This window comes from Fulvimonas sp. R45, assembly GCF_030504985.1.
Lineage (GTDB): Bacteria > Pseudomonadota > Gammaproteobacteria > Xanthomonadales > Rhodanobacteraceae > Rhodanobacter_A.
On record NZ_JASERU010000005.1, the window covers coordinates 1 to 110,912 of the forward strand.

Genomic DNA, 110,912 nt, shown 5'->3' on the forward strand with positions numbered 1-110,912 from the left:
GCGACGCCTGTTGCAACTGGCCAGCCGGCTCAACCCCAAGCAACTGGCCACCAGCAAGCGCGGCCCCAGGAAGAGCCGAGCTAACGCGGGCTATGTCGACGGTACCCTCGCCCGGTCACACGTCTCCACCGCGCGGGTCATGGCTGAGGCGAAGAAAAGACGTTGAAAGGCATGGGTCTGAGAGCCTGTTCACGATCTCCGCGTAGCCCGCGCCGGGAGCTGTTTGCACGCAGGCCAAGGAAGAGTGAGGGCGTGGGCGTCCGTCCACGACTGAACGATGACGCCGGCCTGTGGGCCAAAGCAAGGCCACGCGGGCCACGCGGAGATCGTGAACAGGCTCTGAGGTGGCCCCATGCTGGCGCCTGTCCGGTCAAGGCCGGGTCGCGGCGACGGCACGGGGCGCGGGGCGCGCCTTCACGTGCCGGGCAGTTGCGCGTCGAGGAAGGCGTAGACGTCGGCGAACTCCGCCGCCTCGGCGCCGAGCGAATGCTGGATGCCGTGCCCGCCGTTGGCGTCCGTGCGGATCCACACCGGCCGGCCGCTGGTGTCGTTGGCGCGCAGGCGGGCGGCGAACTTGCCGGTTTCCCAGGGCGCCACGCGGCTGTCGTTGAGGCCCACGTCCATCATCACCGCGGGGTAGGCGGTATGCGGCCTGATCTGCTGGTAGGGATCCATCGCCAGCATCCACGGGAAATCCGCGGCCTTGCCCGGGTCGCCCATTTCGTTGACCTGGTTGGCGCCGTTGGGCTCGTGCAGCAGGCGCACCGGGTTGAGCAGGCTGACCATGAACAGGGCGGCGCCGAACGCGTGGGGGTAGTGCGTCACCGCGCCGCCGATCAGCAGGCCGCCGGCGCTGCCGGAGATCAGCGCGGTACGCGCGGGCTGGCTGTAGCCCAGCTCGCTCAGCCGCGCCACGCCGGCGACGAAGTCCTCCACGCCCTTGTGCTTGTTCGGTCCCTTGCCGGCCAGGTGCCAGGCCTCGCCTTTCTCGCCGCCGCCGCGCACGTGCGCATAGGCGAAGACGTTGCCGCGCTTGACCCATTCCAGCCGCACCGGCTTGAACGACGGCACGACGGGCAGCCCGTAGCTGCCGTAGCCGAACAGGATGGCGCGGTGGGAACCGTCGAGCTTGATGTCCTTGCGGTGCAGGATGGTCAGCGGCACGCGGGTGCCGTCCTTGCTCACCAGCTCGGTCTCGGTCGCCTCGATCATGCTGTAGTCGGCCGGGCTGGCCTCGTCCTGGCCGAGGCCGTGCAGGGTGCGGTCGGCCGGGTCGTAGCGCCAGGATTTCGGCGGCGTGGTCCAGCCGCGCAGTTCGAGCAGGAAGCCGTCCTCGTCGCCGTCGGCATGGAACAGCGAGGCGGCGCCGGCCAGCGGCATCGGCACCGTGTCGACCTTGCCACTGCGGTAGTCGATGCGGCGCACGCCGTCGATGCCGTCGCGCGACACCTTCACGTACAGTGCGTCGCGCGCCGGCGCCACCTGTTGCGTGTCGTAGAGGCTGAGGCCGACGATCATGTCGTCGCCCTGCAGCGGCAGGATGGAGCGGGCGTCCCTGATCGTCGCTCCCGGGCGCGACAGGTCCAGCGCCAGCAGCTCGCCGTTGGAGCGCGCGCGGGTGGAGACCAGGTAGAGCGTGTCGCCGTGGATGGCGGCCGACTGCACCTGGTCGTCGAGGTTCGCGATGCAGCGCCAGTGCGCGCCGGGCTTCACCGCTTCGGCCTGGGTCGTCACGCAGAAGCTCTGGCTGGCCTGCGCGCCCGACGCCACGCCCAGCGCCCAGCGCGAGCCGGCGGGGAAATCCACGGTCGGGAAGCGGTTGGAAGGTATCGGGAACGACGGGTTGCTGCCTTCGCCGGTGCCGGCGCGCAGCAGGACCGGGTCCTGCGCCGCGGGCGTGCCCAGCCGGTGCAGGCGCAGGCGCATGTCCTGCAGCGGGTCGCCGCCGGTGCGCTGCCCGGGCGGCGCCATCTGGGTGTAGGCGAAGCCGCTGCCGTCGGGCAGCCAATCCGCGCCGAACTCGCCCCACACCGGTTCGACCGCGTCGCCGGTCGGCTTGCCGCTGGCGACGTCGAGCACCTCCAGGCGGGTGACTTCGTTGCCGCCGTGGTCGATGTCCACCGCCACCTTGCGGCCGTCCGGCGAAGGCACGAACACGGTGATCGAGGCGTGGCCGCCGTCGCCGGCGAGCGTGCCGGGATCGAGCAGCACGCGCTCGCGGCCGTCCGCCTCGCGCACCATCAGCGTGCCGTTGCCCTGCGCGGCCTGGCGGATGAAGAACAACCGCCCGCCGGCGTAGCGCTGGGCACGGTGGATCACCGTGCCGCCGCTGGTCGCCTGCAGCGCCTGCTGCCAGGCCTTCAGCGTGGGCAGCGCATCCAGCTTCGCGCGCGTGTAGGCGCCCTGCGCCGCGAGCCAGTGCTGGAACTCGGCGTTGTGCTCGCCTTCCATCCAGCGGTAGGGATCGTGCAGGGTGACGCCGAAGACGTGGTCGACCACGTCCGCCGCGCGCGTCGGCGGCGGTCCGTCGGCCTGCGCGGCGAGCGCGGGCGGGGCGCACAGCGCCAGGACGCAGGCCATGGCGGCGAAGCATGGCGGAAGGGAGCGGTGGTGCGGGGGCACGCGGCGCATGGCCATCTCCTGGCGGGAATCGTTCCGGAGAGTATTCCTCCTGCCGGGGGCGGGACACGGCCATCGGTCACGCCGTACGCGGCGCGTGACGGACACCCCGGAAAAACACACCGCCGCCGCCCGTCTTGCCGCGCCGGCGACAGGGGCTTGATGGCGACGCGACGATCCCGACTGGCGCCTGGGCGGCTGCACCCCGCCTCCACGCGGCCGACACGGCGGGCCGGGATCATCGCCGCCAACGGCCATGGGCACGCCGACCATCGGTTCCCGGCATGGCCACGCGGAGAGAACGGCATGACCCGGACGCAAGCGCCCGCCCGCAAGGACGACGGGCTCCCGACCTGGAAGGCACTGGTCGCCGGACCGGCGCCGCTGCTGCTGCCGACCGCCCACGACGCGCTCACCGCCCGGCTGGCCGAGCGCGTCGGGTTCAAGGCCTACCAGGTGGGCGGGTTCGCCCTCGACGGCGCCCATTACGGCGTGCCGGACATCGACCTGACCCATTTCGGCGAGAAGTCCGCGGTGATCCGGCAGACCATCGGCGCGTGCTCCCTGCCGGTGCTGGTGGACGGCGACGACGGCTACGGCGACGTGAAGAACGTCACCCGCACGGTGCGCGGCTACGAGGCGATGGGCGCGTCGGCGATCTTCATCGAGGACCAGCAGGCGCCCAAGAGCTGCGGCCAGGAAGGGCGGAAGAAGGTGATCCCCGCCCGGGTCATGGTCGGCAAGATCAAGGCCGCGCTGGCCGCCCGCCGCAGCCCGGACATGTTCATCCTGGCGCGTACCGACGCGCGCAGCGCCATCGGGCTGGACGAGGCGATCCGCCGTGGCGCGCAGTACCGCGACGCCGGCGCCGACGGCCTCTACATCGAGGGACTGGAAAGCGCGCGGGAGCTGGAGCAGGTCGGCAAGGCGCTGGAGGGAACGCCGCTGGCGACCACGATGATGGAGGGCGGCGGCAAGCTGCCCTGGCTGTCGCCGGCGGAGATCGGCGGCTACGGCTTCTCGATGATCCTGTACCCGACCACGGTGCTGTTCCGGGCGGCCCGGGCGATCGAGCGGGCGCTGGCGGACCTGCTCGCCGGCAAGCCGATGGCGTCGGAGGACGCCATGGACCGCACCGGCTTCGAGGAGGTCGTCGGCAAGCCGGAATGGGCGCGGATCGAGCAGATGTTCAAGGTGGAATGAGCGCGGCGGCGGGCCGACGCCGGCTGAACGCGCGACCGCCGCCGGAGCGGTCGTCGCCGGCCGCGCGGCCGCTTCGGGGTATGCTGGCGCGACGCCGTGCGCCGAGGCGGTGCGCGGCATCCCTCGCCCATCCACTGGACCCGACGCCATGAACATGTCCCGCTCCCTGCTCACCGCCGCGCTGGTCGCCGCCGCGGCTGGTCTTTCCCTCGTCCCCGCGCCGCCGGCGCGCGCCGCCACCGGCACCGAGCTCGGCGGCAACCCCGTGCCGGGCGTCTGCATGCTCTCGCGCGAGGCGGTGTTCGCGCAGTCCAAGGTGGGGCAGGCCGCGAGCGCGCGGCTGAAGCAGCTGGCGCAGCAGCAGCAGTCGGCGCTGGACGGCCAGCGCAAGCCGCTGGATGCCGACATCCAGGCCTTCCAGCAGAAGGCGCAATCGCTGACCGAAGCGCAGCGCAAGCAGCAGGGCCAGGCGCTGCAGCAGCGCATGCAGGCGTTCCAGGGCCAGGTGAACCAGCTTGACGGGCGCATCCAGCTGACCCGCGGCAAGGTGATGCAGCAGATCGGCCAGCAGGCCGAGCCGATCGTCGCCACTGCCTACAACAGCCACCACTGCGGCCTGCTGCTGAACCGCGACGCGGTGCTGGGCGGCAACACCACCAACGACCTCACCAGCGACGTGGTGCAGGGCCTGGACCGCAAGATCACCTCGCTGAGCTTCAACCTGGAGCCGCTGCCGGCAGGCAACGGCAAGTAAGAGCCTGTTCACGATCTCCAGGCACCTCGCGCCGGGAGCTGTTTGCGCGCAGGCCAAGGAAGAGTGAAGGAGTGGACGTCCGTCCACGACTGAGCGATGACGCGGGCCTGTGGGCCAACAGACCCGGCCCTCCGGGTTGGCCTCGCATGGCCGCCATGCGGCAGCGCGCGGCTTGGCCTGCCCGCCAGGCAGGCCGGCGCCACGCACTACACCTGACGGCCATGCGAGGCCAACGCGAGGTACTTGGAGACCGTGAACAGGCTCAAAGCCGGCGGACGCGGGCGGGCCGGATGCTAGAGTGTCCGGCCCGCCCCCGATGCCAGCACGGAGCCCGCCCGAGATGACCACCCGCAGCTTCTACCCGATCGGCACGCCCGGCACCCCCTGGGGGCCGCAGGAAGTGGCCGAGTGGCGTTCGCGGCAGGTGCGCCGGCGCAGCTACGCGGTCGACGTGCTGGAACGGATCGGCGCCCTGCGCGCGCGCTTCGACGTGGCCGAGTACGGCCAGCTGGACTACGCGCCCGACAGCTACCCGCTGTTCCTGGTGCGCAGCCGCGAATGGCGCGACGAGCTGCCGGTCGCGCTGGTGACCGGCGGCGTGCATGGCTACGAGACCAGCGGCGTGCACGGTGCGCTGCAGTTCCTGGAACGGGACGCGGCGCGCTACGCGGGCCGGTTCAACCTGCTGGCGGTGCCCTGCGTGAGCCCGTGGGGCTACGAACGCATCCACCGCTGGAACGCGGACGCGCTCGACCCGAACCGCAACTTCCGCGAGGACAGCCCCGCGCAGGAGTCGGCGGCGCTGTGGCAGCTGCTGGCGCCGCTGCACGGACGCGTGCGGGTGCACATCGACCTGCACGAGACCACCGACAGCGACGAGAGCGAGTTCCGCCCCGCGCTGGCGGCGCGCGACGGCAAGCCGTTCGAGCCGGGCACCATCCCCGACGGCTTCTACCTGTGCGCGGACAGCGCGCGGCCCGAGCCGGCCTTCCAGCAGGCGGTGATCGACGCGGTGGCGCGGGTCACCCACATCGCGCCGGCCGATCCCGACGGCACCATCATCGGCTCGCCGGTGGTGGCGCACGGCGTGATCGAGTACGCCTGCCGCGAACTGGGCCTGTGCGCCGGCATCACCGACGCGCACTACCGCACCACCACCGAGGTCTATCCCGACAGCCCGCACGCCACGCCGGCGCAGTGCAACGACGCGCAGGCCGCCGCGGTGCGCGCGGCGCTGGACTACGCGCTGGCGCACGCCTGACATCGGCGCCGGCCGCGCGACGCGGTCGGCGCCGCAACCGGCAACAGGCGCTCAGACCACCGAGCGCACCACGCCGCCGTCCACGCGCACGGCGGCGCCGGTGGTGGCGGAGGCCTGCTCGGAGGCGAGGTAGACCGACAGGTTCGCCACTTCCTCCACCGTGGCCAGCCGGCGGATCAGCGAGCTGGGACGGTGGGTGCGGATGAAGTCGCGCTCGACTTCTTCCAGGCGGGTGCCCTGCTCGGTGGCCAGCTTGCTGAAGAAGGCGCCGACGCCTTCCGAGCGGGTCGGGCCGGGCAGGATCGCGTTGACGGTGACGCCGGTGCCGGCCAGCGTCTCGGCCAGGCCGCGCGACACCGCCAGCTGCGCGGTCTTGGTCGTGCCGTAGTGGACCATCTCGGCGGGGATCTGCACCGCTGATTCGCTGGAGACGAACTGGATCCGCCCCCAGCCGCGCCGGGCCATGCCCTGCGCGTAGTGGCGCGCCAGGCGCACGCCGCCCAGCACGTTCACCTCGAAGAAGCGCAGCCAGTCCTCGTCGGGAATCTCGAAGAAGCCCTTGGGCTCGAAGATGCCGAGGTTGTTGACCAGGATGTCCGCCTCGGGCACCTGCGCGATCAGTCGCGCCGCGCCTTCGGCGGTGCCCAGGTCGCCGGCGACGCCGGTGAGCTGCGCGCCCGGCGCGTCGGTGGCGATGGCGGCGATGGCCTGGTCCACGCGCGCCTGGCTGCGGCCGGTGACCACCACCCGCGCGCCGGCCCGCGCCAGGCCGGTGGCGATGGCGCGGCCGATGCCGGCGGTGGAGCCGGTGACGATGGCGGTGCGCAGGCTGAGATCGATGTGCATGGGACGGCTCCGGAAGGGGGAACCGCCGATGTGGTTCCGGGGCCGGGCGGACTCAATGCCTTGCCGGCTTCCATTGCAGTTCGGTGAACACCGGGAAATGGTCCGACGGATAGCGCTTGCCTTCGTGCGTGGTCACGGTGGCGTAGCTCAATGGCTTGAAGCCGCGCTCCAGGATCCAGTCGATGCGCTGGTCGGGCACGCCGGTGAAGTCGTGGAAGGTCTTCTCCGGCCCGGTGGGGTGGGCCACGGCCGCGCGCGCGTCCTGCAGCGCCTTGGTCAGCATGGCGTAGACCTGGCTGGACGGATCGGTGTTGAAGTCGCCGGTGAGCACCACCGGCGTGCCGGCCGGCAGTTTGGCGATGCGCGCCGCGATTTCCGCCGCGCAGCGGTTGCGCGCCTCGACGTCCTGCTCGCGGTAGGGGAAGTGGGTGTTGTAGTAGTAGAAGATGCGGCCGTTGCGGCGGTCCTCGAACTTCGCCCAGGTGACCATGCGTGGCATCGGGTGGCCCCAGCTGATGCTGCCGGGCACGTCCGGCGTGTCGGACAGCCAGAAGTTGCCCGATGCCAGCACGCGCAGGCGGTCGCGGCGGTAGAACACGCCCATGTGCTCGTCGCCGTCGCCGCCGTAGCGGCCCTCGCCGAACCACGTGTAGCCCGGCAGCTTGCTCACCAGGTAGTCGCCCTGCTGCTTGTACAGCTCCTGCGTGCCCATCACGTCGGGGTGCTGCTCGCGGATGGTGCGCACCATCAGGTCGCGGCGCAGCTCCCAGCGGTTGGGCCCGTCCTTGGCGGCGAGGGTGCGCACGTTGAAGCTCATCACGCGCAGGGTCTGCGCGGCGAGTGGCGCGGCGAGGCAGGTCATGGCGAGGAGGGCGGTCGCCCAGCGGTGTAACCGGCGCATGCGGTGCTCCTGCAGTGGATGACCGCGACAGCCTAGCGCGTCGACTCCGCGGGCGCAGCCGCTGGGCTTCACCCGCGCACGACGCGCCCGCGATCATGGCCGCGGGCATTCCTTGCTACAGTCGCGGCTCGTCACCAAGGAGCCGCCATGCGCCTGCCTCTCGCCGCTTTCCTCGCCCTGGCCATCGCCGCGCCCGGCGCCGGCGTGGCGGCCGTGCCGGCCGCCGGCCCGGCGCTGAAGATCCCGCCGGTCCGCTACCAGCAGCGCACCCTGCCCAACGGCTTGCAGGTGCTGAGCATCGAAGACCACTCCAGCCCCACCGTGGCGGTGCAGATGTGGTACCACGTCGGCTCCAAGGACGACCCCGAGGGCCGCTCCGGCTTCGCGCACCTGTTCGAGCACCTGATGTTCAAGAGCACGAAGCACATGCACGCCGAGCAGATGGACCGGCTCACCGAGGACGTCGGCGGCGCCAACAACGCTACCACCGGCGACGACGTCACCAACTACTTCGAGGTGGTGCCGTCCAACCACCTGCGCACGCTGCTGTGGGCCGAGGCCGAGCGGCTGTCGAACCTCAACGTGGACGAGGCGAACTTCAAGTCCGAGCGCGCGGTGGTGGAGGAGGAGTACCGCCAGAGCGTGCTGGCCCAGCCGTACGGGCGGCTGTTCAACGCGATCGACGTGCATTCCTTCGCGGTGCACCCGTACAAGCGCCCCACCATCGGCAGCATCCACGACCTGGAAGCCGCCACGCTGGCCGACGTGATCGCCTTCCACAAGACCTTCTACCGCCCGGACAACGCCACCCTGATCGTCGCCGGCGACTTCGAGCCGAAGCAGCTCGACGCCTGGGTGAACCAGTACTTTGGCTGGATCCCGAAGCCGGCCGCGCCGATCCCCCAGGTCGCCGCGCAGGAGCCGGCGCGCACGCGCGACGCGCGCTACACCGAGACCTCGCCCACCGCGCCGCTGCCGGCGGTGGCGATGACCTGGCTGATCCCGCCCGCGTCCAGCCCCGACTCGGCCGCGCTGAACGTGGCCGCGGCGCTGCTCGCCGGCGGCGATTCCTCGCGTCTGCACCAGTCGCTGGTCTATCGCGGCCAGGTCGCCTCGCAGGTAGGCGTGATGGCCGACCAGCGCATGGGCCCGGGCCTGTTCACCGCCTACGCCATCCTCGCCAGCGGGCATGAGCCCGCGCAGGCCGAGCAGGGCATCCGCGACGGCATTGCGAAGCTGGCCGCGGGGCCGGTCGACGCCGCCGAGCTGGACAAGGTGAAGACGCAGCTGCTCACCGACGCGCTGCGCCAGCGCCAGACCGCGCAGGGCAAGGCCTTCGCCCTGGGCCAGGCGGCGCTGATCGAGGGCGACCCCGCCGACGTCAACACCGACCTCGACGCGCTGCAGGCGGTCACCGCCGCCGACGTGCGGCGCGTGCTGGAGCAGTACGTCACCGGCGCGCACAGCGTCACCATCGACTACCTGCCCGAGCCGGCCGGAAAGACGGCCAAGGAGAGCGCACGATGACCGCCCGCACCACGCTCGCCGCCGGCCTGCTGTCCGGCCTGATGACCCTGGCCACGGGGGCGCAGGCCGCGTCGCCGCCGGCCGAACGCTTCCCCGGCGAACCGCCGCCGCCCGGGCCGGCGCCGGTGCTGCGCCTGCCCGTGCCGCAGCAGCACACCCTGGCCAACGGCCTGCAGGTGGTGGTGGCGCGGCGCGAGGGCCTGCCGCTGGTCACCGCGCACCTGATCGTGCGCGCCGGCAGCGAGACCGATCCCGCCGGCGAGGCCGGCCTGGCCGCGCTCACCGCCACGCTGCTGACGCGCGGCGCCGGCGGCATGGGCGCGCCCGAGATCGCCGCCGCCGCCGAGGCGCTGGGCGGCTCGCTGGACGCCGGGTCCGGCTGGGACGAGTCCGACGTGGACATCACCGTCACCACGCCGAAGCTGCCCGCCGCGCTAAAGCTGATGTCCACCGTGGTGGAACATCCCGACTTCGCGCAGGACGAGCTGGACCGCGCGCGCAAGCAGACGGCCGACGACCTGCGCCTGCGCCTGTCGCGCCCCACCGGCATGGCCGCCCTGCTGGCGCAGCGCGCGGTGTTCGGCGACGGCGCCTACGGCCATTCCGCGATGGGCACGCCGCAATCGCTGCCGCGCATCGCGCGCGCCGACGTGGTGCGCCAGCACGCCACCTGGTACCGCCCGGACAATGCCATCCTGGTGCTGGCCGGCGACATCGACCTGGCCACCGCCACGCGCCTGGCGGAAACCGCCTTCGGCGGCTGGAAGGCGCCCGCCGCGGCGTTGCCGGCGAAGCCCGCCGGCGTCGGCAAGGGCGACGCGCCGGCGCTGCTGGTGGTGGACCAGAAGGGCGCGGGCCAGGCCGGCGTGGTCGCCGCGCACCTGGGCATCCGCCGCGGCGACGCCGACTTCTACGCCGGCGAGGTGGCCAACGCGGTGCTGGGCGGTTCCTACTCGGCGCGGCTCAACGAGGAGATCCGCATCAAGCGCGGATTGAGCTACGGCGCGTCGAGCCGGCTGGATGCGCGCCGCGATCCCGGCCAGTGGATGGCGGTGGTGCAGACCAAGAACCCCTCGGCGGCGCAGGTGGTGCAACTGGTCGGACAGGAGTTCGACCGACTGGCGCAGGCGCCGGTGCCGGCCGCCGAGCTGGCCGCACGCAAGGCCACCCTGGTCGGTGGCTACGGCCGCAGCCTGGAGACCACCGGCGGCCTCGCCGCGCAGGTGGGCGAGCTGGCGCTGTACGGCGTCCCGCTCGACGCGGTCGGCCAGTACATCCGGCGCGTGCAGGCGGTGACGCCGGCGCAGGTGCAGGCCTTCGCCAGGGCGCATCTCGGCGACGCCGGCACCCGCGTGGTGGTGGTGGGCGACGCGGCGCAGTTCGGCGCCGCGCTGAAGCGCACGCACCCGCGACTGGAACAGGTCGAGTACGACGCGGTGCGGCTGGACGCGCCGCACTGAGGGAATCCCGTCGCGCCGGACACGCATGCCTGTCCGGCGCGACCGCCAGCGCTTGCATCGCGCACGGCATCTGCGTACCCTGCGCGCTCCCATCCACCCAGCCACAAGGAGGACTCAGCCATGAATGTCGTTGTTGCCGCCTCCGCCGGGTCGATGCGCGCCTGATCGTTTCCGCCAGCTTCGCTGGCGCGTTCCATCCCTCGCTTCGCACCCCGGCGTCCGCCGTTCTCCCGCGGGAGGACGCGTCCTGTTCCGTTTCGGGGTAACGCATGCCTTTCCAGAACTATTCCCTGCACCAGCTCGGCTGGCGGCCGCAGTACGCGCGCGAGTTGGCGCTGGACGATTTCGAGGCCGGCTATCCGGCGCGCGTGACCGCACTGCGGCACGGCAGCGTGTCGTTGCTGTCCTCGCGCGGCGCCGGCACGGCAGCGCTGGCGTGGCACCTGGCCGGCGCCGGCATCGTCCCGGGCGATTGGGTGATGGTGGCGCGGGCGGGCGGATGCGTGTCGACGCTGCTGCCGCGCCACTCGCTGCTGGCGCCCGCGGCGGCGAACCTCGATACCGTGTTCGTGACCGGCACGGTTGGCCCGGGCCTGGACGTGCCGCGGTTGCAGCGCGACCTGGCGCTGGCGCGTGCCGCCGGCATCGCGCCGGTGCTGGTGCTGGACGGCGTCGGCCGGACGGGGGACGCGCCCGCCCGCCTCGACGCGCTGCGCCGCTGGCTGCCGGTCGCGGACGCGGTGGCGCTGGACGGCGCCGATCCGTGCGCGGCGACGCGGCTGGCGCCATGGCTGGAGCCGGGCTGCACCGTGGCCTTCCTGGGCGGAGCACCGGCGCTGTCCGCCCGGCTCGCCGCCACCGGCATGCGGCACGGCACGATGATCGCCACGGCCGGCGGCGCCTGGGTGGTCGACATGCCGGCGTCGCGCCCGCCGCTCGTGTGCGAGGAGCCGGAGGCCTGCCCCGTCGCGCCCGTGAAGCGGGTGGCGTCGGCCGGGCTCGCCGGGCGGACCTGAGCGCGGTTCCCGGCGCTGCCCGGCCGCGTGCGCCACGGCGCGGCGGGCATCGTATGCTTGCCGTTCCCCCGCCGCGCGAACGCCGCGGCCCAGCCCTGCGAGGTGGACATGAAGTTCCTGATGATGGTCTACAGCGACGACACCCTGCTGCAAGAACTGCCTGCCGGCGAGTTCGAGACGCGCATGAAGGGCTGCTTCGAGCACGCCGACGAACTGCAGGCCGAAGGCAAGCTGCTGGGTTCGCAGCAGCTGGAGCATCCGGTCACGGCGCGTTCGGTGCGCGTGCGCGACCAGCGCGCCAGCGTGGTGGACGGGCCGTTCGCGGAGACCAAGGAGTACCTGGCCGGTTTCAACCTGATCGAGGCGGCCGACATGGACGAGGCGATGCGGATCGCGATGTCGTTCCCGTGGGCACAGACCGGCTGCATCGAAGTGCGGCCGGTGCGCGACATGGACATGGTGCGCCAGCGCGTGGGCGCGCCCGCCGCGGCCTGACCGCGCCGCTCGATCGCGGGTTCAGTCCGCGACCGGCCGCCGCGGCTTGCGCGGTCCGGGCGCGGAACGCCGGCCCTGCGCGGCGTCGATGGCGTCGATCCAGCCGGCGTGCGCGTGCGGGAAGGCGTCGGCGTAGGGCACGTAGGGCTTGATGTCGAGGATGGGCGTGCCGTCGAGCAGGTCCATGCCGCGCACCCGCAGCACGCGTTCCTCCACCGACAGCAGTTCCACCGCGGACAGACCGATCGCGTTGGGCCGGTGCGGCGAGCGGGTGGCCAGCACGCTGCGCTTGCCGCCGCCGCGGGGCGGCCGCACCTCGGCCTTCCAGCCTTCGCTGCGGTGGAAGGCGAACAGCAGCCACAGGCGCTCGAAGCCGGCGAGGTCGCGGAAGGCCTCGGCGGGCAGGTCGTCGACGAAGGCGACCGTGGCCTCGGCGGCGCGGCCGGTCTCGGTGCCTGCCGTCACCGTGGGCTGGTGCGGCGCGTCGATGCGCCGCGCGTAGGGCGAGCGGGCGTAGGCGATCGGACGGAAGCTGAAGGCGGCGGATGCGGTCATGGCAGGCCGTGGAGGGCCGCCGCGCGCACGGCGCGACGGTGCTGCCGCATGGCGGTCAATGCCGCGGGTCCGCGCCGGTTTCCGGTGCGTGCGACTCCACCACCATGTCGAGCACGTAGGCGAACGACGGGGCGTCGGCGGGCGGGTTCTTGATCGCATAGCGCTTCACCCGCAGCACGTTGCGCACGCCGGCCTGGTGGGTGTAGCCCTCGATGTCCTGGGCGAGCGGGTGCCATTCGCCGGGCGTGCCGCTCTTCAGGCCGTTGGCGGCGTAGTGGATCTCGCGCACGTCGAGGCACTGCTTGCCCGGCATCAGCGGGTGGTTGCACGGCACGGTCTGCGGCGCCACCTCGAGGAACTCGGTCGTGCCCTCGCCGCCGTAGCGGGTCTCCGGCGTGGGCTGGCCGGTGAACAGCAGCGTGGCGCCGTCGGCGGTGGTCAGTCGCAGCTCGGGCTGCGCGCCCCGGTGCAGCAGCTCGAACCCCAGCGTGCCCTGCAGGCGCCGGCTGGCGTCGCGCTCCATCGCCATCAGCGTCTTGTCGGCGCAGAACATCATGGTGTGGTTGAGCGGACCGATGGCGAGCTTGTGGCCCTCGACGCGGTAGCCGCCGCCCATGGCGTTGCAGGCGTGGCTGATGCTCATGCGCCCGTCGGCGAAGTCCAGCTGCAGCGGGCGGGACGGCTTGGCGAACAGGTCGTCCAGCCGCCGGCCGTCGGCACCGGTGGCCTGGCTGAGTTGCCAGTGGTACTGGCCCAGCGTGCGCCCGGGGTCGGCGGCGCGGGCGGCATGGGCGAGCATCGGTGCGCAGGCGAGCAGGGCCAGCGAAAGCCGGGGCAGGCGACGGATCATGATGCGTCCTCCATGGATGGCAGGTGATCAGCATACGCCGCCGGCGCCGCTGCCGGCCGGATGCGGGATAAACACGCGCTTTGCGGGTCATGGGCGGGAAAAAAAGCCCCCACCGGGGTGGGGGCCAAGGGCACGTCCGGGAACGTGCGGGGTGCCGGCCGGCGGCCTGCGCGGGGGCGGGTAGCCCGGCAGGCCACCGACGGGCGGGGTTGGGCCGGCGGGGACCGGCCCGGACCGCGGGAAGCCAACGGGGAGGGCGGCTTCCCGCGGGGCCGCGCGGGTTTCCCCGCGCGGGTCGAACGAAAGGTCTCCGGTCAGGTCTCCGGCGCGCCCCGCTTTCCCGGCCCGGTCGCCGGGGGAAGGCCTTGTGCGGGTTCCTGCGCCACGTCGATGAAGGTGTTGATCGACAAGCGCCCCGCCAGCGGATCGGGCGGTGGGACGCGATCGTTGTCGATGCAGGCCGAATGCAGCGAGTTGCGCCGGTACACGAGCATGCGGTTGAACGCGGCATCGGCCCTGGCGGTCTGTTCGAACAGCGCGGTGTCGCCGTTGATGTAGCCCGGCGGCGGTGCGTTGCCGCCCTGGCCTTCCGCCTCGAGTCGCCGGAAGTAGGTTTCGCGGCGCGACGGGTCGATGGACTCGAACCCGGTGCCGCGGTGACGGTAGAACGCGGTGCCGCCCCAGTCGCCGCGGAACAGGTAATGCACGGTGGCCAGCCCGTCCCGGTCGGACGAGTCGATGTGCGGCACGCGTTGCAGGAAGCTCAGCGCTTCCGGCGGCGTGGCCACCAGCGAGTAGTGGCACATCGAAAAGCGGAAGCGGCCACGCGGGATCCCGAAATGCTCCTGCAGCAGCGGATCGAGCACCGATTCGAGGAAGGGCTGGTACATGGCCGGCGCGGGGGCGCGCTGGCCGGGAAAGTACCTGCCCTTGCGGTCGAAGGCCCGGCTCACGGCCCGGCGCACCAGGCGTTCGGGATCGGCGACGAGATGGTCGATGACGAGCAGGACCGCACCCTCGTTGCCGAGGATGCGTTTCTCGACGCGCATGGCCGCATGGGGCTGGATCAGCATGGCGCGGAATGCCCGGAAATCGTGAAGAACGGATGGCGGACACGATGCCGCCCGGCGCCCGGGCTCACGCCGCGGGCCGGTGCATGTCCCACACCCCCGGCGCCGCCTTGCAGTAGCGGTCGACGAAGGCCTGCTGCGGGGGCAGCTGCGGGACGGTGCGCTCGATCGGGCCGCGGATGCTGTCGAGCAGGCGGCGCAGGTCGGCGTCGGACAGCTCGCGCGGCAGCGGGTGATGCTGCTTCGGGACGATCCCCTGGCCCAGCAGCACGTGTATCCACGAAGTGGTCGCGAACAGCTCGCCCGGCTCGTACCAGACATACGCGCGGTCGCGCCAGGCGTCGATGCGCAGCTGCAGCGAATCCGGCAGCTTCATCTCGCGGCAGTCCGTCCACATCTTTTCCGTGCGCTGGTTGGCGTGGTAGTGCAGGACGATGAAGTCGCGCACGTGTTCCAGCTCGCGGCGGCAGGTGTCGTTGTAGAGGTTCACCAGCGAGTCGGGGATGCCTTCGGACGGGAACAGCTCGACCAGCTTCATGACCGCGCTCATCGCCAGGTGGATGCTGGTCGATTCCAGCGGCTCGATGAAGCCGCTGGCCAGGCCCAGCGCCACCACGTTCCTGTTCCAGGCCTTCAGGCGGCGGCCGGTGCGGAAGCGCACCTGCCAGGGGTCCTTGACCGGCTCGGCGCCCACGTCGCGCAGCAGCTTGGCCTGCGCCTCGTCGTCGGACATGTAGCGGCTGTCGTACACCAGGCCGCAGCCGACGCGATGCTGCACCGGGATGTGCCAGCGCCAGCCGGCCTCGTGGGCGATGGCGCGCGTGTACGGCACCGGCGACGGATCGACGGAGCGGGTCTGCACCGCGATCGCGCGGTCGCAGGGCAGCCAGTGGTTCCAGTCCTCGTAGCCGGTCTTCAGGGTCTGCTCGATCAGCAGGCCGCGGAAGCCGGTGCAGTCGATGAAGAAGTCGCCCTCGATCACCTGGCCGTCTTCGAGCACCAGGGCTTCCACGTAGCCGCTGTCGGGGTTCTGCCGCACCTGCTGGATCTTGCCCTCGACCTGGCGGATCCCGCAGGGCTGGAACTTCTCGCGCAGGAACTTGACGTAGAGCGCCGCGTCCATGTGGTACGCGTAGTTGATCTTGGGGTCGTCGACGATCGCGAAGCGGTCGGCGAGCGAGGCCATCGCCTCCAGGCTGTACTCGTGCAGTTCCGACTGCATGCCGCGGCGCACGCTTTCCAGCCAGAATTGCTCGAAGCCGGCCACCAGCGTGCCCTTGCCGGTGATGCCGAAGGGGTGGATGTAGCGGTGGCCGGGCCGCACGAAGTTCTCGAACGAGATGGACAGCTTGAAGCCGCCGGCCACCGCGCGCAGGAATTCCTGCTCGTCGATGTTCATGAACCGGTGGTAGTTGCGTATCGGCGGCACGGTGGCCTCGCCGACGCCGACGGTGGCGATCGCGGAGGACTCGACCAGCGTGACCTCGAGCTGCTCCCTGAGCTGGTAGGCCAGCGTGCTCGCCGCGATCCACCCTGCCGTGCCGCCGCCGGCCACCACCACCTTGCGAATCCTGTCTGTACCCACGTCTGTGTCTCCCCCACTCGATCGTGCATCGTCTTGCCCTGCATGGCAGGGTCCGGTATCACCTGGAACCCGGCCGGCCCCGGCACGACGGGCGGCGCACGGGCCGCCTTTCGGCATGGCCGGCGTTCATCGGTTCAATTGGTTGATCAGCATGGCCCGCAATTGCCGGATCCGGGTCTCGTCGAGCGGACCGAGCACGTCGCGCGCCGCCTCGGGCAGGTGCGCGCCGGCCTGCCCGGCGGGACCGAACACGTAGTAGTCGAAGATCGCCCGCCAGGCGCGCTTTTCCCGCTCGGGGCGGTCGCGGATGCTCCACAGCGCGTGGTACAGCGCATGCATCGGTGTCGGCACGTGCGCCGGCATGCTGCTCCACCAGTAGTTGAGCAGCACGTTGAACGGCTCCAGCCCCTCCACGTGGTGCCACCACGGGTTGGGGATGAAAACGGCGTCGCCGGGTTCCAGCACCGCGCCTTGCGCCGCGGCCAGCGCGTCGCGGAAGCGCGGGTGGCGCGCGAAGTCGGGCGCGGCGAAATCGACCACGCTGACGGCCTGCCCGCCCGGCGTCGGCTCCAGCGGCCCCGGGTAGAGGTTGGCGATCTGCTCGGGCGGGAACAGCGTGAACCGGCGCCGGCCGACGGCATTGCACGCGATGTTGTTCATCGCGTCGTAATGCGCCGAGGCGATGGTGCGGTTGCCGATCCAGATGCGCGGCGGCGCATCGATGCCGCAGGCGGCGAAATCCAGGTCGCCGGCGTCGCGGAGACCCGGCAGCAGGGCGTCGACCGGAGCCGATGCCATGTACCAGGTCGGCGGGCGCGGGTCGTCGAGGTGGGCGGCGAGGGCGTCGAGCAGCTCGTCGAGGCTGCCGCGCCGGACCTCGCAATTGATCCGGGTGTAGTCGTCGCTGTAGAACACCCGGCCGGCGATGTCGGGGGCGCCGTACGAATACTGGACGGGGCGCTGGTTGTAGTACCCGCGGAGGCAGGCCATGGCGTCCGCCGCCGAGCGCCGGCCCGCCTGCGTCAACGCCCAGTCGCGCACCAGGCCGCGCAGCACGACGGGCTGTCCCGCGTCGAGCAGTTCGTCGATGGGCAGGGCATCGGGCCGGACGTCCGATCGCTCGCGGATGCTGGCTGCAGGGGGCGTCATCGCCGTCAGCCCGCGTTGGCGGCGGCTTCCTGCCGGCCCAGGCGGCGCTGCTTCTCGGCCATCAGCCGGCGCAGGTTGTGCATGGATGCCATGACCAGGTAGGCGCCCTCGAGATAGCCCGCGCGGTGCAGCGCATGCAGCGATGCGGCGTCCAGCGCGGCGAGCCGTTCGCGGTCGATGCCCAGCAGGCCGGTGACGTTGGCGCCGTGTCCGGCGTCGAACGTGATGTCGAGCGTGACCGGTTGGATCAGGCCCAGGGCGTCGAAGGCCCGGTACATCGCCTTGCCGCCTTCCACGCCGTCGCGGATGCCGCGCAGCACCGTGGTGACGTGCTCCAGGTACGGACTGTTGCCGCCCTGGGGAAGAAAGACCGGTTCGCCTTCGCGGAAGTTGACCCGCGGATGGTCCAGGTCGACGCTGATCACGGCCTCGCTGCGCAACTCGCCGTCGACGTTCCGTTCCTGGAAGCCGACCAGGAACGGACCCCTGGCGACGTGGCCGGGCAGGTAGCCCGCGTTCCAGCGCCCGTCCTGCAGATACAGGTTTTCGTCGTGGCTGAAGCCCAGCAGGACCACGGAGCGGTACTCGCCGCTCGCGCCGTCCTGCTGGAAAAAGATCGGGTATTCGCGTACCAGTTCGGCGTATTCGGTGGGGTAGGCCGGCACCATGCCGATGGCGTCCCCGAACGCCTCGCCAAAGCGCGTGGCGACGCGCAGGTCCTTGTGCGCCACGTTGTTGAGCAGTTCGTACCGCGCCATTCCAGTCCCCGAGGATCGCCTTGCGCACTATTTTCGAAACATCGGCAACCGGTCAAGCTGCCGCATGGCAGGAGAAAGCGGAGGCCGCCACGACTGCGGCGGCCTCCTTTCCGTGCCCGTACCGGGTCGGGCTCAGAACTTGTAGCGCACGCCGAGCTCGTAGCGCGGCTTCTGGTCCTCCAGCCTCACGAACTCGCTCTCCGTGCGTGCGCGCCAACGCACGTCCTCGCCGGTCAGGTTGATCCCGTCGAACTGGAACGACAGGTGGTCGTTCACGTTGTAGCCGATGCTCAGGTCGTACTGGTGGTACGCGTCCACGTAGTACGGATTGCGGCTGTTGCCGTTCTGGTTGGTCGCGGTCAGGAACTTGCCGCGCCAGTTGTAGGCCAGGCGCACCGAGAAACCGTACTTCTCGTACATCAGCACGGCGTTGGCGCTGTCGCTGAGGCCGGTCAACGCGAACTGGTCGACGCCCGGGTCGCCGGCATCGTTGTAGTGCACGTCGCCATTGACGATGGTGTAGTTGGCCTGGATGCCGAAGCCGGTATCGCCCAGGAAGTACTGGCCGCCGAGTTCCCAGCCGTGCAGCATGGCGCTGTGCTGGTTGGCCGGCTTGGTGACGGCGAAGTTGTACAGCGGATCGTCGGGGTTGGCGGTGACGTCGTACTTGCTTTCCAGGGCCAGCGACTGGGCGTCGGTGCCGTTGTATGCGGCCAGGCCGCCGGTCTCCGGGTTCGACAGCATCGCCACCGTGGCGAACAGCGTCGTGTCGTTGACTGCGCACGGCACGCCGCCATTCTGGGCCGTGCAGGCGGCGCTCTTCAGGAACGCCTCGGCCTGCTGCGCACGCGGGCCCGAGGTCGGGTCGCGCTCGCCATACAGGTTCTCGTCCGTCACTGTGGTGCCGATGAAGTTGGCGACGCGCTTGTCCCAGAACGTGACCGACACGTAGCTGGACTTGGCGAAGTACCACTCCAGGCCCAGGTCGAGGTTGTCGGACGTCAGCGGCTTCAGGCCCGGGTCGTTGTCGTTGCCGGTGGCCTGCGACGACGCATTGATCAGGGTCGAACCGGTGGGAGCGTTCGCGTTCGCGCCTGCGTACAGGTTGCCGTACGGCACGCGCGCGATGGTCTTGCTGTACGACGCACGCCCCTGCAGCGAGTCGGTGAAGTTGATGCTGAAGTCGATGTTGGGCAGCAGGTTGCTGTAGCTGCCGCTTCCGCCCACCGGCTGGACCTGGGTGCCGGTCGGATTCTGGAAGTCGTTGTTCGACTGCCAGATGATGCCGCTCGGAACGCCGATCATCGAGGAGGAGCTGACGTCGGTCTGCTCGTAGCGCAAGCCGAAGCGGGTGGTGGTCGGCATGTCGCCGATCTGGCCGTTCAGCACGAGCTGCCCATAGGCCGCCCGGGTGTTCTCGATGACGGTGTTGTTGGCCGCCAGCATCGGGCTGACCCTGTACGAGGCGCCCGGATACTTGCCGACGGCCCATTGCGCGAGGTCGTCCGCGTTGCCGATCCAGGTGCTCCGCGCGATGCCGCTGGTGTTGTAGCCATCGAACAGGCCGACGGTGTCGACGGCATGCAGGTGATCCATCAGGTCGGGATACTCGCCCGCGTCGTCCACGCCCCAGGAGCCAAGGTTCGAGGAATTCTGGGCGGCTTGGGTGCGGTGCAGCTTCGTCTTGGAGAAATCGGCGCCGAACTGGAAGCGGCCGTTGTCGAACTGCAGGTCGCCGCCGAACCTGGCTTCCTTGACCTCGGTGGTCTGCGCCTGCGCGTCGATGCGCAGGGGCTGGGTGCCGATGTTGTTGGCCGCGAACGGCACGTTGACCTGGCCGGCGCCGGTGGCATTCGCGGTCGGGTACCAGGTGCGGGTGGCGATCGGCAGGCCGTTGTTGAAGAAGAACTCCTGGCCCCACGAGCCGCCGCACTGCGGGCCGGTGGCGCAGTTGTTGCTGCCGGCGATGCTGATCTGCGTGGCGCCGCCGCCCGTCAGCGGATCGTCGGGCAGGCTGCGGCTCTTGGCGTCGTGCAGGTCCATGGTCAGCGTGAGGCCGTCGTTGACGACCCACTCGGTGTTGAAGCCGATGTCGTCCAGCTTGTAAAGCTGGTCGTAATGCTCCTGCTCCATGCCGAAGTCCTTGGTGCCGACGACATCGCGGATGTACGTCGGCGTGGCAACGGCGCCGCTGGTGTCGAACGTCACGTCGCTGAAGTCCTGCTGCTGCAGCCACATGCTCTGCTCGCCGCGGTTGGCCTGGATGTGGTACCTGGAATACAGGTAGTCCAACGTCATGGTCACGCCGTCGATCGGCGCGAGCTGGAACACCGCATGGGCGTTCTTGCGCTTGCTCGTGAAGTCGTAATACGCGTAGCGGACGTCGTTGGGAATCGCGTACAACTGCCCTACGCCGGGCTCGTTGACGATATGGGTCTGGGTGCTGAATCCGTTGGGATTTTTGGTGGGGTCGGTGGTATTGATGCCCGGCCAGCGCTGCACGGCCCAGGTGTTCTCGGTCGACTGCACCGAGCCGCCGTGGCGCCTGTCGAAGCTGGCGTCGATGCCGATACCCCAGGTCTTGTCCGGGTTGGCGTAGCTGAAATTGCCCGAGAAGTCCGGCGTGATGCTGTTGCCGAACGGTTCGGAGGTGTCGTAGATGCCCTTGGCGCCGACGGAGGCGATCACCTTGCCGCCGGGGTGGTCGAACGGACGGGGGGTCTGGATGTCGATGGTGGCGCCGATGCCGCCGCTGGCCACGTCGGCCCGGCCGGTCTTGTAGACCTCCAGGGCGCTGATGCCGTCGGGCGACAACTGGGCGAAGTTGAACGAGCGCGTGCCGCCGTCGACGTTGCCGAGCGGCACCTGGCCGGGTGCGCCGAAGGCGTCGGCGCCGGGAATGGTACGGCCGTCGACGGTGACCATGTTGAAGTCCGGCCCGAAGCCGCGGACGGTCACCTGCGAGCCCTCGCCGTTGCGGCGGTCGATCGACACGCCGGTGATGCGCTGCAGCGACTCGGCCAGGTTGGTATCCGGGAACTTGCCGATGTCCTCGGCGCTGACCGCGTCGACGACGCCGATGGCGTAGCGCTTGATGTTCATCGATTGCTCGAGACTGTTGCGCACGCCACTGACCGTCACGGTCTGCAGCGTCGTCGTCGTCTTCTGCGCGTCGTCGTCCTTGGCGGTCTTCTGCCCGGCCTGGGTGGCCTTCTGCCCGGCCTGGGGGGGCGGGGTGCCTGGATTCTGCTGGGATGGTGCCGCCTGCCCGTCGGCAAACGCGTTGCCTGATGCGAGCACGGCGAATATCGCGCCGTAGAGCGCCGAATAGCGATACTTCATTTCAGGTCTCTCCCCATGGAATGAAATTTGTGATGCCCGCTGGGGGCACGTCGGATCTGGTTGCCGACGCCGCCGGTTTACCGGATCATGACAGCGCTGTCAATTAAATTGATAGCGCTACCACTCTACCCTGTGTGGCGCGGGCTGTCTGCTGAGGACATTTGGTCATAAGCGGTCGGCGCGCCGGCGGGTGTGGCGCGTCCGCAGCTGGCCATGCGTGCTCCGGGGGGGGGGGCGTCGCGCCGCCAGCGAAAGCAGCACGGGAGACCCATGAGGACACGTATCGAGGATGTGGCGCGCAGGGCGGGGGTTTCGCCCAAGACCGTGTCGCGGGTATTGAACAACGAGCCGAACGTGCGCGAGGCGCTGCGCGAGCGGATCCTGGAAGCGGTGAAGGCGCTGGGCTACCGGCCCAACCCGTCGGCGCGCAGCCTGGCCAGCCAGCGCTCGTTCCTGGTCGCGCTGCTGTACGACAACCCCTCGCCGTACTACGTGATGGAGGTGCAGGGCGGCGTGCTCGACGCCTGCGACGCGCAGCGCTACAGCATGATGGTGCGGCCGCTGCCGTCCGGCGCGCCGGACTTCCTGGAGCGGGTGGAGGCGCTGCTGTCGCAGTTTCGTCCCGACGGCCTGGTGCTGACGCCGCCGATCGCCGACCACGTGGCCCTGCTCGCCCTGCTTGCCGCGCGCGGCGTGCCGCATGCGCGCATCTCGCCGGAAAACCGCGACGCGGGCGTGGGCGCCACCCTGGACGAGCGCGCGGCGGCGCGCGAGATGGTGCGGCACCTGGTCGCGCTGGGGCACCGGCGCATCGCGCACATCACCGGCCACCACGCGCACGGCGCCAGCGGCTGGCGCCTGCGCGGCTACCGCGAGGGGCTGGCGCAGGCGCACCTGCCGTACGACCCGGCGCTGGTGGTCGAGGGACTGTTCTCGTTCGACTCCGGCGTGGCGGCCGCAGGCCGGCTGTTCGCGTTGCGCCGGCGCCCCACCGCGGTGTTCGCCGGCAACGACGACACCGCCGCCGGCGTGATGTGGGCGGCGGCCGAGCGCGGGCTGGCGGTGCCGCGCGACGTGTCGGTCTGCGGCTTCGACGACACCCCGCTGTCGCGCCAAGTGTGGCCGTCGCTCACCACGGTGTGCCAGCCCAGCCAGGACATGGGGCGCATCGCCACGCAGCAGCTGCTGCGCGCGATCGAGGGGAACGCGGAAGGCGCCATGGTGTCGGTGCCGTTCGCATTGCGCCTGCGCCGCTCGACCGGGCCGGCGCCGCAGCGCAGGCGTGGGCGGCGCGATTGAGTGGCGCGGCGCGGCCGGCTGCAGGGGCGGGGGAGGGGATGGGCTTCGCCGCGATGCCTGGAGTGGATGATGCACCCGCACGCGGCTCGGCCAGACCAATTTGACAGCGCTGTCATTTTCTGCGGATACTCGATCGAAACCCATCGAAGCGGCGTGCGTGCGCGTCGCCGTGCCCGGTCGTGAGGAGAGTTGCCGTGCGGTTTGTCTTTCGTGATGCAGGCGTGTCGTGGTGCGGCTGGATGCTGGTCGCGGGTCTTTCCGCGGCGGCGGTGGGCGTGGTCCATGCCGCCGCCGCCGGGCCGGCCGGCGAGGCCGCGACGACGGTGCACCCGGCGCAGTGGCCGAAGGTGGCCTGGCCGCTGCCGCGCGACGCGGCGCTGGAGCGCCGCGTGCAGGCGCTGATGGCGAAGATGTCGCTGCGCGACAAGGTGGGCCAGGTGATCCAGGCCGACATCGGCAGCGTGACGCCGGAGGACGTGCGCACCTACCGGCTCGGCGCGATCCTCGCCGGCGGCAATTCCAAGCCCGGCGGCGGGCTGCTGGCTGGCCCGGCGCAATGGCTGGCGCTGTCCGACGCGTTCTACCGCGCCTCGGTGGATACCCGCGGCGGTGGCGTGGCGATCCCGGTGCTGTTCGGCGTGGACGCGGTGCACGGCAACAACGACGTGCTGGGCGCCACCATCTTCCCGCAGAACGCCACGCTGGGCGCCGCGCGCGATCCGGAACTGATGCGCGCGATCGGCGCGGCCACCGCCGAGGAGGCGCGCGCCGCCGGCATCGACTGGACCTTCGCGCCCACCCTGGCCGTGCCGCAGGACGACCGCTGGGGGCGCAGCTACGAGGGCTATTCGGAAAACCCGGCGGTGGTGGCCAGCTACGCGGCCGCGGTCGTCGAGGGATTGCAGGGCAGGCCGGGCACGCCGCAGTTCCTCGACAGTAGCCACGTCATCGCCTCCGCCAAGCATTTCCTCGGCGACGGCTCGACCAAGGACGGCAGGGACCAGGGCGATGCCGAGGTCAGCGAGACCCGGCTGCGCGAGATCGCCAACGCCGGCTACCCGCCCGCGATCGCGGCCGGCGTGCAGACCGTGATGGCGTCGTTCTCGAGCTGGAACGGGGTGAAGATGAGCGGCGACAAGGGCCTGCTCACCGACGTGCTGAAGCGGCGCATGGACTTCCAGGGCTTCGTGGTCGGCGACTGGAACAGCCACGGCCAGGTGGCCGGCTGCAGCAACGTGGACTGCCCGCAGGCGATCGATGCCGGCCTGGACATGTACATGGCGCCGGACAGCTGGCGCGGGCTGTACGAGCACACGCTGGCCGAGGCGAAGTCGGGCGCGATCCCGATGGCGCGGCTGGACGACGCGGTGGCGCGCATCCTGCGCGTGAAGCTGCGGCTGGGCCTGTTCGAGCAGGGCGCGCCGTCGACGCAGCCGCTGGGCGGCCACTTCGAGCTGATCGGCAACGCGGCGCACCGTGCGCTGGCGCGGCGCGCGGTGCGCGAGTCGCTGGTGCTGCTGAAGAACGCGCACCACCTGCTGCCGCTCGACCCGAGGCAGCGCATCCTGGTCGCCGGCGACGGCGCGGACAACATTCCCAAGCAGAGCGGCGGCTGGACGCTGACCTGGCAGGGCACCGGCACCACCAACGCCGATTTCCCGCACGGCGAGTCGATCTGGGCCGGCATCCGCGACCAGGTGCAAGCCGCCGGCGGCACGGCCGAGCTGTCGGTGGACGGCGATTACGCGCGCAAACCCGACGTGGCGATCGTGGTGTACGGCGAGAACCCCTACGCCGAGTTCCAGGGCGACGTGCCCACGCTGGCGTTTTCGCCCGGCGACGACACCGACCTCGACCTGGTCCGCCGCCTGCGCGCGCGGGGCATCCCGGTGGTGTCGGTGTTCCTGTCCGGGCGGCCGCTGTGGGTGAATCCCGAGATCAACGCCTCGGACGCCTTCGTCGCCGCGGGCCTGCCCGGCAGCGAGGGTGCGGGCGTGGCCGACGTGCTGCTGCGCGACGCCGCCGGCAAGGTGCGGTACGACTTCCACGGCAAGCTGGCCTACTCGTGGCCGCGCACCGCGGTGCAGACGCCGCTCAACGTGGGGCAGAAGGACTACCACCCGCAGTTCCCGTTCGGCTACGGCCTGACCTACGAGGACGACGGCGACCTCGGCAAGCTGCCCGAAATCTCCGGGCTGCCGGCCAACGTGGCCGCGCCGGGCGTGTATCTCGAGCGCGGCAAGCCGGTCGGCGGCCTGGCGCTGGTGCTGGAGTCCGGCGGCGCCGCGCAAAAGGCGGCCGCCACGCCCGCGGCGACCGCCGACGGCCGCCTGCGCATGGTGGCGGAGGACTACCGGCGGCAGGAGGACGCGCGGCGCTTCGCCTGGTCGGGCGACGCCGCGCTCGCGCTGCGCGCCGGCAAGGCGCTCGACCTCGGCCGCCAGGCCAACGGCGACGTGCTGCTGGTGGCCACGATGAAGATCGACGCGCTCGGGCCCGGCCGCGTCACGTGGGGCATGGACTGCGGCGCGCACTGCGCCGCGCGCGTGCCGGTGGACGCGGCGCTGGCCGCGCTGCCGAAGGACCAGTGGCTGCGCGTGGGCATGCCGCTGAAGTGCTTCCAGCGGGCGGGCGCGGACATGCGCCGCATCGACGTGCCGTTCCGGCTGGAGAGCGCGGCGCGCGGCGCGATCAGCCTCGCCCGCGTGGCGCTGGGGACGGACGTGGACAGCACGCTGCCCTGCGGCACGAAGTAACGCGCCGATGTGCGCCCTCTCCCCCGGGAGAGGGTGTGGGCGGACTCCGCGCAAGCCCGGGGCTCCGCTCCAATCCCGATCCTCGCCCCGGCCCCTGCGGCGGGGCTTCGCAGGCAGGGCGGCGCGAAGCCGGTACCAACGACGATCCATCATCCAACCGGGGACACCATGAACGCCATCGCCCAACCGCTCGTCGCGCGCCCGCGCACCGCCATCGTGCTCACCTGCGGCCTCGCCGCACTGGCCGGGCTGATGTTCGGCCTGGACATCGGCGTGATCTCCGGCGCGCAGCAGTTCATCCAGAAGGAGTTCGGCGTCGGCGACCGGACGATCGAGTGGATCGTGAGCGCGATGATGCTGGGCGCGGCGATCGGCGCGCTGGGCGCCGGCTGGCTGTCCGCCGCGCTGGGGCGCAAGCGTTCGCTGGTGCTCGCCGGCGCGCTGTTCGTGGCCGGCTCGCTGCTGTGCGGCGGCGCGTGGTCGCCGGCGGCGCTGATCGTGGCGCGGCTGGTGCTGGGCCTGGCGATCGGCGTGGCCACCTTCACCGCGCCGCTGTACCTGGCCGAGGTGGCGCCGGAGCGCATCCGCGGCGCGATGATCGGGATGTACCAGCTGATGATCACGCTGGGCATCCTGCTGGCCTTCCTCGCCGACACCGCGCTCAGCGCCAGCGGCAACTGGCGCTGGATGCTGGGCGTGATCGCGATCCCCGGCGCGCTGTTCCTGCTCGGCCTGTTCCCGCTGCCGGAAAGCCCGCGCTGGCTGGTGATGCGCGGCCGGCGGGCGGAGGCCGAAGTGGTGCTGTGCCGCCTGCGCGGCGACGCGGCCCAGGCGTCGCGCGAGGCGGGCGAGATCAAGGCGCAGTTGCGCACGCCGCAGCGCGGCTGGCACCTGTTCCTGGAAAACCGCGACTTCCGCCGCTCGGTGGGCCTGGGCGTGCTGCTGCAGGTGATGCAGCAGTTCACCGGCATCAACGTGGTGATGTACTACGCGCCGCGCATCTTCCAGGGCATGGGCTACGCCACCGGCGCGCAGATGAAGTTCACCGCGCTGGTGGGCCTGGTGAACGTGCTGGCCACCTTCGTCGCGATCGCGCTGGTGGACCGCTGGGGGCGCAAGCCGATCCTGTATGCCGGCTTCGCCACGATGGCGACGGGGCTGGGCATCGTCGGCGCGCTGATGCATGCGGGCCTGGCCACGCACGGCGAGCAGTGGCTCGCGGTGGCGATGCTGCTGGTGTTCATCGCGGGCTTCGCGATGTCGGCCGGGCCGTTGATCTGGACGCTGTGCTCGGAGGTGCAGCCGCTGAAGGGCCGCGACTTCGGCATCGCCTGCTCCACCTTCACCAACTGGGCGGCGAACATGCTGGTGGGACTCACCTTCCTCAGCCTGTTGAACGGCATCGGGCAGGCGGAGACGTTCGGGCTGTACGCGGCGCTGAACGTGCTGTTCCTGGTGTTCACCCGCTGGCTGGTGCCGGAGACGCGCGGCGTGTCGCTGGAGCGGATCGAGCGGAACCTGATGGCCGGGAAGCCGTTGCGGCGCATTGGGCGATAGACCATGCGCCTTTCGTCCTCCCTGCGACGGGAATAGAAGGCCGGACAAGGCGGGCGGGGGCCCTTGCGCGGGTTGCGCTATGCTGCCGCGCTTCCTCCCGCGACGACGCGCTTCCCCATGCTCCGACTGATCGGCTTCGACGGCGACGACACGCTGTGGCACAGCGAGGACTACTACCGGCGCGCGAACGAGGCCTTCGCCGCCATCGTCGGCCGCTACGCAGACCTGGACGACGCCGACGTGCACGCGACGATGCTCGCCACCGAGCGGCGCAATCTCGCGCTGTTCGGCTACGGCGCCAAGGGCATGACGCTGTCGATGGTGGAGACCGCCATCGCGGTCACCGGGGGACGCATCGCGGTAGCCGACATCCACCGCCTGATCGAGATCGGCAAGGACGTGCTGCAGCACCCGGTGGAACTGCTGCCCGGCATCCGCGAGGCGGTGGCGGCGGTGGCGGAGGCGCACGCGGTGGCGCTGATCACCAAGGGCGACCTGTTCCACCAGGAGCGCAAGGTGCGCCAGTCGGGCCTGGCCGGGCTGTTCGGCCGCATCGAGATCGTCTCGGAGAAGGACGGCGCCGCCTACCGCCGCGTGCTGGCCGAGTTCGACCTCGAGCCGGCGCAGTTCGCGATGGTGGGCAACTCGCTGCGCTCGGACATCGAGCCGGTGCTGCGCCTGGGCGGCTGGGGCGTGCACATGCCCTACCACGTCACCTGGGCGCACGAGCTGGACCACGGCGTGGGCGAGGGCGACGCGCGGCGGATGGTGGCGGTGGACACGCCGGCGGGCATTCCCGCGGCGGTGGCGGAACTGGCGGCGCGGGCCGCGCGATGAATCACTCCGCCGCGGCGGGCGCGTCGTCGCCGAAGCCGGTGTAGTCCTCGGGGAACACCGGCGTGCCGTCGTCCTCCAGCCCCTGCAGCGCGGCCAGCGCATCGGCGGCCGCCTGCTCGGCCACGGCCTGTTCGCGGAAGCTGCGGTTCTCGCAGATCGCGTAGTACACCGGGAAGCCCGGCCCGAGCGGCGTCACCGCGAGCCAGGCGGTGTAGCGCGAGCCTTCCAGGCTGGCGCCGGAACGGACGCGGTATCGGTTGAACGTACGCTCTGCCATGACATGCCTTCCACGCGGGAGGGGCAAGTATACGAGCCCGTCCGCGATCACCAAGCCACCGCATGCGCATGCTCGTGCCCGCCGATGTCCGCTGCCCGTATTGCGGCGAAGGCATCGCCATCCTGCTCGACCCCTCCACCGACGGCCAGGAGTACGTCGAGGACTGCCAGGTGTGCTGCCGGCCGATCGCGGTGCGCGTGGACCTCGACGACGACGGCATGCCGCACGCCAGCCTCGGGCGCGAGGACGAGGGGTGAGGGCGCAAGCCCGTCATTCCGGGAAAAGCCCACTGCCGTCCGGGCGAATTCCTGCCGCCGGATGAACGCCTCCCCCTGCTTGCAGGGGGAGGTTGGGAGGGGGTAACGCTTTGGCTTTCAAGCCAAGAGCACCCCTCCCCAACCCTCCCCTGCACGCAGGGGAGGGAGCCTGCCCCGCTTCGCCTTCGAAGCAGGCGGCAGTCTTGCCCGCACTCCTGCTTGCCGATCTTCGGTGCAGGTTCGACCGGCATCAACACCTATTCCGGCTTTGCCGGAATGTCGGCATGGGCGTCGGCGCGTCGAGGCGCTGCGATCAGGGCGGTGCTTCGGTACAGCCGCGTCCGTCGCTACGGTGCCGTCGCAGCTTCGGCGATGCCGATGCCCGCCTGGCGCAGGGTTTCCCGCAAGGCTTCGTCCCCGCCCGCCGCCACCGGCCGCGAGAGATCCCACAGCACGGTCGCGCGGAAGCCCAGCGCCACGGCGTCCTGTGCCGTCCACAGCACGCACACGTCGCGCGCCAGGCCGCACACGGCCACCTCGTCCACGCCGCGCTCGCGCAGCCAGCCGGCCAGGCCGGTGGGCGGGCGCGTGCCTTGCGGGCCGTGGTTCTCGCGGAAGGCGCTGTACGAATCCACCTGCGGGTCGCTGCCCTTGCGCAGCACCAGGTCGGCCGCGGACCAGTCGATCGCTGGATGCAGCGCCGCGCCCGGCGTGCCCTGCACGCAGTGGTCCGGCCACAGCGTCTGCGGCTGGCCGTGCAGCTCGATGCGCTGGAACGGCGCCGTGCCCGGATGCGCGCTGGCGAAGGAGGCGTGCCCGGCCGGGTGCCAGTCCTGCGTGGCCACCACGTGGCGAAAGCGGCGCCGGCGCAGCAGGCGGTCGATGCCCGGCACGATCGCGTCGCCTTCGTGGCAGGCCAGCGCGCCGCCGGGCATGAAGTCCGGCTGCACGTCGACGACGATCAGGGCGGCGTTCGGCGGCATCGCGTTCGGCATGGGCGTGTGGCGGGGCGGGGGAGGCGCTAGTCTAGCGCGGGGCGGACGTCGCCCGGCTCGCGGGGGAAAGGCGCAGGATGGAATACGACCAGTCGTGGATGGGGTATGGCGTCGTCGGTGGCCTGGAGGCCGGCGCGATCAGCCTGGCGGTCGGCTTCCTGCTGTACCTGCTGTTCCATGCGATCGGCCGGCGGCGCGGCTGGGGCTATGGCCCGCGCGTGGGCTGGTCCTACCTGCTGACGCTGGTGCCCACCGCCAGCGGCGACCTGTGGAACCTGTTCTACTTCAACTACACCTCCGGCCTGCAGTCGCTGCAGCTGCTGCACGCCAAGCTGGCCGAGGTCCACGATCCCGACGGCATCGGCACCCGCGTGCTGTTCGAGCTGCTCGGCGCCGCGGTCGGCGTGTACGTGGCCTGGGCGCTGTGCAGCGGGGACTGGAAGCGGCGCTTCTTCGGCGGCAAGTGAATCCTGCCGCGGTCCACGGGCGTCGCTCACAGCACCGGATCGAACAGCCTCGCCACGTGCATCGCCAGCCGCCGCAACCAGGGGGCGTCGTCGTACTCGGCTTCGGCGACTTCCGCCGCGTGGCCGAAGTCGGTGCGCAGCATCGCTTCCACCGCCGCGGCGAAGGCGGGATCGACGTTCAGCGCGGCGATCTCGAAGTTGAGGCGGAACGAGCGGCTGTCGAGGTTCATGCTGCCGACGGCGGCGGTGTCGTCGTCCACCAGCAGCACCTTCTGGTGCATGAAGCCGGGGCCGTGGCGGAACACGCGCATGCCGGCGCGCACGGCGTCGCGCGCGTGCAGCGCGGAGGCGAGGAACACCGCGGCGTGGTCGGCGCGCGAGGGGATCAGCACGCGCACGTCCACGCCGCGGAACACCGCCAGCCGCAACGCGGCCATCACCGCGTGGTCGGGCACGAAGTAGGGCGTGGTCAGCCATAACCGCCGGCGTGCGGCGTTGATCGCGGCGACGAAGAACAGCGAGCAGCTTTCCTGCCGGTCGGCGGGGCCGGTGGCGGCGACCAGGGTGTGCGCGCCGCCCCGGCCGGGCGGCGGCGTGCGCAGCGGCGGCAGCGCACCGGTGACCCAGTGCCAGTCCTCGGCGAAGCTGCGCTGCAGTTCGCCCACGGCTGGGCCGCGCAGTTCCAGGTGGGTGTCGCGCCAGGGCGCCAGCGGCGGCTTCAGGCCCAGGTACTCGTCGCCCACGTTGAGGCCGCCGAGGTAGCCGACCGCGCCGTCCACCACCACGATCTTGCGGTGGTTGCGGAAGTTGAGCTGGAAGCGGCTGTGCCGTTGCCGGGTGGCGAACGGGTGGATAGCCACGCCGCCGGCGCGCAGCGTCTCCACGTAGTGGCGCGGCAAGGCATGGCTGCCGATGCCGTCGTACAGCACGCACACGTCCACGCCGGCGGCGGCCCGCTCCAGCAAGGCCTGCTGCATGCGCCGGCCGAGGCCGTCGTCGCGGAGGATGAAGAACTGCACCAGCACGCAATGCCGCGCCTGCGCGATGGCGGCGAGGATCGCCGCGAAGGTGGCTTCGCCGTCCACCAGCAGGCGCAACTGCTGGCCGGGATGGAAACGGGTGTCCAGCATCGCGCACAGCGCGGCATAGGGCGCGCAGGCCGGCGCGGCGGTCCCGTCGCCGCGCGGCTGCGTCAGCGCGAGCTGGTGGCGGTGGCGGCGGTGCTGCACCACGTAGCCGAGGAAGCGCCGGCGGCCGAGGTAGAGGTACGGCACCAGGGTGATCCAGGGCAGCAGCGCCAGCCCGAGCGCCCAGGCGAACGCGCCCTGCGGCGTGCGGGTGTGCATCACCGCGTGGGCGGCGGCGCACAGGCCGGCGAGGTGGACCAGGGCGACGACGAGGGTGAGCGGCAGCGGCATGTGCGCAGCTTAGAGCCTGTTCACGATCTCCAGACACCTCGCGTTGGCTTCGCATGGCCGCCATGCGTGATCAACCCGGAGGGTCGGGTTGCTTGGCCGTCGCCGCGCACTCAGGCCGTGCGGCCGCCCTCGCCCAGCATCCGGTCGGCCAACTGGCGGGCCTGCTGGCGGATCTCCGGCATCGCGGTGGTTTCCCACAGGGTGCCGCGCAACAGGCCGCCGATGGCGAACAGCCGCGACCACGGGCGGCCGTCGTGCAGCAGGCGGCCGTCGGCGTCGGCGCGCCAGCCCAGGCCGAGCGGGTCGGACTCGATGTGGCCGTTGGTGAGCAGTTGCCGCACCAGCGGGTGCGGCGTGCGGCGCACGTCGAAGTCCATGCCGGTGGTCTGGATCGCCAGGTCCGCGTGCAGCGGCGGCAGGGCGCGGCCGGCGTGGGCCAGTTCCAGGCGCAGGCCGCCGGCGTCCGCGGTGGCCGTGCGCAGTCGGCCGCGCAGCAGGCGCAGGCGGCCTTCGCGTTCCAGCGCCCGGATGCCGTCGGCGGCGGCGGGTGGCATGCGATGGCGCGTGCGCTCCCAGGCCCAGCGCAGGTGGCGCAGGAAGCGCGCCCGTTCCTCGTCGGGCAGCGCGGCCCATAGCGCGGGCGTGTGCGGGCGCAGGCTGTCGAGCACGGCGCGCCAGTCGTCGAGCGGTGCGCAGGCCTCGCGCAACTGGCGCAGCCAGATGCGCACGGACGGCGCGTCGAGCATCGCCGTGGGCAGCGTGTCCGCGTCCTCCGGCGGCACGGCCGGCTGCTCGTTGTGCGCCTCGGGCAGCCGGCCGTGGCGCGAGACGGCGGTGAAGCGCGCCTGCGGCCAGCGCGCGGCCAGTTCCAGCAGCACGTCCACCGCGGTGAGGCCGAGGCCGAGCACGGCGACCTCGCGCGGCGCCGCATCGTCGACCGCTCCGGCGAGGAAGCGCCAGGGTTCGACCACGTAGCGGCCGTCGGCGAGCGTGGCTTCGGCCACGCCGGGCAGCGGTTGTGGCGGCAGCGTGCCCAGCGCCAGCACGACGGCTTCCACCCGGGTCTCGCTGTCGCCGTGGAACACGGTGACGCCGTCGGCTTCCGGCACCACGGCCTGCACCGCGAACGGCAGCATGTGCACGTCGTGCCCGTGCGCGCCGGCCTGCGCCAGCGCGCCGGCGGTCTCGGCCTCGAGGTAGTCGCCGTACAGGCGGCGCGGCAGGAAGTCGGTGGCGGCGATGGCGGGGTCGCCGCGGCGCGCGTATTCGAGGAAGCCGTTGGGGCGGTGCGCGAACATGCCCATGGAGGCGGCGCGCACGTTCAGCAGGTGGCGTTCGGAGCGGGTGGCATAGGCGACGCCGCGGCCGGGTGCGGCGTCGCCGCCGGTGTACCAGTCCAGGTGCAGCGGCTGGCCGGTGCGGCGGCTCAGCAGTTCGCTGAGCAGCGACGCGCCCGCGGCGCCGCCGCCGATGATGGCGACACGTCGGAACATTCGGCTCCCCGCTTGGCCCTCAGACGCGCAGCGCTCCGTCGATGCGCAGGTGCGCCGGTTGCACGCGCCAGCGTCCGCCGCGCGCGTCCGGTTCGTAGGTGTTGCAGTCGGCGAGGTCGCCGCCGTAGACATGCAGGCTCAGCGCGACCTCGTGGCGCGACAGGTTGCGGCAGCGGTGCATGCTGGGCGGGTCGGCGTCGAACCAGTGCGCGTCGCCGGGGCCGAGCCAGTCGCGCCCGCGCAACTGCCAGCCGTCACCGGTGGCGGGGCGCGTCCACGCTTCCACTTCCAGCGCACCGTGCAGGCTCATCTCCAGGCCCCACAGGCCGCCGTGGTCGTGCGACGGCGTGGCATGGTTCGGCGGCCATGCCAGCAGCAGCACGCTCAGCGGCGACGGGCCGCCGCGGCGCGCCAGCAGCAGGCGCCGCAGGCCGCGCGGCGTTCGGCGCAGGCCGGCCAGGTCGGCCGCGATGGCGCCGGCGTCGCGGTGCACCACCACGCCCAGTTCGCGGGCCAGCGCGGCGAGGTCGGGATGCGGGTCGCGCGCATGCGCCAGGGCGATGTCGCGCAAGGCCTTCAGGTGGTGTCGATGTCTGCTCATGCGGGCAGGCCATGGGGAAAAGCGGCGGCCAGTGGAGCATGCCCGCCGTTAAGAGGCCGTTTGCAATCCGCATGACTTCCGCACCATGGAAAACCCGTTGCGCGGGACTAGCATGGGGGCCGTAAACCTTCGCGCGCGCCGCGGCATCCAAGCGCGTGCAGGCGGATGTCTCCCGGGCGCCGGAATGATGCCCGCGGGGTCGCCATCACACGGGTTTCCGGAGGAACGGACATGATCGAGCTGTGCGTGGGACTGGTGGTTGCGGCGGTCGCGCTGTGGCTGGTGTTCGCGGCGATCGGCGTCGTGTTCAAGCTGGTGTTCGCGCTGGTCGGCGGCGTGTTCGGCCTGCTGGCCGGCCTGCTGGGCCTGCTGGTCGGCGGTGTGGTACTGCTGGCGGTGGCGCCGATCGTGGCGCTGGCGCTGCTGCCGTTCTGCCTGCCGGTGCTGTTGCTGGCGGGGCTGGTGTGGGCGATCGCCCGCGCCGCGCGGCACACGCCGGCGGCGCACCCGACGCATTGATCCGGAGCGGGCGCGGCACGCCGCGCCCGCCAGGCGTCAGAGCCTGTTCAAAATCTCCCCGTGGCCCGCGCCGGGAGCGGTTTGCGCGCAGGCCAAGGAAGAGCGAGGGAGTGGACGTCCGTCCACGACGGAGCGATGACACCGGCCTGTGGGCAAACAGACCCGGCCCTCCGGGTTGCCTTGCCCTGGCCGCCACGCGGCAGCGCGCGGCTTGGCCAGCCAGCCAGGCAGGCGCTGCGCCACGCACTCCCACCTCGCGGTCAGGGCAAGGCAACGCGAGCTACGGGGAGACTTTGAACAGGCTCTCACATCCCGCGCAGGGCGAAGCTCACCGGCACCTGCGCCCAGGCCCGCACCGCGCGGCCGTCCACCCTCGCTGGGCTGAAGCGCCAACCGGCCAGCACCTGCTCTCGCGCGCTGCGGTCGAGCAGCGGGTAGCCGCTGGTCCGCGCGACCCGCACGTCCAGCGGCTTGCCGCTCTCGTCCACCAGCACGCGCAGCAGCACCGTGCCCTGCATGTGCCGCCGCAGCGCCTGCACCGGATAGCGCAATGGCGCGGCGCGATAGGCGAGGCTGGCCTCGACCGGCGCCGGCGCGGCGTCGCCGATGGGCGCGGGCGTCGCCGCCGGCGGTGCCGGCGTGGCAGCCAGCCGGCCTTCGTCGGTGGGGGCCGCGACCGGCGGGGTGGCCGGTTTCGGCATGACGCGCGGCGTCGCCGGCAAGGGCTTCGGCAGTGGCTTGGGCAAGGGTGGCGCCGGCGGCTCGGGCGCCGGCCTGGGTGCGGAGATCCAGTCGATGAGGGTGGTGTCGTGCGCGGCGCGGGCCCGCGGCACGGACGGCGCCTGCGGCCGGAGCGCGACGAGCAGCAGCGAGAGGTTGAGGGCGAGGGTGGCGCTGAGCGCGGCGATGCGCGCCGGTTCCGGGCGCGCGCGGTGAACGACAGCCAGGCTTGCGGACGACATGGCGACCTCCTGACGACGATGCGGGTTGTTGGCGAGGCACGCTGCCGGGGAAGCAGGGGGATCGTGCGTCGCGGCTCCAGCCTATGCCCGGGGCGTGGCCGGTGCAACAGGATCGCGACGGCCGTATGGACGTCCGTGGCCGGCGCAAAAAAAGAACCCCGCGCGGGCGGGGCAGGGGAAGGCGGGCCTTGGGGAGGTCTGGCCCGCGATTGCACTTTGCGCAAGGCCGGCTTGCATGCGCGTGCAGCCGGCGTGAGGACCCGTTTAACGTGCAGTACCGGTCGGGCCGTCCGACCATACGCAAAGGTATGCAAGGCGCCGCCTGCCCGCTAAGGTAGGCCGCATGCGGCGCCGCGAGGGCGTCGTTCGTCCGGGAGCCGCGCATGACCGCCACCACCCCATCGTTGCCGCACTACGCCTGGAGCGACGAACTGGCCAGCAGCCTGATCCACGGCGCCGGCATCCTGCTCAGCATCGCCGGGCTGGCCACGCTGGTGGCCTTCGCCGCCCTGCATGGCGATGCCCGCGCGGTGACCGCCAGCGCGGTGTACGGCAGCTCGCTGATCCTGCTGTACACCGCCTCCACGCTGTACCACGCGGTGCGCCACGAACGCGCGCGGCGCCACCTGCGCACCCTGGACCACATCGCGATCTACCTGCTGATCGCCGGCACCTACACGCCGTTCACCCTGGTGGCGCTGCCTGGCGCATGGGGCTGGGGGCTGTTCGCCGCGATCTGGTCGCTGGCCCTGCTGGGCAGCGCGCTGGAGCTAGGCCTGCTGGGCCATCGCCGCGGACTGGCCGTGCTGCTGTACGTGGCGATGGGCTGGGTGGGCATGGTGGCGTTCAAGCCGCTGCTGGCGCACCTGCAGCCCGGCGGCATGGCGCTGCTGGTCGGCGGCGGCGCGGCCTACACGCTGGGCGTGCCGTTCTACCTGTGGCGGCGGCTGCCGTACCACCATGCGGTGTGGCATGCCTTCGTGCTGGCCGGCAGCGTGCTGCACTTCCTCGCGGTGCTGCTGTACGTGCTGCCCGGCGGAGCCTGATTCAGCCGATCCACCAGGCGAACGCCGCCAGCCCCACCATCAGCAGCGACAGCACCAGTTTCAGCAGCGCGCCGAACAGCAGGCCCAGCCACGTGCTGATGCCGACGTGGGTGGAGCGCAGCACGCTGCCGCTGGAGCCGAACTCGCCCAGCAGCGCGCCCACGAACGGGCCCAGCACCAGCCCCGCCAGGCCGAAGAACATGCCGACCAGGGTGCCCAGGCTGGCGCCCCAGATCGCCGCCTTGCTGGCGCCCACCCGTTTCGCGCCCAGCGAGGCGGCGACGAAATCCACCACGATGCCCAGCGCGGCCAGCGCGCCCAGCAGCAGCAGCCACCACAGGCCCAGGTGGCGGTAGCCGTCCACCGCCGCGGCCAACCAGATGCCGCCGAAGATCATCGGCAATCCGGGCAGCGCCGGCAGCATGGTGCCGATCAGGCCGCCGGCGACCAGCGCGGCGGCGAGCAGGTACAGCGCGATGTCGAGCATGCGGGCGTCCGTGATGCGGCGGCCGGGCCGCGTCTCGGCCACAATAGCCGATCATGCCGGCGCGGCGGCAGGCCCGCCGGGCCGCATCGAACGGTGTACCGGATGTCCAGCGAAACCATCCTGCTCAAGGCCGACGAGCTCGGCCGCATCGAGGTCGTCGAGCGCGACGGCGTGCGCGCGGTCCGGCGCGACGTCGGCGCCGCGCGCTGGTGGGCGCGCGTGTTCGCGCGCCGCGCGGCCGCGCGCGAGGCGCGGGCGCTGGTCCGGCTCGACGGCGTCGACGGCATTCCCGCCCTGCTCGGCTGGAACGGCCGCGAGCTGCTGCGCGGCTACATTGCCGGCCGGCCGATGCAGCAGGCGCGGCCGCGCGACCGCGCCTACTACCGCGACGCGCTGCGCCTGCTGGCGCGCCTGCACCGGCACGGCATCGTGCACAACGACCTGGCCAAGGAGCCGAACTGGCTGGTGCGCGAGGACGGCCGCCCCGCGCTGGTGGATTTCCAGATCGCCTGGACCCGCGGCCGCCGCGGCGCGCTGTTCCGCCTGCTCGCGCGCGAGGACCTGCGCCACCTGCTCAAGCACAAGCGCACCTATTGCCCGGACGCGCTGAGCGCGCGCCAGCGCGCCATCCTCGCCGCGCCCGCGCCGCATTCGCGGCTGTGGCGCGCCACCGGCAAGCGGCTCTACAAGCTGGTCGCGCGGCGCGTGTTCGGCTACTGGGACAACGAGGGCAAGGGGCGCGTGCGCGACTGAGGCGCGTCGTCCTGCCCGTCATTCCGGCGCAGGCCGGAGACGCTTTTCAACAGACGAAGGTCTGGTCATCCAGCAGCGGAAGCGGTAGGACTTCGCGACAACCGTGCACTGTCGTCACTGGATTCCGGCCTGCGCCGGAATGACGGGCAGGACGACGCGCCGCGCCTGGCGGATCCGGGGCCTGGTCACTTCTCCACGAACGCCCGCTCGATCACGTAGTCGCCCGGCTCCCGCGTGCGCGGCGACGCCTGGAAGCCGCGTCCGTCGAGCAGCGCGCACAGGTCATCCAGCATCGCCGGGCTGCCGCACAGCATCGCGCGGTCGGTTTCGGGGTTGAGCGGCGGCAGGCCGGTGACCTGGCTCATCACGCCGTCGGCGATGGCGTCGGTGATGCGGCCGCGGTTGCGGAACGGCTCGCGCGTCACCGTGGGGTAGTAGATCAGCTTTTCGCGCACCAGCTCGCCCAGGTACTCGTGCCGCGGCAGCTCGTGTTCCAGGTAGTGCGCGTAGGCGAGGTCGTCGACGTGGCGCACACCGTGGGCCAGCACGATCTTCTCGTAGCGCTCGTAGGTGTCCGGGTCGCGGATGATGCTCATGAACGGCGCCAGCCCGGTGCCGGTGCCCAGCAGGTACAGGTGCCTGCCGGGCTTGAGGTCGGTCAGCACCAGCGTGCCGGTGGGCTTGCGCGTGACCATCAGCGGATCGCCGGGCCTGAGGTGCTGCAGGCGCGAGGTGAGCGGGCCGTCCGGCACCTTGATCGAGAAGAACTCCAGGTGTTCCTCCCAGGCGGCGCTGGCGATGGAATAGGCGCGCATCAGCGGACGGCCGTCCACCTCCATGCCGATCATCACGAACTGCCCGCTGTCGAAGCGGAAGCCGGGGTCGCGCGTGGTGCGGAAGGAGAACAGCGTGTCGTTCCAGTGCTGCACGTCGATCACGTGCTCGGTCGCCATGGCTACCATGTTTCGTCGTCTCGATTTCAGGCCGGGGGAAAGCGCGCCGCCGCGCATGGCGGCGACGGGACTCGCGTGGGAGGGCGGTGTGCCGGTGGACCTGGCGAGTGGCCGCGCGGTGCGCGGCGGTGGCGGCATTTTACGCGATCCGGGGCCTCGCCGCCTGCCGTGTTCTCCGGCATCATGCGCGGATCAGGGGATCGGGGAGCCGCATGGAACAGAACGTCACGCCGCACGTGCGCGAACACCACGTGCACCAGCGCCACTTCGACCGCCTGGTGATGCTGTCCGACGGCGTGTTCGCCATCGCGATGACGCTGTCGGCGGTGGAGCTGCGGCCGGAGGCGAAGCCGGGCCAGACGCTGCTGCAGATCTGGGGCCTGCCGCTGCTGGCCTATTTCCTCACGTTCTTCATCCTTGTCACGGTGTGGCTGCAGCATCGGCGCTCCCTCGCGCAGCTGCGCCGCACCGATCACACGCTGACCCTGATCACCATGGTGCTGCTGAGCCTGGTGGCATTGATGCCGGTGCTGATCCGCGCGATGGTCACCACGGAAAGCGGCCTGGCCCCGGGCGTGGGACTGACGGTCTACGCCTTCGCGCTGCTGCTGGTCAACGTCTGCCTCACGGCAGGCTGGGGCTACGCGGCCTTCATCGGCGGACTGGTACCGGACATGCCGCGGCCGAAGGCCTGGGGCTGGCTGCTGCACGACGTGTTCGCCACCCTGACATGGGCCGCGATCGGCTGCTGGCTGCTGCACCTGGTGTGGGCCGCGGTGCTGGCAGGGGCGCTGGCGCTGGCCGCGCGCATCGCCTCGGCGCGGCTGGCGCGCCAGGAGACGGCCGCGGCCGGCTGACCTCCACAGCGGCGTCCCGATCCGGGACAATGGCGGCCTGATGAACATCACCGCTCCTGCCGAATCCGCCGAGCCCTGGCGCCTGTCCGTCGCCCCGATGATGGACTGGACCGACCGCCACTGCCGCTACTTCCACCGCCTGCTGTCGCCCCACGCGCGGCTGTACACCGAGATGGTGACCAGCGCGGCGCTGGTGCGCGGGCGGCAGTTGCGCCTGCTCGAGCACAGCCAGCAGGAACACCCGGTGGCGCTGCAGCTGGGCGGCAGCGAGCCGGCCGAGCTGGCCGAGGCGGCGCGCCTGGGCGCGCGGGCCGGCTACGACGAGATCAACCTCAACGTGGGCTGCCCGTCCGACCGCGTGCAGTCGGGCCGCTTCGGCGCCTGCCTGATGCGCGAGCCGGCGCTGGTGGGCGACTGCGTGAAGGCGATGCGCGACGCGGTATCCGTCCCGGTGACGGTGAAGTGCCGCATCGGCGTGGACGACCAGGACGACTACGCCGGTCTGCAGCATTTCACCGAGACCATGCTGGAGGCCGGCGTCGGCGTGCTGGTGGTGCATGCGCGCAAGGCCTGGCTGAAGGGCCTGAGCCCGAAGGAGAACCGCGAGATCCCGCCGCTGGACTACGGCCGCGTGTACCGGCTCAAGCGCGAGTTCCCGCAGCTGGTGGTGGCGATCAATGGCGGCGTGACCACGGTGGAGGAGGTGTGGGCGCACCTGGAGCACGTCGACGGCGTGATGCTCGGCCGCGCCGCCTACCACGATCCGTACCTGCTGGCGCGGCTGGAGTCGGCGCTGTACGGCGAGCCGCTGCCCGCGCGCGAGGACGTGCTGCGGCGCCTGCGCCCCTACGTCGAGGCCGAGCTGGCGCGCGGCACCGCGCTCAAGCACATCATCCGCCACCTGCTGGGCCTGTACCAGGGCGAACCGGGGGCGCGCGGCTTCCGCCGCCTGCTCAGCGAGGGCGCGCACCGGCCCGGCGCCGGCTGGCCGCTGCTGGAGCGGGCCCTGCCGGCGCGCTACGCTGTGGCATGACGGGCGCCGGCCGGCCGGCATTCAGGCCGGGTTTTCCAACATGGGACGATGGCCGGACCTGCCGGCGCGATCACGACACGACATGGCCCTGAGATTCCCCCGCGCGGCGGCGCACGGCGCCCCGTACATCCTGGCAGGCCTGCTGGCCGGATTGCCGCTGGCCGCCCTGGCGACCGCGCAGCAGCCGTCCGCGGCCTCGCTGGACGAGGCGGTGATCCAGGTGCAGCAACAGACCGGCGGCCGGGTGCTGTCGGCCGAGCAGCGCCATGTCGGGCGCCGGCTGGAGTACCGCATCAAGGTGCTCACGCCCGAGGGGCACGTGAAGGTGGTGGCCGTGTCGGCCGATACCGCTCATGCTCCTTCCGCGGCATCATCCACCAAGAATCCCGCCGGCAACGGCGCGGGCAACAAGGAGAAACACTGATGCGCATCCTTCTGGTTGAAGACGAAGCGCCGCTGCGCGAGACCCTGGCCGCGCGCCTGAAGCGCGACGGCTTCGCCGTCGACGCGGCGCAGGACGGCGAGGAAGGCATCTACATGGGCCGCGAGGTGCCGTTCGACCTGGCGATCATCGACCTGGGCCTGCCCAAGATGTCCGGCATGGAGCTGATCAAGGCCCTGCGCGAGGCCGGCCAGCGCTATCCCATCCTGATCCTCACCGCGCGCGGCGGCTGGCAGGACAAGGTCGAGGGCCTGAAGCAGGGCGCCGACGACTACCTGGTCAAGCCGTTCCATGTCGAGGAACTGCTGGCGCGCATCAACGCGCTGGTGCGCCGCGCCAGCGGCTGGTCCAAGCCGGTGCTGGCCTGCGGCCCGATCAAGCTGGACACCACCGCGCAGACGGTCTCGGTCGAGGGCAAGCCGGTCGACCTCACCAGCTACGAGTACAAGGTGCTGGAATACCTGATGCTGCACGCCGGCGAACTGGTCTCCAAGGCCGACCTCACCGAGCACATCTACCAGCAGGACTTCGACCGCGATTCCAACGTGCTGGAGGTCTTCATCGGCCGCCTGCGCCGGAAGCTGGACCCCGAGGCGACGCTCAAACCCATCGAGACGGTACGTGGACGCGGATACCGCTTTGCCATCCCCCGCAGCGAAAACGACGACGACTGAGCCCGAGCCGCCGCCGCGCCCGTTTTCGCTGGCGGCGCGCGCGGCGCTGGCCACCGGCCTGGTGCTGGCGGCCTTCCTCGGCGCGATCGGGCTGACCCTGTCCAAGACCAATGCCGACAGCGCGCGCAACGCGCTGCAGGACCGGCTGCAGAACTTCGTCATCGCCTATATCGCCGGCACCGACGTCAGCCGCTACGGCCACCCGCTGCTGCCCGACGCCACCCCCGACCCGCGTTTCTCGCGGCCGGGCTCGGGCCTGTACGCGGTGGTGCTGGGCGACCGCGGCTTCCGCTGGGAATCGTCCTCGGCGATCGGCCGCGACTTCGGCTTCCTGAAGCCGCTGGCGGTGGGCGACCACGAGTTCTCCGGCCCGGTGGACACCCGCATGGGCCGGCTCTACTACTACAGCTGGGGCGTGGCCCTGGACCTGCCCGAGCGCAAGCCGGTGCACCTCACCTTCACCGTGGCGCAGACCGAGGAACAACTGGTCAGCAGCAACGCGGTGTACCGGCGCAGCCTGGTCGGCTGGCTGGCCACCCTGGGCGTGCTGCTGATCGTGCTGCAGCTGCTGCTGCTGCGCTGGAGCCTCACCCCGCTGCGCAAGGTGGCCAGCGACATGAGCCGGGTCGAGCGCGGCGACAGCGACCACCTGGACAGCCAGTACCCGCTGGAGCTGACCGGCCTCACCGAGCGCATCAACGGCTTCATCGACAGCGAGCGCGAGCAGCGCACCCGCTACCGCAACACCCTGGCCGACCTGGCGCATAGCCTGAAGACCCCGCTGGCGGTGATCCGCTCGCAGGTGGAGGCCGCCGCCGCCGAGCGACCGCAGCTGCGCGACGCGCTGCTCGACCAGGTGCGCCGCATGGACGAGCTGGTGGCCTACCAACTGGCCCGCGCCGCCACTTCCGGCCGGCAGACCTTCGCCGCCGTCGCGGTGCCGCTGGCCGGCCACGCCGAGGACCTGGTGCGCAGCCTGGAGAAGGTCTACGCCGCCAAGAACGTGCTGTGCGAGTTCGACATCGAGGACGCCGCCGCCTTCCACGGCGAGCAGGGCGACCTGCTGGAGCTGATGGGCAACCTGCTGGAGAACGCCTTCAAGTGGGCCAGCCACCACGTGCTGCTGGTGGCCAAGGTGCAGCCGCAGGCGGGCCGCCCGCGCCCCGGCCTGTGGCTGAGCGTGGAAGACGACGGCCCCGGCATCCCCGAGGACAAGATCGAGAAGGTGCTGCAACGCGGCGTGCGCGGCGACGAGCGCGTGCAGGGCCACGGCATCGGCCTGTCCATCGTGCAGGACATCGTGCGGGCCTACCGCGGCGAACTGGTGGTGGACCGCTCGCCGGAATTCGGCGGCGCCCGCTTCAGCGTGCGCTTCCCGCCGAGCTGAGCACGGCCGGGCGGCGCGCACGGCGCCGGAGGCCGGCAGGCCAAAGAGGGGCTTACTGGATCGAGCCGGGCAGCAGCGACTGCCAGCCCAGGTTAGCGTGGTGCGAGTGCGCGGGGGTGTCGTCGCCGCCGCCGCCATGGATCGTGCCGTCGCCATCGCCCTTGGGAGGCGTCGGCGCCGTGGCGTGCGCGCTGCCGCTCGACGAGGGGCGCGAGAGATCGACGATGTCGCCGCCGCCGGCGGCCGAAGCGTGGGCGCTACCGTCGGCGGCGCCCTGGGCGCAATCGCCCGCACCGGTCGTGACCGCATCGGCGGCGGTGGCGGCATGGGCGCTGGCGATACCGCCCAGGCCGATGACGCATCCGATCAGCAGGTGTCTGGCACGCATGGCGATCAACCCCTTGATGACGCACAGGCAGCCCACGGATCGTCCCAGAAATGTCCGGTCGATGCCAGTGCCGGCCGGGCGGGCGGCTGCGGCGGGCGGCAACCGCTAGAATTCCGCGATGACCTGTCCGAATTTCCCCTCCGGGCGCCGCTGATGCTGGCGCCGCAACTGCTGGCCGTGCTCGCCGCGGGTGAGACGGTGTCCGGCGCGCGGCTGGCCGAGGCGGCCGGCGTGTCGCGCACCGCGATCTGGAAGCAGGTGGAGGCGCTGCGCGGCCGCGGCGTGCCGATCGAGTCGCGCGGCACCGCCGGCTACGGCCTGCCGTGGCCGTTGCAGATGCTGGACGCGGCCCGGATCCGCGCCGCCCTGCCCAAGGCCGCCCGGGCCCGGCTGGGCGCGCTGGACCTGTACTGGGAGATCGACTCCACCTCCAGCGAGCTGCAGCGCCGCGGTGCGCAGGCGCCCGACCTTAGCGTGGTGCTGGCGGAGACGCAGAGCGCCGGCCGCGGCCGGCGCGGCCGCACCTGGCTGTCGCCGCCGGGGCTGAACCTGTACCTGTCGTGCCTGAAGCGCTTCGACACCGGCGTCGCCGCGCTCAGCGGCCTGTCGCTGGCGGTGGGGGTGATCGTGCTGCGCGCGCTGGACGCGCTGGGGGTGCGCGGCGCCGGGCTGAAGTGGCCGAACGACGTGCTGGCCCGCGACGCCGACGGCCGCCCCGGCGGCAAGCTGGCCGGCATCCTGGTCGAGCTGTCCGGCGAATACCAGGGACCGTGCGCGGCGATCATCGGCATCGGCCTCAACCTGCGCCTCACCCCGGCGCTGCACGCACAGGCCGGCCAGCCCGCCTGTGACCTCGCCACGCTGTGCGATGGCCAGCCGCCGGACCGCAACCACGTGGCCGCCGCGCTGATCGCCGCGCTGGCCGACGGGTTGCCCGCGTTCGAGCGCGAAGGCTTCGCCGCCTTCGCCGGCGACTACGCCGCGCACGACCTGCTGCGCGGCCTGCCGCTGCGCCTCAGCGGCGCGCTGGGCGAACTGGAAGGTACCGGCGCCGGCGTGGACGCGCGCGGGGCGCTGCAACTGCGCACCGCCGGCGGCCTGCGCCGCATCGACAGCGCCGACGTCTCGGTGCGCCGCGCATGAGGCTGCTGCTCGACCTCGGCAACACCCGCCTGAAATGGGCGCTGGCGGCGGACGGCGAATGGCCGGCCCGCGGCGCGGTGTCCTGGGACGAGGACGTGGCCGTCGCACTGGAACGGGCCTGGCGAGGCCTGCCGCCGCCGGCTCGCGCATTCGGCGCCTCGGTGGTGGACACGGCGCGCGAGGCACAGGTGGCCGGGATCGTCGCCGGCGCGTTCGCGCGCGAGGTCGCCTGGCTGCGCACGCCCGCCGTCGCCTGCGGCGTGCGCAACGCCTACGCGGAGCCGCAGCGGCTCGGCGTGGACCGCTTCCTGGGCATGGTCGCCGCCCGCGCCGACGGTGCCTCGCCCTGCGTACTGGCCGGCATCGGCACCGCGCTGACGCTGGACGCGCTGGCCGCGGACGGCCGCCACCTCGGCGGCCTGATCGCGCCCGGTCCGCGGCTGATGCAGCAATCCCTGCTGGGCGCCACCGCGCGGGTGCGGCCGGAACGGCCGGGCCGGGTGCTGGAGGCGGCCGACAACACCGCCGACGCGGTCGCCTCCGGCTGCTGGCAGGCGGCGGTGGCGCTGGTCGAGCGCTTCGCGGCGCGGATGGCGCCCGGATTGGGCGGCGCCCCGCAACTGGTCGTGCACGGCGGCGACGCGGCGGAACTGCAGGCGCTGTTGTCGCTGCCCTCACGCCACGCGCCGGACAGCGTGCTGCGCGGTCTGGCCGTGTGGGCCGGTCAGGCCGGCTGACGTGCGCGGACGCGCACGCCGCGCCGATGCGCTGCCCTAGAATGCGGCGCAACCCGTTCCCGATGGATGGCCGATGTTCCTGCGCCTGCTCTTCGTCTTCCTGATCACGCTCAACATCGCGGTGGGCGCGTGGCTGCTGCTGGGCCAGGACGAGTCGCTGGGACGCAGCGCCACCGACCCCGGCGTGCCCGAGCTGCACCTGCTTTCCGAGCAGGCGCCCGCGGCGGCGCCTGTCGCCGCCGCATCCGTCGCGCCGGCGAAGCCGATGGCGCCGTCGGCCAGCTACGCCTGCATGACCCTGGGCCCGTTCGCCACCCCGCAGGACCTGCGCAGCGCCCGCGGCCTGCTGGCGCGCGAGCTGGTGCGCGCCCGCGCGCGGCAGGAGCAGACCACCGAACTGCGCGGCTGGTGGGTGCACCTGCCCGCCAGCGGCAGCCGCGCGCAGGCATTGGCGGAGGCGCGCAAGCTGCAGGCGAAGCACATCACCGACTACTTCGTGGTCGGTTCCGGCGACCAGCAGAACACCGTGTCGCTGGGCCTGTTCAAGGACCCGGCCAACGCGCACAAGCGGCTGGAGCAGGTGGTCGCCGCGGGCTTCCCGGCCCAGCTCACCGAGCGCAGCGAACAGGTGCCGCAGTACTGGCTGGACCTGGTGGTGGCCGACAGCGCCCACTTCGACTGGCGCAGTCGCATCCCCGACCCCAGCGTGGGCTCGCACAGCAGCGGCTGCTTCTGACCGCGCGTTGAGCCGCCGTCCGGGCCTGCTAGAATCGCCATCCGTCGCCGGTATAGCTCAGTCGGTAGAGCAACTGATTTGTAATCAGTAGGTCCCCAGTTCGAATCCGGGTGCCGGCACCATCCCCGAAGCTTTCGGTTCCACTCTCCGATGGATGGATTCCCGCGCCGGCGGAAGTTCCGGTGGGCATGGGGGCATGGCGCAAGCCATGTTGACAGCGCTGTCAAACGATGATGACATGGCGCGCGAGCCGACCCGGACCGGGTGGGCGGGGGTGAGGGCGATGGCGCGACTGCGCTGATCGGATGGCGGTGGCGGCACGGCCGGACGGCCGTGCCGCAATGCGCCGCGTCACGGCCGTGCAAGTCCGCGGCGCTAGACTGGTGGGCCACAGAGACTCCACCGGAAAGCATCATGGACAAGCAGACGATTGCACTGGTCGGCGTACCGACCGACATCGGCGCCGGCCACCGCGGCGCCTCGATGGGCCCCGAGGCCCTGCGCGTGGCGAAGATCGGGGAGCGGCTGCAGCAGCGCGGCTTCGACGTGGTCGACCGCGGCAACCTGCATGGCCCGCACAACCCCTGGCAGCCGCCCACGGACGGCTATCGCCACCTGCCCGAGGTGGCGGCATGGAACGCTGCCGTGCACGAAGCGATCCATGCGGAACTGGCCGGTGGGCGCCTGCCGATCATGCTGGGCGGCGACCATTGCCTGGCGATCGGCTCGATCAGCGCGGTGGCGCGGCATTGCCGCGAGCAGGGTCGCAAGCTGCGCGTGTTGTGGCTGGACGCGCACACCGACTTCAACACCGCGCTGGCCACGCCCACCGGCAACATCCACGGCATGCCGGTGGCCTGCCTGTGCGGCAACGGCCCGGCCGAGCTCACCGGCATCGGCGGCCACGTGCCGGCCACCCGGCCCGACACGTACCGCCAGATCGGCATCCGCTCGGTGGACGATCCAGAGAAGAGGCTGGTGCGCGAGGCCGGCATGGACGTGTTCGACATGCGCCACATCGACGAGGTGGGCATGAAGCGCACGATGGAGGAGGCGCTGGCCGGCGTGGACGCCGACACCCACCTGCACGTCAGCTTCGACGTGGATTTCCTCGACCCCAGCATCGCGCCGGGCGTGGGCACCACCGTGCGCGGCGGCCCCAACTACCGCGAGGCGCAGCTGTGCATGGAGATGATCGCCGACACCGGCCGGCTCGCCTCGCTCGACATCGTCGAGCTGAACCCCGCATTCGACAAGCGCAACGCCACCGCAAAGCTGGCGGTGGACCTGGTGGAGTCGCTGTTCGGCAAGTCCACGCTGATCCGCATCTGAGCCTTCGCTTGAGCCCCTCGCCCGCTTGCGGGAGAGGGGTTGGGGAGAGGGCCGGGACTTGCGCCGCCGTCCACCGTACCCGCTTCGCCTGCCGGCACCTTCTCCCCGGGGGAGAAGGGTTGCAGCCCGGGACACCGCTCAGTGCGGCAGCGCCTCGTCCAGCAGCGCGAACAATGCTTTCCAGTGCCGTTCCGCCGCCGCTTCGTCGAAGGCGGGGTGGTCGGGCACGGCGTAGCCGTGGTGCGCGCCCCTGTAGATCTCGACCCGATGGTCGATGCCCGCCGTGGCCAGCGCCTGTTCGAGCAACTGCTTCTGCGCTTCGGTGAAGTGCGCGTCCTCGTCCGCGCCGGCCACGTACACGCGGCCGGTGATGCCCTGCACGTGGCGGTGCGGGCTGCTGGCGTCGTCGGTGGCGAGGCCGCCGCCGTGGAAGGAGGCGATGGCGGCGAAGCGGCCGGGGAAGGCGCCGGCCGCGGTCAGCGCGATGTTGCCGCCCATGCAGTAGCCGGTGCAGGCCAGGCGGCCCGGCTTGACCTCCGGGCGCGAGGACAGGAACCCGGCGGCGGCTTCGGCGTCCGTGATCTTGGCGTCGCGGTCGAGGCTGCCGACCAGCGCCATCAGCCCCTTCTTCGCCTCCGGGTCGGCGAACACCCTGGCGGGCTCCATCGGCGCGTAGCGACCGTGACGATAGTAGAGGTCGGGCAGCAGCACCGCGTAGCCGCCGTCGGCCAGGCGCCGGGCCATCGCGTGCAGGGCCGGGCGGATGCCGAGGCCGTCCATGAAGAACACCACGCCCGGCCACGGCCCATGGCCGCCGGAGGGGGTGAGCAGCGTGGCCGGGCAGGTGCCGTCGCGGGTGTCGAAGGTGAGCTCGAGGCTGGGCATGGGATGGCTTCGCAGGTGGTCGGGAAGGCTGCCATTATATGAGGGTTTCCTCATGTATTTCGATGCGTCCGGACTCGGCGACCCGCCCGGGGAGGCGTGCGGCCGGATGTCGTACACTGGGCTTTTAGCTTCGCGAAGCGACATGCAGACCCGAGTCCTCACCGGCATCACCACCACCGGCACGCCGCACCTGGGCAACTACGTGGGCGCGATCCGCCCGGCCGTGGCGGCCAGCCGCCGCGCCGACGTGGACGCGTTCTACTTCATGGCCGACTACCACGCGCTGATCAAGAGCGACGACCCCGCGCGCATCGAGCGCTCGCGGCTCGAGATCGCGGCGACGTGGCTGGCCGCCGGGCTGGATCCGCAGCGGGTGACGTTCTACCGCCAGTCGGACATCCCCGAGATCCCCGAGCTCACCTGGTTCCTCACTTGCGTCACCGCCAAGGGCCTGCTCAACCGCGCGCATGCCTACAAGGCGGCGGTGGACAGGAACGCGGAGGCGGGCGAGGACGCCGACGCGGGCGTCACCGCGGGCCTGTACATGTACCCGGTGCTGATGGCCGCCGACATCCTCGCCTTCAACGCGCACAAGGTGCCGGTGGGGCGCGACCAGATCCAGCACATCGAGATGGCGCGCGACATCGCGCAGCGTTTCAACCACACCTACGGGCGCGAGTTCTTCGTGCTGCCGGACGTGGTGATCGAGGAACAGGTCGCCACGCTGCCGGGCCTGGACGGCCGCAAGATGTCCAAGAGCTACGACAACACCATCCCGCTGTTCGCCGGCGGCGCGAAGCAGCTGCGCGAGGCGATCCTGCGCATCGTCACCGACTCGCGTGCGCCGGGCGAGCCGAAGGACCCGGACGGCTCCGCGCTGTTCACCCTCTACCAGGCCTTCGCCGGCGCCGACGAAACCGCCGCGTTCCGCCAGGCGCTGCTCGACGGCATCGGCTGGGGCGAGGCGAAGCAGCGGCTGTTCGAGCGCATCGAGGCGGACGTGGCGCCGATGCGCGAGCGCTACGAGGCGCTGATCGCCAGGCCTGCCGACATCGAGGACATCCTGCGGGCGGGCGCGAAGAAGGCCCGCGCCACCGCCACGCCGCTGCTGGCCACGCTGCGCGAGGCGGTGGGCCTGCGCTCGATGGCGAACCTCGCCGCGCCGGCGCGTTCCACGGCGCCGGCCGCGTCGAAGGACAAGCCGCCGCGCTTCGCCAGCTTCCGCGACGAGGACGGCCGCTTCCGCTTCCGCCTGTTCGCCGGCGACGGCGAGGAACTGCTGCTGTCCGCGCCGTTCGCCGACCCCAAGGCCGCCGGCGTGCTGCAGAAGCGCCTGCGCACCCTGGGTGGCGCGGCGGCCGAGCTGGTGCCGGGCGAACGCAACGCCAGCCTGCGCCTGGACGGCGAGGAGGTGGCCACCACCCCCGACCACGCCGACGCCGCGACCCGCGACGCGGCCCTGGCGCGCCTGCGCGAGGCGCTGGACCGGCTCGCCGCGCAGGACTGAGCGCGCGATGCGCTACCTCGCCCTGCTGCTGCTCGCCCCGGTGCTGCTGGTGCTGGCCGCGCTGTACTGGTTCGGCCCGCCGGGCCGGCGTGGTGGTGCGGCGCGTCGCATGTACGACCTCGTCGTGCTCTCGCTCGCCGTCGCGACGGGCGTGTGGCTGGCCATGGCCGGCTTCGACAGCGTGCCGGAGCAGGCGATGGATGCGCTGGGCCGCGCCAGCGGCGGCATCTGGAAGCAGGTGCTGCCCGCGCTGTACGGCTACGGCGCCTTCAGCGGCGTGCTGGCGCTGGGCCTGCTCGGGCGCTTCCTGCTGTTCCGCCGGCCACGGAACCAGCAGCCCGGCTGAGCGCCATCCTTCTCCCTCCGGGAGAAGGTGCCGGCAGGCGGAGGAGGGTCCGGGCGGAGCGGGCGCAGTGAACCGCAGCGCAAGCCCCGGGCTTCTCCCCAACCCCTTTCCCGCAAGCGGGCGAAGGGTTCGGAAGTTACGCGAGCCTTGCAGGGCGACTCCCTCTCCCACGTGTGGGAGAGGGTGCCGGCAGGCGGGAGAGGGGCTTCTTCGTTGGCCATGTTCCGCCTGCCCCTAGGCCATCAGTCAGGCATGACGCCAGCAGGTATTTGCGGCTAAATGGCCGGCGGATGTCGCCGCCCCGGGCGACACGCACCCCCGCTTTCGCCGCGCCGCCACCGGCGCCCCGTGGAATTTTTCCGAGATGCGCCTCGCCGGCCTGCTGCTTGTGCTCCTGTCCGCATGGCCGATGGTCGCCGGCGCCGTCGACATCGACGGCCGCCTCGCGCCCGGCGAGTGGAAGGATGCATTGCACATCACCGGTTTCCGCCAGGTGCAGCCGCTCACCGGCCAGCCGTCCACGCTGCCCACCGAAGCCTGGGTGCTGGCCACGCCGCAGGGGCTGGCGGTGGCGTTCCGCTGCGCCCAGCCGCCCGGCGTGCCGCGCAGCAGCCAGCGCGTGCAGCGCGACTTCGAGGACCAGGTGGACCGGGTGAACCTGATCGTCGATTTCAACGGCGACGGGCGCACGGGCTACAACTTCACGGTCAGCTCCACCGGCGGCGTGTACGACGCCGTGATCACCAACGAGACCAACTTCAACAAGGACTGGGACGGCAACTGGAAATCGGCCGTCAGCCAGGACGCGCAGGGCTGGACGGTGGAGATGCTGATTCCCTGGTATACGGCGCCGATGCAGCGCGGCCGCGACGGCAAGCGCAGCATCGGCCTGTACCTCGACCGCGTGGTGGCCGCTACCGGCGAGCGTGTGGCGTGGCCCGCGGCCAGCTTCCAGCGCGCGCGCTTCCTGTCCGACTTCACGCGCGTGGAGGTGCCGCAGTACAGCCAGGCGCTGCTGGCGATCACGCCCTACGTTTCCGCCGTGCACGACGACGTGCGCGGCAGCAACCACTTCGAACGCGGCGCCGACCTCTTCTGGAAGCCCAACGGCCAGTTCCAGCTGACCGCCACGGTCAACCCCGACTTCGGCCAGGTGGAAAGCGACGACCTGGTGGTGAACTTCGGCGCCACCGAAACCTACTTCAGCGACAAGCGGCCGTTCTTCACCGAGAACCAAGGCATCTTCGATTTCAGCCTGCTCGACGACAACAGCCAGCTGGTCTACACCCGCCGCGTGGGCGGCCCGGCGGACGACGGCCGCGGCGCCAGCCCCATCGACGCCGCGGTGAAGCTCAACGGCAGCGTGGGCGGCACCAGCTACGGCCTGCTCGCCGCCGACGAGGGCGACGAAGCCGGGCGCCGCTTCGCCGCCGCCCGCGTGGTGCATGACTTCGGCACACAGAGCCTGGGCCTGATGCTGACCCGCGTCGACCGCCCCTGGCTGGGCCGCGACGCCAACGTGGTCGGCATCGATGACCACTGGCGACCCACGGCGGGACTCACCGTGGCCGCCAACGTGGTGGGCAGCGACATCGCGCAGGACGGCCGCCACACGCGCGGCAGCGGCGCCACGCTGCTGGTCGACGCGGACCACGGCGACGGCTGGCGCGAGCAGTGGGCGGCCATGCACTTCAACGACCGCCTCCAGGTGAACGACTTCGGCTACCTGGAGCGCAACGACCTGAACTACGCGCACTGGGAGGTGCGCAAGCGCTACACCGACCTGCCAGCCGGTTCCGCCTACAGCTCGCACGACTGGCGCGTGCGCGTGGACGCGCTGGACGACACCGCCGGCCTGCGCCTGCGGCGGCAGCTGCGGGTCGAGCGCAGCAGCGGCCTGCGCAACGGCGGCACCGAAGACATCGAGCTGAACATCAACAGCGCGGCCTGGGACGACCTGCTGACCCGGGGACACGGCGCGCTGCACCTGCCGCCCACCTTCGACCTCACCATCGAGCGCAGCAGCCCGCGGCACGGCGACTGGTCCTGGAAGCTGCAGGCGGAAGCGGCCAGCGCCGGCCTGGGCGGCAACCACAGCGTGGGCTACACGCTGGAATTCATTCCCACCTATTTCGTCAACGACGCCTTCAGCGTGTACGCCGGTCCCTACTACCAGCACGTGCCCGACTGGCTGGTGTGGCAGCACGACAACCTGGTCGGCCGCTACGACCAGCGCACGCTGGAACTGGAAGCCGGCTTCGACTGGAGTATCGGCAACCGCCAGGAGCTGCGCATGAAGCTGCAGGCGCTGGGCCTGGACGCGCGGTCGCGCGGCGCCTACCGCGTCGGCGCCGACGGCCGCGCCGTCGCCAGCGACGATGCCGTGGACGACTTCGGCGTGCGCAACCTGGGCCTGCAGATCCGCTACCGCTACGAACTCGCGCCGCTGTCCTACCTCTACGTGGTGTACGGCCGCGGCGGCTACCTGCTGGACGACGACAGCCGGGGCCTCGGCGTGCGCCGCCAGTTCGGCAACAGCTTCGCCCTGCGCGACGACGACCAGGTGCTGGTCAAGCTGAGCTACCGCTTCGACATCTGACGCCCGTGCATGCTCCCTCGCCTGCTGGCAGGGGAGGGGTCACCAAACTCGCGGCAAGCCCGGCTACCCCCTCCCGACCTCCCCCTGCAGGCAGGGGGAGGAGCCGACCCCACACGCGCCATGCGTTCCCCCGCCCCTGCGTGCAGGAGAGGGCCGGGGAGGGGTCACCAAACTCGCGGCAAGCCCGGCTACCCCCTCCCGACCTCCCCCTGCAGGCAGGGGGAGGAGCCGACCCGACGCGCCACGCATTCCCCCCTCCCCTGCGCGCAGGGGAGGGCTGGGGAGGGGTCAAGCAATCTCGCGGCAAGGTCTGTCCCGCTCCGCTTCCTCTCCCCTTCGGGGAGAGGATCGAGGTGAGGGGCGGGTGCTCGCGAAAGCGCGTCAAGAACGGAGCTCGGGGCAAGAGTGGCCCCTCACCCCTCACCCCCAGTCTCCTTCGACAGGCTCAGGACAGCGCTCCCCCCGGCGGGGAGAGGGAGCAAAGCCTTACGGCGAGGGCGTACCCGGCACTGCCACGCTGGCGGCGGGCGCCGGCGCCGCGTCGGCGCCCGGTGGGGGCAACACGAGCTGAGGGTTGGCCTGCTGCTTCTCCAGCTCGCTGATGCGCTGCTTCATCGCATCGAGCTGGCTGCTGGTGCTGCGCAGGTCCGCGCTCAGCGTCACCGCCTGCTGCTTGGCCTGCTGCTGCGCGGTCGCCACCTGACGGGCCTGCTGCTGCTGGTAGCTGGCGTCCTGCTGCAGGTTCTGCAGGTGTTCGCGATTCAGCGCGATCAGGTGCTCGGCGTAGGCGTTGCCGGCCTGCAGGCGGATGGTGTCGATGTCCACCTGGGCCAGCTTCTGGGTCTGCCCGGCGAAGCTGAGGTACAGGCTTTCCGCGGTCTCGTAGGAATCGGTCTGGATCACGCGCCAGAACTGCTTGCCGTGGAACAGCGCCACGTAATAGCTCAGCTTGTCGGTCTGGAACAGCAGGCTGGCGCCGTAGGTGGCGTTGTAGGTGGTGCGCAGCTCGGTGAGCTGGTGGCTGTCGATCAGCTGCTGCAGGTTGGCCACCGTGGCGCTGGGCGGCGCGCCGCTGTCGCCGGCCGAGGGCAGCGGCGCGGACGGAGCCGCGGCTTCAGTGGCAGGGGCGGCTGCGGGCGTGGCCGTCGAGGGCGCGGCATGCGACCAGAACGGCGAGGACGCGCAGGCCGACAGGGCCACGCATGCCAGTGCCGTCGCGATGGCCAGTGCCACGTGGCGCCGAGGGCCCGCGCTGCGAGTCGTTCGATTCATCCCCTGCATCCCCTTGAGTTGCGTTCGGTCCGGACTGCCCTGCGCATGCCGGCGCATCCCTGGCCGCAGCGTAACCCCATGAAGTCTAAAGGCAGCAGGCCCGGGGTCAAGGGGCGGGGCTGTGACGGGTGGAGCAGGTCAGTAGACAAGCTGGGCGCCGTGGCATTGGAGGGATTGGAGATTGACGTCCACACGGCCCGGATCGGAGCCGAGAAGCTGGGTCACGGTGGGCTGCAATACCTGCTCGCCGACCTGGTTCAGAAGCGGATTGAGCAGGTCGATGACTTGCGCCAGAGGTGCAAGCAAGGCGTTCGAAGCAGTGTTTTGGGCATTGACCTGCTGCGTTTGGCTCAATGCATTGGAGATAATTTGTTTGCAGCCATTAACGCTTGGATTTGGTTTCAACAATCCAGGGTAGGTGCATCCATCGCCAGTAACTGCTCCTAATACTCCCCCGAGCAATTGACCAACGGAATTTACTAAGCCGGTGACCAAGTTGCTGAGAGCAGGCAAGAGTGCGCTGGTTTGAGATGAGATGGGCTTGCTTATTAGATCCTTTACGGCGTCAATGTGAGATTTACGGCCAGCTGGAGAGCTGTCATCAAAAGTACCGGAATTTGCCCACAGGTCGTTGACCATGGTGCCGATGTCCGGTTGCGCGGGAGCCTGGCCGTCTGCAGGAAGAGCATTTCCCAGCAGCAGATTGAGAATGCCATCCATCAGGCTGGTGACCGTGTCTCCTAGGTCGAGGTTGGCATGGATGCTGCCAGTCTCACCTTGATGAAGCGTCAGGTCACCTTGGCCGGTGATGCCTTGAATGTGGGCCGAGCCGGCAATGATGGGCGTGCCCAGGATGCTTACGAGCGTCTGGCTCTGCAGGTTCGTTTCGCACGATTGACTGGTCGACCCGACCGAGCTGTCGTCGAGCTTGCCGACGCACAGGTTGAGCAGTGATGCCGTAGTCCTGATGGTGGCCGTCGGGTTCTGGGCATCGCCGTCGCACAAGCTGGTCAATACGCCCTTGCCGTTGGTGACATCCACGTTGATGGGAATGTCGACATTGGTGCCGACGAGGCTGAGTACGGAACCGAGCAACGGTATGGCCGACGTATCGATATGCAGGTACACGCGAAGTTGTGCCGTATAGGCAGTGGCACCGACGCCGCCGATGGCAATCGACGGTGGTTCGATCAGCGTGACGTGCCCGGTAACGCCGGGGATGGGAATCTGCAGGTCGGCGAAGTGTTGGCTGTTAGCGACTTCCAGTCCCACATTGACCAAGTCGATGGCGCTGAGCTGGGCATTGAGGGCGGATTGGGCGTCGGCCGCATCGACGAGCGCGAACAGACCGCGCTGGGCACTGGAAGTGCCAAGCTGGATCAACGTACCGCCAGCGGCCTCTGCCTGTGCCTTGATGATGCCGAGAGCGGTCAGGGCCGCCTGCGCCAGCTTTTGCTGGCCGCCCAGATAGGCCATGGCGTCCAGCAGGTCGCCGATGCTGACCTGCTTGCCGGCAAGCACGTTGTTCATGGTGCCTACGTCGGCAATGCTGGTGACGTCGACGCACAGGCTGGCGTTTACATGGCATAGGCCGTCCAATAGACCGCTCGGCGTAACACGAAGGTTCGCGAGACCGTCGGGGCCTACCAGTGCCGTCTCATCCACGTTCAAGCCGAGCAGTTTCAGGATGCCGGGCAGGGTGCCGCTATTCTGCAACTCCAGCAATTGGGAATCGACGGAGAACGCGGCGACGGGCTGGCTGTTGATGGCCACGGCTTCCGCGCTTACGTTCGGCAAGGCTCCCGCTAGACCCCAGATCGAGGGCACCGGGCGTGTCGCGACCACCTTGACCGCATTGGGGTTGGTACCGCTCGTGCTGAAACCGTCGCTGCCGCTCTGGACCGGAGCGGTCCAGGTGCCGCAGGCGTTGGTAGCCAGCGAGCCGCCAAACTTGTTGTCCGAAGTAGCGTTGTCGCTGGCTGCGGCGGTCGCCTTGCCGCAATCGGGCAACTGCTGCGCTCCCGACAATGCCGCCAAATCCGCCACCTTCTGCGCATCGCGGTGAGCCCAATACAGATACCCCACCTCCACGATGCCGAGGATGGTGATCAGCCCCAGCAGCATCAGCATCATGGCGACGGCCATGGAGCCGCGCTGGCGCTGGCGCACCTGACGAGAACCGGGTGCCTGCATGGCGTTATCTCCCGTTGCCGTTGCTTCCGTTCTTGCCCACGGTGGTTTCGAAGAATTCGGGGATGGGGTGGTTGAAGCTCTGCAGGTAGCGGCGGTAGCTGGCGGTGGCCTCGTCGCCGAGCATCGGCAGGGCGTGGCCGGCCTGGCTGCCGTCGGCCTGCAGGCGCAGGAGCTGACGGGTGACGGAGCCGATGTCGCCGGCGTCGGCGGACATGGGCGCCACGGCTTCGGCCGGCGCGGGCGGCGGCGGAAGCGCCTGCGGCGCCGGATCGGCGGCGGCGGTGGCCGGGAGCGGCGCCGGCGCGGCAGGTGCCGGCGCGGGCATCGGCGCCGGGGCGGGCGTGGTGGCCGGCGCGCGGCCGTCCATCATGTGGCCGGTGATCGGGGTCTGCTGCGCGGCGGCGGGCAGGGCCAGCGCCAGGCCGAGCGCGGCAAGCAGGGCGACGGGACGGGCGGGCAGGTTCATGGGTTGACCTCGCGGTTCGCGGGTGGATTGCCGAAGCGGTCGAGTACGCCGCCGGGAATGCCGGTGATCTCGTTGGGCACCGGCACGTGGCGGGGATAGGCGTGCGACGCCGTCGTGCCGGCGGCGGACGCGGGGATGGATGCCCTGGAAGCGGCGGCGACGGTCCGGGACGCCATCGCGGTGCGCAGCTGCAGGGCCATGCGGTACACGGCGTCGCGGGTGGCCTGCGGCAGCTTGGCGCCCTGCATGAGCGCGTCGGCGCGTTGCGGCTGGTTGGCCAGGATGGCCCACAGCGCGAGGTTGGAGATGGCCTTGATGTCGCCGGGCGCGAGCTGCGCGGCCTTGGACAGCGGCTCGCGCGCGGCGTCGACCTGGCCGGCGCGCAGGCGCGCGTAACCCAGGTCGCTGAGGTAGGCGGGGTTGATCGGTTCCAGTTGTACGGCCTGGACGAGCGCCTGCTCGGCGTCGGCCTGCCGGCCGGCGGCGGCGGCGATCAGGCCCAGCCCGTGCCACGCGGCGGCGGCCTGGTCGCCGTGCAGCAGGCCGCGGTAGATCGGCGTGGCGGCGTCGCCCTGGCCGGTCTCGCGCAGCGCATCGGCCTGCAGGCGGCGCAGTTCCGGCGAGTCGCCGTAGCGCAGGCGGTAGGCGTCGATGTGCGCCAGCGAGGCGTAGTACGCGCCCTGCTGCTGCATCTTGCGGATGAGCTGGAGGTAGACGTCCTTGTTGTCGTGCGGCGAGGTGCCCGGTTCCACCAGGCTGGGCGCGGCGGCGGCGTGGTTGGGGTAGCCGCTGTGGATGCCGCAGGCGGCGAGGAGCAGGGTGGTGGCGAGGAGGATGGCGTTGCGGCCTCCTCCCCCTGCGTGCAGGGGGAGGTCGGGAGGGGGTAGGCGGGGTTGCGTCGAGGTTGGGTGACCCCTCCCCAGCCCTCCCCTGCCAACAGGGGAGGGAGAGTGCGGCGTGTGGCGGAGCGTGCGCATGTCAGTGCCCCCCGAGCTTGGACATCGTGCCGATCAGCGAGACCACGGCGGGGCCGGCCAGCACCAGCATCAGCGCGGGAAGCAGGGTGAGCATCATCACCACGGTCATCTTCACCGACAGCTTGCCGGTCTTCTCCTTCATGGTCATCTTGCGCTGCTCGCGCAGGCGCTCGGCGAACTGGCGCAGCGGCTCCTGCACCGCGCCGCCGTGCTCGTGCACCTGCACGATCACCTGCACCAGGCTGCGCAGGTCGTCGTTGTCGAACGACTCGGCCAGGCGCCGCAGCGACTGCGCCCGCGGGCGGCCGTGCATGTAGGCGGTGTTGGCGTCGCGCAGTTCGCGGCCCAGCACGGGCAGCACGGTGGGGAAGCGCTCGGCGATGGTCTGCAGGCTCTGGTCCATGCTGAAGCCCACGCCCTGGAACAGGCGCAGCAAGTCGATCAGCAGCGGCAGCTCGTCGGTGGCCTGCCGGCGCAGGCGCTCGGCCCAGGCGCTCAGCACGAACTTCGGCAGCAGCACGCCGGCGGCCAGGCCGGCCGCCAGTTCGGCCGCCGCCTTGACGCCGCTTGGGCGCAGCCACAGCGCCACGACCACCGGCAGCAGCAGGGCCAGCACCAGGCGCAGGCCGAGGTAGGTGGCGCGGCCGGCGGCGGTGTTGCGGTTGGCCTGGTCCAGCAGCAGGCGGTCTTCCGGCGCCAGCAGCGCCTTGCCCAGGCCGCCGTGTTCGAAGCGGCGGCCGATGGCCTGCAGCGCGTCGAGCACGCGCCGACGCAGGCTGCGGGTGTCGCGTTCGTCGGGGGGCAGGGCCAGCGGCTGGTGCTGCAGGGCACGTTCCATCACCTGCGCCTGCTGGCGGTCGCTGCGGTAGCGCGCGAGCGCGCCCAGCGCGAGCACCAGCACGCCGAGCGCCAGCGCGACCAGGGCCAGGACGAGCAGGGCCGCGGCGCTCACAGCGACTTCGCCAGCCGGTACAGCAGGAAGCCGCCCAGCAGTTCCAGCGCCAGCGCGACGAGCAGGATCTTGTGGCCCAGCGGCTGGTGGAACATCGGGTTGAAGAACTGCGGATTCATCAGGGTCATGAAGGTGGCCACCACCACCGGCAGCAGGCCGAGCACCCAGGCGGACATGCGCGTCTCGGAGGTGATCGCGCGCAGTTCCTGCTGCGCCTGTTCCAGGTCGCGCATGAAGTCGCTCATGCGCTGCAGGATCTGGTCGGCGCGACCGCCCATGCGCATGCCGGTGCCCAGCACCACGTGCAGCAGTTCCAGCGCGTGCAGCCGGTAGGGACGCGCGGCCAGTTGCAGCGCGCGGTCCAGGTCGTGGCCGGCGCGCACGGAACTCGTCGCGCGGTCGAGCACCGCGCGCAGCGGCATCTGCACCGAGCTGGCGGTGACCTGGAAGGCCATCGGCAGGCTGTTGCCGATGCTGGCAAGGCGCACCATGCCGTCGAGGAAGTCCGGCAGCTGGCGCAGGATCTGCTTCTGCTGCTTCTCGATGCGTGCGCGCAGCCACAGCCACACTGCGGCGGCGTACAGCGCCAGCATCACCGGGAAGGCCCAGGCGGTGCCGATGCGCCAGGCGGCCAGCGCGGCCAGCACCACGCCGGAGACGCCCACCAGCAAGGGCACGCGCAGGCCGGGCGGCAGGCCCGCGCGCAGGCACAGGGCGTCGGTGGGCAGGCCGTCGCGCACGCGCGGCAGGCCCGGCGCCGGCGCCGGCATGGGTGGCGCGTGGGGCATGCCGCCCAGGCTCCGTTCCACCCGCGCGAGGCTGCGGCGCTGCTGCTCGCGCGCGGCGGAGCCCCACCACAATTCGACGGCGGCGGCGAGCGCCAGCATCACCAGGCTGAGCAGGGCCAGCGCCTGGATCACGGCAGCACCCCGCCGGCGTCGCGCAGGAACTGGCGGAACTGTTCCAGCTTGTGCGTGTGCGGATGGAAGCCCAGGCCCGGCCAGCGGTCGTGCTCCTTGCCGTCCATGTCCACGAAGGTCTCGTGGCGGTACATCTCCTGCGTGGTGATGATGTTGTCGCCCACGCCGGTGACCTCGGTGATGGAGGCGATCACGCGGCGGCCGCTGCTGAGACGGGCGATCTGCACGATGAAGTCGATCGCGCTGGCGATCTGGCGGCGCAGGCTGTTCTCGCTGCCCTGGAAGCCGGCGAAGCCGGACAGCATCTCCAGCCGGTACAGCGCGTCGCGGGGGGAGTTGGCGTGGATGGTGGACATCGAGCCGTCGTGGCCGGTGTTCATCGCCTGCATCATCTCCAGCACCTCGGCGCCGCGCACCTCGCCCACGATGATGCGGTCGGGCCGCATGCGCAGGCTGTTGCGGACCAGGTCGCGGATGCCCACCGCGCCGCCGCCGTCGAAGCCGCCCAGGCGGCTTTCCAGGCGCACCACGTGCGGATGGTTGAGCGACAGCTCGGCGGTGTCCTCGATGGTGATGACGCGCTCGTTCTGCGGGATGAAGCTGGCCAGCGCGTTGAGCAGCGAGGTCTTGCCCGAGCTGGTGCCGCCCGAGATCATGATGTTGCAGCGGCCCAGCACCGCGGCCTGCAGCAGGGCGCGGATGGCCTTGTCGAAGGTGCCGCGCGCAAGCAGCTCGTCGGGGGTGAACGGGTCCTTGCGGAACTTGCGGATGGACACGCTGGGGCCGGTGACCGACAGCGGCTCGATGATCGCGTTGAGGCGGCCGCCGTTGGGCAGGCGCGCGTCCACCATCGGGTTGGATTCGTCCAGCCGCCGCCCCAGCGGCGCCAGGATGCGCCGCACGATGCGCAGCAGGTGGCGGGTGTCGCTGAAGCGCACGCCCGGCTCGCGCTGCAGCACGCCGCCGCGCGAGACGTACACGTCCTCGTGGCCGTTGATCAGGATGTCCTCGACCTCGGGGTCGGTGAGCAGGTCGTCCAGCGGGCCGAAGCCGGTCAGCTCCTTCACCAGCGCGGTGGCGACCTTGCGCATCTCGGTCTCGTTCACCGGGATGCGCCACTCCTGCACGAAGCCGGCGGTCTCGGCCTCCACGTACTTGACCACGGTGTCCTGCGCCCACGAGCCGATGTCCAGGCGCTGGTCCTCGATGCGGTTGAGCAGGAACTCGTGCGCCGCCGACAACACGTCGTGGAAGTGCTGGGTCTGCTCGAACGGAATGTCCGGCCCGTCCATGCGCGGCGTGGCTTCGACGCGCTTCAGCGCGGCGGACAGGCGGGTGCCGGTCGGGTTCATGGTGTCTTCCATCGGGGACCTCCCCCAAGAGCCTGGTCATGATCTCCAAGCGCCCCGTGCCGGAAGCTCGCGCGCAGGCCAAGGAAGAACGAAGGAGTGGACGTCCGTTCACGACTGGGTGACGACGACGCGATACGGGCGGGCGAACCCGGCCCAGGTGGATATCTCCGGACGGCCCGCATGTGGTTGCGCAATCCCGCAGGCGCAGCGCCAGCCGCCGCCATGCGGCGGCCGTTCGACGATGGCAGGGGATGCCTGGAGATCATGGCCGGGCTCTGAAGAGTCTTTTCCACGCCGGCATGGCGACGGCGTCGCCCGGCGCGCCGGTGCGCAGTCGCGCGCGCAGGGGCGCCAGCGCGCGGATGTACGGATCGCGCGGCGCGGCCTGGTGCAGCAGCAGGCCCTGGTTGGCGCTGGCGCGCAGCGGGCGCGGCCGGTCCGGCAGGGTCGCCAGCAACGGCAGGTCGAAGCGCTTGGCGATCTGCTCCGGGCCGAGGCCGCAATCGTCGTCGTGGCGGTTCACCACCAGCCCCAGCCGGCGGTCGTGTGCGCCGGCCTGGCCCAGTTCGCGCAGGCAGGCGTCCAGCGACACCACCGCGGCGATGCCCTGGTCGACCACCAGCCAGATCTCGTCGGCGGCGCGCAGCAGCGCGGCGGGCACCAGCCGCGTGGGCAGGCCGCCGAGGTCGCACAGCAGCAGGTCCACGTGCTCGCGCAGTCGTTCGATCAGCAGGCCGGTCTCGATCGCGTCCGGCGGCGGCAGGGTGGCCTGCGCGCCCTGCGACAGCACGGCCAGCCGGCTGGCGCCGTGCCGCGACAGCGCGCTGCGCAGCAGCGTGGCGTCGATGCGGCCGGCGTTGCGCAGCGCGTCCGCGTAGTGGAAGTCGCCGGCCACGCCGAGGTAAAGCTCGGCATCGCCCGCGGGTTGGCCCAGGTCCAGCAGCAGCGCCGGCGGCGTGGCGTCGGCGGGCGCGGGCTTCGGCGCGGGCGGCATCGCCAGCGCGCCGAGGTGCGCGGCCAGCGTGCTGCAGCCCACGCCGGGCCGCACGCCCAGCAGCAGCACCAGCTGGCCCTGCCGGCGCGGCGCCGGCGAAGGCGGCTGCGCGCGCGGGCTCGCGGGCGCGTGCAGCGCGTGCTCCAGCAGGCCGCGGATCTCCTCGTCGCCGGCATCCATGTCGATGAAGTCCAGCACGCCCGCGCGCAGCGCCGCCAGCACGCCGCTGGCGTCGCCGGCCGCGGTGGAGCCCACGCCGAACAGCGGCAGGCCGGGCGACAGCGCGACCAGCTGGCGCGCCAGCTCGGTGGAGGCGACGGCGCTGTCCGAGGCGTAGTCCAGCAGCACCAGCTGCCGCCCGTCGTGTTGCTGCTCCCAGCGCTCGGGCGAAAAGCGGCGACTGTCTTCCCAGTGCACGCGGGCCAGTTCGCGCAGCCGTGCAGACAATCGCTGCGCACGCTTCTCGTCCGGTGAATAAAACAACACGTCCACGCCGGGCTCCAGCTTGCTCAGGGGGAGGATGGAAGCAGTCGCTTGCATGACGGCGGCCCGCTCAGCGGGAGAACCCCGGCATCTGGTCGGGGCCGGCCGGGTCGAGCAGCCAGCTGCCCCAGACCGACGGATCGTCCGCCGTCTCGCGCTGGCCGGGCAGCGGCAGCGCGGTGCCGCGGGCGATCGGCCGCACGAGGTGCGGCGTCACCATGATCACCAGTTCCTTGTCCTGGCGGCTGTAACGCAGGTCGCGGAAAAACGCGCCGATGATGGGGATGTCGCCCAGCAGCGGGATCTTGTTCACCTGCGAGGAAATGCTCTGGCTGACCAGGCCGCCGATCACGAAGGTCTCGCCGTCGCCCAGCTCCACTGTGGTGTCGGCGCGGCGGGTGGTGATGGCGGGCACGGAGACGTTGTCGAGCACCAGCGCGTTGCTGTAGTCCAGGTCGCTGGCTTCGGGTGCCACCTTCAACGCAATGCGGTCCGGCCCCAGCACCGTGGGCGTCACGGTGAGGCCGATGCCGAACTGCTTGTAGGTGATGGTGGTGGTGCCCAGGCCCTGCGGTTCGGGAATCGGCAGCTCGCCGCCGGCGAGGAAGCTCGCGCTCTGGCCGGACAGCGCCACCAGGGTCGGCTCGGCCAGCACGCGGGCCATGCCGTCGGCCTTGAGCAGGTTCAACGTGGCCGACCAGTTGTGGGTCGCCGAACTGGCGACGACGCTGAAGGCCGAGGAAATGGCGCTGCCTGCGTCAGGCGACGAGCCGCCCGAGGGACTGGTGATGCCGTACTTGAACCCGCCGTTGGTCTTCTGGAAATTCAGGCCGAACTGGTCCATCGCCGTCTTGTCCAGCTCCACCACCTTCACGTCCACCTGCACCACGCCGCCGCTGGCGACGGTGGAGATGTCGGCGACGGCACCCTTGGCGCCGGCCGCGTCGGCGGCGGCCGCACGCGCCTGCTCGTGGTCGAGCAGGGTGGGGGTGCTGCCGCTCAGCAGGGCCTGGCCGTCCTGCGCCGCGATGTGCAGGCCGCTGTCGTCCCGTTGCAGCACGCCGCGCACGCGCACGCTCAAGCGTTGCGGCGTGCTGTCGCCGCGGCGCCACAGAAGCAGCGTGGTTTCGCCGGTGCGCTTGCCGACCAGCAGTGCCTCGTTGCGGCTGCCCCCGAGCCGCACCAGGTCCACCACCGACGGATCGGCGATGGCGATGCGCTGCAGGTCCGCGGGCAGGCGCCAGGGGCGCTGTTCGTGTGTCTGCAGCGTCACGTCCGCATCCGCCGTCGCGGCGACGATGGACGCCGACGGCAGGGCCAGGGCCAGGCCGGCGACCAGCAGGCGCCAGCGGGGAAGTTGCCGGGCTCGGAAGGCCATGGAGGGAATCCGTCGCGTCATAGTGAATGGGCCTGGGTGCCGCGGATGATTTCCACGCGCGGTGCGGTGCGTACGGGGCGCCTGGCCGTGGCGGGCCCGGCGTGCGCCTTGCCGGCCAGGCCTTCGCCGTCGATGCCGGCGAAGGCGCGGTTCTCCGGCAGGTCCAGCGCCTGGCGCTGCCCGGCGTCCAGCTTCGCCAGCGGTGCGAGCACATGTTGCGGCTGCGGGAACAGCGCGCGGTCCGGCTGGCCGTCGTCGCCGGGATGGCGCAGCGCCAGCGCCAGCTTGCCGTCCTGTGCGCCCAGCAGCAGCTGGTCCACCTCGCCGACCGGCACGGCCAGCACGGCGGTGCGTGGTTGCGGCGGGTTTTCGCTGGTGGCCTTGGCGGCCTTGTCGGACGCCGAGTCCGACACCTCGGCGGGCCTGGGCAGGTCGCGGCTGCCGTAGGCCAGCACGCGCAGGCGCGACAGCAGCAGGCGGGTCTGGGTCTGCTCCTTCTTCTGGCCGTAGCTGGCCGTGCCCGGTTTCAGGCTGAGGAACACATCCACGTAGTCGCCGGGCAGGACGCGGTTGCCCGCGCCGGCCTGCTCGTCCACCGGCACCGCCAGCGCGCGCTCGCCGGGCTTCAGCGCCATCGCGACGCCGTGCGCCAGCAGGTTGGCGGTGATCGGCGTGTCCTTGCGGATGTCCACCAGCGGCACGTCGCCGACGACCGCGTCGATGGCCGTATAGCCATCCGGAAGCTTCTGTGCCGCCGGCACCAGGTGCAGCGACGAGGCGGCGATGGGCTGGCCCGCCGGCAGGTCGCCGGCCGCCGCCACGACCGAGACCGTGGATGTCCCCGCAGTGTGGCCTGCAGGCATGGCAGCGTTAGTGCCGGCTTGCACGACCGCAGGCCGCGCAGCGCGCCTGCCAAGGCTGAATGCCGCGATGGCCAGGATCACGGCCACGACGACCAGCAGCAATGCGGCGATGCGGGTGAATTTCTGCATCGTGAATCTCCCCTGGCCGAGGACCCGGTCCTCAGCCTCCCGAAGTGTCGATCTGGATGGTGGCGGTGCTGCTGAGTGGTTGCCCGATCACCCAGCCATAGACGGTTTTCGTGCCGGGCAGGAAAGGGTGGTCGTCGTAGTCGAACGAAGTGGTCACGGTGATGCACTGCACGCTGGTCGGCGCGCCGCTGGCGCATGCCGCAGGGGCGGACACGGTGATCGGTGCGCTGCTGCAATCCGGGGTTTCGCCCGAGAACGTGATCAGCCATTGCATGGATTGTTGCGCGGCCTGGCAGGCATAGGACTGGCGTTGCGCATCGGTGCCGTAGTGCAAGGCGGCGCGTGCGCCGTTTGCGGCGGCCAAGGTCAGGGATTGCTTGGCGGCGAAGATGAGTACGCCGGACAAAGTGAACAAAACAAGCGGCACCATGCCGAACAGGAACACCAGTGCGAACTCGATCGCCACCACGCCACGTTGCTTGCGCCAGTGGCGCAGCAAAAGCGAATGAGGTGTGGTGGTTGAGATGTTCATGGTGTTTACCAATGCAGCAGTACCGGATTGAAGATGACAATCAGGCTGCCCACGCCGAGCCAGGCGGCATAGGGCAAGCCTTGGCGACCTTGGCGCACAGCGGTCAGGCGTTGACCGAAGGCCGAATTTGCAAACCAGTTTTGTGTAACCCCCAAGCCGGGTACGGCCTGTGTCAGCACATTACGCGACAGCAAGATTAACAATGCGTGTACGCCGGAGATCAGGCTTGCGATGATCCAGATGGGTATCAGGGCAGTCGCACCAAGTAGAAAGCCAAGAACTGCAAAGAACTTCACATCACCGGCGCCCATCCAGCCGAAAGCATGCAGTGGCAAAAGGGCGGTCAATCCGGCCAATAAACCTAATAAGGCGGGCCATGGTGGCCCGCCCGTGCCTTGTATCCAATCTATGATCAGTGTGCCCACTCCAAGCAGTAGCGCTCCGAACAGCCACATGTTTGGAACACGCCGTGCATATAGATCGCTGACTATGACCATTGCGCCAAGCAGTGCGGCCAAGGCGATAAGAGGATTGGGGGGAATGGGCATTCTCTATTCCCGATCAATTGAATAGCGGCTGGCTGAGTGTCTATTACGAAGTAGTGGAAATGCCTGTGTTTGTGGTGATAAGCGCCCAAAGATTCTTAAAGAAATTCGTGAGCGGATCTTTGAAGGCTGTAACAATAATGCCGGCCACAATCGCCGCCAAAATCCCATACTCCAACGCTGTAATCCCATCTTCCTCGGCCAGGAACTTGCGGATAGACATGTTCATCTGAGTTTCTCCTCGGAGCCCCTCGACTCCCCTGCGGTTGACACTCCCGCCGTCATCCCCACGGATGGCTGTGCGGCTGCGCGACATCCCGCTATCGCGAATGGCCCACCCGGGCCTTGGGCATGTCCGCGGTGGATGGCGGGCATGCCGGATACGTTGGTACCCGGGAAATTCGATGCATAAGCTGTGCCGCCTGCATGCGCACGATGCCAGGCGACGAAATGGAATGGAACGATGGAGCCGGAATGGGCACGGCCGTGCGGATGGCGACCGCCGAAGGCGGCGCTGGAAGTCCCTGTTTCGGCCGTCCGGCCGTTTGGATTGTCACTTCCATAAATCCCCCTGATCACCGGGGCCGCTCAGGGCGCCTGGTAGCTCTCGAACACAAGTGTCTCCATGCGGATGGTGCGTTGGTACACAAAAACGGCACTTTTGGACTTTTCGTTGTGAAGGCGTCTTCACATTTGCGGGCAGGTTTTGGTGGTACGCATAGCGTGTGCCGAAAACGTGCATAAGTACCGGGATGCAGCCGCTTTAATGGAGCGAACGGCCAGCAGGGAAGTCTGCGTAGAAGGATCTCCGCAGACTCGTCGTCACGGGGGGAGCTTCGCGGATCATGGCAGTCGCCAGTTGGGACACCACGCAGGCGTGCGACCTGATTTCCCTCGGCAGCGCGCTGCACGTGTGCGAGATGGAGCTGGTGTTGCTGGATGCCAGCGGTCCCCGCGCGGCCGTGGATTCCCGGGTGTTCAGCGAGGCGATCTTCTGCAGCGGCGAAACCGGCTTCCCGTTCCGCGGCCGCTTCGTGCTGCCGGTGGACTGGTGCATGATCGGCCATATCCACCACACCCCCGAGGGCAGCTGGTGCCACGGCACCGACCTGCGTTCCGGCATGTCGTTCACCGTGATGCCGGAAGGCATCAGCGAGTTCATGCTGCGCGCGGGCAGCCGCGTCAGCGCGGTGCTGGTGCCGCTGGAGCAGCTGCGCCGCAAGTTCGCGGAGCTGGAGCCGCACCAGGGCGACATCCCGGCGCGCCTGCTCTCCCTGTTCACGCTCTCGGACGCCGCGGTGGCGCATGAGCTGGGCGTGCGCTTCGAGCAGATCCGCAGCCGCCTGATCGAGCGACGCGGGTCCAGCGACGAGGAAGCGCTGAAGGGGGAGGACGTGGACGCGCTGCTGGAAAACCACCTGCTGGCCGGCCTGTCGGCGCGCGCGGAGGACCGCCCGCAATGCACGCGCGGGCGCCGCGCGCACTACCTGATCGTGCAGCGCGCGGAGCAGTTCATGCGCGCCAACATGCGCCAGGACATCTATATCAACGAGATGTGCAATGCCGCCGGCGTGAGCGAGCGCGCCCTGCGCTACGCCTTCGACGACCTGCTGGGCATCTCGCCCAACCGCTACCTGTCGATGCTGCGGTTGTGCACCGCGTGCCGCAGCCTGTCGCTGTCCGACGCCAGCCGGCGCTCGGTGAAATCCGTGGCCTTGAGCTGCGGCCTGTGGGACCTCTCGCGCTTCGCCGACCATTACCGCCGCGTCTTCGGCGAGCTGCCGCGCGACACGCTGATGCGGGCGCCGGGGATGGAGCCGTTGTCGGCTTCCGCTTCCTGATCCGGTCGGTTCCTCCATGGGTTTTTGTCGTGGCGGTCCCTTGTCCGGGCCGGCGTGCCGCGAGGTTGTCGACCCCTCCCCGGCCCTCCCCTGCAAGCAGGGGAGGGAGCATGCAGCGCAACGCGCGGGGATTGGCTCCTCCCCCTGCTTGCAGGGGGAGGCCGGGAGGGGGTGACCGGGCTTGCGGCAAGGCCGGTGTTCCCGGCTTCCACGCTTTATATATATGGAGACGTCCTCCGCGCGCGCCGCATCGTGCCTGACGCACGCCCGTTTCCCGCGTTTGCCGCTTACGTGCATGTGCTTGCCGTATTCGCGCAGCGCCTTGCCGGATACACATAGGCCACTGCCGGTTCGGCGTATTGGCCGTCCATACGGCCCTGTCTAATCATCCCCGGTGCGTCTGCAAGCGCAGACGCGTGTCCACGTCAGTTCGCGTGTTGACCTGCAGGGCGGTGCCGGCCGGTGCCGAAAGCAGGCCAAGGGGGTAACCATGAACCACATCTATCGCCTCGTCTGGTGCAAATCCCGCAACGCCCTGGTGGCGGCTTCCGAGTTGTCGTCGAGGTCGCACGGCGGAATCTCCGCCTCGCCGTCCAGGATGAAGGCGGCCAGGCTGATCTCGCTGGCCGTGCTGGGCGCGGGCAGCCTGGTCTATGCCACTGGCGCATTCGCGCAATCGACCGGCAATTCGAAGCTGGACGACCTGCAATCGCTGGTCAGCAAGTACGACGCACCGGTGGTGGGATCGTCCGCCGCCTCGGGCGTGGCCGACGTGGCCGGCGCGCCGGTGACGGTGGTCGGCCAGGTGGTGAAAACGACCCTCGCGGCCGTGCAGCCGGCGCACGTCGGCGCGCACGTGTCGGTTTCGCAGGCGCGCTTGCATGCCGGCGCCCATGTTTCCACGCCGTTGGCGGGTGCCTATGCCGGGGCCCACCTGAGCCAGCAGGGCATCGGTGCCGGTGCGGGCGTGAGCCTGCATCCGCAGATCCTGGCTGGCGCGGTATCGGGCGTGACCCATGCCGCCGCCGGATTGCCGGTGGCGGGCAAGCTGCTGTCCGGCGTGGATGGCGCGGTCGACACGGTGGCGTCGGCCGTGCCGGCGATCCACGTGGGGCTGGGTACTACGCTGCATGCGCCGTCCCCGATCGAGCCGATGGCGGCCGACCGGCGTCGCGATGCCGTGGTCTCCGACCGCGCCCGCTCGCTCGGCATCGCCGATGGCAGCGGCCTGCCGGTGCTGGGCGGCGTGATCGACACTGCATCGAAGCTGCCGGTGGTCGGTCCGGTCGTGGCGCAGGTGGGCGGCGCGCTGGGCGGGGTGACCTCGGGCGGCGGCGGTGACCTTACCGGGACGGTGGGCAAGGTCGTGGGCGGCGTGGTGGACACCACGTCGAAGCTGCCGGTGGTCGGTCCGGTCGTGGCGCAGGTGGGCGGTGCGCTTGGCGGGGTGACCTCGGGCGGCGGCGACCTTACCGGGACGGTGGGCAAGGTCGTGGGCGGCGTGGTGGACACCACGTCGAAGCTGCCGGTGGTCGGCCCGGTCGTGGCGCAGGTAGGTGGCGCGCTGGGCGGGGTGACCTCGGGCGGTGGCGGTGACCTCACCGGGACGGTGGGCAAGGTCGTGGGCGGCGTGGTGGACACCACGTCGAAGCTGCCGGTGGTCGGCCCGGTCGTGGCGCAGGTGGGTGGCGCGCTGGGCGGGGTGACCTCGGGCGGCGGCGGCGACCTCACCGGGACGGTGGGCAAGGTCGTGGGCGGCGTGGTGGACACCACGTCGAAGCTGCCGGTGGTCGGCCCGGTGGTGGCGCAGGTAGGTGGCGCGCTGGGCGGGGTGACCTCGGGCGGCGGCGGCGACCTCACCGGGACGGTGGGCAAGGTCGTGGGTGGCGTGGTGGATACCACGTCGAAGCTGCCGGTGGTCGGCCCGGTCGTGGCGCAGGTAGGTGGCGCGCTTGGCGGGGTGACCTCGGGCGGCGGTGACCTCACCGGGACGGTGGGCAAGGTCGTGGGTGGCGTGGTGGATACCACGTCGAAGCTGCCGGTGGTCGGCCCGGTCGTGGCGCAGGTAGGTGGCGCGCTTGGCGGGGTGACCTCGGGCGGCGGTGACCTCACCGGGACGGTGGGCAAGGTCGTGGGTGGCGTGGTGGATACCACGTCGAAGCTGCCGGTGGTCGGCCCGGTCGTGGCGCAGGTAGGTGGCGCGCTTGGCGGGGTGACCTCGGGCGGTGGTGATCTCACCGGGACGGTGGGCAAGATCGTGAGCGGCGTGCTGGGCGGGAGCCCGGGGCACCAGGATCTGGGTACGGCGCTGGGCACGGTCGTCGGCGGCGTGGTGAACAACGGCGCGAAGCTGCCGGTGCTCGGTTCCACCGTGGCCAGTGTCGGCCAGGCGCTGAAGACGGCGACGAACGGCGGCAACATCGGCAGCGGCCTGCAGGGACAACTGGGCATGGTGCTGGGCGACACGGTGAATTCGCTGTCGCACACGCCCGGCGTAGGTGACGTCGTGGCCAAGGTGGGCCAGACCCTGGGAGAGACGACTGCGCAGATCGACGCGAAAGACAACGGCAGTGGTGTCGGCGACCTTGCCGGCGTGGTCGGCAAGGTGGTCGACGGCGTGGCGGGCGCCACGTCGAAGGTGCCGGTGGTCGGTCCGGTGGTGGGCAAGCTGGGCGACGTGCTGGATTCGACCACGTCGGGCAATGGCAACGTGCTCGGCACGGTCGGCCAGGTGGTCGACGGCGTGGCCGATGCCACGTCGAAGGTGCCGGTGGTCGGTCCGGTGGTGGGCAAGGTCGGCCAGGTGCTGGATTCGGCCACGTCGGGCAACGGGGACGTGCTCGGCACGGCGGGCCAGGTGGTCGACGGCGTGGCCGACGCCACGTCGAACGTGCCGGTGGTCGGTTCCGTGGTGGGCCAGCTCGGCAACGTGCTGGGCGGCGTGACGACCGGGCAGGGCGGCGGCCTGCTGTCCTCGCTGACCGACAACGCCGTCTCGACGGCGACCTCGCCTGCGTCCACGGCGGCGCTCTCGCCGCTGGCGGCGCCGGTGGTGCCGCCCCCCAGCGGCACGCCTTCCGGCCTGATCATCGGCAACGGCGGCGTGGTGGGCACGGCGACGCAGCTGCTCGGTTCCACCGAGAGCTCGCTGTTCACCAATTCCAACCCCGACGGCTACATCAGCAACGGCAGCCTGAAGGTGAGCAATGCCAATTTCACCCAGGGCTATTCGACGCTGAACCTGCTCGGCTTGCCGGTGGTGAACTCCACCCCGGTGGGCACGGTGCTCACCACCACCGACGGCACGGTGCTGGGCGGCACGGGCACCAATTCGCACCTCACCCTGATCGGTGGCGTGACCTCGGGCAACTACATCTCCAACATCAACAACGGCGCGGCCGGCGGCCTGCTCGGCCTGCTGTTGCCGAAGAACGCGCCGGCGTGGGCGTCCACCTGCCTCAACGTGCTGGGCGTGCTGAAGGAATCGTGCTGGGCGGTGAACGCGGCGCAGGACTACCAGGTGCTGGTGGGCGACGGCGCCTCGGCCAACGGCTCGAAGGAAGTGGTGATCGGCACCAACGCCAGCCACACGCTGCCCACGCAGGACGCCAGCCAGGCCTTCCCGGGCAGCGGCGCCAACGATCCGAACAACCCCACCGGCGTGCCGACCGCGGACTACGCGGCGCGGCTGGGCCATTCGGTGGTGATCGGCGACGACGCCTCGGGCACGGCCAACGCCCAGACCATCCTCGGCGCCGAGGCCACCGCCAGCGTGGCGAACAGCGTGGCGCTGGGCTACAAGTCGGCGGCCAACCGCGGCGCGCAGGCGAACTACAGCGCCTACGGGCTGGCCGCGCCGCAGAACTCAGCGGGCGAGGTGTCGATCGGCGCCCCGGGCGCGGAGCGGCAGATCACCAACGTCGCCGCCGGCAGCGCCGACACCGACGCGGTGAACGTGGCCCAGCTGAAGTCCGTGGCCACCACCGCCGACAACGCGGTGCAGTACGACAGCACGGCGCACACCTCGGTGACCCTGGCCGGCCCGGCCAGCACCGACGGCGGCGTCACCGGCGGCACCACCATCGGCAACCTGCACCAGGGCGCGCTCGGCGCCACCAGCACCGACGCGGTGAACGGCAGCCAGCTGTTCGCCACCAACATGTCGCTGGTGAAGTACATGGGCGGCACCACCCACTTCGACCCGACCACCAACACGTGGACGGCGCCGACGTTCACCATCACCTCGGTGGCGACCGACGGCAGCACCACCAAGGGCAACTACGACAACGTGACCGACGCGTTCGCCGCGGTGGACGGCTCGGTGAACAACCTCAATACCCGCATCAACAACATCGATACCGGCGGCGGCATCAAGTACTTCCACGCCAACTCCAGCGGCGTCGACGCCAAGGCCAACGGCACCGACAGCGTGGCGGTGGGCCCGTCCGCGGTCGCCGACGGCAACGGCAGCATGGCGATGGGCAGCGGCGCCACGGCCAGCGCGGACAACTCGGTGGCGATAGGCACGGGTGCGACGGCGAAGAACGGCAGCGCGGTGTCGATCGGCAACGGCAACACGGCCGATGGCGACGGCGCGGTGGCGATGGGCGACCCGAACACGGCCACCGGCCAGGGCGCGGTCGCGCTGGGCTACAACAACCAGGCCACTGGCCAGGGCGCGGTCGCGCTGGGCTCCACCTCCGTCGCCAACGGCGCCAGCGCCATCGCCATGGGCGACAGCGCCAACGCCTCGGCGGCCGACGCACTCGCCTTCGGCGCGGGCGCCACGGCCAGCATGGCCAACAGCATCGCGCTGGGCGCGGGTTCGGTGACGGGAGTGGGTGCACTGAGCAACTACGCGGCCTACGCCCTGACCACGCCGCAGAACTCCAGCGGCGAGGTGAACGTGGGCAACCGCCAGATCACCGGCGTGGCCGCCGGCAGCGCCGACGACGACGCGGTGAACGTGGCCCAGCTGAAGGCGGTGGACGCACACATCAGCGGCACCGACAAGCTGGCGGTGAAGTACGACGCCGATACCAACGGCAACGCGACCAACACCATCACCCTGGTCGGCAACGGCAGTGGTGCACCGGTGCTGATCACCAACCTCAAGGCGGGCGCGGAAAGCGCCACCAGCACCGATGCGGTGAACGGCTCGCAGCTGTGGCACTGGACCCAGGACACCACCAACCAGTACAGCAACTACAGCCTGTACAACGACATCCAGAACATCCACCCGGGCACGGGCAGCGTGAAGTACTTCAACGTGAACTCCACCGGCCCCGACTCCAGCGCCTCCGGCAGCGACAGCATCGCGATCGGGCCCTCGGCCAAGTCCAGCGGCAAGGACAGCGTGGCGATGGGCAACGGCGCCGATGCCTCGGCGGACAACGCGGTGGCGATCGGCGCCAACTCGGTGGCCGACCGCGCCAACACGGTGTCGGTGGGTAGCGCCGGCAACGAGCGGCAGATCACCAACGTGGCGGCCGGCACCGCGAACACCGACGCGGTGAACGTGGGCCAGCTGAACTCGGCGATCGACACCACCACCAAGGGCACGGTGCGCTACGACACCAACACCGACGGCAGCATCGACTACGGCAACGTCACGCTGGGCGGCGGCACCGGCGATACCACGATCCACAACGTGGCGGCGGGCACGGCGCCCACCGACGCGGCCAACGTGGGCCAGGTGCAGCAGGCGATGGACTGGTCGAAGAACTACACCGACCAGCGCTTCAGCCAGGTCGACGGCGAGATCCAGCGCATGGGCCACCGCGCCGACGCCGGCGTGGCGGCGGCGATGGCCGCGGCGGGTCTGCCGCAGGCCTACGAGCCCGGTCGCAGCATGGCCGCGGTCGCGGCCGGCTCGTTCCGCGGCGAGTCGAGCATCGCCGTCGGCGTGTCGACCATCTCCGAGGGCGGGCGCTGGGTCTACAAGCTGTCCGGTTCGGCGAACACGCGCGGCGACGCCGGCGTTTCCATCGGCGCGGGCATGCAGTGGTGAGCCGCATGCGCCGCCGGTATCCAGGGACAATCATCAAGGGGGTGTCATCATGTACGGGATGATCGAGTGCAAACGGGCGGCGTGGCCGGCCCTGCTGGCCGGCGCGCTGCTCGCCGCCGGCTGCAGCACGGCGGGCAGCAAGTCGTCCACCAACGCGGAAGGGGTGACCTTCCCCAATCCGGACCGCTCCACCATGCCCGAGGGCGTGTTCGTGAACCTGGAGAACCTGCGCAAGGTGGCTCCGGGCATGACCAAGAAGCAGCTCTACGCGCTGCTGGGCCAGCCGCGCTTCGACGAGGGCGTGGTGGGCGTGCGCAAGTGGAACTACATCTTCAACTTCCGCAAGTCCGACGGCAGCGGCGACTACTTCAGCTGCCAGTACCAGATCCTGTTCGACAAGCAGGACCTGGCCGAGCAGTTCTACTGGAAGCCCGAGGCCTGCAAGGCGGTGCTGGAGACGCACCACGCGGCGCCGAAGCCCAAGCCCGCGCCGCTGCCCGCGCAGCCGATCCGGCTGTCGTCCGACGCCCTGTTCGGCTTCGACAGCGCCACGCTCACCGCGGACGGCCGGGTGAAGCTGGATGGCCTGCTGCAACAGCTGCGCACGGCCAGCCTGGTGCAGAACATCGACGTGGTGGGCTACACCGACCGCATCGGCAGCGACGGCTACAACATGAAGCTGTCGCAGCGCCGTGCCGAGGCCGTGCGCGACTACCTGGTGCAGAACGGCGTCCCCGCGGGCGCGATCCAGGTGGAAGGTCGGGGCAAGGCCGACCCGGTGGTAGAGTGCCACGACCGGAAGCGGCCGGCGCTGATCGCGTGCCTGGCGCCGAACCGGCGCGTGGAGCTCTCCGGCATCGCCAAGCCCGCGCATTGACTTGACCCGGACAACGGCGAGTCTGCCCTGATCGGCACCGTGGGCGACACAAGGACCAGGCAAGTCGTGTCGTACGCGTCGCGCTCCACCCCCTGTAGCCACGCTCCCACGGTGCCGATCAGGGCAGACTCGTCGCCATGTCCCCTTCCCGGGGGCATGGCGGGTACTCGCAGGGCGAGGGCGGAGGCTTGCAAACGCCGCGTGGGCTTTGCGTGAAGGCGCGGATCATCCGGACGTCCGGACGGCCGTCCGCGGTGCCGGTCAATCCCAGCGGTTGAGGTGCGGGCCGAACGCGGCGCGCTGCTTGTGCACCACGCAGAAGCGGTGGCCGGTGGGCGCCTCCATCACCCACCAGCGCCCGCGCACGAAGCCGACGCGCCTGGCGCCCAGGGCTTCCAGCCGGGCCACCTCGGCATCCAGGTCGTCGGTCTCGATGTCCAGGTGCACGCGGCTGTCGTGGTCGACCTTCTGCAGCAGGATGATCGGCTCGTCTTCGGCCGTCCGCAGTTCGGCGTAGCGGCCGTCGCCGTCCTGGTCGAAGGTGGCGACGGGCTTGCCCAGCACCGCGCTCCAGAAGCGCGCCGCGGCGGCGAGGTCGTCCACGCGGCTGTCGAGGACGAGGGTGCAGAGCCGGCTGTGGTGCATGGAGGGGCTCCTCCAGGGAAGGCGGCCCGATTCTGGCCCGGCATCCGTGAAGAAAGCGGTGTCCCGCCCGGAACGAAAACGGGGCGCCTGGCGGCGCCCCGTTCCGTATGGCCCGGCGGATCGCCGGCTCAGTTCGGGCGGGCCAGGTCGTCCAGCAGCGCCTTGAGGAAGCGCGCGGCCTCGCCCCCGGTGGCGGCGCGGTGGTCGAAGGTCAGGCTGATCGGCATGCGACGGTGTACCTCGATGCCGCCCATCACCGCCACCACGTCGTGGCTGAGCTTGCCGGCGCCGACGATGGCCACGCACGGCGGCACCACCACCGGGGTGGCGTAGCGGCCGGCGAACATGCCGAAGTTCGACAGGCTGATGGTGTAGCCGGAGAGCTCCGACGGCGGGATGGAGCGATCCTCCACCTGCGCGCGCAGGCGCTGGATGCCGGCGCGGATGCCGGCGCCGTCGAGCACGTCGGCGTTGCGCAGGGCCGGCACGAACAGGCCGTCGTCGGTGTCCACCGCGATGCCGATATCCACGTGCGGGTGCATCGTGCGGCTGAGGTTCTTGCCGTCGAACCACGCGTTCAGCGCCGGCACGGCCTTGCAGGCGGCGACGATGGCGCGGATCAGGCGCGCGGTGATGTCCTGCTTGCCGATCCAGGCGTGCAGGTCGGCGTCGTCGACCAGGGTGGTGGGCACGACCTGCGCGTGCGCGTCGGCCATCACGCGGGCCATGTTGCGGCGCACGCCCTTGAGCTGTTCGGGCTGGCCGCTGGCCTGCACCGACGGCGGCGCGGTGCGCACCGGCTTGCCGGCGAGCGAGATGGGGCCGCGCTGGTCTTCCCTTCTCCCTTCGAGAGAAGGTGCCCGAAGGGCGGATGAGGGTTCGGGCGAAGCGAAACGTTGCGCTCCGGCCGCACCCTCACCCCTAGCCCCTCTCCCGGAGGGAGAGGAGAGCAAGGGCGCGCTGCCGTTGGCGGCGGCGTCCTTCACGTCCTTCATCGTCACCACGCCGTCGGCGCCGGTGGGGCGCACGCGGGCGAGGTCGACCTTGAGCTTCTTCGCCAGCGCGCGCACCGCGGGCACCGCCTTCACGCCGCCGATGCTGGCGGCCTGCTCGACGTGCACGGTGTTGCCGCTGACCATCGCGCCCACCACGGTGCCTTCGTCCTCGCGGTCGGCGGCGGCCTTCACCTCGCCGCCTTCGTCCGAGGCGACCACCTTGCCGCCGTCGTCGGGCGCGGGGCTGCCCACGCTCTTCTTCGGGCCGTGGTGGTGGCCGGTGGACTCGGCCTCGGCGCGCTGCTTGGCGTTCGGGTCGGGCTCGAAGTCGGCCAGCGCGGCGCCGGTCTCGATCACGTCGCCGGCGGCGCCGTGCAGCTTCACCACCTTGCCGGTGTACGGCGAGGGCACCTCGACCACCGCCTTGGCGGTCTCCATCGACACCAGCGGGGCGTCGAGCTTGATGGTGTCGCCTTCCTTCACGTGCCACTCGACGATGGTGGCGTCGGGCAGGCCTTCGCCGAGGTCGGGCAGGTGGAATGTCTTGATGTCGGCCATGATCGGAATTCCGGAAGTTGGAGTGTTCGTGGGTGACTCCCTCCCCTGCGTGCAGCAGGGGAGGGCAGGGGAGGGGTCAAGCCGTCATGTGGTACGGCGTTTTGTCGGTGCCGCCCCCTCCCGGCCTCCCCCTGCAAGCAGGGGGAGGAGCAAAGGTGTCAGCTCGCCGCCAGCGTGCGCTTCGCCGCGTCGACGATGCGCTCCACGCTGGGCAGGTACTTCATCTCCAGGCGGAACAGCGGGATGTGCGTGTCGGGGCCGGTGACGCGTTCGACCGGCGCGAGCAGGTCGTACATGCATTCCTCGGCCAGGCGCGCGGCGATCTCGGCGCCGAAGCCGGCGGTCTTCGGGGCCTCGTGCACGATCACGCAGCGGCCGGTCTTCTGCACCGACTCGGCGATGGTGTCGAAGTCCAGCGGGGTGAGCGTGGCGACGTCGATCACCTCGGCGCTGATGCCCTGCCTGGCGAGTTCGTCGGCGGCTTCCAGCGTCTCCTTCACCTGCGCGCCCCAGGTCACCAGGGTCACGTCGGTGCCGTCGCGCAGCACGAAGCACACGTCCAGCGGCAAGGCCTCGCCGTCGTCCGGCACCTCTTCCTTGTACTGGCGGTAGATGCGCTTGGGCTCGAAGAACATCACCGGGTCGGGATCGCGGATCGCCGCCAGCAGCAGGCCGTAGGCGCGCGCGGGCGAGGAGGGCAGCACCACGCGCAGGCCCGGGATGTTGGTGAACAGGTGCTCGTTCGCCTCCGAGTGATGCTCCGGCGCGCGGATGCCGCCGCCCCACGGGGCGCGCCACACGGCCGGCACGGTGATGCGGCCGCGGGTGCGGTTGCGCAGGCGCGCGGCGTGGCAGGCGATCTGCTCCATCATCGGGTAGATGAAGCCTTCGAACTGCGCCTCGGCGACCGGCTTCATGCCCTGGGCGGCCAGGCCCACGGTGACGCCGGCGATGGTGGTCTCGTCCAGCGGCGTGTCGAGCACGCGCAGCTCGCCGAACTTTTCCTGCAGGCCCTGGGTGGCGCGGAACACGCCGCCGTTGACGCCGACGTCCTCGCCCAGCACCACGACGCTGTCGTCGTGCTTCATCTCGTAGGCCAGCGCCTGGGTGACGGCTTCGATGAGAGTGATCTGTGCCATGGCTCAGTGACCCTTGGTTTCGAGCGAAAGGACGTACTCGCGCTGCTTGGCGAGATCGGCGGGGATTTCGGCGAAGGTGTAGTCGAACATCGCCGTCACCGGCTGCGTCCTGGTCTCGAGGTAGGCGTTCACCTCGTTGTCCATCCACTCGTCGCACTCGGCCTTCCAGGCCTCCTCCTTCGCGTCGTCCCACACGCCCTTGGCCACCAGCCAGCTGCGCAGGCGCTTCATCGGCTCCTTCGCCCAGGCGTCCTTCACTTCCTGCTCGCCGCGGTAGCGGCGGGCGTCGTCGGCGGTGGTGTGGTCGCCGAGGCGGTAGGTGACCAGCTCCAGCACGCTGCCGCCCTCGCCGTTGCGGGCGCGCTCCAGCGCGTCTTCCATCGCCTTGCGCACGGCGATGATGTCGTTGCCGTCGACCTGGATGCAGTACAGGCCCGCGGCGATGCCCTTCTGCGCCAGCGTGGGCGCGCCGGACTGGATCTTGCGCGGCACCGAGATGGCCCACTGGTTGTTGACGATCACCGCCACCAGCGGCAGGTTCTGCGCGCCGGCGATGTTGATGGCGCCGTAGAAATCGCCCTTGGACGAGCCGCCGTCGCCGATGGTGCACACGGCCACGCGCTTCTCGCCGCGGATCTTGAACGCCAGCGCGCTGCCTGCGGCATGCAGGCACTGCGTGGCGATCGGCACCGACCACGCGAAGTCGTGGCGTGCCGGCTCTTTCTGGTAGTCGTTGCCGCGCTCGTCGCCGCCCCAGTACATGTAGACCTCGCGCGGCTGCACGCCGCGATAGAGCTGCGCGCCGTATTCGCGGTAGCTGGGGGCGAACACGTCTTCCGGCTTCATCGCGCTGCCGATGCCGACGTGGGCGGCCTCGTGGCCGAGGCAGCTGGCGTAGGTGCCGAGCTTGCCGGTGCGCTGCAGCGCCACCGACTTGGCGTCGAACACGCGGGTGGACATCATCAGCTTGTACAGCTCGACCATGTGGTCGAGGTCCTTGGCGAAGGCGGGCAGGTCCTTGCGGACCTGCTTGCCCTCGGCATCGAGGTATTGCAGGTACTCGATCTCGAACTTGGCGGCGATGGACACGACTCGCTCCCGGTGGGTTTTGATGGGGGTGGGAGGCGGCGGCCCATCCAGCGGGGCCTTGCGCGCGGAAATCCCTTGAAAAGACAGCGATTGATAGCAGGGGCGCATGCTGCGCCGCAAGGTACGGTGCAGCATGCGATGGCGTACGGCCCCGGGCGGCGCTGCGGTTAACATGGGCCTTTTTCGGGACGTGCGGAACGCCATGGCGGAGAACCAACGCGACCTCGAGGCCGGCATCGAACGCGACCTGCACGGGCGCATGACCTATGCCGGCTACCTGCGCCTGGACACCCTGCTGTCCGCGCAGAAACCGCTGTCCGATCCCCCGTACCACGACGAGATGCTGTTCATCGTGCAGCACCACGTGGCCGAGCTGTGGCTGAAGCTGGTGATCCACGAGCTGCGCGCCGCGATGGATTTCCTGCGCGCCGACCGCGCCGACCCGTGCCTGAAGGTGCTGGCGCGGGTGAAGCAGATCCAGCGGCAGCTGTTCGAGCAGTGGGCGGTGCTGGAGACGATGACGCCGCACGAATACCTGGCCTTCCGCGACGCGCTGGGGCCCTCGTCCGGCTTCCAGTCGGCGCAGTACCGCACGGTGGAGTTCCTGCTCGGCAACAAGAACGCCGACATGCTGGACGTGTTCGCGCACGACCCGGCGGCGCAGGCGCTGCTGCACGACACGCTGGCCGCGCCCGGCCTGTACGACGAGGCCTTGCGCTGGCTGGCGCGCCGCGGCCACGCGGTGCCGCGGGAAGTGCTGGAACGGGACGTGGCGCAGCCATGGCGGTTCCACGAGGCGCTGCTGCCGGTGTTCCGCCGCATCTACGAGGCGCCGGAAAGCTTCTGGGCCGAGTTCCATCTGTGCGAGACGCTGGTGGACATCGAGGAGAATTTCCAGCTCTGGCGTTTCCGCCACATGAAGGCGGTGGAGCGCATCATCGGACACCGCCGCGGCACCGGCGGTTCCTCCGGCGTGGGCTTCCTCAAGAAAGCCCTGGACCTGACCTTCTTCCCCGAACTGCTCGACGTGCGCACGGTACTGGGCACGTGAAGCACGGGCAGGAGCGGTTCGTTACCATCCATCGCTGTCGCACGAGTCGCGGCAGCCACAAGAAGGGGAACGCATGAGCCAGACCATCGAGGCCGCCGCCGGCGCCACGCCGGACTACCCGCAGCTGTTCGGCCACCCGCGTCCGCTGTGGATGCTGTTCATGACCGAGTTCTGGGAACGCTTCGCGTTCTACAGCGTGAGCTGGGCGCTGGCGCTGTACATCGTGGCGCAGTTCTACCACGGCGACAGCTCGGGTCAGGCCTGGGCCAGCGCGATCTTCGGCGCGTACACCGCGTTGATCTACGGCACCGGCATCTTCGGCGGCTGGGTGGCGGACAAGCTGATCGGCTACCAGCGCACCATCCTGCTCGGCGCCGCGGTGATGGCGGCGGGCCTGTTCGCGCTGGCGGTGCCGTCGCGCCTGATGCTGCTGCTGGGCCTGGCGCTGGTGATCGTGGGCGACGGCCTGTTCAAGCCGAACATCTCCTCGATGGTGGGCCAGCTCTACGGCCGCGACGATCCGCGCCGCGACCGCGGCTTCACCCTGTTCTACATGGGCATCAACGCGGGCGCGCTGGTGGCGCCGCTGCTCACCGGCTGGATGGCCGCGCAGTTCACCGACACGCCGATGCGGCAGAACTTCCGGCTGGTGTTCCTCGCCGCCGGCGTGGGCATGCTGCTGAGCCTGCTGTGGTTCTGGTTCGGCCGCCGGCAGCTCAAGGGCGTGGGCCGGCCGCTGCCCGGCGCGGAAAGCCGGCTGCGCGTGCTATGGGTGTTCGCGGGCGTGGTGGTGGCGGTGCCGGTGGTGTACTGGCTGCTGTCCGGCATCGGCGCGACCGGCCTGCAATGGGTGCTGGGCCTGCTGTTCGTGGTGGTGGCCGCGATGCTGCTGGTGGAGGCGGCGCGGCACGACCGCGTGCAGACGCACCGGGTGATCGCGATGCTGATCATCTTCGCGTTCAACGTGCTGTTCTGGATGTTCTATTACCAGCTCGGCACCACCTTCAACTTCCTCGCCGAGAACCTGGTGGACCGCACGATGTTCGGCGGCTGGGTGTTCCCGGTGGGCTGGTTCCAGTCGGTGAGCCCGCTGGCGATCATCGTGTTCGCGCCGATCGTGGCGCTGGTGTGGGGCCGGCTGGACCAGCGCCGCATGGAACCCTCGATCCCGCGCAAGTTCGGCTTCGGCCTGCTGTTCAACGCGCTGGGTTTCCTGGTGCTGGTGTACGCGCTGTCGAAGCTGCTGGGCGCGAACGGGCTGATCCCGTTCTGGCCGCTGGTGGCGTGCTACGTGATGCAGACCCTCGGCGAGCTGTGCCTGTCGCCGATCGGCCTGTCGATGGTGACCAAGCTGGCGCCGCCGCGGCTGGTGGGCTTCGCGATGGGCGGCTGGTTCCTGTCGCTGGCGGTGGGCGGCAACCTGTCCGGCCTGTTCGCCAGCCGCATCACCGGCGAGCACGGGCTGACCGCGGCCGCCGCGCTGAGCGGGTTCACCTTCAGCTTCTGGCTGCTGCTCGGGGCGGGCGTGGTGTTGCTGCTGATCGCGCCGCTGGTGAACCGGCTGATGCACGGGGTGAAGTGACTTTTCTCCTCCCCCTGCTTGCAGGGGGAGGCCGGGAGGGGGTAGGCGGGCTTGCCGCGAGGTTGATGGCCCCTCCCCAGCCCTCCCCTGCGAGCAGGGGAGGGGGCCGTGTGCTCCCGTGCGGGGAGGGGGCGGTCAGCCTTCCGGCGGCATCAGCTTGTCGAGGATGCGGCGCAGCCACGCCTGCTCCTCCGGCGCGAGCCGCGCCAGCAGCTGCCGCTCGCGCTGCCGCGCCATCGGCGCCACCTCGTCATGGATCTTCCAGCCGGCGGCGGTGAGGCCGAGCACGGAGCGGCGCTTGTCGTCGTGGTGGATGTGCCGGCGCACCCGGCCGGCCGCCACCAGCCGCGCCAGTGCGCGGCTCACCGCCACCTTGTCCATCGCGGTGCGCTCGGCCACTTCGCGCGCCGAGAGCCCGTCGAAGCGCGCCAGCACCGCCATCACCCGCCACTCGGTGACGCCGAGGTCGTGGCGCGCCTGGTAGTCGTCGGCGATCGCCTGGCTGACCGTGTTCGACACGATCGAGAGCTGGTAGGGCACGAAGCTTTCCAGCTCCAGCGGGGCGTGGTCGGGGTGGCGTTTGACGGGCATTGCCGCGTCGCTCCTTGCAAATGGTTTCATATGAAACTATAACGGGTGCGGTCGTCCATGATCGCGAAGGTCAGGCGTGCGGTCATCCATGGCTGCCGCGTGCCTTATGCGGCCATCCATGGCCGCAAGAGTCAAAAAGCAGCCATCCATGGCTGCACTTTTCACCAAGAGCAGGCATCACATTAGCGTTCGCCGTGCGAAAAGCACCGTGGCGCGGCCTGTTTCCATCGTAGCCCGCCGGAGAGATTCCATGACAGCCCAACCCAACCTCGGCATGCAGGTCACCACGTTCGAGAACCCGATGGGGATCAACGGCTTCGAGTTCGTGGAGTTCGCGGCGCCGGCCGGTCGCGCCGGCGAGTTGCACGCGCTGTTCCGCAATATGGGCTTCAGCGCGGTGCTGAAGCACACGCGCCGCCCGATCACGGTGTACCGCCAGAACGACGTGAACTTCCTGGTCAACGAGGACCCGGATGCCTTCGCCGCCGATTTCGCCGCCAAGCACGGCCCCTGCGCCTGCGGCTTCGCGATCCGCTTCCGCAAGCCCGCGGGCGAGGTGCTGGACGCAGTGCTGGCCAACGGCGGCGAGGCGGTGGACCACAAGCCCGACAGCAAGGCGGTGGACGCGCCGGTGATCAAGGGCATCGGCGACTGCATGCTGTACCTGGTGGACCGCTATGGTGACCAGGGCAGCGTCTACGGTGACGACTACGTGCCGGTCGAAGGCGCCGAGCCGGACCCGAAGGGTTTCGGCCTGACCTTCATCGACCACCTCACGCACAACCTGTACTACGGCAACATGGCCAAGTGGTCGGCCTACTACGAGAAGCTGTTCAACTTCCGCGAGATCCGCTACTTCGACATCAAGGGCGCCAAGACCGGCCTGGTGTCGAAGGCGATGACCGCGCCGGACGGCATCGTGCGCATCCCGCTCAACGAGTCCACCGACCCGAAGAGCCAGATCAACGAATACCTCGACGCCTACCACGGCGAGGGCATCCAGCACATCGCCTGCTTCACCGACAACATCTACGACACGGTGGAGGCGATGCGCGCGCAGGGCGTGGAATTCCTCGACACGCCGGACACCTATTTCGACGTGGTGGACCTGCGCATCCCGGGCAACGGCGAGGACGTGCCGCGCCTGCGCAGGAACAAGATCCTGATCGACGCCGACCCGGAGACGAAGAAGCGCCTGCTGCTGCAGATCTTCACCCAGAACTGCATCGGCCCGATCTTCTTCGAGATCATCCAGCGCAAGGGCAACGAGGGCTTTGGCGAGGGCAACTTCCAGGCGCTGTTCGAGAGCATCGAGCGCGACCAGATGAAGCGCGGGGTGCTTTGAGGTCTGGGAGGTCGCAGCCCCTTCGACTTCGGCCCTGCGGGCCTACGCTCAGGGCGAACGGTTCATGTATACCCTCACCGTTCGCCCTGAGCGTAGCCGCGTAGCGGCGAAGTCGAAGGGCTCACCACGGAGAGCCGGACATGGAATTCGTCCTCTACATCCTCGAATGCGCCGACGGCAGCTTCTACATCGGCCATACGGACGATCTGGACAGGCGAATGGAGCAGCACGATCAGGGCAGGGGTTGTGCCTATACCGCGACACGGCGCCCCTTGAAGCTGGTCCATGCGCAAGGCTTTGAAACCCGTTACGAGGCACTGACCATGGAGCGCAAGCTGAAAGGCTGGAGCCGGGCCAAGAAGCTGGCGTACATGGCCGATGACTGGGAGGTCATACGTACCTTGTCCAAAGGCAAGCACAAGCATCAACGGTAGGTGCCGGGCGCTTCGACTCCGCTTGCTACGCAAGCTACGCTCAGCGCGAACGGTGCACATTATTCGTTCGTCCTGAGCGTAGGCCCAAAGGGCCGGAGTCGAAGGACTGGCAGGACTAGAACGCCACCCGGAGCATTCAAAGTGAACGCGCCACTCCACTACCAATCCGGCTTCGCCAACGAATTCGCCAGCGAGGCGATCCCCGGCGTCCTGCCCGAGGGCCAGAACTCGCCGCAGCGCGTGGCGCACGGCCTGTACGCGGAGCAGCTGTCCGGCACCGCGTTCACCGCGCCGCGGCACGCCAACCGCCGCAGCTGGCTGTACCGCATCCGCCCGGCGGCCATGCACCGGCCGTTCGAGCCGCTGGCGCACGCCACGTTCCACAACCGCTTCGACGAGGCGCCCGCCACGCCGAACCAGCTGCGCTGGAGCCCGTGGCCGCTGCCCGAGGCGTCCGCCGATTTCATCGATGGCCTGGTCACCATCGCCGGCAACGGCGGCGCGGCGGAGCAGGCGGGCATCGGCATCCACGTCTACGCGGCGAACCGCTCGATGGAGGGGCGGTTCTTCTATGACGCCGACGGCGAGCTGCTGATCGTGCCGCAGCAGGGCCGGCTGCGCCTGGCCACCGAGCTGGGCGTGCTGGAGGTGAAGCCGCTGGAGATCGCGGTGATCCCGCGCGGCGTGCGCTTCCGGGTGGAACTGCCGGACGGCGCGGCGCGCGGCTACGTGGCGGAGAATTTCGGCGCGCTGCTGCGCCTGCCCGACGCCGGCCCGATCGGCGCCAACTCGATGGCGCTGCCGCGCGACTTCCTGGCGCCGGTGGCGGCGTACGAGGACGTCGAGGGCGATTTCGAGCTGGTCGCCAAGTTCCAGGGCGCGCTGTGGCGCGCGGCGATCGACCACTCGCCGCTGGACGTGGTGGCCTGGCATGGCAACTACGCGCCGTACAAGTACGACCTCACCCGCTACAACACGGTGGGTTCGATCAGCGTGGACCATCCCGACCCGTCGATCTTCACCGTGCTGACCTCGCCGTCGGACACGCCCGGCACGGCGAACATGGATTTCGTGATCTTCCCGCCGCGCTGGCTGGTGGCCGAGCACACCTTCCGCCCGCCGTACTTCCACCGCAACGTGGCCAGCGAGTTCATGGGCCTGGTCGAGGGCGCCTACGACGCCAAGGCCGGCGGCTTCGCGCCCGGCGGCATGAGCCTGCACAATTGCATGAGCGGCCATGGTCCCGACGCGGCCAGCTTCGAGAAGGCCAGCGCGGCGGACACGGGCAAGCCGGATCACATCGCCAACACCCTGGCCTTCATGTTCGAGACGCGCAAGGTGATCCGCCCCACGCGGCAGGCACTCGACGCGCCGCAGTTGCAGGTCGACTACTACGAGTGCTGGCAGGGCATCCGCAAGCACTTCGACCCGTCGCGCGTTTGAACGAATCGGAGCACACGCAATGAAGCTTGGAAGTCTGAAAGAGGGCGGCCGCGACGGCACCCTGGTAGTGGTCAGCCGCGACCTGAAGTGCGCGGTGAAGGCCACGGGCATCGCGTCCACGCTGCAGGCCGCGCTGGACGACTGGTCGAACGCCGCGCCGCGGCTCAACGCGCTGTCCGACGCACTGAACGCCGGCAGCGCCGACGGCGCGTTCGACTTCGACGTGGCGAAGCTCGCCGCGCCGCTGCCGCGCGCCTACGAATTCGTGGACGGCTCGGCCTACCTGCCGCACGTGGAGCGCGTGCGCCGCGCCCGCGGCGCCGAGGTGCCGAAGTCGTTCTACACCGATCCGCTGATGTACCAGGCCACCAGCGCCGGCTTCCTCGGCCCCCGCGATGACGTGGTGGTGCCCAGCGAGGATTACGGCATCGACCTGGAGGCCGAGGTGGTCGTGGTCACCGACGACGTGCCGATGGCGGCCACGCCCGCTGAGGCGTCCGCGCATATCCAGCTGGTCGGCCTGGTCAATGACGTCAGCCTGCGCGGGCTGATCCCGGGCGAGCTGGCCAAGGGCTTCGGTTTCCTGCAGTCCAAGCCGCGCTCGGCGCTGTCGCCGGTGCTGGTGACGCCGGACGAGCTGGGCGAGGCCTGGCAGGGCGACAAGCTGCACCTGCCGATGCGCACCTGGCTCAACGGCCAGTGGTTCGGCGAGGCCGAATGCGGCGTGGACATGCAGTTCAGCTTCGCCGAGCTGGTGGCGCACGTGGCGAAGACGCGCCCGTTGACCGCCGGAACGATCGTCGGTTCCGGCACCATCGCGAACGAGGACACGTCCAAGGGCGCCTCCTGCCTCGCCGAGCAGCGCACGGTGGAAACCCTGCGCGACGGCAGGCCGTCGACGCCGTTCCTGAAGTACGGCGACACGCTGCGCATCGAGGTCACCGGCAGGGATGGCGCGTCGATCTTCGGCGCCATCGAGCAACGCGTCGCGCCGCCAGCGCGCTGAGCGACCGGCGGGCGGCATCCTCCCGGCCGCCCGCTTCCCTCCTGCGGAAAACGCGTTGGCAGTCACAACGCGTGCCTGCGGGCTGTGGCAGTTTGCCGCGGTCTGGAAAGGAGCGGTCGGGTCCGGCATCTGCGCTTCACGGATGAAGGCCCTGGCTGCAAGTCAGGACACACAAGGGGGAATGCCGATGTCACGTCCGATGATCGCCGCCGTTGCGGCGGCCGCGTTGTTGCTTGCCGCCTGCTCGGGCAGGCCCGTTTCCGATGCTTCCGCCGCCCCGGCACCCATCGACGCCGGTCCGCCGCAGGGCCCGCCGATCCACGCGGTGCTGGCCAGCCCGCCCGACGTGCCGCCGCCGATCCACCGCGACCATCCGGCCCGGGTGATCGTCGACCTGGACGTGGTGGAGAAGACGATGCCGATCGCCGACGGCGCCACCTACACGTTCTGGACCTTCGGCGGCACGGTGCCGGGCAGCTTCATCCGCGTGCGCCAGGGCGACACGGTGGAACTGCACCTGCGCAACCCGCCCGGCAGCCGCATGCCGCACAGCATCGACCTGCACGCGGTGAGCGGCCCGGGCGGCGGCATGGACGCCAGCGAGACCCTGCCGGGGCACGAGTCGCAGTTCAGCTTCAAGGCGCTGCACGCCGGTCTGTACGTGTACCACTGCGCCACCATGCCGGCCGGCATGCACATCGCCAACGGCATGTACGGGCTGATCCTGGTGGAACCGCCGGAAGGCCTGCCGAAGGTGGATCACGAGTACTACGTGATGCAGGGCGACTTCTACACCGCCGGCGCCTACCACGCGAAGGGCCCGCAGGCGTTCGACATGCAGAAGGCGATCGACGAGCGGCCTACCTACGTGCTGTTCAACGGCCGCGAGGGTTCGCTGACGGGCGCGCACGCGCTCACCGCGAAGACCGGCGAGACGGTGCGCCTGTTCGTGGGCAACGGCGGCCCCAACCTCAGCTCCAGCTTCCACGTGATCGGGGAGATCTTCGATCGCGTGTGGCAGGGCGGCTTCACGCACCCGCTGGAGGATGTGCAGACCGTGCCGGTGCCGCCGGGCAGCGCGGTCACGGTGCAGTTCCGCACGCCGGTGCCGGGCACCTACACCCTGGTGGACCACGCCATCTTCCGCGCGCTGGAGCAGGGCGCGGCGGGGCAACTGGTGGTGGGCGGTCCGGGCGATCCGCTGGTGTATTCCGGCCGCCAGGCCGACCGCCTCTACGCCGGCGGCTCCGCCGCGACGGCGCAGGCGCCCGCGGCGGCGCACGATCCGCTCGCCAGCGGGCGCCGGCTGTTCGACGGCACCTGCGCGGCCTGCCACCAGGCGAACGGCGAGGGCGTGCCGAACGTGTTCCCGCCGCTGGCGAGATCCAGCGTGCTGGCGGCCGACCCGCAGCGCGCGGTGGGCATCGTGCTGCACGGCCTGCATGGCCGGCTCACCGTCAACGGCCACGACTACGACTCGACCATGCCCTCGATGGCGCACCTGGCCGACGACGACATCGCGGACATCCTCACCTACGTGCTGAACAGCTGGGGCAACCCCGGCGGCCGCGTCAGCGGCGACGAGGTCGCGCGGGCGCGCCGCGCCGGTGGCGATGCGGCGGTGGCCGCCGGCGCACCGTAGACCGCGCGGCGCCCGGTCCGCCGGGCGCCGCGACGTGCGGTCGCAGGAACTCGCGGGCATGGCGCCGGCTGCGTATCATGGCCGTGCCCGCAGCGTCTGCCTGCCATGCCCATGCCCCTGCATCCCACCGGTCACCTGCATCCGCTGCCCCGGCCGATCGCCGACGACGGCGACGCGTCCCGGTTCTGTTCCACCTGCGCATTCTCCGACGCCTGCGTCGCGGTGGGCTACGGCAAGCCCGAGCTGGCCGAGCTGCATTGCCTGGTGGAGCACGTGGGCCCGTTCCGCGCCGGCGAGCACGTGTTCCGCACCGGCGATCCGTTCCGCGCCATCTACGCGGTGCGTGAGGGTTCGGTGAAGACGCGCCTGTTCGACCGCGACGGCAACGAGCAGGTGCTGGGCTTCTACCTGCCGGGCGAGGTGGTGGGGCTCAACGCGATCTACCCCGAGCACTTCCCGTGCGACGCGGTGGCGCTGGAGGACACCCGCTTCTGCCGCTTCCTGTTCCCCGCCATGAGCGCGCTCGCGGCGCGCCTGCCGGCGGTGCAGCGGCACCTGTTCCGGCTGATCAGCAAGGAACTGGGCGCGGTCTCGCTGCTGGCCGGCGACCACAGCGCCGACCAGCGCATGGCCGCGTTCCTGCTCGACCTCTCCGCCCGCTACGCGGCGCGCGGCTACTCGCCGGTGCGCTTCCACCTCAGCATGTCGCGTGGCGATATCGCCAACTACCTGCGCCTGGCCGCCGAGACAGTCAGCCGCGTGCTGACCCGTTTCCGCACGCAGGGCCTGATCGGGCTGGAGGGCCGCGACCTGCTGCTGCGCGATCCCGGCCGCCTGCGCGAACTGGGCGCCAGCCTGCTGCCGGAATAGCGTGGCCTGATCCAGGTCAGGGCGGAGCGGGGCGTGCCTTGCGAGCATGGCGCCGGGGCAGCCGCGATGCGATGCGGAAGGCCCGGCCTCGCTTGAAAGCACGGCACATGCAGGCAACCTGGCCAGGCCTCACCCGGCCGCACACACCACGACCCATGCGCGACACATCCGCCACCACCGAAGAAGCCACCCTCGCGCGCCTGCTCGCCGCGGCTCCCCATCGCCCGCTGTTCCTCGCCGGCACCATGGCGGTGCTGCTCTCCATGGCCTGGTGGACACTGGAGCTGGCGTCACTACGCTTTGGCTGGGACCGCTGGCCGCAGCCGCCGGTCCCGCCCGTGTGGGGCCACGCCGTGCTGATCCAGTACGGCCTGTTCCCGCTGTTCATGTTCGGTTTCCTGATGACCACCTTCCCGCGCTGGATGAACGGCCCTGCCGTGCCGCCCGCGCGCTACCTGCCGGTGGCCGGCGGCGTGCTGGGCGGCTACGCGCTGGCGAACATCGGCTTGCTGGGCATGCCATGGCTGCTGGAGGGCGGCCTGCTGCTGATGCTGGCCGGCTACGTCGCCGGCGTGGCCACGCTGGGCGGCGTGCTGCGCGCGGCGGCGGAGCGCAACCGGCACGGCTGGTCGTGCTTCACCGCGTTCTGCGTGGGCACGCTGGGGCTGGCGTTGTTCGCCGCCTGGCTGCTGTGGCCGTCGCTGCCGGCCGGCGTGGGCTGGCTGGCGGTGAAGCTGGGTACCTTCGGCTTCCTGCTGCCGGTGTACTTCACCGTCTGCCATCGCATGCTGCCGTTCTTCAGCGGCAACGTCGCGAAAGGGCGCGGCTACGTGATGCGGCGGCCGGCCTGGAGCCTGCCGCTGGCGTGGGCGTTGCTGCTGGCGCACGCGCTGCTGGACTGGAGCGGGCGGGCGCGCTGGCTGTGGCTGTGCGACGTGCCGCTAGCGGTGCTGTTCGGCTGGCACGCACTGGCCTGGCAGCCGTGGAAATGCATGCGGCCGGGCCTGCTGGCGGTGCTGCACATCGCCTTCGCCTGGCTGCCGGTGGCGTTCGTGCTGTACGCGGTGCAGGACGTCGCGCTGGCCGCCGGCGGACGCCAGGTGCTGGGGCTGGCGCCGCTGCATGCGCTGGCGATCGGTTTCTTCGGCTCGATGCTGGTGGCGATGGTGACCCGCGTCACCCACGGCCATTCCGGCCGGCCGCTGCAGATGGGGGCGGTGCCGTGGCTGTGCTTCGCACTGCTGCAGGCGGTGGCGCTGCTGCGCATCCGCGCCGAGCTGGGCGGCGACCGCTACCTGTGGCTGGTGGTCGCCGGCGCCGGCTGGCTGGTCGCCTTCCTGCCGTGGGTGCTGCGTTCGGCGTGGATCTACCTCACGCCGCGCGCCGACGGCAAGACGGGTTGAGGGCGGCGGCATGCAAGGCCTGATCGCGCCGTATTACCCCTGGATCGTGCTGGTGCACCTGGCCTGCGCGATCGTGTTCGTGGGCGCGGCGGCATTCGAGGTGTTCGCGCTGGAGGCGCTGCACCGGCACTTCGACGCCACCACCATGCAGCGGATCGAGAGCGCGGTGATGGCGCGGGTGCGCCGCTACATGCCATTCGTGGTGCTGCTGCTGTTCGCCAGCGGTGGCCTGTTGTTCGACCTGCGCTGCAACGGCATCCGCTGCATCGGCGATACGCGCTTCGGCGGGTTCCTGCTGGCCAAGGTGATCCTGGCGTTCGGCGTGCTGGGGGTGTTCGCCAACGCGGTGTGGGCCGGCGCGCGGGGGCGCATGGACGCCTGCCGCTTCCGTCATACGCACCGCATCGTGCTGGCGATGATGGCGGCCATCGTCTTCCTGGCCAAGACCATGTTCTACTTGTAGGCCCTTTCCCCCCATCGCGAGGTATGTCATGTCCACCGTCCATTTCAAGGGCCAGCCGGTACGCGTCGACGGCAGCTTTCCCGCGCCCGGCAGCCAGGCGCCGGCGTTCCGCCTGGTCGGCAGCGACCTGTCCGAGGTCACGCTGGCCGGCTTCGCCGGCAAGCGCAAGGTGTTGAACATCTTTCCCAGCGTGGACACCGGCGTGTGCGCCGCCTCGGTGCGCCGCTTCAACGAGCTGGCGGCGAAGCTCGACGACGCCGTGGTGCTGTGTATCTCGGCCGACCTGCCGTTCGCGCAGGGCCGCTTCTGCGGCGCCGAGGGCATCGAGAACGTGCGCATGCTGTCGCTGATGCGCGGGCGCGAGTTCCTGCGCGACTATGGCGTGGCCATCGCCGACGGCCCGCTGGCCGGCCTGGCCGCCCGCGCGGTGGTGGTGCTGGACACGCACGACAAGGTGATCCACGCCGAACTGGTGGACGAGATCACCCACGAACCGAACTACGACGCAGCACTGAAGGCGCTGGGCTGAGCTGTCGTTCGTGAAAATCGCGGAGGCCCGTCGGTAGAGCCGCGGGCCTTCGTGCTTTTGCGCAGCGGTTGCTCGCCTGCAGCGGGCTTTCGGACGCCTGCCGGCGCCCGAGTTCCTTCTCTTTGCTGGCCCACGTCACCGCAGGAGCGGTGGCAAACGGCGAAGCCGGCCCGAAGGGCGGAGGGCAGGATGCCCGGAGTCAAGAGAAGGAACCAAGAGAAATGGCCTTGTGGAGCCCGCCGCCCCTACAAGCCGTGGCGCTCGAGGTGTCCTGGAACTTGCGTGACACCGCACGTTCTACCGACGGCCACGCCGCGCCGTCGCCGATCACTGAGGTCAGGGAGGGATTGCCGCGGCCGACCGCTCTCCGGTTGCTCCACGCTGCGAGGCTTACTCCAGCATCGCGAGTCGCTTCATGCTGGCTTCTCATTCCATCCCCTCACCACCGTCATTCCAGCGAAGGCTGGAGGTGCTTTTCAACAGACGAAGGTCTGGTCATCCAGTGAAGTGTTCGTGCGCAGCACGCAAAATCACGGGACGCGCCGCGTGTCTCCTCAGGACTTCACCCCCACCACCGGAATGCCGAACGGCCGCGCGTCCAGCCGGTCGGGCAGGCCCATGCCCATGCGCAGGCTGCGGCCGATGCGGTCGGCGTAGTCGAGCATCTGCGTGGCGGCGGCTTCGTCCAGCACTTCGCGGGTAGTCTCGCGCCACAGGTCCAGCCAGCGCACGAAGTGCTCGGCGCGGATCGCGGGCTGGGCGCGGTGCACCGCCATCGGGTTGCCGCGGTAGCTGGCGGTGCGCAGCGCCACCGAGCACCAGAACGAAGTGAGCAGGCGCTTGTGCTCCGCCCAGTCGTGCACGGCGGCGTTGAAGATCGGGCCGATCGAGGGATCGGCGCGCACCTTGTCGTAGAAGCGGTCGACCAGGGTGGCGATGTGCGTTTCGTCGAGCGTGGCGGGCGTGTTCATGGCGGGGGCGTGCGGGAAGGTCCGGGGTTCGATATGGGGGCGGTCGGCTCGTCCTCCAGCAGTGGCAGCACGGCGGGCGTGTCGAGGTCGTCGAACTGCTGGTGGTTCACCGCCCAGAAGAAGATCGCCACCGCGGCCAGCATGAGCAGCAGGGTGACCGGGATCAGCACCAGCAGGGCGTTCATGCGCGCGCCTCCCGCCCGGTGCGCAGGGCGTTGAGCACCACCGCCAGCGAGCTGAGCGACATGCCGACGCCGGCCAGCCAGGGCGGCACCAGCCCCAGCGCCGCGAACGGGATGGCGCAGAGATTGTAGGCCAGCGCGCCGCGGCGGCTGCCGTCGACCACCCGGTGCATGCGCCGGGCCACGGCGCGCGCGCGGGCGAGGCCGTCGAGGCGGCCGTCGAGCAGCAGCAGGTCGGCGTGCGTGCGGGCCGCTTCGGCGCCTTCGGCGAGCGCGGCGGAAACATCGGCGCCGGCCAGCACCGGGGCGTCGTTGCCGCCGTCCCCCACCACCAGCACAGTGCGGCCCCGTGCGCGCAGCTCGCGCAGGCGTTCCAGCTTGTCGGCGGGCGACTGGCGGGCGTGCCAGTCGCCGATGTCCAGCCGCGCGGCAAGGTCGGCCACGCGGCCGGCGGCGTCGCCGCTGGCGATGGCGGGCACGAGGCCGTCGGCGCGCAGCGCGGCCAGCGTGCGTGCGGCGTCCGCCCGTGGCTGTTCGTCGAAGTGGAAGATCGCCAGCGCGCCGCCGACGTCGGCCAGCCACAATGCGCCATCGGCGGCGTCGGGGTCGGCCACTCCGGCCAGGGCCAGCGCGTGGCCGGCGCGGCCCAGGCGCAGCCGGCGGCCGTCGACCACGCCCTCGATGCCGCCGGGACCGACCTGCACGTTCCATGCGCGCGGGGGCGTGGCATCGCGTGCCGCGTCGGCCAGCGCGCGTGCCAGCGGATGGGCGCTTTCGCGCGCCAGCGCGGCGGCCAGGCGCAGCATGGCGTCGGGTGCGTCGCCACGCGGGGTGCGGATGCGCCCGCGGTCCAGCGTGGGCACGCCGAGCGTGCCGGTCTTGTCGAACAGCGCGGTGTCCGCGCGTGCGAGTGCGTCCAGCGCCGCGCCGTCGGTCACCAGCACGCCCTGCCGCGCCAGCGCACCCAGCGCGCTGGCCAGCGCGGCCGGGCGGCTCAGCGCGAAGGCGCAGGGGCAGGCCACCACCAGCACGGCGACGGCGGCACCGAACGCGCGAGCAGGGTCGACCAGCAGCCAGCCCAGCGCGGTGGCCGCGGTGAGCAGCAGCACGCCCGCCACGAAGCGGGCGACCGCGCGCTGGTCTGCCGGCGTGACGACGGGGCGCGCCGCGCGGGCATGCGCGCCCAGCGCCTCCATCCGCGCCGCGGCAGTGGCGTCGCCACCGGCTTCCACCCGCAGGTCGGCCGGGCCGGCGAGCAGCAGGCTGCCGGCCAGCAGGCGTTCGCCGCGGCGGCGCGGCTGCGGGCGCGATTCGCCGGTGAGCAGGGATTCGTCTAGCGCGGCGTACGCGCTTTCCAGCACGCCGTCGGCGGGCACCACGGCGCCCTCGGGGACGTGCACGCGGTCGCCGGGAACCAGTTCCAGCGCGGCGACGGTTTCCAGCGCGCCGTTGGTGCGTCGGCGCTGCGCCAGCAGCGGCATGGCGTCGGCCGCGGACTCGCCCAGCGCGCCGCTGCGGTGGCGCGCGCGCAGTTCCACGTAGCGCGCGGCGAGCAGCAGGAACACGAACATGCCGATCGAGTCGAAATAGATCTCGCCGCGGCCGCGCAGCGTGGCGAAGGCGCTGGCGAGGAACACCAGCAGTACCGCCAGCGCCACCGGCAGGTGGATGCCGATACGGCGCGCATGCAGCTCGTGCAGCGCGCCGCGGTAGAACGGCAGCGCCGAATACGCCACCACCGGGATGATGGAGAGGAAGCCCAGCCAGCGGAACAGGCCGCGCGTGCTGAAGTCCTCGAACTCGGTGGCGCCGAGGTAGATCGCCAGCGCGTAGCTCATCACCTGCATCGCGCACATGCCGGCCACCAGCAGGCGCTTCAGCGCGTCGCGCATTTCGTCGTCGCGGGCGTCGTCGATGCGGGCGCGGCGCAGCGGTTCGGCGGGACAGTGCTGGCGGGCGCAGGCATCGAGCAGGGCGGGCAGCGGGGTGAGGCGGGCGTCCCAGGTCACGCGCACGCGGCGTGCGGCGACGTCGATCGCCACGCGCCGCACGCCGGGCAGCGCGTGCAGCGCCTGCTCCAGCCGCAGCACGCGGCGCGGGTCGTCCAGCGCGGGCACGCGCAGGGCGATGTCGCTGCGACCATCGCGGCGCGGGCGCAGCACCTGCGCCGCGAGCCGCGGTTCGGCCCATGCAGCGGCGTTCATGGCGGCGTGCCGTGCGCGCTGCGTGCTGCGCTGGGCACGCCGAACACCGCGTGCGGGGCATCCGGCAGCGGCGTGTCGGCGTGGCGCGCGCTCACCGCGATGATCCACGCGCAGCCGGCCAGCGAGGCGAGGAACACCGCCGCGCCGAGCCACAGCACCGGCTGGCGGTACCAGGCTCCGGATGGCCCGGCAGGACGTGGCTCACGGCGTGGCGGCATCGGGGTGCGAGAGGTGGTAGACGTAGGCGGCCAGCACGTGGATCTGCCCGTCGTCGAGGCGCTTGTCCCAGTCCGGCATGTGGCCCTGGCGGCCGTCGCGGATGGTGGCCTCGATGTCGGCCAGGCGGCCGCCGTGCAGCCACACGTGGTCGGTGAGGTTGGGCGCGCCCACGCCCTGGTTGCCCTTGCCGTCGGGACCGTGGCAGGCCGCGCAGGTCGCCTTGAAGATCGGCTCCGCCGTGGCGGCCATCTTCGCGTCGTGCGGTGCGCCGGACAGGCCGAGCACGTATTGCGCGAGGTTCTTCACGGTGGGCTCGCCGAGGCTGCCCCACGGCGGCATCACGCCGCCGCGGCCGTCGTGGATCGAGGTGGCGATGTCCTGGCCGGTGCCGCCGTACAGCCAGTCGGCGTCGGTAAGGTCGGGCGCGCCCAGCGCCTGGTTGCCCCTGGCGCCGCGGCCGTGGCAGGCGGCGCAGTCGTCGTCGAACAGGCGCCGGCCCAGCTGCTGCGCGGCGGGATCGCCGGCCAGCTGCTCGACCGGGTACAGCGCGAAGCGCCGCATCAGCGGTTCGAGCTTCGCGTCGTTGGCCGCCACGGCGCGCGCCAGCTCGCCGTGCGCGGTCCAGTGCAGCAGGCCCTTGTGGTTGCCGAAGCCGGGGTAGAGCACCAGGTAGCCGATGCCGGCCACGAACATGCTGGCCGACAGCAGCAGCCACCAGCGCGGCAACGGGCGCAGGCCCTCGCGGAGGGTGCCGTGCGCCCACACGTGGCCGGTGGTCTGGTCGGGCAGCGAGGGGATCTTCGCGCGCGGGCCCCACAGGAACAGGAACAGCGTGATGCCCAGGTTGAGCACCACCAGGAACATCACCCACAGCGACCAGCCGGTGCTCATCGGCGTGCCTCCCGCGCATCGGCGGGCGCGCCCGCAGGCAGGTCCTCGTCCTGCATCGGCAGCCTCGCCATGTAGTCGAAGGTGGGCTTGTGGCGCCTGCGCCAGGCCCAGATCCAGATGCCGATGAAGACGAGCATCAGCAACGTGGTGATGACGCCGGCCACGTGGCCCCAGGCCGGGTTCATGGCGTACCTGCCTTGCCGACCTTGGCGGTGGCGACGGCGGGGTGCGGCTCGTTGTCGATGCCCAGGCCCTGCAGGTAGGCGACCAGGGCGTCGAGTTCGGTCTTGCCCTTCACCTCGACGGGGGCGGCGGCGATGTCGGCGTCGCTGTACGGGTCGCCCAGCCTGCGCAGCACGCGCATGCGCGCCTGGATGTCGGCGCCGTCGATGGCGGCCTTCGCCAGCCACGGGTAGCCCGGCATGTTCGATGGCGGCACCACGCTGCGCGGGTCCAGCAGGTGCATGCGCTGCCAGTCGTCGGAATACTTGCCGCCCACGCGCGCCAGGTCCGGCCCGGTGCGCTTGGAGCCCCACTGGAACGGGCGGTCGTAGACCGATTCCTCGGCGGTGGAGTAGTGGCCGTAGCGCTGGGTTTCGAAGCGCAGCGCGCGGATCATCTGCGAATGGCACAGGTAGCAGCCCTCGCGCACGTAGATGTCGCGGCCGGCCAGGCGCAGCGGGTCGTAGGGCCTGACGCCCGCCGGCGCCTTCACCGCGTGCGCCTCCATGAACAGCGGGGTGATCTCGGCGAGGCCGCCGAAGGAGACCATCACCGCGGTGAAGATGCCCAGCGCGGCGGCGTGCTTCTCGATGAATTCGAAATGCCTGTAGGCCATGGCCTTCTCCTCAACCAGCCACCGGCAACGGCGCGGGCACCTGGTGCGGCACCGGCTCGGGGATGGGCACGGGGATCGGCTGGATGATGCGGGCGCGCGCGTCGGCGGCGGTGTGCCACAGGTTCCAGGCCATCACCCACATGCCCGACAGGATCAGCGCGCCGCCCATCCAGCGGACCAGGTACATCGGCCTGACCGCGATCAGGCTGTCGAGGAAGGCGTACTTCAGCGAGCCGTCCGGCAGCGTGGCGCGCCACATCTCGCCCTCGGTGACGCCGGCCGTCCACATCGCGCCGACGTAGAACAGCGTGCCCAGCATGTGCAGCCAGAAGTGGATTTCCATTGCCTTGTGCGAGTGCATCGCCGGGCGGCCCAGCGCGCGCGGCGCCATCGCGTACAGCGAGCCGATGGTGATCATCGCCACCCAGCCCAGCGAGCCGGAGTGCACGTGGGCGATGGTCCAGTCGGTGTAGTGCGACAGCGAGTTCACCGTCTTCACCGCCATCATCGAGCCTTCGAAGGTGGCGGCGGCGTAGAACACCAGCGCCATCACCATGAACTTCACCGCCGGGTCGGTCTTCAGCTTGTGCCACGAGCCGTTGAAGGTCATCAGCCCGTTCGCCGCCGAGCCCCAGCTCGGCATCAGCAGCACCAGCGAGAACGCCATGCCCACCGACTGCACCCAGTCGGGCAGGGCGGTGTACATCAGGTGGTGCGCACCAGCCCACATGTAGACCGAGATCAGCGCCCAGAAATTGACGATGGAGAAGCGGTAGCTCCACAAGGGCTGCTGCGCCTGGCGCGGCACGAAGTAGTACATCATCCCGAGGAAGCCGGCGGTGAGGAAGAACGCCACCGCGTTGTGGCCGTACCACCACTGCACCATCGCGTCGACCACGCCGGAGTAGATCGGGTAGGACTTGGTCCACGACACCGGCACCGCCAGGTTGTTGACGATGTGCAGCAGCCCCACCGCGATGATGAAGGCGCCGTAGTACCAGTTCGCCACGTAGATGTGGCGGATGCGCCGGCGCGCCAGCGAGCCGAAGAACACCACGCCGAAGCCCACCCACACCGCCGCGATCAGGATGTCGATCCACCATTCCGGCTCGGCGTATTCCTTGCCCTGGGTCAGGCCCATCGGCATGGTCAGCATCGCCAGCACGCAGGAGAGCTGCCAGCCCCAGAAGGTGAACGCGGCCAGCCGGTCGAACGCCAGCCGGGCGTGGCCGGTGCGCTGCACCACGTAGTAGCAGGTGCCCATCAGCGCGCTGCCGCCGAAGGCGAAGATCACGCCGAAGGTGTGGTCGGGGCGGATGCGGCTGAAGGTGAACCAGGGCAGGTCGAGGTTCAGCGCGGGCCACATCAGATCGGCGGCGGCGTACAGCCCCACCGTCATGCCGACGATGCCCCATATGGCCGAGGCCAGCAGGAACTGGCGGACGACCTTGTCGTTGTAGTACTCGGTGTGCGGCATGGCGCCCCCGTGACGGTTGGCACCATTGTCGACGGGCCCCGGCGCGACCCCCTTGACCTGGGTCAGGCGGCTGCGACGGTTCGCCGCCGATGCCGCCGCGGCGCGATGTCGCAGGCGCCGCGGCGGGCAACAAAAAGCCCGCGCCGGCAGTGCCGGCGCGGGCCGTGTCGAGCGCTTGCGGGGCGTCCGGCCTTACTTGGCCACCACGCGCACCATCTCCAGGCACTTGTTGGAGTAGCCCCATTCGTTGTCGTACCAGCTCACCACCTTGACGAAGGTGGGGTCCAGCGCGATGCCGGCGTCGGCGTCGAACACCGAGGTGTGGGTCTCGCCGCGGAAGTCGGTGGCGACCACCTTGTCCTCGGTGTAGGCCAGCACGCCCTTCAGCGCGCCCTGGCTCTGCGCCTTCATCTCCGCGCAGATCTCGGCGTAGGTGGCGGGCTTCTCCAGCTCCACGGTCAGGTCGACCACCGAGACGTCGGAGGTCGGCACGCGGAAGCTCATGCCGGTGAGCTTCTTGTTGAGCTCGGGGATCACCACGCCGACGGCCTTGGCCGCGCCAGTGGACGACGGGATGATGTTCTCCAGGATGCCGCGGCCGCCGCGCCAGTCCTTGTTGCTGGGGCCGTCGACGGTCTTCTGGGTGGCGGTGGCGGCGTGCACGGTGGTCATCAGGCCGCGCTTGATGCCCCACTTGTCGTTCAGCACCTTGGCCACTGGCGCGAGGCAGTTGGTGGTGCAGCTGGCGTTGGAGATGATCGCCTGGCCGGCGTAGCTGGCGTGGTTCACGCCGAACACGAACATCGGCGTGTCGTCCTTCGACGGCGCCGACATGATCACCTTCTTCGCGCCGGCGTCGAGGTGCTTCTGCGCCGCTTCCTTGGTCAGGAACAGGCCGGTGGACTCGATCACCACGTCGGCGCCGACCTCGCCCCACTTCAGGTTGGCCGGGTCGCGTTCCTGGGTCAGGCGCACCTTCTTCCCGTTGACCACCAGCTGGCCGCCCTCGACCGACACCTCGCCCTTGAAACGGCCGTGGACCGAGTCGTAGCGCAGCATGTAGGCGAGATAGTCCGGCTCGAGCAGGTCGTTGATCGCCACGATCTCGATGTCGTTGCCGAAGTTCTGCACCGCGGAACGGAACACATTGCGGCCGATGCGGCCGAAACCGTTGATGCCGACCTTGATGGTCATGGGACAGCGTCCTCCAAACGATGGGGAAACAAGGGCCGCGGGCGGCGGCCGGGAAACGCGATTCTAGCGCGGAACCCGGCGGCACGCTGGCGGGCTTGTGGCAGACTGCGGCGCCTGTCCTGCAGGAATCCCGCCATGCCGTCCCGTCGCCGTCGTCTCGCCGCCGCGCTGTGCGCGGGCTTGCTGCTCGCCCCGGCCGCGCAGGCCTGGGGGCCGCTGGGCCACAGCATCGTCGCTGCGCTGGCGCAGCGGCACCTCAGTCCCGCCGCCGAGGCCGAGGTGGAGCGCCTGCTGGCGCTGGAGCACGTGACCGTGCTGGCCGACGTGGCCAGCTGGCCCGACCAGATCCAGGACGACCCGGCCGAGCAGGCGCTGTGGAAGCGCACGCGCAAGCTGCACTACGTCAACTTCCGCGGCGGCCCGGCATGCGATTACGTGCCGCCGCGCGATTGCCGGGACGGCGAATGCGTGGTGGGCGGGCTGGCGCGCTACGTGGCGATCCTGCGCGACCGCTCGCAGCCGGACGCGGCGCGGCTGGAGGCGCTGAAGTTCGTGGTGCACTTCGTCGGCGACATCCACCAGCCGCTGCACGCGGGTTACCGCGACGACCTGGGCGGCAACCGGTACCAGGTGCAGTTCGAGGGACAGGGCAGCAACCTGCACCGGGTCTGGGACTCGGGGATGCTGAAGACGCGCGGCCTCGACTGGAAGGCCTACGCGGCCAGGCTGGATGCCGAGGGTCCGGTGGCGCTGCCGCCGCCGATCGCGCCGCTGGACGATCCCTACGCCCAGTGGGCGGAGGAATCCTGCCGCATCACCCGGGACGTCTATCCGTCCGGACATGCGGTCGGTCCGCGCTACGTCGAGGCCGAGCTGCCGGTGGCCGAGCGCCAGCTGCGCCTTGCCGGGCGCCGGCTGGCGGAGGTGCTCAACACCGCGCTGGGCAAATGATGCGCACCGGTGCGTGCAGGCGCCGCGGCTTCTGATAATCTCGCCGGATGACCAACGACACACGCAGCCGCCGCACCCGCATCGTAGCCACCCTGGGCCCCGCCACCGACGCGCCGGGCATGCTCGGGAAGATCATCGCCGAAGGGGTGGACGTGGTCCGCCTCAACCTTTCCCACGGCCAGCCGGACGACCACCGCGCCCGCGCCGCCGCGGTGCGCGACGCGGCGGCCGCCGCCGGTCGCGAGGTGGGCATCCTTGCCGACCTGCAGGGGCCCAAGATCCGCATCGAGCGCTTCGCCAACGGCCCCATCGAATTGCACAACGGCGACCTGTTCGTGCTCGACTGCTCGCCCGACGCCCCGCCCGGCGACGTGAACCGGGTGGGCGTGAGCTACCACGACCTGCCGCGCGACGTGCGCCCCGGCGACGTGCTGCTGCTGGACGACGGCCTGGTGGCGCTGACCGTGCGCGAGGTGGCCGGCGCAGAGGTGCGCTGCCAGGTGCTGGTGGGCGGGCGGTTGTCCGACCGCAAGGGCCTCAACCGGCAGGGCGGCGGCCTGTCCGTCTCCGCGCTGTCGGACAAGGACAAGGCCGACATCAAGCTCGCTGCCGAGATCGGCGCGGATTTCCTCGCGGTGTCCTTCGTGCGCTCGGCCGCGGACATGGACGAGGCGCGCCGGCTGCTGCACGAGGCCGGCGGCAACGCCGCGCTGGTGTCCAAGATCGAGCGCGCCGACGCGCTGCCGGTGCTGGGCGAGATCATCGACGCCTCCGACGTGGTGATGGTGGCGCGCGGCGACCTGGGCGTGGAAATCGGCGACGCCGAGCTGCCCGGCCTGCAGAAGAAGATCATCCGCGAGGCGGTGGAGCGCAACCGCGCGGTGATCACCGCCACCCAGATGCTGCAATCGATGGTGCGTTCGCCCATCCCCACCCGCGCCGAGGTGCTGGACGTGGCCAACGCGGTCATCGACGGCACCGACGCGGTGATGCTGTCGGAGGAATCTGCCGCCGGCGCGCATCCCGACAAGGCGGTGGCGGCGCTGAACCGCATCTGCCTGGGCGCCGAGCGCCAGTTCGAGCCGAAGGAAGACCTCTCCAGCGCCCGTCACCGCCTCGACCGCACCGACCAGGCCATCGCGCTGGCCTCGATGGTGCTGGCCGGCCAGCTCGGCGTGCGCGCGATCGTGGCGCTGACCGAATCCGGCGCCACCGCGCAGTGGCTGTCGCGCTACCGCAGCGCGGTGCCGATCTACGGCCTGTCGCCGTTCGCCGCCGCGCGCCGCCGCATGCTGCTGCTGCGCGACGTGCAGCCGGTGGAATTCAGCCATGGCGAGAACCAGAGCATGGCCGCCGCCACCCGCGCCGCGGTGCGGCTGCTGTTCGAAAAGGGCAGGCTGGACGAGGGCGACAGCGTGGTGATCACCTACGGCGACCGCATCGGCCACGTCGGCGGCACCAATACGCTGAAGCTGCTCGCGGTGGGCGCCGATGGCATGGTGGACAGCCTGCGCGACCTGTAGACGCCGCCGTGCGGCAGGACGATTAAACTGTCACGGGCATCCCACCCGTCCTGCGCAGGAGATCCGCATGAACACCCAGACGCGCCGCCTTTCCCTGTCGCTGCTGCTGGCTTCCGCCATGCTCTGCGCCGTCCCCGCACTGGCGCAGAACACGCGCAAGGTCGGCCCGCAACAGCTCTACAACTACTGGATCCGCCTCAACACCCAGGTGCAGGTGAACATGCCCAACAGCGGCAAGAACCTGCTCAAGCCGGGCTGCGTGGCGGTGAGCTACGTGATCGGCTCCGACGGCGTGCCGATGGACGTGAAGGTGCGCAAGGTGGTGCCGGAGAGCGACCTGGGCCCGGCCGCGGCCAGCGCGGTGACCAATTTCCGCTTCGGGCCCTCGCTGACCAACCGCAACCACGAGCCGGTGGCGACCTATTACGTGGTGCCGTTCAATGCACCCGGCGACCAGGCGGCGCGCGACAAGCTGATGGCCCCCTGCGCACTGCCAGGCTACGACCAGGGCTGACCCGCCGCCCACCGCCTGCCCTGGCGGGATTTCCCGGTGCCCGCCGCGTCCGGCGCGCCGCCGTGCCGGCGCAAGGCGTTCCCGCTACAATGCGCGGCTTCCAGCCTTGCCGGCCCGTTCTCCGGGCGGTATCCACCCTGCGCGGCCGTGGCCGCCACCGTTTCGCGGAGTCGTCATGAGTATCGAAGATCTCGAAAGCATCGCCCTGGCGATGGTTGCGCCCGGCAAGGGCATCATCGCCATCGACGAGTCGACCAACACCATCAGGAAGCGCTTCGAGGCGGTCGGCATCGAGAACAACGAGGAGAACCGCCGCGCCTACCGCGAGCTGCTGCTCACCACGCCGGGCCTCAACGAGCACATCTCCGGCGCGATCCTGTACGACGAGACGATCCGCCAGAAGACCCGGGACGGCGTGCCGTTCACCGAAGTGATGAAGAAGGCCGGCATCATCCCCGGCATCAAGGTGGACAAGGGCCCGGTGCCGCTGGCCGGCTTCCCCGGCGACGTGGTCACCGAGGGCCTGGACGGGCTGCGCGAGCGCCTGCAGGAATACGCGAAGCTGGGCGCGCAGTTCGCCAAGTGGCGTGCGGTGATCAACATTTCCGAGGACAACCCCAGCTCCACCGCGATCGAGGCCAACTGCCACGCGCTGGCGCGCTACGCCGCGCTGTGCCAGGAAGCCGGCCTGGTGCCGATGGTCGAGCCGGAGGTGATCATGGACGGCGACCACAGCATCGAGGTCAGCTACGAAGTGCACGAGGCCGTGCTGCGCAGCCTGTTCAACTCGCTGTACGAGCAGAACGTGATGCTGGAAGGCACCATCCTCAAGGTCAGCATGGTGATCCCGGGCAAGGACTGCGACGAGCAGGCCGGCGTCGAGGAAGTGGCCGAGGCCACCGTGCGCGTGCTGAAGACCTGCGTGCCGGCCTCGCTGCCGGGCATCGTGTTCCTCTCCGGCGGCCAGACCGACGAGCAGTCCACCGCCCACCTCAACGCGATGAACCGCATGGGCCCGCACCCGTGGCCGCTGTCGTTCTCCTACGGCCGCGCCATGCAGCAGGCCGCGCTGAAGCTGTGGGCCAAGGACATGAAGGCCAACTACGCCGAGGCGCAGAAGACCGTGCACGCGCGCGCCCGGGACAACGGCCTGGCCGCGCTGGGTCAGTGGAACGGCAAGTAAGCCACCGCTCCCGCCTCCGCACGAAAAACGGGCGCCTCGCGGCGCCCGTTCCCGTTTCCGGCCTGTGCCGTTTCGATCAGAAGCGGTATTCGGCGCTGACCGAGACCATGTCGGTGCTCAGGTCCACGCTGTGCTTCTTGGCGTCGTAGTAGTCGTAGTTCAGGCCGACGCTGACGTTGTTGCTGAAGTCGTAGCCGACGCCCGCGCCGGCGTACCAGCTGGTGTCGTCCAGACTGTGGCGGGTGGGCAGGTCGTTGTTGCTCAGGCCGTGGCCCTTCCAGCCGTAGATGCCGGTGCGCGCGCTGACGTACCAGTTCGGGCTGAGGTTGAAGTGACCGTTCACGCCGGCGGTCCAGCCGTGCAGCTGGCTCTTGCCGCGCTCGACGACCGGCTTGCTGTTGAAGATGTTCTTGGCATGGATGTTGCCGAGGTCGTTGTAGCCGGCCTCGACGCCCAGCGCCACCGACGGGTTCACCGCCCAGCGATAGCCGCCATTGATGGCGTAGCCGGTGTCATGGCCGTCGTACGGGCCCTTGTCGATGGAGGTGCGGCCGACATTGCCGTTGACGAACCAGCCGCCGTTGCCGGTGGTCGGCGCGCTCTGCGCGAAGACGGCCGGCACGGCCATCAGGCCGGCGGTGGCGAAAGCGAGGGCGAGCAGCGACTTTTTCATGGAGTGTCTCCTGTTATTGACTGGACGGCGACCGGGCGCATGGGGAAAGGGGCCGGTGCCGGAGCCTCGCCGGTGGGGAAATGGCGGGGCACGTTTTCTTAGATGAAGGGCGGAGCCGAAGATTCAACCAGGCAGAAAAAATTATTAAGTATCGATTAATAAGAAAAATCTGGTTGCATGCGACTTGTTGTAATCATTGAAGAAACGGGCGCCGTCCGGGCGCCCGTTCCGTGCGGTCGAAAAGCCGTTCCAGCTCAGAAGCGGTATTCCGCCGACACCGTGTACACGCTCGGGTCGAGCTTCAGACCCTTGCCGGAGGCGCCGTAGTAGTCGTAGTTCAGGCCCATGCTCCAGTTCGGGCTGAAGTTCACGCCCACGCCTGCGCCGGCGTAGTACTTGGTCTTCTCGAGATGGCGGAATTCGGGGTTGTCGCCCTGCGTCAGGCCCTCGGCCTGGGCGTAGAAGGCGCCGCCGCGCAGCTCGCCGTACCAGCTCGGGCTGAAGTTGTAGCGCAGGTCGAGGCCGGCGGTGCTGCCGCGCAACTTGGACTTGGTGCCCGGCAGGCCGTTGTAGGCGCCCGCGGCCTTGACGCGGCCGAGGTACTGGTAGCCCACCTCCACGCCCAGCGAGGTCTCCGGGTTGATCGCGAAGCGGTAGCCGCCCTTCACGCCGCCGGCGGCCGCGCCATCGTCGTAGTGGCCCTGGTTCACGTGGGCGTAGCCCGCGTCGGCGCTGAGGTACCAGCCCTGCTGGGCGGTGTGGGTGGCGTCCTGGGCGAACGCGGCGGGAACGGCCGCCGCACCGGCGGCCAGGGCAAGGGCAAGCAAAGTCTTGTTCATGGGGTGATCCTCTTGTTTTTGATGTGCCCGCGGCGCCTTGGGGAAAGGGGATGCCGCGGCCGCGCCGTCCTGCGACGCCGGACCATTAGATCGAAGCGGGCCTGAAGGGTTTCAATACCAGACGGTATAGAATTAAGGCCGGGTTAAGTCACGTTTGCATGGCGACATGCTCATGTCGTATCGGCGACAATGCGCGTCTTGTCCCGACAGTTCCCGGAGATTCCCATGACCACCCGCCGCCAACTCGCCAATGCCGTGCGAGCCCTCGCCATGGATGCCGTGGAAGCGGCCAATTCCGGTCATCCGGGCATGCCGATGGGCATGGCCGACATCGCCGAGGTGCTGTGGAACGATTTCCACCGCCACAACCCGGCCAACCCGCACTGGTTCAACCGCGACCGCTTCATGCTCTCCAACGGCCACGGCTCGATGCTGCAGTACGCGCTGCTGCACCTCACCGGCTACGACCTGCCGATGAGCGAGCTGAAGCGCTTCCGCCAGCTGCATTCGAAGACCCCGGGCCACCCCGAGGCGCACGAGACGGTGGGCGTGGAAACCACCACCGGCCCGCTGGGCCAGGGCATCGCCAACGGCGTGGGCTTCGCGCTGGCCGAGAAGGTGCTGGGCGAGCGCTTCAACCGGCCGGGCTTCGACATCGTCGACCACCACACCTGGGTGTTCTGCGGCGACGGCTGCCTGATGGAAGGCATCTCGCAGGAGGCGATCTCGCTGGCCGGCACCTGGAAGCTGGGCAAGCTCACCCTGGTCTACGACGACAACAACATCTCCATCGACGGCGAGGTGCCGGGCTGGTTCACCGACGATACGGCGGCGCGCTTCGAGGCCTGCGGCTGGCATGTGGTGCGCGGCGTGGACGGCCATGATGCGGAGAAGATCAAGGCCGCGCTGGCCGCCGCCAAGGCCGAGACCGGCAAGCCGAGCCTGGTGATCTGCAAGACCATCATCGGCTTCGGCGCGCCGAACAAGGAAGGCAAGGAGTCCAGCCATGGTGCGGCGCTGGGCAAGAGCGAAGTCGCCGCCGCGCGCGACATGCTCGACTGGCGCTATCCCCCGTTCGAGATCCCCGCCGAGATCTACGCCGGCTGGGATGCGAAGGAAGCCGGCGCGAAGCGTGAGGCCGAATGGAACGCGCTGTTCGCCGACTACGCCAAGGCGCATCCGGAGCTGGCCGCGGAGCTGAAGCGCCGCCTGGCTGCCGAGCTGCCCGCCGACTGGGCGGAAAAGTCGCAAGCCTACGTCGAGAAGCTGCAGGCCGAGGGCCCGGACGTGGCCAGCCGCAAGGCCTCGCAGATGACGCTGAACGCGTTCGGCCCGCTGCTGCCCGAGCTGATCGGCGGCTCGGCCGACCTGGCCGGTTCCAACCTCACCCTCTGGAAGGGCTCGGTCAGCGTGACCGAGGCCAGCCCCGACGCCAACTACATCCACTCCGGCGTGCGCGAGTTCGGCATGACCGCGATCGGCACCGGCCTGGCCCTGCATGGCGGCTTCATTCCGTACGACGCCACCTTCCTGGTGTTCTCCGACTACGCGCGCAACGCGGTGCGCATGAGCGCGCTGATCCCCGCGCATTCGATCCACGTCTACACCCACGACTCGATCGGCCTGGGCGAGGACGGCCCCACCCACCAGCCGGTCGAGCACCTGGCCAGCCTGCGCTACATCCCCAACAACCGCGTGTGGCGCCCGTGCGACGCGGTGGAATCGGCGGTGGCGTGGAAGGTGGCGATCGAGCGCAAGGACGGACCCTCCTGCCTGGTGTTCTCGCGCCAGGCGCTGAAGCACCAGCAGCGCAGCAGCGAGCAGGTGGCCGGCATCGCGCGCGGTGCCTACGTGCTGTCCGATCCGGCCGATGCGAAGTTCAAGGCGATCCTGATCGCCACCGGCTCCGAGGTGGAACTGGCGATGGAGGCCGCGCGCACGCTGGCCCAGCAGAACGTGCCGGTGCGCGTGGTGTCGATGCCGTGCACCGAGGCGTTCGACGCCCAGCCGCTGGAATACCGCGAAGGCGTGCTGCCCGGCTGGTGCCGCGCGCGCGTGGCGGTGGAGGCGGCGTACGTCGACTTCTGGCGCAAGTACGTGGGCCTGGACGGCGAGGTGGTCGGCATGACCACCTTCGGCGCCTCCGCCCCGGCCGATCAGCTGTTCGACTACTTCGGCATCACCGTGGCCAACGTGGTCGATGCGGTGAAGCGCGTCGCCGGCTGAACAACGGCCTATCGCCACGAGAGAGGCGGGCCATGGCGGCCCGCTTCTTTCGTGCAAGGGCAAGGGATTTCAGGTCATCCCGAGCGAAGTGGCCGCGCCGAACGCCACCGCCATCACCGCCGCCACCGCCAGGCACGCACTCGCCGGGCGGATCCGCCGCGCGTCGTAGCGCGGGATCAGTCGCCACAGCAGCACGACGCCGAGCAGCATGTCGGCCACCAGCGCCAGCCGCAGCGCGCCTGAGGCGAGCAGCGCGCCGTAGGGCGGCGCCACGTGCCCTTCGTGGATCGCCACGCCGCCCACCATCAACGCGCCGGCCAGGGTCCACAGCAGGCAGGCCAGGTAGACGCGGTTGAACACCGGCGGCCCGTGCTCGCACCAGCGCAGCACCACCCAGGCGATCAGCGCGCAGAACAGCGCGCCGATGGAGCTGTAGAGCACCCACCAGACCAGGCTGCTGAGCAGGGTGAGCAGGCCGGCGGTCATGCGGAGGCCTTGAAGCCCAGCTTGCGCAGCAGTTTCTCCATCAGCCAGGCCGGGCCGACCAGCAGGTAGGACAGGTCGGTGAGGAAGCTGGGGCGGCGCCCTTCGTAGTGGTGGCCGATGAACTGGCCGATCCAGGCGACCACGAACACTGCCACCGCGAGCCAGCGCAGGTGGGCGGGGCCGAGCGCGCCGTACAGCAGGTGCGTGACCAGGCCCAGCACGGCGAAGGCGACCAGCAGCCCCGCCGCCAGCCGGTGCGAGCGGCGCCAGTACCAGTAGAACGCCAGCACCATCGCCAGCACCGCCCAGGCGCCGGGCTTGAGGTAGGCGGGCGGCACTGGGACCGTCCACAGCAGCGCGATCACCGCCCATACGATGGGCGGCACGCACAGCCAGTGGAGGCGCTGGTTGACCGGGTTCCGGTGGTCGTTGCTGTAGCTGTCGAGCCAGTCCTGCATGCTGCGCATGGAAGCCTCCCCGTGGGCCGTCAGTGGGCGCCGCCCCTGGATAGCAGGTTCAGCACCAGGACGCCAGCGACGATCAGCGCGATGCCGATGCCGCCGGCCAGATCGATCTTCTGCCGGAACGCCACCGCGCCGATCAGCGCGATCAGCACCGTGCCCGCGCCCGACCACACCGCGTAGGCGATGCCCACCGGCATCCGCCGCAGGGTAAGGCTGAGGAAGTAGAACGCGGTGGCGTAGCCGGCGACCACCAGCACGCTGGGCCAGAGCCGGCTGAAGCCTTCGCTCGCCTTCAGCGCGCTGGTGCCGATCACCTCGGCGAGGATGGCGACGGCGAGCGACAGCCAGGCGTTCATCGCGTCGTCAATCCAGTCGGATGCCGGCGAGCCGTTCCAGCGCCTCGGCGTACTTGGCGCGGGTGCGCGCGATCACCTCGGCGGGAATCGCCGGGCCGGGCGCCCGCTTGTTCCAGTCCAGCGTCTCCAGGTAGTCGCGCACGAACTGTTTGTCGTAGCTGGGCGGGCTGATCCCCACCCGGTACTGGTCGGCCGGCCAGTAGCGCGAGGAGTCGGGCGTGAGCATCTCGTCCATCACGTACAGTTTGCCGTCCGTGTCGGTGCCGAACTCCAGCTTGGTGTCGGCGAGGATGATGCCGCGCCCGGCCGCGTAGCCGGCGGCCCAGCGGTAGATCGCCAGGGTGGCGTCGCGCACCTGGCCGGCCAGCTCGCGGCCCACCGCGTTCGCCACCGCGTCGAAGCTGACGTTCTCGTCGTGGTCGCCCACCGCGGCCTTGGTCGAGGGCGTGAAGATCGGTTCCGGCAGCTGTTGCGCCTGCTCGAGGCCCGCGGGCAGGGCGATGCCGCAGACCGCGCCGGTGCGCCGGTAGTCCTTCCAGCCCGAACCGATCAGGTAGCCGCGCGCGATCGCTTCCACCGGCACCGGCTTCAGCCGCCGCGTCACCACCGCGCGCTTCGCGTACGGCGCAGGGTCGACGCCGGCCGGCAGCACCTCGGCCAGCGGCACGTCGAGCAGGTGGTTGGGCATCAGGTGGGCGGTCTGGCCGAACCAGAAATTGGAGATCTGCGTGAGCATCTCGCCCTTGCCGGGGATCGGGTCGGGCAGCACCACATCGAACGCGGACAGACGGTCGGTGGCGACGATCAGCAGGCGGCGGTCGTCCAGCGCGTAGACGTCGCGCACCTTGCCGCGGTGGATCAGGTCGAGGCCGGGCAGGTCGGCTTGCAGCAGGGTGGTGGGCACGGGCGCTCCGGGGACGGCGGGGAAGCATCCATTGTAGCGGCCAAGTGCCGCGGCGGCGGCGCCCGCGGCGCGGGACGGCGCTGCTAGAATCGCCGCTTTGCCGCCCATCCTGCTGCCGATGCGAACCGTATCCATCGTCGCCCTGAGCCTGGCGTTCGCACTGCCGGCCATGGCCGCCTCCCCGGCGAAACCCGCCCGGCTGGGCCTGTGCGCCGCCTGTCACGGCGAGGACGGCATGGCCCGCGTGCCGGGCGCCCCGAATCTGGCCGGGCAGCGCCTGGACTACCTGCGCAAGGCGCTGGCGGACTACCGCGACGGCCGTCGCGACGTGCCGGTAATGCGCGCCGCCGTGGGCCCGATGAGCCCGGTGGACCTCGACGCGCTGGCGCGGTGGTACAGCGCGCAGGCGCCGCGCGCCGCGGCGGGGGCGCAGCCGTGAGCTACACCTACACGATCTGGTTTGCGCTGGCCGGCCTGCTGCTGGGCCACGGCTTCGTCGGCGCGGCGGTGGGCGGCATCGTCGGCTTCGTGCTGGACAACCTGCGCTTCAGCCAGCGCCGCGCCGCCACGCCGGAGGCGGGCGGCTTCGTGGTGCCGCTGTTCGCCCTGCTGGGCGCGGTGGCCAAGTCCGACGGGCGCGTCTCCGAGGCGGAGATCGCCGTGGCCGAGCGCATGATGGCGCGCATGGGCCTCGGCGCCGAGCAGCGCCAGCAGGCGGTGGCCAGCTTCAACCGTGGCAAGCAACCCGAGTTCGACGTCACGCCCACGATCAACGAACTGCGCCAGTGGGTCGGCCTGCGCCGCGACCACGCCTTCCCGGTGCTGGACGTGGTGATCGAGACCGTGCTGGCCGAGGGCAACCCCTCGCCGGAGAAGATGGCGATCCTGCGCCAGCTCGCCTTCGCGCTGCGCGTCAGCGACATGGAGCTGATGGCGCTGATGGCGATGAAGGGCTACGTGTGGAACGCCGGCTCGCGTGGCCGCGGGCCGGGTGCGGGCGGAGGCTACGTGCCGCCCACGCGCAACACGCAGGGGCCCGATCCCTACGCCGTGCTGGGCATCACCCGCGACGCCGACGACCGCGCCGTGAAGCGCGCGTACCGCAAGCTGATCTCCGAGCACCACCCCGACCGCCTCGGCGACCTGCCCGAGGAGATGCGCAGGCGCGCCGAGGCCCGCGCCAGCGAGATCAACGCGGCCTACGAGCGCATCAAGGCCGAGAAAGGCTTCAAGTAGCCGGTGCCCGTGCCAAGCGCGCCATCCACATCGCTCGCCCTGAGCGCAGGCCCGCAGGGCCGAGGTCGAAGGGTTGCCCACCAGCCCTTCGACTTCGCTGCGCTACGCTCGGGGCGAACGGCTCAGACAAAACGACACAGGTCCCCGCCATGAGCAAGCAGACCCCCGTCATTGCCCCCTCCATCCTCTCCGCCGACTTCGCGCGCCTTGGCGAGGACACCGCCGCCGTGCTGGCCGCGGGCGGCGACTGGGTGCACTTCGACGTGATGGACAACCACTACGTACCCAACCTCACCATGGGCCCGATGGTGCTGAAGGCGCTGCGCGGCTACGGCATCACCGCGCCGATCGACGTGCACCTGATGGTGAAGCCGGTGGACCGCATCGCGCCGGACTTCGCCAGGGCCGGCGCCAGCCTGGTCAGCTTCCACCCGGAGGCCAGCGAGCACGTGGACCGCACCATCGGCCTGATCCGGGATTCCGGCTGCCAGGCCGGCCTGGTGTTCAACCCGGCCACTTCGCTGGACTGCCTCGACTACGTGCTGGACAAGCTCGATCTGGTGCTGATCATGTCGGTGAACCCCGGCTTCGGCGGGCAGACGTTCATCCCGATGGCGCTGGAGAAGCTGCGCCGCGTGCGCCGCATGATCGACGAACGCGGCCTGGACGTGCGCCTGGAGATCGACGGCGGCGTGAACGCGGACAACATCGGCGCGATCGCCGCTGCTGGCGCCGATACCTTCGTGGCCGGCTCGGCGATCTTCGGCGCGGCCGACTACGCCGCCGAAATCGCCGCGATGCGCGCGGCCATCGCGCGCGGGGCTGAGCGGGCATAAAAATCCCGGCGGGGCGGGGGCCGCGCCGGGAGCAAAACGCGT

The 110,912-nt window shown here is 70.6% G+C and carries 103 protein-coding genes and 1 tRNA gene; 51 read left to right on the plus strand and 53 right to left on the minus strand.

What is annotated here, in order from left to right; genetic code table 11:
- Positions 1–414 precede the first annotated feature (414 nt).
- Positions 415–2,631, minus strand: a complete 2,217-nt coding sequence (locus QMK61_RS05955) for a prolyl oligopeptidase family serine peptidase (protein WP_302071181.1) — start codon at positions 2,629–2,631, stop codon at positions 415–417.
- 294 nt (positions 2,632–2,925) lie between these two features.
- Between QMK61_RS05955 and QMK61_RS05960 the strand changes: the two genes are divergently transcribed.
- The 3 genes from QMK61_RS05960 (at position 2,926) to QMK61_RS05970 (ending at position 5,837) form a co-directional block, all read left to right on the plus strand.
- Complete coding sequence (locus tag QMK61_RS05960; protein ID WP_302071183.1) at positions 2,926–3,822, plus strand: isocitrate lyase/PEP mutase family protein; 897 nt, start codon at positions 2,926–2,928, stop codon at positions 3,820–3,822.
- 148 nt (positions 3,823–3,970) lie between these two features.
- A complete protein-coding gene (locus QMK61_RS05965; RefSeq protein ID WP_302071184.1) occupies positions 3,971–4,576 on the plus strand; it encodes an OmpH family outer membrane protein in 606 nt (201 codons plus the stop codon).
- A gap of 340 nt (positions 4,577–4,916) precedes the next feature.
- The gene (locus QMK61_RS05970; RefSeq protein ID WP_302071186.1) at positions 4,917–5,837 is read left to right on the plus strand and encodes a M14 family metallocarboxypeptidase; all 921 of its coding nucleotides are present in this window, start codon (positions 4,917–4,919) and stop codon (positions 5,835–5,837) included.
- 51 nt (positions 5,838–5,888) lie between these two features.
- Here the strand turns inward: QMK61_RS05970 and QMK61_RS05975 are convergent, their stop codons facing one another.
- Together QMK61_RS05975 and QMK61_RS05980 are read right to left on the minus strand one after the other, a co-directional pair.
- The gene (locus QMK61_RS05975) at positions 5,889–6,683 is read right to left on the minus strand and encodes an SDR family oxidoreductase (RefSeq protein WP_302071188.1); all 795 of its coding nucleotides are present in this window, start codon (positions 6,681–6,683) and stop codon (positions 5,889–5,891) included.
- A gap of 52 nt (positions 6,684–6,735) precedes the next feature.
- Positions 6,736–7,584 (minus strand): endonuclease/exonuclease/phosphatase family protein, encoded by an 849-nt coding sequence (locus tag QMK61_RS05980; protein ID WP_302071189.1) that lies wholly within the window; start codon positions 7,582–7,584, stop codon positions 6,736–6,738.
- 147 nt (positions 7,585–7,731) lie between these two features.
- On the opposite strand from QMK61_RS05980, the gene QMK61_RS05985 reads away from it, so the two are divergent.
- From QMK61_RS05985 to QMK61_RS06000, 4 genes are all read left to right on the plus strand, one after another.
- Positions 7,732–9,111: a pitrilysin family protein gene (locus QMK61_RS05985; RefSeq protein WP_302071190.1), complete on the plus strand. Its 1,380-nt coding sequence runs from the start codon at positions 7,732–7,734 to the stop codon at positions 9,109–9,111.
- On the plus strand, positions 9,108–10,571 hold the full coding sequence (locus tag QMK61_RS05990; RefSeq protein ID WP_302071192.1) for a pitrilysin family protein: 1,464 nt from the start codon (positions 9,108–9,110) through the stop codon (positions 10,569–10,571). The genes QMK61_RS05985 and QMK61_RS05990 overlap by 4 nt, the downstream gene beginning before the upstream one ends.
- A 269-nt stretch (positions 10,572–10,840) precedes the next feature.
- The gene (locus tag QMK61_RS05995) at positions 10,841–11,587 is read left to right on the plus strand and encodes a hypothetical protein (RefSeq protein ID WP_302071193.1); all 747 of its coding nucleotides are present in this window, start codon (positions 10,841–10,843) and stop codon (positions 11,585–11,587) included.
- A 108-nt stretch (positions 11,588–11,695) separates the two neighbouring features.
- A complete protein-coding gene (locus tag QMK61_RS06000; protein ID WP_302071195.1) occupies positions 11,696–12,082 on the plus strand; it encodes a YciI family protein in 387 nt (128 codons plus the stop codon).
- Between the two features lie 21 nt (positions 12,083–12,103).
- Here the strand turns inward: QMK61_RS06000 and tsaA are convergent, their stop codons facing one another.
- The 7 genes from tsaA to QMK61_RS06035 form a co-directional block, all read right to left on the minus strand.
- Positions 12,104–12,637: a tRNA (N6-threonylcarbamoyladenosine(37)-N6)-methyltransferase TrmO gene (gene tsaA, locus QMK61_RS06005; protein WP_302071196.1), complete on the minus strand. Its 534-nt coding sequence runs from the start codon at positions 12,635–12,637 to the stop codon at positions 12,104–12,106.
- A 55-nt stretch (positions 12,638–12,692) separates the two neighbouring features.
- Positions 12,693–13,487 (minus strand): META and DUF4377 domain-containing protein, encoded by a 795-nt coding sequence (locus tag QMK61_RS06010; RefSeq protein WP_302071197.1) that lies wholly within the window; start codon positions 13,485–13,487, stop codon positions 12,693–12,695.
- A 314-nt stretch (positions 13,488–13,801) separates the two neighbouring features.
- Positions 13,802–14,560 carry a DUF6445 family protein gene (locus QMK61_RS06015; RefSeq protein ID WP_302071198.1) on the minus strand — a complete coding sequence of 253 codons (759 nt, stop codon included), beginning with the start codon at positions 14,558–14,560 and terminating at the stop codon, positions 13,802–13,804.
- Positions 14,561–14,624: 64 nt separating this feature from the next.
- Complete coding sequence (locus QMK61_RS06020; protein ID WP_302071200.1) at positions 14,625–16,142, minus strand: tryptophan halogenase family protein; 1,518 nt, start codon at positions 16,140–16,142, stop codon at positions 14,625–14,627.
- Between the two features lie 126 nt (positions 16,143–16,268).
- Positions 16,269–17,291 carry a cupin-like domain-containing protein gene (locus tag QMK61_RS06025; RefSeq protein ID WP_302071201.1) on the minus strand — a complete coding sequence of 341 codons (1,023 nt, stop codon included), beginning with the start codon at positions 17,289–17,291 and terminating at the stop codon, positions 16,269–16,271.
- A 5-nt stretch (positions 17,292–17,296) separates the two neighbouring features.
- Positions 17,297–18,049, minus strand: a complete 753-nt coding sequence (locus QMK61_RS06030) for a SapC family protein (RefSeq protein WP_302071202.1) — start codon at positions 18,047–18,049, stop codon at positions 17,297–17,299.
- Between the two features lie 132 nt (positions 18,050–18,181).
- Positions 18,182–21,391, minus strand: a complete 3,210-nt coding sequence (locus tag QMK61_RS06035) for a TonB-dependent receptor (RefSeq protein WP_302071203.1) — start codon at positions 21,389–21,391, stop codon at positions 18,182–18,184.
- 270 nt (positions 21,392–21,661) lie between these two features.
- On the opposite strand from QMK61_RS06035, the gene QMK61_RS06040 reads away from it, so the two are divergent.
- The 4 genes from QMK61_RS06040 (at position 21,662) to QMK61_RS06055 (ending at position 27,840) form a co-directional block, all read left to right on the plus strand.
- On the plus strand, positions 21,662–22,690 hold the full coding sequence (locus tag QMK61_RS06040; RefSeq protein WP_302071204.1) for a LacI family DNA-binding transcriptional regulator: 1,029 nt from the start codon (positions 21,662–21,664) through the stop codon (positions 22,688–22,690).
- 239 nt (positions 22,691–22,929) lie between these two features.
- Entirely contained in the window at positions 22,930–25,446 is a 2,517-nt protein-coding gene (locus QMK61_RS06045; protein ID WP_302071455.1) for a glycoside hydrolase family 3 protein, read from the plus strand.
- Between the two features lie 168 nt (positions 25,447–25,614).
- Complete coding sequence (locus QMK61_RS06050; protein ID WP_302071205.1) at positions 25,615–27,003, plus strand: sugar porter family MFS transporter; 1,389 nt, start codon at positions 25,615–25,617, stop codon at positions 27,001–27,003.
- Positions 27,004–27,120: 117 nt separating this feature from the next.
- Positions 27,121–27,840, plus strand: a complete 720-nt coding sequence (locus QMK61_RS06055; RefSeq protein ID WP_302071206.1) for an HAD family hydrolase — start codon at positions 27,121–27,123, stop codon at positions 27,838–27,840.
- Position 27,841: 1 nt separating this feature from the next.
- Here QMK61_RS06055 and QMK61_RS06060 read toward each other — a convergent pair whose 3' ends face one another.
- Positions 27,842–28,117 carry a hypothetical protein gene (locus QMK61_RS06060; protein ID WP_302071207.1) on the minus strand — a complete coding sequence of 92 codons (276 nt, stop codon included), beginning with the start codon at positions 28,115–28,117 and terminating at the stop codon, positions 27,842–27,844.
- Positions 28,118–28,185: 68 nt separating this feature from the next.
- On the opposite strand from QMK61_RS06060, the gene QMK61_RS06065 reads away from it, so the two are divergent.
- Positions 28,186–28,374: a CPXCG motif-containing cysteine-rich protein gene (locus QMK61_RS06065; RefSeq protein WP_302071456.1), complete on the plus strand. Its 189-nt coding sequence runs from the start codon at positions 28,186–28,188 to the stop codon at positions 28,372–28,374.
- A 347-nt stretch (positions 28,375–28,721) separates the two neighbouring features.
- Here the strand turns inward: QMK61_RS06065 and pncA are convergent, their stop codons facing one another.
- Positions 28,722–29,357: a bifunctional nicotinamidase/pyrazinamidase gene (gene pncA, locus QMK61_RS06070; RefSeq protein ID WP_302071208.1), complete on the minus strand. Its 636-nt coding sequence runs from the start codon at positions 29,355–29,357 to the stop codon at positions 28,722–28,724.
- Between the two features lie 89 nt (positions 29,358–29,446).
- Between pncA and QMK61_RS06075 the strand changes: the two genes are divergently transcribed.
- Complete coding sequence (locus QMK61_RS06075; RefSeq protein ID WP_302071209.1) at positions 29,447–29,836, plus strand: hypothetical protein; 390 nt, start codon at positions 29,447–29,449, stop codon at positions 29,834–29,836.
- A gap of 26 nt (positions 29,837–29,862) precedes the next feature.
- On the opposite strand, the gene cls is transcribed toward QMK61_RS06075, so the two are convergent.
- The 3 genes from cls to QMK61_RS06090 all read right to left on the minus strand — a co-directional run bounded on the left by cls (position 29,863) and on the right by QMK61_RS06090 (position 33,348).
- Positions 29,863–31,254, minus strand: a complete 1,392-nt coding sequence (gene cls / locus QMK61_RS06080; RefSeq protein WP_302071210.1) for a cardiolipin synthase — start codon at positions 31,252–31,254, stop codon at positions 29,863–29,865.
- Between the two features lie 110 nt (positions 31,255–31,364).
- Complete coding sequence (locus tag QMK61_RS06085; protein WP_302071211.1) at positions 31,365–32,747, minus strand: FAD/NAD(P)-binding protein; 1,383 nt, start codon at positions 32,745–32,747, stop codon at positions 31,365–31,367.
- A 19-nt stretch (positions 32,748–32,766) separates the two neighbouring features.
- Positions 32,767–33,348, minus strand: coding sequence for a cysteine dioxygenase (locus QMK61_RS06090; RefSeq protein ID WP_302071212.1), 582 nt, complete (start codon positions 33,346–33,348; stop codon positions 32,767–32,769).
- A 231-nt stretch (positions 33,349–33,579) separates the two neighbouring features.
- Between QMK61_RS06090 and QMK61_RS06095 the strand changes: the two genes are divergently transcribed.
- Positions 33,580–33,867 carry a hypothetical protein gene (locus QMK61_RS06095; RefSeq protein ID WP_302071213.1) on the plus strand — a complete coding sequence of 96 codons (288 nt, stop codon included), beginning with the start codon at positions 33,580–33,582 and terminating at the stop codon, positions 33,865–33,867.
- A gap of 305 nt (positions 33,868–34,172) precedes the next feature.
- Here QMK61_RS06095 and QMK61_RS06100 read toward each other — a convergent pair whose 3' ends face one another.
- Positions 34,173–34,829, minus strand: coding sequence for an energy transducer TonB (locus tag QMK61_RS06100; protein ID WP_302071214.1), 657 nt, complete (start codon positions 34,827–34,829; stop codon positions 34,173–34,175).
- Positions 34,830–35,212: 383 nt separating this feature from the next.
- Between QMK61_RS06100 and QMK61_RS06105 the strand changes: the two genes are divergently transcribed.
- Positions 35,213–35,875: a hemolysin III family protein gene (locus QMK61_RS06105; RefSeq protein ID WP_302071215.1), complete on the plus strand. Its 663-nt coding sequence runs from the start codon at positions 35,213–35,215 to the stop codon at positions 35,873–35,875.
- Position 35,876: 1 nt separating this feature from the next.
- Here QMK61_RS06105 and QMK61_RS06110 read toward each other — a convergent pair whose 3' ends face one another.
- Positions 35,877–36,362, minus strand: a complete 486-nt coding sequence (locus QMK61_RS06110; RefSeq protein WP_302071217.1) for a DUF456 family protein — start codon at positions 36,360–36,362, stop codon at positions 35,877–35,879.
- A 102-nt stretch (positions 36,363–36,464) separates the two neighbouring features.
- Here QMK61_RS06110 and QMK61_RS06115 point away from each other — a divergent pair, with 102 nt between their 5' ends.
- The gene (locus QMK61_RS06115; protein ID WP_302071218.1) at positions 36,465–37,115 is read left to right on the plus strand and encodes an RIO1 family regulatory kinase/ATPase; all 651 of its coding nucleotides are present in this window, start codon (positions 36,465–36,467) and stop codon (positions 37,113–37,115) included.
- Between the two features lie 185 nt (positions 37,116–37,300).
- On the opposite strand, the gene QMK61_RS06120 is transcribed toward QMK61_RS06115, so the two are convergent.
- Positions 37,301–38,077, minus strand: a complete 777-nt coding sequence (locus tag QMK61_RS06120) for a ferredoxin--NADP reductase (protein WP_302071219.1) — start codon at positions 38,075–38,077, stop codon at positions 37,301–37,303.
- A 203-nt stretch (positions 38,078–38,280) separates the two neighbouring features.
- Here QMK61_RS06120 and QMK61_RS06125 point away from each other — a divergent pair, with 203 nt between their 5' ends.
- The 5 genes from QMK61_RS06125 to QMK61_RS06145 all read left to right on the plus strand — a co-directional run bounded on the left by QMK61_RS06125 (position 38,281) and on the right by QMK61_RS06145 (position 42,461).
- Positions 38,281–38,925 carry a TMEM175 family protein gene (locus tag QMK61_RS06125; RefSeq protein ID WP_302071221.1) on the plus strand — a complete coding sequence of 215 codons (645 nt, stop codon included), beginning with the start codon at positions 38,281–38,283 and terminating at the stop codon, positions 38,923–38,925.
- 40 nt (positions 38,926–38,965) lie between these two features.
- Positions 38,966–39,958 (plus strand): tRNA dihydrouridine(20/20a) synthase DusA, encoded by a 993-nt coding sequence (dusA, locus tag QMK61_RS06130; RefSeq protein ID WP_302071223.1) that lies wholly within the window; start codon positions 38,966–38,968, stop codon positions 39,956–39,958.
- Positions 39,959–40,040: 82 nt separating this feature from the next.
- Positions 40,041–40,382 (plus strand): hypothetical protein, encoded by a 342-nt coding sequence (locus tag QMK61_RS06135; RefSeq protein WP_302071224.1) that lies wholly within the window; start codon positions 40,041–40,043, stop codon positions 40,380–40,382.
- Positions 40,382–41,074 (plus strand): response regulator transcription factor, encoded by a 693-nt coding sequence (locus QMK61_RS06140; protein WP_302071225.1) that lies wholly within the window; start codon positions 40,382–40,384, stop codon positions 41,072–41,074. The genes QMK61_RS06135 and QMK61_RS06140 overlap by 1 nt, the downstream gene beginning before the upstream one ends.
- Positions 41,040–42,461 carry an ATP-binding protein gene (locus tag QMK61_RS06145; RefSeq protein ID WP_302071226.1) on the plus strand — a complete coding sequence of 474 codons (1,422 nt, stop codon included), beginning with the start codon at positions 41,040–41,042 and terminating at the stop codon, positions 42,459–42,461. Before QMK61_RS06140 ends, QMK61_RS06145 begins: the two co-directional genes overlap by 35 nt.
- 52 nt (positions 42,462–42,513) lie before the next feature.
- Here QMK61_RS06145 and QMK61_RS06150 read toward each other — a convergent pair whose 3' ends face one another.
- The gene (locus QMK61_RS06150) at positions 42,514–42,849 is read right to left on the minus strand and encodes a hypothetical protein (protein ID WP_302071228.1); all 336 of its coding nucleotides are present in this window, start codon (positions 42,847–42,849) and stop codon (positions 42,514–42,516) included.
- A 153-nt stretch (positions 42,850–43,002) separates the two neighbouring features.
- On the opposite strand from QMK61_RS06150, the gene QMK61_RS06155 reads away from it, so the two are divergent.
- From QMK61_RS06155 to rocF, 5 genes are all read left to right on the plus strand, one after another.
- Complete coding sequence (locus QMK61_RS06155; protein ID WP_302071229.1) at positions 43,003–43,992, plus strand: biotin--[acetyl-CoA-carboxylase] ligase; 990 nt, start codon at positions 43,003–43,005, stop codon at positions 43,990–43,992.
- Positions 43,989–44,729, plus strand: a complete 741-nt coding sequence (locus QMK61_RS06160) for a type III pantothenate kinase (protein WP_302071230.1) — start codon at positions 43,989–43,991, stop codon at positions 44,727–44,729. The genes QMK61_RS06155 and QMK61_RS06160 overlap by 4 nt, the downstream gene beginning before the upstream one ends.
- Positions 44,730–44,802: 73 nt before the next feature.
- Positions 44,803–45,465, plus strand: coding sequence for an SPOR domain-containing protein (locus QMK61_RS06165; protein ID WP_302071231.1), 663 nt, complete (start codon positions 44,803–44,805; stop codon positions 45,463–45,465).
- Positions 45,466–45,511: 46 nt separating this feature from the next.
- Positions 45,512–45,587 (plus strand) — tRNA-Thr (locus QMK61_RS06170).
- Positions 45,588–45,879: 292 nt separating this feature from the next.
- A complete protein-coding gene (rocF, locus tag QMK61_RS06175; RefSeq protein ID WP_302071232.1) occupies positions 45,880–46,797 on the plus strand; it encodes an arginase in 918 nt (305 codons plus the stop codon).
- A 138-nt stretch (positions 46,798–46,935) separates the two neighbouring features.
- Here rocF and QMK61_RS06180 read toward each other — a convergent pair whose 3' ends face one another.
- Positions 46,936–47,682, minus strand: coding sequence for a dienelactone hydrolase family protein (locus tag QMK61_RS06180; protein ID WP_302071233.1), 747 nt, complete (start codon positions 47,680–47,682; stop codon positions 46,936–46,938).
- 142 nt (positions 47,683–47,824) lie between these two features.
- Here QMK61_RS06180 and QMK61_RS06185 point away from each other — a divergent pair, with 142 nt between their 5' ends.
- The 3 genes from QMK61_RS06185 to QMK61_RS06195 all read left to right on the plus strand — a co-directional run bounded on the left by QMK61_RS06185 (position 47,825) and on the right by QMK61_RS06195 (position 52,134).
- Entirely contained in the window at positions 47,825–49,189 is a 1,365-nt protein-coding gene (locus tag QMK61_RS06185; protein ID WP_302071235.1) for a tryptophan--tRNA ligase, read from the plus strand.
- A 7-nt stretch (positions 49,190–49,196) separates the two neighbouring features.
- Positions 49,197–49,535 carry a hypothetical protein gene (locus QMK61_RS06190; RefSeq protein WP_302071236.1) on the plus strand — a complete coding sequence of 113 codons (339 nt, stop codon included), beginning with the start codon at positions 49,197–49,199 and terminating at the stop codon, positions 49,533–49,535.
- Between the two features lie 364 nt (positions 49,536–49,899).
- Positions 49,900–52,134, plus strand: a complete 2,235-nt coding sequence (locus tag QMK61_RS06195; protein WP_302071237.1) for a DUF5916 domain-containing protein — start codon at positions 49,900–49,902, stop codon at positions 52,132–52,134.
- A gap of 486 nt (positions 52,135–52,620) precedes the next feature.
- Here QMK61_RS06195 and QMK61_RS06200 read toward each other — a convergent pair whose 3' ends face one another.
- The 13 genes from QMK61_RS06200 to QMK61_RS06260 form a co-directional block, all read right to left on the minus strand.
- On the minus strand, positions 52,621–53,406 hold the full coding sequence (locus QMK61_RS06200) for a DUF2968 domain-containing protein (protein ID WP_302071238.1): 786 nt from the start codon (positions 53,404–53,406) through the stop codon (positions 52,621–52,623).
- 138 nt (positions 53,407–53,544) lie between these two features.
- Entirely contained in the window at positions 53,545–55,599 is a 2,055-nt protein-coding gene (locus tag QMK61_RS06205) for a TadG family pilus assembly protein (RefSeq protein ID WP_302071239.1), read from the minus strand.
- Positions 55,600–55,603: 4 nt separating this feature from the next.
- Positions 55,604–56,065 (minus strand): DUF3613 domain-containing protein, encoded by a 462-nt coding sequence (locus QMK61_RS06210; RefSeq protein WP_302071241.1) that lies wholly within the window; start codon positions 56,063–56,065, stop codon positions 55,604–55,606.
- Positions 56,062–56,817, minus strand: coding sequence for a Flp pilus assembly protein TadD (locus QMK61_RS06215; protein WP_302071242.1), 756 nt, complete (start codon positions 56,815–56,817; stop codon positions 56,062–56,064). Before QMK61_RS06215 ends, QMK61_RS06210 begins: the two co-directional genes overlap by 4 nt.
- Positions 56,818–57,043: 226 nt before the next feature.
- Positions 57,044–57,994 (minus strand): type II secretion system F family protein, encoded by a 951-nt coding sequence (locus tag QMK61_RS06220; protein WP_302071243.1) that lies wholly within the window; start codon positions 57,992–57,994, stop codon positions 57,044–57,046.
- The gene (locus QMK61_RS06225; protein WP_302071244.1) at positions 57,991–58,914 is read right to left on the minus strand and encodes a type II secretion system F family protein; all 924 of its coding nucleotides are present in this window, start codon (positions 58,912–58,914) and stop codon (positions 57,991–57,993) included. The genes QMK61_RS06220 and QMK61_RS06225 overlap by 4 nt, the downstream gene beginning before the upstream one ends.
- Positions 58,911–60,206, minus strand: a complete 1,296-nt coding sequence (locus QMK61_RS06230; protein WP_302071457.1) for a CpaF family protein — start codon at positions 60,204–60,206, stop codon at positions 58,911–58,913. Before QMK61_RS06230 ends, QMK61_RS06225 begins: the two co-directional genes overlap by 4 nt.
- Positions 60,207–60,528: 322 nt before the next feature.
- The gene (locus QMK61_RS06235; RefSeq protein WP_302071245.1) at positions 60,529–61,752 is read right to left on the minus strand and encodes a fimbrial protein; all 1,224 of its coding nucleotides are present in this window, start codon (positions 61,750–61,752) and stop codon (positions 60,529–60,531) included.
- 61 nt (positions 61,753–61,813) lie between these two features.
- Positions 61,814–63,121, minus strand: a complete 1,308-nt coding sequence (locus QMK61_RS06240; protein WP_302071246.1) for a type II and III secretion system protein family protein — start codon at positions 63,119–63,121, stop codon at positions 61,814–61,816.
- A gap of 17 nt (positions 63,122–63,138) precedes the next feature.
- Positions 63,139–64,113, minus strand: coding sequence for a Flp pilus assembly protein CpaB (gene cpaB / locus QMK61_RS06245; protein ID WP_302071248.1), 975 nt, complete (start codon positions 64,111–64,113; stop codon positions 63,139–63,141).
- 31 nt (positions 64,114–64,144) lie between these two features.
- Positions 64,145–64,645, minus strand: a complete 501-nt coding sequence (locus tag QMK61_RS06250; RefSeq protein ID WP_302071249.1) for a TadE/TadG family type IV pilus assembly protein — start codon at positions 64,643–64,645, stop codon at positions 64,145–64,147.
- Positions 64,646–64,650: 5 nt separating this feature from the next.
- Positions 64,651–65,193 (minus strand): prepilin peptidase, encoded by a 543-nt coding sequence (locus QMK61_RS06255; RefSeq protein ID WP_302071251.1) that lies wholly within the window; start codon positions 65,191–65,193, stop codon positions 64,651–64,653.
- A 43-nt stretch (positions 65,194–65,236) separates the two neighbouring features.
- On the minus strand, positions 65,237–65,419 hold the full coding sequence (locus QMK61_RS06260; RefSeq protein WP_302071252.1) for a Flp family type IVb pilin: 183 nt from the start codon (positions 65,417–65,419) through the stop codon (positions 65,237–65,239).
- A gap of 616 nt (positions 65,420–66,035) precedes the next feature.
- On the opposite strand from QMK61_RS06260, the gene QMK61_RS06265 reads away from it, so the two are divergent.
- The 3 genes from QMK61_RS06265 to QMK61_RS06275 all read left to right on the plus strand — a co-directional run bounded on the left by QMK61_RS06265 (position 66,036) and on the right by QMK61_RS06275 (position 73,918).
- Positions 66,036–67,031 carry a helix-turn-helix domain-containing protein gene (locus QMK61_RS06265; protein ID WP_302071253.1) on the plus strand — a complete coding sequence of 332 codons (996 nt, stop codon included), beginning with the start codon at positions 66,036–66,038 and terminating at the stop codon, positions 67,029–67,031.
- A 490-nt stretch (positions 67,032–67,521) separates the two neighbouring features.
- Positions 67,522–73,041, plus strand: a complete 5,520-nt coding sequence (locus QMK61_RS06270) for a YadA-like family protein (RefSeq protein ID WP_302071255.1) — start codon at positions 67,522–67,524, stop codon at positions 73,039–73,041.
- A 49-nt stretch (positions 73,042–73,090) separates the two neighbouring features.
- Entirely contained in the window at positions 73,091–73,918 is an 828-nt protein-coding gene (locus QMK61_RS06275) for an OmpA family protein (protein WP_302071256.1), read from the plus strand.
- 261 nt (positions 73,919–74,179) lie between these two features.
- On the opposite strand, the gene QMK61_RS06280 is transcribed toward QMK61_RS06275, so the two are convergent.
- From QMK61_RS06280 to pdhA, 4 genes are all read right to left on the minus strand, one after another.
- A complete protein-coding gene (locus QMK61_RS06280) occupies positions 74,180–74,563 on the minus strand; it encodes a VOC family protein (protein ID WP_302071257.1) in 384 nt (127 codons plus the stop codon).
- Between the two features lie 128 nt (positions 74,564–74,691).
- The gene (locus QMK61_RS06285) at positions 74,692–76,116 is read right to left on the minus strand and encodes a dihydrolipoamide acetyltransferase family protein (RefSeq protein ID WP_302071259.1); all 1,425 of its coding nucleotides are present in this window, start codon (positions 76,114–76,116) and stop codon (positions 74,692–74,694) included.
- Between the two features lie 158 nt (positions 76,117–76,274).
- Positions 76,275–77,255 (minus strand): alpha-ketoacid dehydrogenase subunit beta, encoded by a 981-nt coding sequence (locus tag QMK61_RS06290; protein ID WP_302071260.1) that lies wholly within the window; start codon positions 77,253–77,255, stop codon positions 76,275–76,277.
- A 3-nt stretch (positions 77,256–77,258) separates the two neighbouring features.
- Positions 77,259–78,344: a pyruvate dehydrogenase (acetyl-transferring) E1 component subunit alpha gene (gene pdhA, locus QMK61_RS06295; RefSeq protein ID WP_302071262.1), complete on the minus strand. Its 1,086-nt coding sequence runs from the start codon at positions 78,342–78,344 to the stop codon at positions 77,259–77,261.
- Between the two features lie 202 nt (positions 78,345–78,546).
- On the opposite strand from pdhA, the gene QMK61_RS06300 reads away from it, so the two are divergent.
- Together QMK61_RS06300 and QMK61_RS06305 are read left to right on the plus strand one after the other, a co-directional pair.
- Positions 78,547–79,395 (plus strand): tryptophan 2,3-dioxygenase family protein, encoded by an 849-nt coding sequence (locus QMK61_RS06300; protein ID WP_302071263.1) that lies wholly within the window; start codon positions 78,547–78,549, stop codon positions 79,393–79,395.
- Positions 79,396–79,468: 73 nt separating this feature from the next.
- Positions 79,469–80,977 (plus strand): oligopeptide:H+ symporter, encoded by a 1,509-nt coding sequence (locus QMK61_RS06305; protein ID WP_302071264.1) that lies wholly within the window; start codon positions 79,469–79,471, stop codon positions 80,975–80,977.
- A 135-nt stretch (positions 80,978–81,112) separates the two neighbouring features.
- Here QMK61_RS06305 and QMK61_RS06310 read toward each other — a convergent pair whose 3' ends face one another.
- Positions 81,113–81,568 (minus strand): MarR family winged helix-turn-helix transcriptional regulator, encoded by a 456-nt coding sequence (locus QMK61_RS06310; RefSeq protein ID WP_302071265.1) that lies wholly within the window; start codon positions 81,566–81,568, stop codon positions 81,113–81,115.
- A 250-nt stretch (positions 81,569–81,818) separates the two neighbouring features.
- On the opposite strand from QMK61_RS06310, the gene hppD reads away from it, so the two are divergent.
- From hppD to tpx, 9 genes are all read left to right on the plus strand, one after another.
- Positions 81,819–82,913 carry a 4-hydroxyphenylpyruvate dioxygenase gene (gene hppD / locus QMK61_RS06315; protein ID WP_302071266.1) on the plus strand — a complete coding sequence of 365 codons (1,095 nt, stop codon included), beginning with the start codon at positions 81,819–81,821 and terminating at the stop codon, positions 82,911–82,913.
- A 140-nt stretch (positions 82,914–83,053) separates the two neighbouring features.
- Complete coding sequence (locus QMK61_RS06320) at positions 83,054–83,347, plus strand: GIY-YIG nuclease family protein (RefSeq protein WP_302071267.1); 294 nt, start codon at positions 83,054–83,056, stop codon at positions 83,345–83,347.
- A gap of 141 nt (positions 83,348–83,488) precedes the next feature.
- A complete protein-coding gene (gene hmgA / locus QMK61_RS06325; protein ID WP_302071268.1) occupies positions 83,489–84,790 on the plus strand; it encodes a homogentisate 1,2-dioxygenase in 1,302 nt (433 codons plus the stop codon).
- A 19-nt stretch (positions 84,791–84,809) separates the two neighbouring features.
- The gene (locus QMK61_RS06330; protein ID WP_302071269.1) at positions 84,810–85,796 is read left to right on the plus strand and encodes a fumarylacetoacetate hydrolase family protein; all 987 of its coding nucleotides are present in this window, start codon (positions 84,810–84,812) and stop codon (positions 85,794–85,796) included.
- A gap of 187 nt (positions 85,797–85,983) precedes the next feature.
- Positions 85,984–87,438, plus strand: a complete 1,455-nt coding sequence (nirK, locus tag QMK61_RS06335; RefSeq protein ID WP_302071270.1) for a copper-containing nitrite reductase — start codon at positions 85,984–85,986, stop codon at positions 87,436–87,438.
- A gap of 111 nt (positions 87,439–87,549) precedes the next feature.
- On the plus strand, positions 87,550–88,308 hold the full coding sequence (locus QMK61_RS06340) for a helix-turn-helix domain-containing protein (RefSeq protein ID WP_302071458.1): 759 nt from the start codon (positions 87,550–87,552) through the stop codon (positions 88,306–88,308).
- 155 nt (positions 88,309–88,463) lie between these two features.
- A complete protein-coding gene (locus QMK61_RS06345) occupies positions 88,464–89,711 on the plus strand; it encodes an NnrS family protein (protein WP_302071271.1) in 1,248 nt (415 codons plus the stop codon).
- 10 nt (positions 89,712–89,721) lie between these two features.
- On the plus strand, positions 89,722–90,174 hold the full coding sequence (locus QMK61_RS06350) for a hypothetical protein (RefSeq protein ID WP_302071272.1): 453 nt from the start codon (positions 89,722–89,724) through the stop codon (positions 90,172–90,174).
- Positions 90,175–90,202: 28 nt separating this feature from the next.
- The gene (gene tpx, locus QMK61_RS06355) at positions 90,203–90,703 is read left to right on the plus strand and encodes a thiol peroxidase (RefSeq protein WP_302071273.1); all 501 of its coding nucleotides are present in this window, start codon (positions 90,203–90,205) and stop codon (positions 90,701–90,703) included.
- A gap of 554 nt (positions 90,704–91,257) precedes the next feature.
- Here tpx and QMK61_RS06360 read toward each other — a convergent pair.
- From QMK61_RS06360 to gap, 9 genes are all read right to left on the minus strand, one after another.
- The gene (locus tag QMK61_RS06360; protein WP_302071274.1) at positions 91,258–91,674 is read right to left on the minus strand and encodes a group III truncated hemoglobin; all 417 of its coding nucleotides are present in this window, start codon (positions 91,672–91,674) and stop codon (positions 91,258–91,260) included.
- Entirely contained in the window at positions 91,671–91,859 is a 189-nt protein-coding gene (gene ccoS, locus QMK61_RS06365; RefSeq protein ID WP_302071275.1) for a cbb3-type cytochrome oxidase assembly protein CcoS, read from the minus strand. Before ccoS ends, QMK61_RS06360 begins: the two co-directional genes overlap by 4 nt.
- Entirely contained in the window at positions 91,856–94,060 is a 2,205-nt protein-coding gene (locus QMK61_RS06370) for a heavy metal translocating P-type ATPase (RefSeq protein ID WP_302071276.1), read from the minus strand. Before QMK61_RS06370 ends, ccoS begins: the two co-directional genes overlap by 4 nt.
- A complete protein-coding gene (locus QMK61_RS06375) occupies positions 94,057–94,278 on the minus strand; it encodes a hypothetical protein (RefSeq protein WP_302071277.1) in 222 nt (73 codons plus the stop codon). The genes QMK61_RS06370 and QMK61_RS06375 overlap by 4 nt, the downstream gene beginning before the upstream one ends.
- Positions 94,262–95,170, minus strand: a complete 909-nt coding sequence (ccoP, locus tag QMK61_RS06380; protein WP_302071278.1) for a cytochrome-c oxidase, cbb3-type subunit III — start codon at positions 95,168–95,170, stop codon at positions 94,262–94,264. The genes QMK61_RS06375 and ccoP overlap by 17 nt, the downstream gene beginning before the upstream one ends.
- Positions 95,167–95,355 (minus strand): cbb3-type cytochrome c oxidase subunit 3, encoded by a 189-nt coding sequence (locus QMK61_RS06385; protein ID WP_302071279.1) that lies wholly within the window; start codon positions 95,353–95,355, stop codon positions 95,167–95,169. The genes ccoP and QMK61_RS06385 overlap by 4 nt, the downstream gene beginning before the upstream one ends.
- A complete protein-coding gene (gene ccoO, locus QMK61_RS06390; RefSeq protein WP_302071280.1) occupies positions 95,352–96,008 on the minus strand; it encodes a cytochrome-c oxidase, cbb3-type subunit II in 657 nt (218 codons plus the stop codon). The genes QMK61_RS06385 and ccoO overlap by 4 nt, the downstream gene beginning before the upstream one ends.
- Positions 96,009–96,018: 10 nt before the next feature.
- Entirely contained in the window at positions 96,019–97,485 is a 1,467-nt protein-coding gene (gene ccoN / locus QMK61_RS06395; protein WP_302071281.1) for a cytochrome-c oxidase, cbb3-type subunit I, read from the minus strand.
- A gap of 192 nt (positions 97,486–97,677) precedes the next feature.
- Positions 97,678–98,679 carry a type I glyceraldehyde-3-phosphate dehydrogenase gene (gap, locus tag QMK61_RS06400; protein ID WP_302071282.1) on the minus strand — a complete coding sequence of 334 codons (1,002 nt, stop codon included), beginning with the start codon at positions 98,677–98,679 and terminating at the stop codon, positions 97,678–97,680.
- A 135-nt stretch (positions 98,680–98,814) separates the two neighbouring features.
- Here gap and QMK61_RS06405 point away from each other — a divergent pair, with 135 nt between their 5' ends.
- From QMK61_RS06405 to QMK61_RS06420, 4 genes are all read left to right on the plus strand, one after another.
- Positions 98,815–99,630, plus strand: coding sequence for a S1/P1 nuclease (locus QMK61_RS06405; RefSeq protein WP_302071283.1), 816 nt, complete (start codon positions 98,815–98,817; stop codon positions 99,628–99,630).
- Between the two features lie 47 nt (positions 99,631–99,677).
- Entirely contained in the window at positions 99,678–101,153 is a 1,476-nt protein-coding gene (pyk, locus tag QMK61_RS06410; RefSeq protein ID WP_302071284.1) for a pyruvate kinase, read from the plus strand.
- 67 nt (positions 101,154–101,220) lie between these two features.
- On the plus strand, positions 101,221–101,667 hold the full coding sequence (locus tag QMK61_RS06415) for an energy transducer TonB (RefSeq protein WP_302071285.1): 447 nt from the start codon (positions 101,221–101,223) through the stop codon (positions 101,665–101,667).
- 175 nt (positions 101,668–101,842) lie between these two features.
- Complete coding sequence (locus QMK61_RS06420) at positions 101,843–102,850, plus strand: class I fructose-bisphosphate aldolase (RefSeq protein WP_302071286.1); 1,008 nt, start codon at positions 101,843–101,845, stop codon at positions 102,848–102,850.
- Positions 102,851–102,926: 76 nt separating this feature from the next.
- Here the strand turns inward: QMK61_RS06420 and QMK61_RS06425 are convergent, their stop codons facing one another.
- The gene (locus QMK61_RS06425) at positions 102,927–103,523 is read right to left on the minus strand and encodes a porin family protein (protein ID WP_302071287.1); all 597 of its coding nucleotides are present in this window, start codon (positions 103,521–103,523) and stop codon (positions 102,927–102,929) included.
- Positions 103,524–103,777: 254 nt separating this feature from the next.
- Positions 103,778–104,362 (minus strand): outer membrane beta-barrel protein, encoded by a 585-nt coding sequence (locus QMK61_RS06430; RefSeq protein ID WP_302071288.1) that lies wholly within the window; start codon positions 104,360–104,362, stop codon positions 103,778–103,780.
- A 225-nt stretch (positions 104,363–104,587) separates the two neighbouring features.
- Here QMK61_RS06430 and tkt point away from each other — a divergent pair, with 225 nt between their 5' ends.
- Positions 104,588–106,588, plus strand: coding sequence for a transketolase (gene tkt, locus QMK61_RS06435; RefSeq protein ID WP_302071289.1), 2,001 nt, complete (start codon positions 104,588–104,590; stop codon positions 106,586–106,588).
- Between the two features lie 69 nt (positions 106,589–106,657).
- Here tkt and QMK61_RS06440 read toward each other — a convergent pair whose 3' ends face one another.
- Genes QMK61_RS06440 through QMK61_RS06455 form a run of 4 tightly spaced genes read right to left on the minus strand, consistent with a single transcriptional unit; the run spans position 106,658 to position 108,798 of the window.
- Positions 106,658–107,074, minus strand: a complete 417-nt coding sequence (locus QMK61_RS06440; RefSeq protein WP_302071290.1) for a hypothetical protein — start codon at positions 107,072–107,074, stop codon at positions 106,658–106,660.
- The gene (locus tag QMK61_RS06445) at positions 107,071–107,541 is read right to left on the minus strand and encodes an Mpo1-like protein (RefSeq protein WP_302071291.1); all 471 of its coding nucleotides are present in this window, start codon (positions 107,539–107,541) and stop codon (positions 107,071–107,073) included. The genes QMK61_RS06440 and QMK61_RS06445 overlap by 4 nt, the downstream gene beginning before the upstream one ends.
- A 20-nt stretch (positions 107,542–107,561) precedes the next feature.
- Positions 107,562–107,894, minus strand: coding sequence for an SMR family transporter (locus tag QMK61_RS06450; protein WP_302071292.1), 333 nt, complete (start codon positions 107,892–107,894; stop codon positions 107,562–107,564).
- 7 nt (positions 107,895–107,901) lie between these two features.
- Entirely contained in the window at positions 107,902–108,798 is an 897-nt protein-coding gene (locus tag QMK61_RS06455; protein ID WP_302071293.1) for a phosphoribosylaminoimidazolesuccinocarboxamide synthase, read from the minus strand.
- Between the two features lie 118 nt (positions 108,799–108,916).
- Between QMK61_RS06455 and QMK61_RS06460 the strand changes: the two genes are divergently transcribed.
- The 3 genes from QMK61_RS06460 to rpe all read left to right on the plus strand — a co-directional run bounded on the left by QMK61_RS06460 (position 108,917) and on the right by rpe (position 110,870).
- Positions 108,917–109,237: a c-type cytochrome gene (locus QMK61_RS06460; protein WP_302071294.1), complete on the plus strand. Its 321-nt coding sequence runs from the start codon at positions 108,917–108,919 to the stop codon at positions 109,235–109,237.
- Positions 109,234–110,034 carry a co-chaperone DjlA gene (gene djlA, locus QMK61_RS06465; RefSeq protein ID WP_302071295.1) on the plus strand — a complete coding sequence of 267 codons (801 nt, stop codon included), beginning with the start codon at positions 109,234–109,236 and terminating at the stop codon, positions 110,032–110,034. The genes QMK61_RS06460 and djlA overlap by 4 nt, the downstream gene beginning before the upstream one ends.
- Positions 110,035–110,183: 149 nt before the next feature.
- The gene (gene rpe, locus QMK61_RS06470; protein WP_302071296.1) at positions 110,184–110,870 is read left to right on the plus strand and encodes a ribulose-phosphate 3-epimerase; all 687 of its coding nucleotides are present in this window, start codon (positions 110,184–110,186) and stop codon (positions 110,868–110,870) included.
- The last annotated feature ends 42 nt before the right edge of the window (positions 110,871–110,912 follow it).

Excerpts from the sequence above, each read along its gene's own strand:
- QMK61_RS06075 (WP_302071209.1), top strand. The coding sequence starts at position 29,447 with ATGGAATACGACCAGTCGTGGATGGGGTATGGCGTCGTCGGTGGCCTG.
- QMK61_RS06165 (WP_302071231.1), top strand. The coding sequence starts at position 44,803 with ATGTTCCTGCGCCTGCTCTTCGTCTTCCTGATCACGCTCAACATCGCG.
- QMK61_RS06240 (WP_302071246.1), bottom strand. The coding sequence starts at position 63,121 with ATGGCCTTCCGAGCCCGGCAACTTCCCCGCTGGCGCCTGCTGGTCGCC.
- QMK61_RS06090 (WP_302071212.1), bottom strand. The coding sequence starts at position 33,348 with ATGAGCAGACATCGACACCACCTGAAGGCCTTGCGCGACATCGCCCTG.
- QMK61_RS06255 (WP_302071251.1), bottom strand. The coding sequence starts at position 65,193 with ATGCCCATTCCCCCCAATCCTCTTATCGCCTTGGCCGCACTGCTTGGC.
- rpe (WP_302071296.1), top strand. The coding sequence starts at position 110,184 with ATGAGCAAGCAGACCCCCGTCATTGCCCCCTCCATCCTCTCCGCCGAC.
- cls (WP_302071210.1), bottom strand. The coding sequence starts at position 31,254 with ATGCCGCTGCCGCTCACCCTCGTCGTCGCCCTGGTCCACCTCGCCGGC.
- QMK61_RS06050 (WP_302071205.1), top strand. The coding sequence starts at position 25,615 with ATGAACGCCATCGCCCAACCGCTCGTCGCGCGCCCGCGCACCGCCATC.
- QMK61_RS06195 (WP_302071237.1), top strand. The coding sequence starts at position 49,900 with ATGCGCCTCGCCGGCCTGCTGCTTGTGCTCCTGTCCGCATGGCCGATG.
- nirK (WP_302071270.1), top strand. The coding sequence starts at position 85,984 with ATGTCACGTCCGATGATCGCCGCCGTTGCGGCGGCCGCGTTGTTGCTT.
- QMK61_RS06250 (WP_302071249.1), bottom strand. The coding sequence starts at position 64,645 with ATGAACATCTCAACCACCACACCTCATTCGCTTTTGCTGCGCCACTGG.
- QMK61_RS06440 (WP_302071290.1), bottom strand. The coding sequence starts at position 107,074 with ATGACCGCCGGCCTGCTCACCCTGCTCAGCAGCCTGGTCTGGTGGGTG.
- cpaB (WP_302071248.1), bottom strand. The coding sequence starts at position 64,113 with ATGCAGAAATTCACCCGCATCGCCGCATTGCTGCTGGTCGTCGTGGCC.
- QMK61_RS06025 (WP_302071201.1), bottom strand. The coding sequence starts at position 17,291 with ATGACGCCCCCTGCAGCCAGCATCCGCGAGCGATCGGACGTCCGGCCC.
- QMK61_RS06420 (WP_302071286.1), top strand. The coding sequence starts at position 101,843 with ATGAGTATCGAAGATCTCGAAAGCATCGCCCTGGCGATGGTTGCGCCC.
- QMK61_RS06120 (WP_302071219.1), bottom strand. The coding sequence starts at position 38,077 with ATGGTAGCCATGGCGACCGAGCACGTGATCGACGTGCAGCACTGGAAC.
- QMK61_RS06155 (WP_302071229.1), top strand. The coding sequence starts at position 43,003 with ATGCTGGCGCCGCAACTGCTGGCCGTGCTCGCCGCGGGTGAGACGGTG.
- QMK61_RS06270 (WP_302071255.1), top strand. The coding sequence starts at position 67,522 with ATGAACCACATCTATCGCCTCGTCTGGTGCAAATCCCGCAACGCCCTG.
- QMK61_RS05960 (WP_302071183.1), top strand. The coding sequence starts at position 2,926 with ATGACCCGGACGCAAGCGCCCGCCCGCAAGGACGACGGGCTCCCGACC.
- QMK61_RS06185 (WP_302071235.1), top strand. The coding sequence starts at position 47,825 with ATGCAGACCCGAGTCCTCACCGGCATCACCACCACCGGCACGCCGCAC.
- QMK61_RS06100 (WP_302071214.1), bottom strand. The coding sequence starts at position 34,829 with ATGTCGTCCGCAAGCCTGGCTGTCGTTCACCGCGCGCGCCCGGAACCG.
- QMK61_RS06370 (WP_302071276.1), bottom strand. The coding sequence starts at position 94,060 with ATGAACGCCGCTGCATGGGCCGAACCGCGGCTCGCGGCGCAGGTGCTG.
- tpx (WP_302071273.1), top strand. The coding sequence starts at position 90,203 with ATGTCCACCGTCCATTTCAAGGGCCAGCCGGTACGCGTCGACGGCAGC.
- QMK61_RS06060 (WP_302071207.1), bottom strand. The coding sequence starts at position 28,117 with ATGGCAGAGCGTACGTTCAACCGATACCGCGTCCGTTCCGGCGCCAGC.
- QMK61_RS06275 (WP_302071256.1), top strand. The coding sequence starts at position 73,091 with ATGTACGGGATGATCGAGTGCAAACGGGCGGCGTGGCCGGCCCTGCTG.
- QMK61_RS06190 (WP_302071236.1), top strand. The coding sequence starts at position 49,197 with ATGCGCTACCTCGCCCTGCTGCTGCTCGCCCCGGTGCTGCTGGTGCTG.
- QMK61_RS06160 (WP_302071230.1), top strand. The coding sequence starts at position 43,989 with ATGAGGCTGCTGCTCGACCTCGGCAACACCCGCCTGAAATGGGCGCTG.
- QMK61_RS06285 (WP_302071259.1), bottom strand. The coding sequence starts at position 76,116 with ATGGCCGACATCAAGACATTCCACCTGCCCGACCTCGGCGAAGGCCTG.
- QMK61_RS05980 (WP_302071189.1), bottom strand. The coding sequence starts at position 7,584 with ATGCGCCGGTTACACCGCTGGGCGACCGCCCTCCTCGCCATGACCTGC.
- hppD (WP_302071266.1), top strand. The coding sequence starts at position 81,819 with ATGACAGCCCAACCCAACCTCGGCATGCAGGTCACCACGTTCGAGAAC.
- QMK61_RS06345 (WP_302071271.1), top strand. The coding sequence starts at position 88,464 with ATGCGCGACACATCCGCCACCACCGAAGAAGCCACCCTCGCGCGCCTG.
- QMK61_RS06210 (WP_302071241.1), bottom strand. The coding sequence starts at position 56,065 with ATGAACCTGCCCGCCCGTCCCGTCGCCCTGCTTGCCGCGCTCGGCCTG.
- QMK61_RS06330 (WP_302071269.1), top strand. The coding sequence starts at position 84,810 with ATGAAGCTTGGAAGTCTGAAAGAGGGCGGCCGCGACGGCACCCTGGTA.
- ccoS (WP_302071275.1), bottom strand. The coding sequence starts at position 91,859 with ATGAACGCCCTGCTGGTGCTGATCCCGGTCACCCTGCTGCTCATGCTG.
- QMK61_RS06450 (WP_302071292.1), bottom strand. The coding sequence starts at position 107,894 with ATGAACGCCTGGCTGTCGCTCGCCGTCGCCATCCTCGCCGAGGTGATC.
- dusA (WP_302071223.1), top strand. The coding sequence starts at position 38,966 with ATGAACATCACCGCTCCTGCCGAATCCGCCGAGCCCTGGCGCCTGTCC.
- pncA (WP_302071208.1), bottom strand. The coding sequence starts at position 29,357 with ATGCCGCCGAACGCCGCCCTGATCGTCGTCGACGTGCAGCCGGACTTC.
- QMK61_RS06105 (WP_302071215.1), top strand. The coding sequence starts at position 35,213 with ATGACCGCCACCACCCCATCGTTGCCGCACTACGCCTGGAGCGACGAA.
- QMK61_RS06085 (WP_302071211.1), bottom strand. The coding sequence starts at position 32,747 with ATGTTCCGACGTGTCGCCATCATCGGCGGCGGCGCCGCGGGCGCGTCG.
- tsaA (WP_302071196.1), bottom strand. The coding sequence starts at position 12,637 with ATGACCGCATCCGCCGCCTTCAGCTTCCGTCCGATCGCCTACGCCCGC.
- QMK61_RS06000 (WP_302071195.1), top strand. The coding sequence starts at position 11,696 with ATGAAGTTCCTGATGATGGTCTACAGCGACGACACCCTGCTGCAAGAA.
- QMK61_RS06010 (WP_302071197.1), bottom strand. The coding sequence starts at position 13,487 with ATGATCCGTCGCCTGCCCCGGCTTTCGCTGGCCCTGCTCGCCTGCGCA.
- QMK61_RS06305 (WP_302071264.1), top strand. The coding sequence starts at position 79,469 with ATGAGCCAGACCATCGAGGCCGCCGCCGGCGCCACGCCGGACTACCCG.
- QMK61_RS06290 (WP_302071260.1), bottom strand. The coding sequence starts at position 77,255 with ATGGCACAGATCACTCTCATCGAAGCCGTCACCCAGGCGCTGGCCTAC.
- QMK61_RS06065 (WP_302071456.1), top strand. The coding sequence starts at position 28,186 with ATGCTCGTGCCCGCCGATGTCCGCTGCCCGTATTGCGGCGAAGGCATC.
- QMK61_RS05990 (WP_302071192.1), top strand. The coding sequence starts at position 9,108 with ATGACCGCCCGCACCACGCTCGCCGCCGGCCTGCTGTCCGGCCTGATG.
- QMK61_RS05965 (WP_302071184.1), top strand. The coding sequence starts at position 3,971 with ATGAACATGTCCCGCTCCCTGCTCACCGCCGCGCTGGTCGCCGCCGCG.
- QMK61_RS05970 (WP_302071186.1), top strand. The coding sequence starts at position 4,917 with ATGACCACCCGCAGCTTCTACCCGATCGGCACGCCCGGCACCCCCTGG.
- QMK61_RS06280 (WP_302071257.1), bottom strand. The coding sequence starts at position 74,563 with ATGCACCACAGCCGGCTCTGCACCCTCGTCCTCGACAGCCGCGTGGAC.
- QMK61_RS06260 (WP_302071252.1), bottom strand. The coding sequence starts at position 65,419 with ATGAACATGTCTATCCGCAAGTTCCTGGCCGAGGAAGATGGGATTACA.
- QMK61_RS06320 (WP_302071267.1), top strand. The coding sequence starts at position 83,054 with ATGGAATTCGTCCTCTACATCCTCGAATGCGCCGACGGCAGCTTCTAC.
- QMK61_RS06405 (WP_302071283.1), top strand. The coding sequence starts at position 98,815 with ATGCCGTCCCGTCGCCGTCGTCTCGCCGCCGCGCTGTGCGCGGGCTTG.
- QMK61_RS05975 (WP_302071188.1), bottom strand. The coding sequence starts at position 6,683 with ATGCACATCGATCTCAGCCTGCGCACCGCCATCGTCACCGGCTCCACC.
- tkt (WP_302071289.1), top strand. The coding sequence starts at position 104,588 with ATGACCACCCGCCGCCAACTCGCCAATGCCGTGCGAGCCCTCGCCATG.
- QMK61_RS06030 (WP_302071202.1), bottom strand. The coding sequence starts at position 18,049 with ATGGCGCGGTACGAACTGCTCAACAACGTGGCGCACAAGGACCTGCGC.
- QMK61_RS06375 (WP_302071277.1), bottom strand. The coding sequence starts at position 94,278 with ATGCCGCCACGCCGTGAGCCACGTCCTGCCGGGCCATCCGGAGCCTGG.
- QMK61_RS06055 (WP_302071206.1), top strand. The coding sequence starts at position 27,121 with ATGCTCCGACTGATCGGCTTCGACGGCGACGACACGCTGTGGCACAGC.
- QMK61_RS06230 (WP_302071457.1), bottom strand. The coding sequence starts at position 60,206 with ATGGACGGGCCGGACATTCCGTTCGAGCAGACCCAGCACTTCCACGAC.
- QMK61_RS06045 (WP_302071455.1), top strand. The coding sequence starts at position 22,930 with ATGCTGGTCGCGGGTCTTTCCGCGGCGGCGGTGGGCGTGGTCCATGCC.
- QMK61_RS06385 (WP_302071279.1), bottom strand. The coding sequence starts at position 95,355 with ATGAACCCGGCCTGGGGCCACGTGGCCGGCGTCATCACCACGTTGCTG.
- QMK61_RS06360 (WP_302071274.1), bottom strand. The coding sequence starts at position 91,674 with ATGAACACGCCCGCCACGCTCGACGAAACGCACATCGCCACCCTGGTC.
- QMK61_RS05995 (WP_302071193.1), top strand. The coding sequence starts at position 10,841 with ATGCCTTTCCAGAACTATTCCCTGCACCAGCTCGGCTGGCGGCCGCAG.
- ccoP (WP_302071278.1), bottom strand. The coding sequence starts at position 95,170 with ATGAGCACCGGCTGGTCGCTGTGGGTGATGTTCCTGGTGGTGCTCAAC.
- QMK61_RS06460 (WP_302071294.1), top strand. The coding sequence starts at position 108,917 with ATGCGAACCGTATCCATCGTCGCCCTGAGCCTGGCGTTCGCACTGCCG.
- QMK61_RS06430 (WP_302071288.1), bottom strand. The coding sequence starts at position 104,362 with ATGAACAAGACTTTGCTTGCCCTTGCCCTGGCCGCCGGTGCGGCGGCC.
- QMK61_RS06310 (WP_302071265.1), bottom strand. The coding sequence starts at position 81,568 with ATGCCCGTCAAACGCCACCCCGACCACGCCCCGCTGGAGCTGGAAAGC.
- QMK61_RS06040 (WP_302071204.1), top strand. The coding sequence starts at position 21,662 with ATGAGGACACGTATCGAGGATGTGGCGCGCAGGGCGGGGGTTTCGCCC.
- QMK61_RS05985 (WP_302071190.1), top strand. The coding sequence starts at position 7,732 with ATGCGCCTGCCTCTCGCCGCTTTCCTCGCCCTGGCCATCGCCGCGCCC.
- QMK61_RS06125 (WP_302071221.1), top strand. The coding sequence starts at position 38,281 with ATGGAACAGAACGTCACGCCGCACGTGCGCGAACACCACGTGCACCAG.
- ccoO (WP_302071280.1), bottom strand. The coding sequence starts at position 96,008 with ATGGCCTACAGGCATTTCGAATTCATCGAGAAGCACGCCGCCGCGCTG.
- QMK61_RS06350 (WP_302071272.1), top strand. The coding sequence starts at position 89,722 with ATGCAAGGCCTGATCGCGCCGTATTACCCCTGGATCGTGCTGGTGCAC.
- QMK61_RS06135 (WP_302071224.1), top strand. The coding sequence starts at position 40,041 with ATGGCCCTGAGATTCCCCCGCGCGGCGGCGCACGGCGCCCCGTACATC.
- QMK61_RS06140 (WP_302071225.1), top strand. The coding sequence starts at position 40,382 with ATGCGCATCCTTCTGGTTGAAGACGAAGCGCCGCTGCGCGAGACCCTG.
- QMK61_RS06340 (WP_302071458.1), top strand. The coding sequence starts at position 87,550 with ATGCCCCTGCATCCCACCGGTCACCTGCATCCGCTGCCCCGGCCGATC.
- QMK61_RS06115 (WP_302071218.1), top strand. The coding sequence starts at position 36,465 with ATGTCCAGCGAAACCATCCTGCTCAAGGCCGACGAGCTCGGCCGCATC.
- QMK61_RS06150 (WP_302071228.1), bottom strand. The coding sequence starts at position 42,849 with ATGCGTGCCAGACACCTGCTGATCGGATGCGTCATCGGCCTGGGCGGT.
- gap (WP_302071282.1), bottom strand. The coding sequence starts at position 98,679 with ATGACCATCAAGGTCGGCATCAACGGTTTCGGCCGCATCGGCCGCAAT.
- QMK61_RS06035 (WP_302071203.1), bottom strand. The coding sequence starts at position 21,391 with ATGAAGTATCGCTATTCGGCGCTCTACGGCGCGATATTCGCCGTGCTC.
- QMK61_RS06205 (WP_302071239.1), bottom strand. The coding sequence starts at position 55,599 with ATGCAGGCACCCGGTTCTCGTCAGGTGCGCCAGCGCCAGCGCGGCTCC.
- QMK61_RS06425 (WP_302071287.1), bottom strand. The coding sequence starts at position 103,523 with ATGAAAAAGTCGCTGCTCGCCCTCGCTTTCGCCACCGCCGGCCTGATG.
- QMK61_RS06095 (WP_302071213.1), top strand. The coding sequence starts at position 33,580 with ATGATCGAGCTGTGCGTGGGACTGGTGGTTGCGGCGGTCGCGCTGTGG.
- pyk (WP_302071284.1), top strand. The coding sequence starts at position 99,678 with ATGACCAACGACACACGCAGCCGCCGCACCCGCATCGTAGCCACCCTG.
- QMK61_RS06300 (WP_302071263.1), top strand. The coding sequence starts at position 78,547 with ATGGCGGAGAACCAACGCGACCTCGAGGCCGGCATCGAACGCGACCTG.
- ccoN (WP_302071281.1), bottom strand. The coding sequence starts at position 97,485 with ATGCCGCACACCGAGTACTACAACGACAAGGTCGTCCGCCAGTTCCTG.
- QMK61_RS06110 (WP_302071217.1), bottom strand. The coding sequence starts at position 36,362 with ATGCTCGACATCGCGCTGTACCTGCTCGCCGCCGCGCTGGTCGCCGGC.
- QMK61_RS06265 (WP_302071253.1), top strand. The coding sequence starts at position 66,036 with ATGGCAGTCGCCAGTTGGGACACCACGCAGGCGTGCGACCTGATTTCC.
- QMK61_RS06200 (WP_302071238.1), bottom strand. The coding sequence starts at position 53,406 with ATGAATCGAACGACTCGCAGCGCGGGCCCTCGGCGCCACGTGGCACTG.
- rocF (WP_302071232.1), top strand. The coding sequence starts at position 45,880 with ATGGACAAGCAGACGATTGCACTGGTCGGCGTACCGACCGACATCGGC.
- QMK61_RS05955 (WP_302071181.1), bottom strand. The coding sequence starts at position 2,631 with ATGCGCCGCGTGCCCCCGCACCACCGCTCCCTTCCGCCATGCTTCGCC.
- QMK61_RS06015 (WP_302071198.1), bottom strand. The coding sequence starts at position 14,560 with ATGCTGATCCAGCCCCATGCGGCCATGCGCGTCGAGAAACGCATCCTC.
- QMK61_RS06415 (WP_302071285.1), top strand. The coding sequence starts at position 101,221 with ATGAACACCCAGACGCGCCGCCTTTCCCTGTCGCTGCTGCTGGCTTCC.
- QMK61_RS06445 (WP_302071291.1), bottom strand. The coding sequence starts at position 107,541 with ATGCGCAGCATGCAGGACTGGCTCGACAGCTACAGCAACGACCACCGG.
- QMK61_RS06180 (WP_302071233.1), bottom strand. The coding sequence starts at position 47,682 with ATGCCCAGCCTCGAGCTCACCTTCGACACCCGCGACGGCACCTGCCCG.